89 protein-coding genes, 3 tRNA genes and 1 other RNA gene are annotated in these 89,636 nt (G+C 71.1%); 35 read left to right on the top strand and 58 right to left on the bottom strand.

Features of this window, described 5'->3' with window-relative positions; translation table 11 throughout:
* On the bottom strand, window positions 1–494 hold a 494-nt coding region (locus QM626_RS10760), incomplete at its 3' end, for a TetR/AcrR family transcriptional regulator (RefSeq protein ID WP_415076848.1).
* A 70-nt stretch (window positions 495–564) separates the two neighbouring features.
* On the opposite strand from QM626_RS10760, the gene lipB reads away from it, so the two are divergent.
* From lipB to QM626_RS10780, 4 genes are all read left to right on the top strand, one after another.
* Window positions 565–1,203, top strand: a complete 639-nt coding sequence (lipB, locus tag QM626_RS10765; protein WP_415076850.1) for a lipoyl(octanoyl) transferase LipB — start codon at window positions 565–567, stop codon at window positions 1,201–1,203.
* On the top strand, window positions 1,200–2,198 hold the full coding sequence (lipA, locus tag QM626_RS10770; RefSeq protein ID WP_415076852.1) for a lipoyl synthase: 999 nt from the start codon (window positions 1,200–1,202) through the stop codon (window positions 2,196–2,198). The genes lipB and lipA overlap by 4 nt, the downstream gene beginning before the upstream one ends.
* Window positions 2,199–2,271: 73 nt before the next feature.
* The gene (locus QM626_RS10775; protein ID WP_415076854.1) at window positions 2,272–3,441 is read left to right on the top strand and encodes an inorganic phosphate transporter; all 1,170 of its coding nucleotides are present in this window, start codon (window positions 2,272–2,274) and stop codon (window positions 3,439–3,441) included.
* On the top strand, window positions 3,438–3,758 hold the full coding sequence (locus tag QM626_RS10780) for a hypothetical protein (RefSeq protein WP_415076856.1): 321 nt from the start codon (window positions 3,438–3,440) through the stop codon (window positions 3,756–3,758). Before QM626_RS10775 ends, QM626_RS10780 begins: the two co-directional genes overlap by 4 nt.
* 14 nt (window positions 3,759–3,772) lie before the next feature.
* Here the strand turns inward: QM626_RS10780 and QM626_RS10785 are convergent, their stop codons facing one another.
* The 10 genes from QM626_RS10785 to QM626_RS10830 form a co-directional block, all read right to left on the bottom strand.
* On the bottom strand, window positions 3,773–4,276 hold the full coding sequence (locus QM626_RS10785; protein ID WP_415076858.1) for a DUF2004 domain-containing protein: 504 nt from the start codon (window positions 4,274–4,276) through the stop codon (window positions 3,773–3,775).
* Window positions 4,277–4,339: 63 nt separating this feature from the next.
* Window positions 4,340–5,212: a signal recognition particle-docking protein FtsY gene (ftsY, locus tag QM626_RS10790; RefSeq protein WP_415076860.1), complete on the bottom strand. Its 873-nt coding sequence runs from the start codon at window positions 5,210–5,212 to the stop codon at window positions 4,340–4,342.
* 20 nt (window positions 5,213–5,232) lie between these two features.
* Window positions 5,233–5,871 (bottom strand): hypothetical protein, encoded by a 639-nt coding sequence (locus tag QM626_RS10795; RefSeq protein WP_415076862.1) that lies wholly within the window; start codon window positions 5,869–5,871, stop codon window positions 5,233–5,235.
* 22 nt (window positions 5,872–5,893) lie between these two features.
* Entirely contained in the window at window positions 5,894–9,358 is a 3,465-nt protein-coding gene (gene smc / locus QM626_RS10800) for a chromosome segregation protein SMC (RefSeq protein ID WP_415076864.1), read from the bottom strand.
* A gap of 88 nt (window positions 9,359–9,446) precedes the next feature.
* Entirely contained in the window at window positions 9,447–10,337 is an 891-nt protein-coding gene (gene mutM, locus QM626_RS10805; protein WP_415076866.1) for a bifunctional DNA-formamidopyrimidine glycosylase/DNA-(apurinic or apyrimidinic site) lyase, read from the bottom strand.
* Window positions 10,330–11,025 (bottom strand): ribonuclease III, encoded by a 696-nt coding sequence (gene rnc / locus QM626_RS10810; protein WP_415076868.1) that lies wholly within the window; start codon window positions 11,023–11,025, stop codon window positions 10,330–10,332. The genes mutM and rnc overlap by 8 nt, the downstream gene beginning before the upstream one ends.
* Before the next feature lie 10 nt (window positions 11,026–11,035).
* Window positions 11,036–11,245, bottom strand: coding sequence for a 50S ribosomal protein L32 (gene rpmF / locus QM626_RS10815; RefSeq protein WP_415076870.1), 210 nt, complete (start codon window positions 11,243–11,245; stop codon window positions 11,036–11,038).
* Window positions 11,235–11,756, bottom strand: a complete 522-nt coding sequence (locus QM626_RS10820; RefSeq protein WP_415077023.1) for a YceD family protein — start codon at window positions 11,754–11,756, stop codon at window positions 11,235–11,237. The genes rpmF and QM626_RS10820 overlap by 11 nt, the downstream gene beginning before the upstream one ends.
* Window positions 11,757–11,842: 86 nt before the next feature.
* Complete coding sequence (gene coaD / locus QM626_RS10825; protein WP_415076872.1) at window positions 11,843–12,340, bottom strand: pantetheine-phosphate adenylyltransferase; 498 nt, start codon at window positions 12,338–12,340, stop codon at window positions 11,843–11,845.
* Window positions 12,341–12,356: 16 nt separating this feature from the next.
* Window positions 12,357–14,582, bottom strand: a complete 2,226-nt coding sequence (locus QM626_RS10830) for an ATP-dependent DNA helicase RecG (protein WP_415076874.1) — start codon at window positions 14,580–14,582, stop codon at window positions 12,357–12,359.
* Window positions 14,583–14,631: 49 nt separating this feature from the next.
* Here QM626_RS10830 and QM626_RS10835 point away from each other — a divergent pair, with 49 nt between their 5' ends.
* Window positions 14,632–15,207 (top strand): RsmD family RNA methyltransferase, encoded by a 576-nt coding sequence (locus QM626_RS10835; RefSeq protein ID WP_415076876.1) that lies wholly within the window; start codon window positions 14,632–14,634, stop codon window positions 15,205–15,207.
* Here the strand turns inward: QM626_RS10835 and thiL are convergent.
* Window positions 15,177–16,151, bottom strand: coding sequence for a thiamine-phosphate kinase (gene thiL, locus QM626_RS10840; protein ID WP_415076878.1), 975 nt, complete (start codon window positions 16,149–16,151; stop codon window positions 15,177–15,179). The genes QM626_RS10835 and thiL overlap by 31 nt on opposite strands.
* A 52-nt stretch (window positions 16,152–16,203) precedes the next feature.
* Here thiL and QM626_RS10845 point away from each other — a divergent pair, with 52 nt between their 5' ends.
* The gene (locus QM626_RS10845; RefSeq protein ID WP_415076880.1) at window positions 16,204–16,674 is read left to right on the top strand and encodes a DUF3515 family protein; all 471 of its coding nucleotides are present in this window, start codon (window positions 16,204–16,206) and stop codon (window positions 16,672–16,674) included.
* Here the strand turns inward: QM626_RS10845 and QM626_RS10850 are convergent.
* The 7 genes from QM626_RS10850 to QM626_RS10880 all read right to left on the bottom strand — a co-directional run bounded on the left by QM626_RS10850 (window position 16,671) and on the right by QM626_RS10880 (window position 24,681).
* Window positions 16,671–17,762 (bottom strand): D-alanine--D-alanine ligase family protein, encoded by a 1,092-nt coding sequence (locus QM626_RS10850; RefSeq protein ID WP_415076882.1) that lies wholly within the window; start codon window positions 17,760–17,762, stop codon window positions 16,671–16,673. The genes QM626_RS10845 and QM626_RS10850 overlap by 4 nt on opposite strands.
* On the bottom strand, window positions 17,662–18,798 hold the full coding sequence (locus QM626_RS10855) for an NAD(P)H-dependent glycerol-3-phosphate dehydrogenase (RefSeq protein WP_415076884.1): 1,137 nt from the start codon (window positions 18,796–18,798) through the stop codon (window positions 17,662–17,664). The genes QM626_RS10850 and QM626_RS10855 overlap by 101 nt, the downstream gene beginning before the upstream one ends.
* Window positions 18,782–19,558, bottom strand: a complete 777-nt coding sequence (locus QM626_RS10860) for a lysophospholipid acyltransferase family protein (protein WP_415076886.1) — start codon at window positions 19,556–19,558, stop codon at window positions 18,782–18,784. Before QM626_RS10860 ends, QM626_RS10855 begins: the two co-directional genes overlap by 17 nt.
* Window positions 19,558–20,922 carry a UDP-N-acetylglucosamine 1-carboxyvinyltransferase gene (murA, locus tag QM626_RS10865; RefSeq protein ID WP_415076888.1) on the bottom strand — a complete coding sequence of 455 codons (1,365 nt, stop codon included), beginning with the start codon at window positions 20,920–20,922 and terminating at the stop codon, window positions 19,558–19,560. Before murA ends, QM626_RS10860 begins: the two co-directional genes overlap by 1 nt.
* An 11-nt stretch (window positions 20,923–20,933) precedes the next feature.
* The gene (gene leuD, locus QM626_RS10870; protein WP_415076890.1) at window positions 20,934–21,545 is read right to left on the bottom strand and encodes a 3-isopropylmalate dehydratase small subunit; all 612 of its coding nucleotides are present in this window, start codon (window positions 21,543–21,545) and stop codon (window positions 20,934–20,936) included.
* Between the two features lies 1 nt (window position 21,546).
* On the bottom strand, window positions 21,547–23,028 hold the full coding sequence (gene leuC / locus QM626_RS10875) for a 3-isopropylmalate dehydratase large subunit (RefSeq protein WP_415076892.1): 1,482 nt from the start codon (window positions 23,026–23,028) through the stop codon (window positions 21,547–21,549).
* A 174-nt stretch (window positions 23,029–23,202) separates the two neighbouring features.
* Window positions 23,203–24,681, bottom strand: a complete 1,479-nt coding sequence (locus QM626_RS10880; protein WP_415076894.1) for a DUF222 domain-containing protein — start codon at window positions 24,679–24,681, stop codon at window positions 23,203–23,205.
* A 221-nt stretch (window positions 24,682–24,902) separates the two neighbouring features.
* Between QM626_RS10880 and QM626_RS10885 the strand changes: the two genes are divergently transcribed.
* The 5 genes from QM626_RS10885 to QM626_RS10905 all read left to right on the top strand — a co-directional run bounded on the left by QM626_RS10885 (window position 24,903) and on the right by QM626_RS10905 (window position 29,030).
* A complete protein-coding gene (locus QM626_RS10885; RefSeq protein ID WP_415076896.1) occupies window positions 24,903–25,109 on the top strand; it encodes an antitoxin MazE-like protein in 207 nt (68 codons plus the stop codon).
* Window positions 25,106–25,432: a type II toxin-antitoxin system PemK/MazF family toxin gene (locus QM626_RS10890; protein WP_415076898.1), complete on the top strand. Its 327-nt coding sequence runs from the start codon at window positions 25,106–25,108 to the stop codon at window positions 25,430–25,432. The genes QM626_RS10885 and QM626_RS10890 overlap by 4 nt, the downstream gene beginning before the upstream one ends.
* 157 nt (window positions 25,433–25,589) lie before the next feature.
* Entirely contained in the window at window positions 25,590–26,282 is a 693-nt protein-coding gene (locus tag QM626_RS10895; RefSeq protein WP_415076900.1) for a Type 1 glutamine amidotransferase-like domain-containing protein, read from the top strand.
* Between the two features lie 100 nt (window positions 26,283–26,382).
* Complete coding sequence (locus QM626_RS10900; RefSeq protein WP_415076902.1) at window positions 26,383–27,720, top strand: O-acetylhomoserine aminocarboxypropyltransferase/cysteine synthase family protein; 1,338 nt, start codon at window positions 26,383–26,385, stop codon at window positions 27,718–27,720.
* A complete protein-coding gene (locus tag QM626_RS10905; RefSeq protein WP_415076904.1) occupies window positions 27,717–29,030 on the top strand; it encodes an LLM class flavin-dependent oxidoreductase in 1,314 nt (437 codons plus the stop codon). Before QM626_RS10900 ends, QM626_RS10905 begins: the two co-directional genes overlap by 4 nt.
* Before the next feature lie 4 nt (window positions 29,031–29,034).
* Here the strand turns inward: QM626_RS10905 and QM626_RS10910 are convergent, their stop codons facing one another.
* Complete coding sequence (locus QM626_RS10910) at window positions 29,035–30,030, bottom strand: TerC/Alx family metal homeostasis membrane protein (RefSeq protein ID WP_415076906.1); 996 nt, start codon at window positions 30,028–30,030, stop codon at window positions 29,035–29,037.
* Between the two features lie 245 nt (window positions 30,031–30,275).
* Between QM626_RS10910 and sigK the strand changes: the two genes are divergently transcribed.
* The 4 genes from sigK to QM626_RS10930 all read left to right on the top strand — a co-directional run bounded on the left by sigK (window position 30,276) and on the right by QM626_RS10930 (window position 32,608).
* On the top strand, window positions 30,276–30,866 hold the full coding sequence (sigK, locus tag QM626_RS10915; protein ID WP_415076908.1) for an ECF RNA polymerase sigma factor SigK: 591 nt from the start codon (window positions 30,276–30,278) through the stop codon (window positions 30,864–30,866).
* Entirely contained in the window at window positions 30,863–31,558 is a 696-nt protein-coding gene (locus tag QM626_RS10920; RefSeq protein ID WP_415076910.1) for an anti-sigma factor domain-containing protein, read from the top strand. Before sigK ends, QM626_RS10920 begins: the two co-directional genes overlap by 4 nt.
* Window positions 31,559–31,655: 97 nt before the next feature.
* Window positions 31,656–32,066 (top strand): DUF4383 domain-containing protein, encoded by a 411-nt coding sequence (locus tag QM626_RS10925; RefSeq protein WP_415076912.1) that lies wholly within the window; start codon window positions 31,656–31,658, stop codon window positions 32,064–32,066.
* Window positions 32,063–32,608, top strand: coding sequence for a hypothetical protein (locus QM626_RS10930; protein ID WP_415076914.1), 546 nt, complete (start codon window positions 32,063–32,065; stop codon window positions 32,606–32,608). Before QM626_RS10925 ends, QM626_RS10930 begins: the two co-directional genes overlap by 4 nt.
* A 13-nt stretch (window positions 32,609–32,621) precedes the next feature.
* Here the strand turns inward: QM626_RS10930 and QM626_RS10935 are convergent, their stop codons facing one another.
* Window positions 32,622–33,563 carry a LysR family transcriptional regulator gene (locus QM626_RS10935; RefSeq protein ID WP_415076916.1) on the bottom strand — a complete coding sequence of 314 codons (942 nt, stop codon included), beginning with the start codon at window positions 33,561–33,563 and terminating at the stop codon, window positions 32,622–32,624.
* Between the two features lie 124 nt (window positions 33,564–33,687).
* Between QM626_RS10935 and QM626_RS10940 the strand changes: the two genes are divergently transcribed.
* Together QM626_RS10940 and QM626_RS10945 are read left to right on the top strand one after the other, a co-directional pair.
* Complete coding sequence (locus QM626_RS10940; RefSeq protein WP_415076918.1) at window positions 33,688–34,680, top strand: DUF1852 domain-containing protein; 993 nt, start codon at window positions 33,688–33,690, stop codon at window positions 34,678–34,680.
* Window positions 34,681–34,700: 20 nt separating this feature from the next.
* Entirely contained in the window at window positions 34,701–35,738 is a 1,038-nt protein-coding gene (locus QM626_RS10945) for a methionine synthase (protein ID WP_415076920.1), read from the top strand.
* Between the two features lie 59 nt (window positions 35,739–35,797).
* On the opposite strand, the gene QM626_RS10950 is transcribed toward QM626_RS10945, so the two are convergent.
* Window positions 35,798–35,873, bottom strand: a tRNA-Glu gene (locus tag QM626_RS10950).
* Between the two features lie 104 nt (window positions 35,874–35,977).
* Here QM626_RS10950 and QM626_RS10955 point away from each other — a divergent pair.
* Window positions 35,978–36,616, top strand: a complete 639-nt coding sequence (locus tag QM626_RS10955) for an MBL fold metallo-hydrolase (RefSeq protein ID WP_415076922.1) — start codon at window positions 35,978–35,980, stop codon at window positions 36,614–36,616.
* 8 nt (window positions 36,617–36,624) lie between these two features.
* On the opposite strand, the gene QM626_RS10960 is transcribed toward QM626_RS10955, so the two are convergent.
* The 5 genes from QM626_RS10960 to QM626_RS10980 form a co-directional block, all read right to left on the bottom strand.
* Window positions 36,625–36,894: an HPr family phosphocarrier protein gene (locus tag QM626_RS10960; RefSeq protein ID WP_415076924.1), complete on the bottom strand. Its 270-nt coding sequence runs from the start codon at window positions 36,892–36,894 to the stop codon at window positions 36,625–36,627.
* A gap of 27 nt (window positions 36,895–36,921) precedes the next feature.
* Window positions 36,922–38,955 carry a fructose-specific PTS transporter subunit EIIC gene (locus QM626_RS10965; protein WP_415076926.1) on the bottom strand — a complete coding sequence of 678 codons (2,034 nt, stop codon included), beginning with the start codon at window positions 38,953–38,955 and terminating at the stop codon, window positions 36,922–36,924.
* Window positions 38,956–38,999: 44 nt separating this feature from the next.
* A complete protein-coding gene (locus QM626_RS10970; RefSeq protein WP_415076928.1) occupies window positions 39,000–39,938 on the bottom strand; it encodes a 1-phosphofructokinase family hexose kinase in 939 nt (312 codons plus the stop codon).
* Window positions 39,935–40,723: a DeoR/GlpR family DNA-binding transcription regulator gene (locus tag QM626_RS10975; RefSeq protein WP_415076930.1), complete on the bottom strand. Its 789-nt coding sequence runs from the start codon at window positions 40,721–40,723 to the stop codon at window positions 39,935–39,937. Before QM626_RS10975 ends, QM626_RS10970 begins: the two co-directional genes overlap by 4 nt.
* A 129-nt stretch (window positions 40,724–40,852) precedes the next feature.
* Entirely contained in the window at window positions 40,853–41,626 is a 774-nt protein-coding gene (locus tag QM626_RS10980; RefSeq protein WP_415076932.1) for a hypothetical protein, read from the bottom strand.
* A 114-nt stretch (window positions 41,627–41,740) separates the two neighbouring features.
* On the opposite strand from QM626_RS10980, the gene QM626_RS10985 reads away from it, so the two are divergent.
* Window positions 41,741–43,741, top strand: coding sequence for a DUF262 domain-containing protein (locus tag QM626_RS10985; RefSeq protein ID WP_415076934.1), 2,001 nt, complete (start codon window positions 41,741–41,743; stop codon window positions 43,739–43,741).
* A gap of 6 nt (window positions 43,742–43,747) precedes the next feature.
* Here QM626_RS10985 and QM626_RS10990 read toward each other — a convergent pair whose 3' ends face one another.
* Complete coding sequence (locus tag QM626_RS10990) at window positions 43,748–45,220, bottom strand: malate:quinone oxidoreductase (protein WP_415076936.1); 1,473 nt, start codon at window positions 45,218–45,220, stop codon at window positions 43,748–43,750.
* A 92-nt stretch (window positions 45,221–45,312) separates the two neighbouring features.
* Here QM626_RS10990 and QM626_RS10995 point away from each other — a divergent pair, with 92 nt between their 5' ends.
* Window positions 45,313–46,203 carry a LysR family transcriptional regulator gene (locus QM626_RS10995; RefSeq protein ID WP_415076938.1) on the top strand — a complete coding sequence of 297 codons (891 nt, stop codon included), beginning with the start codon at window positions 45,313–45,315 and terminating at the stop codon, window positions 46,201–46,203.
* A 90-nt stretch (window positions 46,204–46,293) separates the two neighbouring features.
* Window positions 46,294–46,764, top strand: coding sequence for a hypothetical protein (locus QM626_RS11000; protein WP_415076940.1), 471 nt, complete (start codon window positions 46,294–46,296; stop codon window positions 46,762–46,764).
* Window positions 46,765–46,788: 24 nt separating this feature from the next.
* Here the strand turns inward: QM626_RS11000 and QM626_RS11005 are convergent, their stop codons facing one another.
* Complete coding sequence (locus QM626_RS11005; protein ID WP_415076942.1) at window positions 46,789–47,733, bottom strand: D-2-hydroxyacid dehydrogenase family protein; 945 nt, start codon at window positions 47,731–47,733, stop codon at window positions 46,789–46,791.
* Between the two features lie 83 nt (window positions 47,734–47,816).
* Here QM626_RS11005 and QM626_RS11010 point away from each other — a divergent pair, with 83 nt between their 5' ends.
* Window positions 47,817–48,326, top strand: a complete 510-nt coding sequence (locus QM626_RS11010; protein WP_415076944.1) for an O-acetyl-ADP-ribose deacetylase — start codon at window positions 47,817–47,819, stop codon at window positions 48,324–48,326.
* Window positions 48,327–48,333: 7 nt separating this feature from the next.
* Here QM626_RS11010 and QM626_RS11015 read toward each other — a convergent pair whose 3' ends face one another.
* Complete coding sequence (locus QM626_RS11015) at window positions 48,334–48,957, bottom strand: hypothetical protein (protein ID WP_415076946.1); 624 nt, start codon at window positions 48,955–48,957, stop codon at window positions 48,334–48,336.
* Window positions 48,958–49,166: 209 nt separating this feature from the next.
* Between QM626_RS11015 and QM626_RS11020 the strand changes: the two genes are divergently transcribed.
* The gene (locus QM626_RS11020) at window positions 49,167–49,352 is read left to right on the top strand and encodes a DUF1918 domain-containing protein (RefSeq protein ID WP_415076948.1); all 186 of its coding nucleotides are present in this window, start codon (window positions 49,167–49,169) and stop codon (window positions 49,350–49,352) included.
* Window positions 49,353–49,402: 50 nt separating this feature from the next.
* Here the strand turns inward: QM626_RS11020 and QM626_RS11025 are convergent, their stop codons facing one another.
* From QM626_RS11025 to QM626_RS11065, 9 genes are all read right to left on the bottom strand, one after another.
* Window positions 49,403–51,157, bottom strand: coding sequence for a DNA/RNA helicase domain-containing protein (locus QM626_RS11025; protein ID WP_415076950.1), 1,755 nt, complete (start codon window positions 51,155–51,157; stop codon window positions 49,403–49,405).
* Window positions 51,144–51,446: a nucleotide pyrophosphohydrolase gene (locus QM626_RS11030; RefSeq protein ID WP_415077026.1), complete on the bottom strand. Its 303-nt coding sequence runs from the start codon at window positions 51,444–51,446 to the stop codon at window positions 51,144–51,146. Before QM626_RS11030 ends, QM626_RS11025 begins: the two co-directional genes overlap by 14 nt.
* A 312-nt stretch (window positions 51,447–51,758) precedes the next feature.
* A tRNA-Gln gene (locus QM626_RS11035) sits at window positions 51,759–51,830 on the bottom strand.
* Window positions 51,831–51,907: 77 nt separating this feature from the next.
* Window positions 51,908–53,260: a threonine/serine exporter family protein gene (locus QM626_RS11040; protein WP_415076952.1), complete on the bottom strand. Its 1,353-nt coding sequence runs from the start codon at window positions 53,258–53,260 to the stop codon at window positions 51,908–51,910.
* A 33-nt stretch (window positions 53,261–53,293) separates the two neighbouring features.
* Window positions 53,294–54,805, bottom strand: a complete 1,512-nt coding sequence (gltX, locus tag QM626_RS11045) for a glutamate--tRNA ligase (RefSeq protein ID WP_415076954.1) — start codon at window positions 54,803–54,805, stop codon at window positions 53,294–53,296.
* A 134-nt stretch (window positions 54,806–54,939) separates the two neighbouring features.
* On the bottom strand, window positions 54,940–55,704 hold the full coding sequence (locus QM626_RS11050) for a fumarylacetoacetate hydrolase family protein (protein ID WP_415076956.1): 765 nt from the start codon (window positions 55,702–55,704) through the stop codon (window positions 54,940–54,942).
* A gap of 3 nt (window positions 55,705–55,707) precedes the next feature.
* Complete coding sequence (locus tag QM626_RS11055) at window positions 55,708–56,814, bottom strand: branched-chain amino acid aminotransferase (protein WP_415076958.1); 1,107 nt, start codon at window positions 56,812–56,814, stop codon at window positions 55,708–55,710.
* Window positions 56,815–56,871: 57 nt separating this feature from the next.
* Window positions 56,872–57,924, bottom strand: coding sequence for a 3-isopropylmalate dehydrogenase (locus tag QM626_RS11060; protein ID WP_415076960.1), 1,053 nt, complete (start codon window positions 57,922–57,924; stop codon window positions 56,872–56,874).
* A 44-nt stretch (window positions 57,925–57,968) separates the two neighbouring features.
* Complete coding sequence (locus QM626_RS11065; RefSeq protein WP_415076962.1) at window positions 57,969–59,507, bottom strand: MFS transporter; 1,539 nt, start codon at window positions 59,505–59,507, stop codon at window positions 57,969–57,971.
* Between the two features lie 66 nt (window positions 59,508–59,573).
* On the opposite strand from QM626_RS11065, the gene QM626_RS11070 reads away from it, so the two are divergent.
* Entirely contained in the window at window positions 59,574–60,125 is a 552-nt protein-coding gene (locus QM626_RS11070; protein ID WP_415076964.1) for a TetR/AcrR family transcriptional regulator, read from the top strand.
* 23 nt (window positions 60,126–60,148) lie between these two features.
* On the opposite strand, the gene serA is transcribed toward QM626_RS11070, so the two are convergent.
* The 9 genes from serA to QM626_RS11115 form a co-directional block, all read right to left on the bottom strand.
* Window positions 60,149–61,753 carry a phosphoglycerate dehydrogenase gene (serA, locus tag QM626_RS11075; protein WP_415076966.1) on the bottom strand — a complete coding sequence of 535 codons (1,605 nt, stop codon included), beginning with the start codon at window positions 61,751–61,753 and terminating at the stop codon, window positions 60,149–60,151.
* A gap of 135 nt (window positions 61,754–61,888) precedes the next feature.
* Window positions 61,889–62,230, bottom strand: a complete 342-nt coding sequence (locus QM626_RS11080; protein ID WP_415076968.1) for a bacitracin resistance protein — start codon at window positions 62,228–62,230, stop codon at window positions 61,889–61,891.
* A complete protein-coding gene (locus QM626_RS11085) occupies window positions 62,227–62,787 on the bottom strand; it encodes a DNA polymerase III subunit gamma/tau (RefSeq protein ID WP_415076970.1) in 561 nt (186 codons plus the stop codon). Before QM626_RS11085 ends, QM626_RS11080 begins: the two co-directional genes overlap by 4 nt.
* Before the next feature lie 111 nt (window positions 62,788–62,898).
* Window positions 62,899–63,924 carry a ketol-acid reductoisomerase gene (gene ilvC, locus QM626_RS11090; protein ID WP_415076972.1) on the bottom strand — a complete coding sequence of 342 codons (1,026 nt, stop codon included), beginning with the start codon at window positions 63,922–63,924 and terminating at the stop codon, window positions 62,899–62,901.
* A 40-nt stretch (window positions 63,925–63,964) separates the two neighbouring features.
* Window positions 63,965–64,474, bottom strand: coding sequence for an acetolactate synthase small subunit (gene ilvN / locus QM626_RS11095; protein WP_415076974.1), 510 nt, complete (start codon window positions 64,472–64,474; stop codon window positions 63,965–63,967).
* A gap of 1 nt (window position 64,475) precedes the next feature.
* Complete coding sequence (locus QM626_RS11100) at window positions 64,476–66,272, bottom strand: acetolactate synthase large subunit (RefSeq protein WP_415076976.1); 1,797 nt, start codon at window positions 66,270–66,272, stop codon at window positions 64,476–64,478.
* A gap of 49 nt (window positions 66,273–66,321) precedes the next feature.
* Window positions 66,322–68,028: a dihydroxy-acid dehydratase gene (ilvD, locus tag QM626_RS11105; RefSeq protein ID WP_415076978.1), complete on the bottom strand. Its 1,707-nt coding sequence runs from the start codon at window positions 68,026–68,028 to the stop codon at window positions 66,322–66,324.
* 9 nt (window positions 68,029–68,037) lie between these two features.
* Complete coding sequence (otsB, locus tag QM626_RS11110) at window positions 68,038–68,820, bottom strand: trehalose-phosphatase (protein WP_415076980.1); 783 nt, start codon at window positions 68,818–68,820, stop codon at window positions 68,038–68,040.
* Entirely contained in the window at window positions 68,817–70,223 is a 1,407-nt protein-coding gene (locus tag QM626_RS11115) for an alpha,alpha-trehalose-phosphate synthase (UDP-forming) (protein ID WP_415076982.1), read from the bottom strand. The genes otsB and QM626_RS11115 overlap by 4 nt, the downstream gene beginning before the upstream one ends.
* A gap of 114 nt (window positions 70,224–70,337) precedes the next feature.
* Here QM626_RS11115 and QM626_RS11120 point away from each other — a divergent pair, with 114 nt between their 5' ends.
* Window positions 70,338–70,595, top strand: a complete 258-nt coding sequence (locus QM626_RS11120; RefSeq protein ID WP_415076984.1) for a hypothetical protein — start codon at window positions 70,338–70,340, stop codon at window positions 70,593–70,595.
* A 23-nt stretch (window positions 70,596–70,618) separates the two neighbouring features.
* Here the strand turns inward: QM626_RS11120 and helR are convergent, their stop codons facing one another.
* Window positions 70,619–72,865 carry an RNA polymerase recycling motor ATPase HelR gene (gene helR / locus QM626_RS11125; RefSeq protein ID WP_415076986.1) on the bottom strand — a complete coding sequence of 749 codons (2,247 nt, stop codon included), beginning with the start codon at window positions 72,863–72,865 and terminating at the stop codon, window positions 70,619–70,621.
* 152 nt (window positions 72,866–73,017) lie between these two features.
* Between helR and QM626_RS11130 the strand changes: the two genes are divergently transcribed.
* Together QM626_RS11130 and QM626_RS11135 are read left to right on the top strand one after the other, a co-directional pair.
* On the top strand, window positions 73,018–73,452 hold the full coding sequence (locus tag QM626_RS11130; RefSeq protein WP_415076988.1) for a MarR family winged helix-turn-helix transcriptional regulator: 435 nt from the start codon (window positions 73,018–73,020) through the stop codon (window positions 73,450–73,452).
* A complete protein-coding gene (locus QM626_RS11135; protein ID WP_415076990.1) occupies window positions 73,449–74,672 on the top strand; it encodes an MFS transporter in 1,224 nt (407 codons plus the stop codon). The genes QM626_RS11130 and QM626_RS11135 overlap by 4 nt, the downstream gene beginning before the upstream one ends.
* Before the next feature lie 20 nt (window positions 74,673–74,692).
* On the opposite strand, the gene QM626_RS11140 is transcribed toward QM626_RS11135, so the two are convergent.
* Window positions 74,693–75,502, bottom strand: coding sequence for an inositol monophosphatase family protein (locus QM626_RS11140; RefSeq protein ID WP_415076992.1), 810 nt, complete (start codon window positions 75,500–75,502; stop codon window positions 74,693–74,695).
* A gap of 104 nt (window positions 75,503–75,606) precedes the next feature.
* On the opposite strand from QM626_RS11140, the gene QM626_RS11145 reads away from it, so the two are divergent.
* From QM626_RS11145 to QM626_RS11170, 6 genes are all read left to right on the top strand, one after another.
* Window positions 75,607–75,679: transfer RNA gene (locus tag QM626_RS11145), tRNA-Lys, on the top strand.
* 138 nt (window positions 75,680–75,817) lie between these two features.
* On the top strand, window positions 75,818–77,269 hold the full coding sequence (locus QM626_RS11150) for an ArnT family glycosyltransferase (RefSeq protein ID WP_415076995.1): 1,452 nt from the start codon (window positions 75,818–75,820) through the stop codon (window positions 77,267–77,269).
* 33 nt (window positions 77,270–77,302) lie between these two features.
* Complete coding sequence (locus QM626_RS11155; protein ID WP_415076997.1) at window positions 77,303–77,842, top strand: YaeQ family protein; 540 nt, start codon at window positions 77,303–77,305, stop codon at window positions 77,840–77,842.
* Window positions 77,843–77,917: 75 nt separating this feature from the next.
* Window positions 77,918–78,298 (top strand): GntR family transcriptional regulator, encoded by a 381-nt coding sequence (locus tag QM626_RS11160; protein ID WP_415076999.1) that lies wholly within the window; start codon window positions 77,918–77,920, stop codon window positions 78,296–78,298.
* The gene (locus QM626_RS11165; RefSeq protein WP_415077001.1) at window positions 78,295–79,206 is read left to right on the top strand and encodes an ABC transporter ATP-binding protein; all 912 of its coding nucleotides are present in this window, start codon (window positions 78,295–78,297) and stop codon (window positions 79,204–79,206) included. The genes QM626_RS11160 and QM626_RS11165 overlap by 4 nt, the downstream gene beginning before the upstream one ends.
* Window positions 79,203–79,964, top strand: a complete 762-nt coding sequence (locus QM626_RS11170; RefSeq protein WP_415077003.1) for a hypothetical protein — start codon at window positions 79,203–79,205, stop codon at window positions 79,962–79,964. Before QM626_RS11165 ends, QM626_RS11170 begins: the two co-directional genes overlap by 4 nt.
* Before the next feature lie 43 nt (window positions 79,965–80,007).
* Here the strand turns inward: QM626_RS11170 and QM626_RS11175 are convergent, their stop codons facing one another.
* From QM626_RS11175 to QM626_RS11185, 3 genes are all read right to left on the bottom strand, one after another.
* Window positions 80,008–81,654, bottom strand: a complete 1,647-nt coding sequence (locus QM626_RS11175) for an FAD-binding protein (RefSeq protein WP_415077005.1) — start codon at window positions 81,652–81,654, stop codon at window positions 80,008–80,010.
* A gap of 117 nt (window positions 81,655–81,771) precedes the next feature.
* Window positions 81,772–82,141, bottom strand: a transfer-messenger RNA (tmRNA) gene (gene ssrA / locus QM626_RS11180).
* Between the two features lie 117 nt (window positions 82,142–82,258).
* The gene (locus QM626_RS11185) at window positions 82,259–82,510 is read right to left on the bottom strand and encodes a tautomerase family protein (protein ID WP_415077007.1); all 252 of its coding nucleotides are present in this window, start codon (window positions 82,508–82,510) and stop codon (window positions 82,259–82,261) included.
* A gap of 136 nt (window positions 82,511–82,646) precedes the next feature.
* Here QM626_RS11185 and QM626_RS11190 point away from each other — a divergent pair, with 136 nt between their 5' ends.
* Window positions 82,647–84,002 (top strand): M20/M25/M40 family metallo-hydrolase, encoded by a 1,356-nt coding sequence (locus tag QM626_RS11190; protein ID WP_415077009.1) that lies wholly within the window; start codon window positions 82,647–82,649, stop codon window positions 84,000–84,002.
* Window positions 83,999–85,468 carry an MFS transporter gene (locus tag QM626_RS11195; protein WP_415077011.1) on the top strand — a complete coding sequence of 490 codons (1,470 nt, stop codon included), beginning with the start codon at window positions 83,999–84,001 and terminating at the stop codon, window positions 85,466–85,468. The genes QM626_RS11190 and QM626_RS11195 overlap by 4 nt, the downstream gene beginning before the upstream one ends.
* Before the next feature lie 3 nt (window positions 85,469–85,471).
* On the opposite strand, the gene smpB is transcribed toward QM626_RS11195, so the two are convergent.
* The 5 genes from smpB to QM626_RS11220 form a co-directional block, all read right to left on the bottom strand.
* Window positions 85,472–85,948, bottom strand: a complete 477-nt coding sequence (gene smpB / locus QM626_RS11200) for an SsrA-binding protein SmpB (RefSeq protein ID WP_415077013.1) — start codon at window positions 85,946–85,948, stop codon at window positions 85,472–85,474.
* 11 nt (window positions 85,949–85,959) lie between these two features.
* On the bottom strand, window positions 85,960–86,877 hold the full coding sequence (ftsX, locus tag QM626_RS11205) for a permease-like cell division protein FtsX (protein ID WP_415077015.1): 918 nt from the start codon (window positions 86,875–86,877) through the stop codon (window positions 85,960–85,962).
* A complete protein-coding gene (gene ftsE / locus QM626_RS11210; protein ID WP_415077017.1) occupies window positions 86,874–87,806 on the bottom strand; it encodes a cell division ATP-binding protein FtsE in 933 nt (310 codons plus the stop codon). Before ftsE ends, ftsX begins: the two co-directional genes overlap by 4 nt.
* Before the next feature lie 80 nt (window positions 87,807–87,886).
* Window positions 87,887–88,996 carry a peptide chain release factor 2 gene (prfB, locus tag QM626_RS11215; RefSeq protein WP_415077019.1) on the bottom strand — a complete coding sequence of 370 codons (1,110 nt, stop codon included), beginning with the start codon at window positions 88,994–88,996 and terminating at the stop codon, window positions 87,887–87,889.
* A 36-nt stretch (window positions 88,997–89,032) separates the two neighbouring features.
* The coding region (locus QM626_RS11220) for a response regulator transcription factor (RefSeq protein WP_415077021.1) at window positions 89,033–89,636 on the bottom strand (604 nt) is incomplete at its 5' end.

The following is an 89,636-nucleotide window of genomic DNA, read 5'->3' on the forward strand; positions in this document are numbered from 1 at the left end:
GGCCCCGACTCCGCCCACGCCCACACCGCTGCCAGCACCGCGGCGGCGTGGGCGCCCGCTCGCACCTCGGCCGCGAGCGGCGGCTCGCCCCCGCGGATCAGGCGCGTCGCGATCTCACGCTGCAGCCGTCGCTGCCGCAGCGCGCGATCGCGCTCGAGCTCCGGCATGAGGCCCATCGTCTCGGCGTTCGTGATGGCCAGCGCGAGGGCGTCCGGCTCGAAGCCGGCGCCGATCCCGACGAGCGCCGTCTCGACCGTCGCTCCCGACTCCAGCGCGGCAGCGGCGGCGTCCATGCGCCCGTCGAACCCGGCCCACAGCACGTCGCCCTTCGCGGCGAAGTAGTTGAAGAAGCTGGAGCGGGCGACCCCCGCCCGGCGGGTGATGTCCGAGATCGACGTGGCGTCGTATCCCTGCTCGAAGAACAGCTCGCACGCGGCCTCGGCGATCACCTCGCGCGACGAGGCGCGCGGGCGGCCGGGACGGGAGCTGGACACGCCACCCAGCGTAGGGGCGTCCGGGGCGTATTGTTGGACGCGATCCATGAAGACGTCGGAGAGGGATGCCGTGCTGGATACCGTGACCGTCGGGCTCGGCCCCGACTACGTGCCCTACCTCGACGGCTGGGACCTGCAGCGACGGGTGCACGCCGACGTGCTCGCCGGCGATCGGCCGGACACGCTGCTGCTGCTCGAGCACGAGCCGGTGTACACGGCGGGCAAGCGCACCGAGCCGCATGAGCGCCCGCAGGACGGCACCCCCGTCATCGACGTCGACCGGGGCGGGAAGATCACCTGGCACGGCCCGGGCCAGCTCGTCGGCTATCCGATCGTGCGGCTGCCCGAGCCGTTGGACGTCGTCGCCCACGTGCGCCGCATCGAGCGGCTCCTGATCGGCGTCCTCGCCGGTCACGGCGTCGACGGCTACCAGGTCGAGGGCCGCAGCGGCGTATGGGTGCGCCGGCCGCTGTCGGAGGACAAGGTCGCCGCGATCGGCGTGCGGGTCGAGAAGGGGGTCACGATGCACGGCTTCGCGATCAACTGCGACAACACGCTGGCCGGATTCCGCGGCATCATCCCGTGCGGGATCACGGACGCCGGGGTCACCACGGTCAGCGAGGTCGCGGGCCGCGATGTCTCCCCCCGCGACCTGGTGGCCGACGTGCAGCGTGCGTTCGAGCTCGATTACGCGGGAGCCCTCGCGTGAGCGCCGAGCCGGCCGGCCGCAAGCTGCTGCGCCTCGAGGTGCGCAACGCCGAGACGCCGATCGAGCGCAAGCCGGAGTGGATCAAGACGAAGGCCAAGCTCGGCCCGGAGTACCGCGAGCTGCATCAGCTCGTCAAGACCGAGGACCTGCACACGGTGTGCCAGGAGGCCGGCTGCCCGAACATCTTCGAGTGCTGGGAGGACCGCGAGGCGACGTTCCTCATCGGCGGCTCGCAGTGCACCCGCCGGTGCGACTTCTGCCAGATCGACACCGGCAAGCCCGCCGACTACGACACCGACGAGCCGCGCCGGGTCGCCGAGAGCGTGACCCGGATGCAGCTGCGCTACGCGACCGTGACGTGCGTCGCCCGTGACGACCTGCCCGACGGCGGCGCCTGGCTCAACGCCGAGACGGTGCGCCGCATCCATGCCGCCAACCCCGGCACCGGGGTGGAGCTGCTGGCGACGGACTTCAACGGCGAGCCCTCGCTGCTGAACGAGGTCTTCGACGCCCGGCCGGAGGTGTTCGCCCACAACGTGGAGACCGTGCCGCGGATCTTCAAGCGCATCCGGCCCGCGTTCCGCTACGACCGCTCGCTCGGCGTGCTCACGCAGGCGCGCGAGGCAGGCCTGATCACGAAGTCCAACCTCATCCTCGGCATGGGCGAGGAGCCGGAGGAGGTCGTGCAGGCGCTGCACGACCTGCACGACGCCGGGTGCGACATCATCACGATCACGCAGTACCTGCGCCCGTCGCCGCGGCATCTGCCGGTCGCCCGCTGGGTCAAGCCCGCCGAGTTCGTCGAGTTCAAGGAGGAGGCCGAGCGGATCGGCTTCCTCGGCGTGCTGGCGGGTCCCCTCGTGCGCTCGTCCTACCGCGCCGGCCGGCTCTGGGCGCAGTCCATGCTGGCGAAGGGCCGCGACATCCCGGAGAGCCTCGCGCACCTCGCGCGCGACATCGCCGCCGAGGGCAGCACGTTCGCCCAGGCCGTCTGAACCGGTCACCTGTCGTTCACCTCCGCGGCGTACCGTCGCGCCCGGCGCTGGCCCGGCTCGGAACGGAGACACGATGGACGTTCTCATCCCGGTGTTGCTCGTCGTCTGCCTGTCGATCTTCTTCGACTTCACGAACGGGTTCCACGACACCGCCAATGCGATGGCCACCTCGGTGGCGACCGGTGCGCTGCGACCGCGGACGGCCGTGCTCATCTCGGCTGCGCTGAACCTGGTCGGCGCCTTCCTGTCGACCGCGGTCGCCAAGACGGTGTCGGAGGGGATCCTGCAGCAGGACGATCGCGGTCTGCCGGACATCACGGTGCCGATGATCTTCGCGGGGCTCATGGCGGCGGTGCTGTGGAACCTGTGCACGTGGTGGCTCGGGCTCCCGTCCAGCTCGACCCACGCGCTGTTCGGCGGCCTGATCGGCGCCGCGATCATCGGCGCCGGGTTCGACGCCGTGAACTGGGGTGGCGTGGTCTCGAAGATCGTCCTGCCGGCGCTCCTGTCCCCCTTCATCGCGGGAACGATCGCGCTCGTGGCGACCTACCTCGCGTATCGGGTCACGAAGATGGCGACCGTCGCCGGGTCCTCGACCGCCTTCCGGCACGGGCAGACCGTGTCGGCCTCGCTCGTCTCGCTCGCGCACGGCACCAACGACGCGCAGAAGACGATGGGCGTGATCACCCTGACGCTCATCGTGGCGGGATATCAGGATGCCGGGACGGGTCCCCAGATCTGGGTGATCCTCGCGGCCGGCCTCGCGATCGCGCTGGGCACCTACCTCGGCGGCTGGCGGATCATGCGCACGGTGGGCAAGCGGATCACCGACGTGAGACCGCCGCAGGGCTTCGCCGCGGAGACGAGCTCGGCCGCGACCATCCTCGTCTCGTCGTCGCTCGGCTTCCCGCTCTCGACCACGCAGGTCACCTCCGGCGCGGTCGTGGGATCGGGTCTGGGCAAGCGCCTCGCCTCGGTGCGCTGGAACGTCGTCGCCCGCATCGCCTTCGCCTGGCTCATCACGCTGCCCGCGGCGGCGCTCCTGGGCGGCGCCGGCGCATGGCTCGCCGGTTCCAGCGTGATCGGCCTGACCGTCGTCGTCGTCGCAGGGCTGGCGCTGTGCGTCGGAATCTGGACGCTCGCGCGCAGACGTCCGGTGACCGCGGCGACCGTGAACGACGAGTCGCTCGACGCGGACGCCCTCGCCGGCCGCGACCGCAACCGTGAGGAGATCGGCGCATGAACGTCGTGAGGATGGACGGCTCAGGGCAGTGGCTCGGCGTCGACTGGGGGGCGATCGGACTGGTGTTCGTCGTCGGGCTGGTCGCCACGGTCGTGATCGTCGGCTGCTACGCCCTCGGCACGCGGCTGCTGGCGGTCGGGGCGCCGGACGTCGAGGTGCCCGACGGCGGAGACCCCGAGGGGCCCGCCGCGATCGTGAGACCGCGACGGCAGCCGCGGCCGGCCCTGGCCACCGTCGGCGCCGCGCTCTGCTATGCGGTCGGGATCGCGGCGACGCTCTACGGCATCTACCTCGTCATCCCGGCCTTCCACCGCTGAGCGGTGGAAGCGGCTCAGTCCGCGCTGGTGACCGACTGCACCGCGCCCTCGGAGTCGAGGTTCACCAGCAGCACGTCGTCGGCCTGATCCGCGTCCAGCGCGTACTCGAGCACGGCGAAGGGATCCGTGCCGCCGTGCTCGTCGGCGAGGATCGTCATGCTCATGAGCTGCAACGCCTTGATGATGTCGATCTGGACGTCGCCGGACTGATCGACCGGCAGCAGCTCGCTGATCTCCTCGCCGAAGGTCTCCTGCTGCTGCAGGATGTACTCGATCACCTCGCTGGTGCGGTCGTCCAGCTCGGCGACCATGGCGTTGCGGGCCATCAGATCGACGCTCTCCAGCGAGGAGATGAGCGCCGCGGCGACGTCGAGCGCGGCCGGCGACACGTCGTCCTGGTCCGGCGCGGTGAGGTCCACCGAGACGGACTGGTCGCCGAACTCGATCGTCTCCGACCAGAAGATCGACCCGTCGGGCCCGGACTCCAGCAGCCCGAAGAAGTCATGCTCGATCGCCATGCACCCATGAAACCAGGCGAAGGGGTCACCCCGATAGTCACCGCCGTGTCGCGGCGCGCCGCGTCAGCCGACGAGCGCCTCGACGAACACGTGAGGGGTGAACCCGGTGAGATCGGCGATCCCCTCCCCCTGTCCGAGGAGCTTGACCGGGATGCCGGTGCGCTCCTGCACGGCGAGCACGAAACCGCCCTTGGCCGAGCCGTCGAGCTTGGTGAGCACGAGACCGGTGACGCCGGCGTGCTCCAGGAACGCCTGCGCCTGCATCACGCCGTTCTGCCCTGTCGTGGCGTCCAGCACCAGCAGCACCTCGCTGATCGGCGCCTGCTTCTCGACGACCCGGCGGATCTTGCCGAGCTCGTCCATCAGGCCGCCCTTGGTGTGCAGACGCCCGGCGGTGTCGATGAGCACGATCTCGGTGCCGGTGGTCTGCGCGAACTCGACCGTCTGATAGGCCACGGATGCCGGATCCTGTCCTTCGTGCTGCGGCCGGACGATCGCGGCTCCGCCCCGCTCGGCCCAGGTCGCGAGCTGGTCGACGGCGGCGGCGCGGAAGGTGTCGGCGGCGCCGACCACGACCTGGCGCCCGTACCGGCGCAGGAAGTTCGCGAACTTGCCGATCGTGGTGGTCTTGCCCACCCCGTTCACCCCGACCACGAGGACGACCGCCGGGCGCTCGGTCAGCCGCAGCGTCGTGTCGAAGGCGGCGAAGTGCTCCTCCAACGTCTCCTTCAGCATCCGCTGCAGGTCCTTGGGGTCGGTGGTGCGGAACCGCTCCACCTTCTCGCGCAGCTCGTCGACGAGACGCTCGGTGATGTCGGGACCGAAGTCGGCGGTCAGCAGCGCCGACTCGAGGTCGTCCCAGGTCTCCTCGTCGATGACGGGCTTGACGAACATCCCGCGCAGGGCACGCCCCAGCGACCACGATCTCTCGGCCATGCCTCCAGCCTACGGGCCGGTCACGACCCGCCGAGGAAGTACGCGGCGAACGCGCCCTCGTTCTCGAGGTAGCTCTGCCACTGGTCGAGCACGTCGATCCCGGACGGGCACTCCAGCGACGCGATCAGCCCTTCACCCAGGACGGTGAACGCCCGCGCCGACACCACGTAGATGGTGCCGCGCTCGCTGTCGGCGCCCAGCAGCGAACGCGCCGAGATCAGCGAGCTGCCGGAGACGAAGTCGGCGACGTCCGACTCCACATAGTCCTCGATGTCGGCGACGGTCGTGCCCGTCTCGGCGGCGAGCAGCGCGTCGGAGGCGGCGCTGTCGCCGGACGCCGTGTCGACGCCGTCGAGGTCGCCCTGCCAGAACCCGAGCGTGCACGAGGTCGAGGAGTCCGTGTACCCCCACGACGAGCCGTCCTCGGAGGCGGCGACCGCGGTGAACGCGTCGTCGGAGGCGAACGGGTCCGACCACTGCACGATCGTGCCCGCGGTCAGCTCCGACCCGGCGTCGAACCCGAGGTCGGAGGCGAGCGGGGCGGCCGTGGGCAGGTCCGCGGTGGTGCCCGTGCTCGACGAGCCGCATCCGGTCAGCAGGAGCACGAGACCCGCCCCGACGCCGATGACCGCCAGGGACCGCCGCACAGCTCTCGTCACCGTCCCAGGCTAACCGGCGGGATCAGGACGCGGCGGCCTCACGGACGCGCTGGCCCACCACGGCGGAGACGCCGTCCTGTCGCATCGAGACCCCGTAGAGCGCGTCCGCGATCTCCATCGTGCGCTTCTGGTGCGTGATGACGATGAGCTGGCTGGCCTCGCGCAGCCGCTCGAACACGCTCAGCAGCCGCCCGAGGTTCGCGTCGTCGAGCGCGGCCTCGACCTCGTCGAGGATGTAGAAGGGGCTCGGGCGCGCGGTGAAGATCGACACCAGCAGGGCGACGGCGGCAAGGGACCGCTCGCCCCCCGAGAGCAGGGAGAGCCGTTCGACCTTCTTGCCCACGGGGCGCACCGAGACCTCGATGCCGGTCGTCAGCGGGCTGTCCGGGTCGGTGAGCGCGATCGACCCGGCGCCGCCGGGGAAGAGCATCGGGAAGATCTCCGTGAACGCCTGCCGGGTGTCCTCGAACGCGGCGACGAAGATCTCCTGCATCCGCTCGTCGAGCTCCGCGATGATCGTCATCAGATCGGCGCGGGTGCGTGTCAGGTCGGCCAGCTGCTCGGTCAGGAAGGCGTGGCGCTGCTCCAGGGCGGCGAACTCCTCCAGGGCGAGCGGGTTGACACGGCCGAGCTGGGCCAGCTTGCGCTCCGCGTCGGCCAGCAGACGGCGCTCGGCGGCGCGGTCGAACGGCGTCTCGGCGTCCGGGTCGGGCGCGTACTCGGCGACGAGCACGTCCTCATCGAGGGCCAGCTCGCTGGCGGCACGTTCGAGCAGGCTCGTCACGTGCAGCCGCTGCTCGTGGATGCGCAGCTCGAGGCCGTGCACGCTCTCCGTCAGCGCGGAGAGGCGCTCGCGCGCCGCGGCCTCGGTCCGGCGGTGCTCCGCGAGCTCCGTCGTCACCGCGATCCGTGCCGCCTCGGCGGCGGCGAGCTCGGCGCGCGCCTGGGTGACGGAGCGGTCGACGGACGTCAGCAGCGGCGGCAGGGACGCGACGACCGACGCTGCGACGGCGCGCTGCTCCCGCCGGATGACGGCGCGCCGGGCCGCCTCCTCCTCGGCCGCCCGCTCCCGCTGGCGCTGGCGCTCGAGCCCCGCGATGCGGGCCTCCGCCGCGCGGACGCGTTCCCGAGCGGTCTCGACGTCGAGACGGGCGCGCATCTCGGCCTCGCGCGCGGTGTCGAGCGCCTGCAGCATCCCCTCGCGCGCCGACGCGTCCAGGATGGGACGCGGTGCCTCGAGCGCGTGGGCGAGCCGCTCCTCGGCGACGCGCGCCGCGTCGCGTGCCGAGGCCGCGGCCGACTGCGCCTGCCCGAGCGTCTGGGTCAGACGCTCGCACTCGGCCACGGCGGCCTCGTGCCGCACGGTGGCCCGGTTGACCTGCTCGCTGTGCGCGGCGAGGGCGGCGTCGTGCGCGCGCAGTGCGTCCAAGGCGTGCCGGGTCGCTTGGCGGGATTCGTGCTGGGCGAGGGTGCGCTCGGCCAGGGCGTCCCGCAACGAGTCGGCGACGACGGTGATCTCCGCGAGGCGGTCGGCCGCGGCATCCCGTTCGGCCGCGAGCTCGAGACGCGACCTCGCCTGACCGGACCCGGCGCGCACGGTGTACCGCGTGACGATCTCGCCGCTGCGGGTGACGACGGTCAGCTCGCCGGCCGCCGCGGCCCGCTGTGCGGACTCCAGGTCGTCGGCGACGACGACGCGGGACAGGAGTCCCCGCACGCCCGTCGGCGCGGTGACCACCGACGCCGCGGCGACGGTGCCCGCCGGCGCGGCGATCGGCGGGGGCGCGGTGACGTCGGCGATCACGATGTCGATGACGCCGAGCTCTTCCGCGTACGCGCGGGATGCCACGCGCCGCGCCGCCGCGGCGCTGTCGACCAGCACCCCCTCGGCGATCGAGCCGAGCGCGGCCGCGATCGCCGGCTCGTACCCCGCCTCGACCTGCACCGCATCGCCGACGAGCCCGCGGATGCCGTCGCCGCCGGCGGCGATCAGCTCGCTGGCGCCGCCGCGCACGTCGAGCGCCCGCCCGAGCGTCGCGATCTGGGCCGTCAGCGCGTCCGCCTCGCGCTCGGCCGCGTGCAGGCGGTCACGGATGCCGGTGACCTCCGCCTCGACCTCGGTCGCGCGACGCTGGGCCTGTTCGTATGCGGCCGCGTGCTCCGCCGACGACTCCTCGGGCACGAGGTCGGGGTCGACGCCGGCGAGCTGCGCGGCCGCCTCGGCACGGCGGGCGACGGCGGCGTCGAGAACACGCTGCTGCCGGTCGACGGCCCCCTCGACCGCAGCGAGGGCGGACGCGGCGGCCTCCGCCGTGCCCCGCAGCGCCGTCAGGCGCATGTCATGCTCGGACACGAGCGCGCTCTGCGCGGCGATGTCCGCGTCCAGGGCATCGAGCTCGGCGCGGGCCCGGGCGACCTCACGGGCGGCGGCCGCCGCGGCATCCTGCCCGTCGCCGATGCCGCCGCTGATCTCCTCCAGCTCCGTGCGCGCCGCGTCGATGTCGGCCTGCGACACGGTGACGGAGGGCAGCAGCGCGCCCTCGTCAGCGCTCAGCAGCGCGAGACGCTGCTGAGCCAGCGACGACAGGCCGCGCAGCCGCTCCTGCACCTGTTCCAGGGCGAAGGTCACGCTGCGCGCCTCATCGACCGCCTCAGCGCGCTGATCGCCCTCGAGCCGGGCGATCTTCGCCTTCACCTGGTCGAGCTGGTCCTGCAGCACGAGGCGCTCGGCGTGCCGCTCCTGCTCGTTTCGGGCGTGGTCCGCGAGATCGCGTCGCAGGCCGACCAGCTCGTCGGCGTACAGGCGCGCCTTCGCATCGCGCACGTCGGCGGCGATCGTGGCCGCTTCGCGGGCGACCTCGGCCTGCCGGCCCAGCGGCTTGAGCTGTCGCCGGATCTCGCCGGCCAGGTCGCTCAGGCGGGTGAGGTTGGCCTCCATCGCCTCGAGCTTGCGGAGCGTCTTCTCCTTGCGCCGGCGGTGCTTCAGGATGCCGGCGGCCTCCTCGATGAAGCCGCGCCGGTCCTCCGGGCTCGCCTGCAGCACCGTGTCCAGGCGCCCCTGGCCGATGATGACGTGCATCTCGCGGCCGAGACCGGAGTCGCTCAGCAGCTCCTGCACGTCCAACAGGCGGCAGGACTCGCCGTTGATGGCGTACTCGCTCGCGCCGTTGCGGAAGAGGGTCCGGCTGATGGTCACCTCGGCGTACTCGATCGGCAGGGCGCCGTCGGCGTTGTCGATCGTGAGCTGCACCTCGGCGCGACCGAGCGGGCCGCGGGTCGAGGTGCCGGCGAAGATGACGTCCTCCATCTTGCCGCCGCGGAGGGTCTTCGCGCCCTGCTCCCCCATGACCCAGGCGAGCGCGTCGACGACGTTCGACTTGCCCGAGCCGTTCGGCCCGACGATCGCGGTGACACCGGGCTCGAGGGCGAACGTCGTGGGCTGCGCGAACGACTTGAACCCTTTGAGCGTGACGCTCTTCAGGTGCATGGAGATCCTCCGGGTCGGCCGTCCGCGCCTACGCTACCGGAGCGGCTGCCCACGGCCGGGAGCCCCGCCGACCCCGGCGCGGGCCGGCTCACCGCCGCCGCTGGCAGCGCGGGCAGAAGTGGCTCGATCGGTTCGTGAACGAGACGCGCACGAGCGGGGTGCCGCATCGCGGGCACGGCTGACCCGTGCGGCCGTAGGCCTGCAGCGACCGGGCGAAATACCCCGCCTGCCCGTTCACGTTGACGTACTGCGCGTCGAAGCTCGTGCCGCCTTCGGCCAGCGCCCGCTCGAGCACCGCGCGCACCTCGGCGAGCATCCGGTTCACGGCACGGGAAGGCAGCGCGTCGGCGAAGGTCTCCGGGTGGATGCGGGCCGCCCACAGCGCCTCGTCCGCGTAGATGTTGCCGATGCCGCTGATGACCGTCTGGTCCAGCAGCACCCGCTTGACCTGGACGTGCTTGCGGCCCAGGGCCGTCCGGAAGCGCGCCTCGTCGAACGCCGGGTCGACGGGGTCGCGCGCGATGTGGGCGACCTGGGTCGGCACGGACGCCGCACTGCTCCCTGCGCCGCCGGCCGCGCCGTCTCCGGTGGGCACGAGGACGTCGATCGCGAGCGAGCCGAAGGTGCGCTGGTCGGCGAAGACGACGGCGAGCTCGCCGTGCACGGGGTGGGCGAGCTCGATCCGGACGCGTTCGTGCCGTTCGCGCGGTGCGCCGGGCTCACGCAGCAGCAGCTGACCGCTCATTCCGAGGTGTCCGACGACCGCGTCGTCGTCGTCGAGCGGCAGCCACAGGAACTTGCCGCGGCGCACCGCCGCGATCAGCGTGCGCCCGGCGAGCCGGCGCTCGAAGTCCTCGCCGCCACCGCTGTGGCGGGTCAGGGCGCGCTCGTCGAGCACCTCCACGCCGAGGACGCGGGCGCCGGTGACGGCGGGTTCGAGGCCGGCACGGACGACCTCGACCTCCGGGAGCTCAGGCACGTCCGCTGAGCCGGTTCCAGGCGTCGAGCGCAGCGGCCATCTCGGCCTGCTTCTTGCTCGTGCCGGATCCTTCGCCGCGGTGCGGACCGACGCGCGCGACCGCGACGAACGTGCGGGCGTGGTCGGGCCCGTCCGCCTCGACCCCGTACGAGGGAGCGGGCAGGCCCATCGCGGCGGCGAGCTCCTGCAGGCTGGTCTTGGGGTCGATCGCCGCGCCGTATCGGTCGGGATCCGCCAGCAGCGGCTCGACCAGCCGCAGCACGAGCGCGGTGGCGGCGTCCTGACCCGCCGACAGATACGTGGCGCCGATCAGCGCCTCCATCGTGTCGGCCAGGATCGAGTCCTTGTCGGCGCCGCCCGTCAGCTGCTCGCCGCGACCGAGGCGCAGGAACGGTCCGAGCCCGACGGTGCGCGCCACCTCCGCGAGGGCGACCGTGGAGACGACACTCGCCCGGCGCTTGGCCAGCGATCCCTCGTCGAGGTCGGGATGCCGCGTGTACAGCCGCACGGTCACCGCCTGGCCGAGCACGGAGTCGCCGAGGAACTCGAGCCGCTCGTTGTGCGGGATCTGCCCGTGCTCGTACGCATACGAGCGATGCGTCAGCGCCAGCGAAAGAAGCTCGGGGTCGATGTCGACCCCGAGCTTCAGCGCGAGTGCGGCGGGATCCGCCGCCGCCACCTCCGTCACCGGACGCGGATCAGACGTCGGCGACCTTGCGGCCCTTGTACTCGAGGAACAGCTCGGTGCCCTGCGAGTCGGTGACGACCTTCGCCTGGTGGGGGCGGCTGTACACGGTCTTGCCGTTCTCGACGGTCTTCACCAGCGCGGGCGCGTCGGCCTTCCACTGCGAGCGGCGCGAACGGGTGTTGGAGCGCGAAACCTTGCGCTTCGGGGGGTTACCTGCCATGGTCTTCTCTTTCCTCGGAGTTCTGGGGGTTCGTCCCGGACGCGCCGGGATCCGCTGCCGGCTCGGCGAGCAGATCGGCCAGCGCCGCCCAGCGTGGATCGCGGGTCTGAACTGGCGTCTGCTTCGGGCTGTCGGCCAGACGTTCGCCCGTGACGGGGTCGAGCCCCGGGCAGTCAGGCCGGCACACCGGCTGGAACGGAAGCGAGAGGACGATCGCATCCCTGACCAGAGTTTCAAGATCCACGTGGTCGTCTTGAACCTCGAAGTCGTTCGCTTCCTCTCCAGGATACGCGAAAAGCTCCTGGAACTCGACTTCGACGGGCCCGTCGACCTCGATCAGGCACCGTCCGCACTCGCCGGTGTAGCGGGCCCGGACGTCGCCGGACGCGAGGATGCCCTCGTGCACCGACTCGAGACGCACGTCGACGCCGAGCGTCTCGCCGGCGTCGACGGCGACGAGTCCCTCCCCCCACTTCTCCGAGAGGGTGACCTCGAACGAGGTCTCGCGCATGTGGCCGGGGCGGTGCTCGATGTCGCGGACGTTGACGGCGAACGGGCCGGGCCTACGGGTTCTCACCACGGGAGTCTACCGATCGCTCAGCCGCGGTGGCCGGTGTCCAGGAAGCGCGCGACGACCGCGGGAACGTACGGCGACACGTCGCCGCCGAGCGCGGCCACCTGGCGCACGAGCGAGCTGGAGACCAGGGCGTGCGCCGGATCGGGCAGCAGGAACACGGTCTCGACGTTCGCGAGGTTCCGGTTCACGAGCGCCATGGGCGCCTCGTAGGTCACGTCGACCTGGGACCGGATGCCCTTGACCAGCACCCCCGCGTCGACGTCGGTCGCGTAGTCGACGAGCAGTCCCATGCTCCACGACGCGACGATCACGTGATCGGCCGCGATGCCGGCTTCGGCGACCGACTGCTCCAGCAGGGTGAGACGCTGCGCGATCGGCAGCATCGCCTCCTTGCCGGGGTTGTGGACGACGACGACGTGGACCTGGTCGTAGAGGTCCGCGGCGCGGCGGATGACGTCGAGGTGGCCGAGCGTCGGCGGGTCGAACGACCCCGGGACGACGGCGATCCGGTTGCTCACGGTCACAGCGTAACGGTCAGTTCTTCGCGAGCGCCGCGCGCTCGGTCACATCGAGCCGCCGCTCGATGGCCTGCGCCAGGCCGGGGTGGCTCGACAGCGTCGGGTCGGCCTCGAGGAGCTCCTCGGCGGCCTGGCGCGCCGCGCCGATGAGGTCGGCGTCGGTCACGACGCGCAGCAGGCGCAGGGACGAACGGACACCGGACTGCATCGCGCCGAGCACGTCCCCCTCGCCCCGCAGCTGGAGGTCGACCTCGGCGAGGGCGAACCCGTCGAGCGTCTCGGCCACCGCCTCCACGCGGGCCCGCGCCGGGCTGCGCAGGCCGGCGTCGGTGACGAGCAGGCACAGACCCGGCACCTCGCCGCGTCCCACCCGGCCACGCAGCTGGTGCAGCTGCGAGACGCCGAAGCGGTCGGCATCCATCACGATCATCGTCGACGCGTTCGGCACGTCGACGCCGACCTCGATCACGGTGGTCGCCACCAGCACGTCGATCTCGCCGGCGGCGAAGGCGCGCATGACACGGTCCTTCTCCTCCGCCGGCATCCGCCCGTGCAGCGTCTCGACACGCGCGGAGGCCAGCCGGTAGTGCGTGGCCAGCAGCGCCGCGACCTGCACCACGCCCCATCGGGCCACCGACGGGGGGCCGACCTCGTCGGGCCGCACCAGGTCGGTGTCGGGCTCCTCCTCGGGCTCGGGCTGATCCGTGTCGATCGCGGAGCACACCACGAACGCCTGGCGGCCCTGCGCGATCTCGTCGGCCGCCCGGTCGAAGACGCGCGCGAACAGCTCCGGCCGCTCGGCCAGCGGCGCCACGAAGGTCTCGATGCCGGCGCGGCCGGCGGGCATGGTGCGGATGACGGACACGTCGAGGTCGCCGAACACGGTCATCGCGACGGTGCGCGGAATCGGGGTCGCCGTCATGACCAGCGCGTGCGGGCTCGTGCCCTTCGCACGCAGGGCCTCGCGCTGCTCGACCCCGAACCGGTGCTGCTCGTCGACGACCACGAGGGCGAGGTCGGCGAAAGTGGTCTTCTCCCCCAGCAGCGCGTGCGTGCCCACCACGATCAGCGCCTGACCGGATGCGACGCGCAAGGACGCCTTGCGGCGCTCGGCGGTCGTCAGCTGCCCGGTGAGCAGGGTCGGCATCAGCAGCGGCGCGAGCTCGGGGCCGAGCATCCGGCTGATCGAGCGGAGGTGCTGCGCGGCGAGCACCTCGGTCGGGGCGATGAGCGCGCTCTGGCCTCCGCTCTGCGCGACCTGCAGCATGGCGCGCAGGGCCACGAGGGTCTTGCCGGAGCCGACCTCGCCCTGCACCAGCCGGTTCATGGGCCACGGGCCGACGAGGTCGGCGGCGATGCGGTCGCCGACCGTCGCCTGGTCGGCGGTCAGCGCGAAGGGAAGCGCGGCGTCGAAGCGGGCGAGCAGGTCGCCGGCCGGACGCGGCGTCGCCACCAGTGCGCGGACGGCCTGCCGCTCCTGCAGCAGCGCCGTCTGCAGCACGAGGGCCTCGTGCCAGCGCAGCGTGAACTGCGCCTCGGCGACGTCGGCCTCGGTGTCGGGGTGATGGATGCGCTCGAGCGCGCTGCGGAAGGGCAGCAGCGCCTGGCGCTCCCGGACCTCGCGCGGCAACGGGTCCGGCGGATCGTCGATCACGGTCAGCAGATGGTCGATCACGCGCGCGATCGTCCACGTCGGCAACGCGGCGGTGGCCGGATAGATCGGGATCGGCCGGTCGGCGAACTCTCGGGCGGTGACCTCCGACAGCCCGATCCGAAGCGGTGCGGAGGCCGGCTCGACTCCCAGCGCCGGCAGCTCGGCCGGATCGGCGCCGCCGTCGAACAGCTGGTAGTCCGGGTGCGCGAACTGGACGCCGCCCCGGTACGCGCCGACCTTGCCGGAGAAGATGCCCCGTCGGCCCGGGGTGAGCTCTTTGGCCCGCCAGCTCTGGTTGAAGAACGTGAGCTGGACCTCGCCGTCGCCGTCGGTGATCGTGACCTCGAGGATGCTGCCGGGACGGCTCTGCATCCGTCGTTCGCGCACCTGCCTGACCTGCGCGACGATCGTGACCTGCTCGCCGACGACGAGCGAGGCGATCGGCGTCAGCTCGCCACGGCGCGCGTAACGCCGGGGATAGTGCGCCAGCGCGTCGCCGACCGTGCGCATGCCGAAGGCCCGCGCCAGCACGGACGCGGTCTTGCCGCCCACGACGGCGTCGAGCCGGCTGTCGAGGGTCACGGTCACGGCTGAAGTCTAGGACGGGGCGCCGACACGCCCTGACTAGGGTGGGACGGTGACCCGGATCATCGCGGGGATCGCGGGCGGGACCAGACTCGACGTCCCCGCGCGCGGCACCCGTCCCACCAGCGAGCGCGTGCGCGAGTCGATGTTCGGCGCGCTCGAGACCGCGGACGCCCTGCGCGGCGCCCGCGTGCTCGATCTGTACGCCGGCTCGGGCGCGCTCGGGCTGGAGGCGCTCAGCCGCGGGGCGGCGGGTGTCGACCTGGTCGAGAAGGCGGGCCCGGCGGCGACGGTCGCCGCGCGGAACGCGGAGCGGGTTTCCCGAGTCGTCGGCGCGCCGGCACGCGTCCACCGCACCGAGGTCCGCGCGTTCCTGCGGGCGGCGACGGGGCCGTTCGACCTCGTCTTCTCGGATCCGCCGTACGATCTCGCGGACGCCCCGCTGGGCACCGACCTGCGGGCCCTGACGGGGCTGCTCGCCGGGGACGCGCTGGTCGTGGTCGAGCGCGCCCGCCGCTCCGCGGAGCCGGAGTGGGCGGACGCCGGGCTCGAGCCGGTGCGCGACCGCGTCTACGGCGACACGGTCGTGTGGTGGGCTCAGCCGCGCGCCTGGTCCCAGTCGGAGTAGGGGTCCCAGCCGCCCCGGCAGGTGGGCGCCTCGCCGTCGACGAGCACCGGATGCGCGCCGTGCGGCGTGACCCGTCCGATGGCACGGAACCCGGCCGGCACGGCGTCGCGGGGGAACGTCGCGAGCAGGGCGTGGTCCTCGCCGCCGATCAGGGCGAGCGGGTCGCCGCCGAGCGCCGCGGTGGCCAGCTCCAGGCAGACCCGGGAAGCGATCGCCAAGCGGGTCGCGTCGAGCACCAGGCCGTCCGACACGTCCATCATGGCCGTGGCGCCCTGGTGCGCGGCGGCGTGGCCGAGCGCGATCGGCGGCTCCGGACGCACCTGCGCCGCGACCGCGCGGCGCTCGGCCGGCGTCAGGACGGCGGGGTCGACGGGGACGGCGTGGCCGTCGACGTCCCGGAACCGCTCGAACAGGATCTGCAGGCCGTGCGCGGCGAGCCCGGCGTGGCCGGCGAGGGCGACGATGTCGCCGGGGCGGGCGCCGGAGCGCCGCACCGCGGGTCCGTCGAGGGTCCCGAGGGCCGTCACCGCGATCGTGAGCGTGTCGGATGCGGCGAGGTCGCCGCCTTCGACGGCGCAGCCGGGCGCGAGGGACAGGCAGGCCTGCCGGAGCCCGTCCGCGAGGTCCTCGACGAAGGCGACCGGGGTGTCGTCCGGCATCGTGAGCGCGACGAGCAGCGCGATCGGCCGGGCTCCCATCGCCGCGATGTCGGCGAGGTTGACGGCCGCGGCCTTCCAGCCGAGGTCGTGGCCGCTCGACCACGCGAGCCGGAAGTCGGGGCCGTGCACGAGGGTGTCGGTGCTGGCGACGACACGCCCGCCCGCCACGCGCAGCACGGCGGCGTCGTCACCCGGGCCCACCTCCGCGGTGCTCGGGGCGAGGCGCGCGAGGATGCGGCGCAGCACCTCGGTCTCCCCGGCCTGTCCGACCGTGCGTGCGTGCATGCCTCCACGGTATCGGGCGGGCGTCGTCGCGGCGTCGGGTTAGCCTTGACGGGTGACCCGACGCCGCCGCCTCGCCGTGCTCGTGGCGACCGGATCCGTCGCCGTCGGCACGCTCGCCGGGTGCGCGAGCACCGTGTCCCTTCAGGCCGCTCCGGACGCGAACGATCCGCTGTGCGCGCAGATCACGGCCTACCTGCCGTCGACGCTCGACGGACAGGCGCGCCGGTGGACCGACGCGCAGGCGACCGGCGCGTGGGGGGATCCGGCGAGCATCATCGTGTCGTGCGGGGTCACGCCGCCCGGCGCGTCGACGCTGCCGTGCCAGACCGTCGACGGGGTCGACTGGCTCATCGATGACAGCGAGGCGCCGTACTACCGGTTCACCACGTTCGGCCGCACGCCCGCGGTGGAGGTGTACCTGGACTACGACGTCGTCTCCAGCTTCGACACCCTCGACGCCCTCGCGCCGCTCGTGGGCAAGCTGCCGGTCGATGCCGCGTGCACCGACCGCCCCGACTCCTAGCGGGCGCCGCGCTCGAGCGCGGTGTCGATGAGCTCCGAGATCAGCTCCGGGTAGGTCATGCCGGACGCGATCCAGCACTTCGGGAACATCGAGATGGGCGTGAACCCGGGCATCGTGTTGATCTCGTTGACATAGAAGTCGGTGCCGGTGAAGAAGAAGTCGACGCGTGCCAACCCCTCGCCGCCGAGCGCCTCGAAGGCCCTGGCCGCGATGCGCTGCATCTCCGCCGTCTCCCCCTCGCGCAGGTCGGCGGGGCAGACCAGGTCGACGCCGGGGGCGTTCAGATACTTCGCCTCGAAGTCGTAGAAGTCGCGTCCGGTGATCACGATCTCCCCCGGCACGCTCACTCGCGTGTCGCCGCCATCCCGGCCGGGAAGCACGCCGCACTCCAGCTCACGGCCGACGATGGCCTGTTCGACAAGAACGGTGTCGTCCTCGGCGAAGGCGACCTCCCACGCCGCGTCGAGGCCGCCCTCGTCTTCCACCTTCGACACCCCGACGCTGGATCCCGCTCGCGCGGGCTTCACGAACACCGGCCACCCGAGGCCGCGGATACGGCGAAGCCACAGGTCACGGTCACGATCCACGTCACGACGGGTCACGGACACAGAGGGCACGACGGGCACGCCGGCCGCTCGCAGGACGCTCTTGGTCGCGTTCTTGTCCATGCCCAGCGCCGATGCGAGCACGCCGCAGCCCGCGTAGGGCAGGCCGAGCAGCTCCAGCAGGCCCTGGATCGTGCCGTCTTCGCCGAAGCGGCCGTGCAGGATCGGCAAGACGACGTCGACGACGCCCAGCGAACGCACGCCCTGAGAATCCGACACCCGGAGCTCACGCGTCGCCGCCGAGTCCGGCCACAGGATCCGGGTGCCGTTGTCGACGACCTCCGGCAGGTGCACGGGATCCAGCGCGAACCGGTCGGGGTCGTCGGCCTCCAGCACGAACGCGCCCTGACGGGTGATCCCGACCGGGATCACCCGGTAGCGGTCACGGTCGATCGCCCGCAGCACCCCGCCCGCCGTGGCGGAACTGATCGAGTGCTCGCTCGAGCGCCCGCCGAAGAGCACCACCACTGCCGGCTTGTCCATGCTGCGTCCTCTCCCCCTGCGGGGTGTCGTCGTCCGTGGTCAGGTGCGGCGCGATCTCCCGCGGGTCCATGGTGCCGTCGAGCACGCGCTTGACCTGCTCGACGATCGGCATCTCCACCCCGATGCCCTTCGCCAGCTGCAGGATCGGGGCGACCGAGCCGAGCCCCTCCGCGGTCTGCTGCATGTTGTCCACGACGTCCTGGAAGCTGTATCCCTGGCCGAGCAGGCGCCCGGCGGTGTTGTTGCGACTGAGCGGCGACTGGCAGGTCGCGATCAGGTCGCCCAGTCCCGCCAGGCCCTGCAGGGTCTCGGGCTGCGCACCGTGCGCGACCGCGAAGTCGGTCATCTCGACGAGCCCGCGCGTGATGATCGACGCCTTCGTGTTCTCGCCGTAGCCGACGCCGTCCACGATGCCGATCGCCACGGCGATGAGGTTCTTGAGCACGCCGCCGAACTCGGTGCCGATGACGTCGGTGTTCACGAAGGTGCGGAAGTAGCCGTTGCGCGCGCGGCGTGCGACCGCCTCGGCGGTGGCGAGGCTCGTGGAGGCGATGACGGCCGCGGTGGGCTGCTCCTGCGCGATCTCCAGCGCCAGGTTCGGGCCGCTGGCCACCGCGATGCGGTCGGGATCGCAGGCGAGCTCCTGCTCGATGACCTCGCTCATGCGCAGGCCGGTGCGCTTCTCGACGCCCTTCATGAGCGAGACGATCGGCGCCTCGGTGCCCACGACCAGCGGGCGAAGGACCGTGAGGTTCTCGCGCAGCGCCTGGCTCGGCACGGAGAGGTAGATCTGCTCGGCGCCGTCGACCGCGACGGCCAGGTCGGCGGTGGCGGTCATGCCCTTCGGCAGGTTGATGCCCGGCAGGTAGGCGCTGTTGCGCCGTGCGGTGCGGATCTCCGCCGCGAGCTCCGGGCGGCGGGCCCACATCATGACGGACGCGCCGCCGTCGGCGAGGATCTTGCCGAACGTCGTCCCCCAGCTGCCGGCGCCGAGCACCGCGACCCGGGGGCGGGCGGGGTCAGCTCTCCGGCTCAAGGCGCCCCGTCTCCTTCTGGCCGTGGTCGTGCGGGTTCCAGCGCACGGCCGGAGCGGGGATGCCGCGCAGCTGCGCGAGCAGCTCGGCGATGCGGTCCATCAGACGGGCCGTGACCCGTGTCTGCACCCAGGCGAGGTTCGCCTGCGCCCGCTCCTCGGAGATGTCGAGCGGTGCGCCGACGAGGAACCGGATCGGCTTGCGCAGCGGCCAGAACCGCATCCTGCCGTAGCGCGGGAACACCTCCTGCGCGCCCCACTGCGCGACCGGGATCAGCGGGATGTCGCCGACCAGGGCCAGGCGCGCCGCGCCGGTCTTGCCGCGCATCGGCCACAGATCGGGGTCGCGGGTCAGGGTGCCCTCCGGATACACGATCACGCCGGCGCCGTGCTCGGCCAGGTGCGTGGCGGTGTCGAGGGTCTGCTTTGCCGCGACCGACGAGCTCGCCCGCGCCACCGGGACCATGCCGGTGCCGCGCATCGCGGGTCCGAGCACGGGGACCCGGAACAGGCTCTCCTTCGCCATGAAACGGGGCGCACGTCCCAGCCGCCACACCGCGACCGCGACGATCAGCGGATCGATCTCGCTGTAGTGGTTGGGGGCGAGGACGAACGGGCCCTCCTCGGGGAGGTTCTCCTCGCCGAGGATCTCGATCTTCACGAAGATGCCGAGCACCGGCACGATGATGCCGCCGAGCAGCCAGAACAGGCTCGGCCGCGACTTCTCGCGATCGACGAGTCGCTTGCGCAGGCGCTGGCCCATCAGCCGATCACGTCGAAGTCGGCGCCGAGCCCGGAGAGCTTGTCGAGGAAGTCGGCGTAGCCGCGGCGGATGATGCCGATGTTGCGCACCGTCGACACCCCGGACGCCGTGAGCGCCGCGATGACGTGGCTGTACCCGCCGCGCAGGTCGGGCACGGTGATGTCCGCGGCCGTCAGCGGCGTGGGGCCTTCGATGACCGCGGCCTGCTCGAGCGAACGTCGCGGCACCCGGCGCGGGCCCTCCTGCAGCCCGTTCGGGTAGACCTGGATCCTCGCGCCCATCTTCACGAGCGCGTCGGTGAAGCCGAAGCGGTTCTCGTACACCGTCTCGTGCACGATCGAGCGGCCGTGGGCCTGGGTGAGCGCGACGATCAGCGGCTGCTGCCAGTCGGTCATGAACCCCGGGTGCACGTCGGTCTCGACGGTCACGCCGCGCAGCCGGCCGCCGCGACCGAACAGGATGCCGTCCTCGCGCACGTCGAAGTCGCCGCCGACCTTGCGCACCACGTTCAGGAACGTGAGCATCTCCTGCTGCCGCGCGCCGCCGACGAAGATCTCGCCGTCGGTGGCCAGCGCGGCGCACGCCCAGCTGGCGGCCTCGTTGCGGTCGAAGATGGCGCGGTGGTCGTAGCCGCGCAGCCCCGCGACGCCCTCGATGACGATCACGCGGTTCGGCTCGTAGGAGATGATGGCGCCCATCTTCTGCAGCACCGCGATCAGGTCCATGATCTCGGGTTCGATGGCCGCGTTGCGCAGCTCGGTGGTGCCGGTCGCGCGTACCGCCGTCAGCAGCACCTGCTCGGTCGCGCCCACGCTGGGGTACGGCAGATGGATGTTCGCACCGCGCAGGCCGTTCGGCGCCGACAGTCGGATGCCGCTGGGCTGCTTCTCCACGACCGCGCCGAACTTGCGGAGCGCATCGAGGTGGAAGTCGATCGGACGGTCGCCGATGCGGCATCCGCCGAGGTCGGGGATGAACGCCTGGCCCAGCCGGTGCAGCAGCGGGCCGCAGAACAGGATCGGGATGCGGGAGGCACCCGCATGCGCGTCGATCTCCTCGAAGTGCGCCGACTCGACCTCGCTCGGATCCAATCGCAGCGAGCCGGGCTCGGGCCCTTCCTCGACGCGCACGCCGTGCACCTCCAGGAGCGAACGCACCACCGCGACGTCGCTGATGTCGGGCACGTCGCGCAGCACGCTGGGCTCCTCGCCGAGCAGAGCGGCCACCATCGCCTTGGTGACGAGGTTCTTGGCGCCCTTGACCTCGACGGTGCCGGACAGCGCCCGGCCTCCCCGGATCGCCAGGACCTCCCCCTCGGAACCCTTCTTGCCTGCTGCGGTGTCGGTTTCGCCGAGGAGTGTCATAGGGGCTTGCCTCACTGTGCGGGGAGCGGGGGGACGGGTAGCGTCCGCGGCTTCCAGGATTCGCGTCGCGCCTCGTAGGCGGCGATCTTGTCTTCGTTCCGGAGTGTCAGCCCGATGTCGTCGAGCCCCTCCAGAAGCCGCCACCTAGTGTAATCGTCGATCTCGAAACCGACCCGGAGCTCGCCCAGCCGCGCTTCGCGCACCTCGAGGTCGACCGTGATCTCGACGCCCGGCTGCGCCTCGATCGCCGCCCACAGCGCCTCCAGGTCGGACTCGCCGATGACACCGGCCAGCAGGCCCTGCTTGCCCGCGTTCCCGCGGAAGATGTCGGCGAACCGCGGGCTGAGCACGGCCGCGAAACCGTAGTCGCGCAGCGCCCAGACGGCGTGCTCACGGCTGGACCCGGTGCCGAAGTCGGGACCGGCGACCAGCACCGAGCCCGCGCGGTAGGCGGGCTGGTTCAGCACGAAGCCAGGGTCCTGCCGCCAGCTGGCGAACAGTGCGTCGTCGAAGCCGGTCTTGGTGACGCGCTTGAGGTACACGGCGGGGATGATCTGGTCCGTGTCGACGGCGGAGCGGCGCAAGGGCACGGCGACGCCGGTGTGGGTGGTGAACTTCTCCATGTCAGGCCTCGACCTTCTCGCCCGCCGAGCTGATGATGTGCGGATCCGCCGGCTCCAGATCGCTCGGGCTCGACAGCGTGCCGCGCACCGCGGTCGCCGCCGCGACGAGCGGCGAGACCAGGTGGGTGCGGCCGCCCTTGCCCTGACGGCCTTCGAAGTTGCGGTTGCTCGTCGAGGCGCAGCGCTCGCCCGGAGCGAGCTGATCGGGGTTCATGCCCAGACACATCGAGCAGCCGGCGAAGCGCCATTCCGCGCCGAAGTCGATGAAGACCTTGTCCAGGCCCTCGGCCTCGGCCTCCAGACGCACCCGCGCCGAGCCCGGGACGACCATCACCCGGACGTTCTCGGCCTTCGTACGGCCCTTCACGACGGAGGCGAACGCGCGCAGGTCCTCGATGCGGCTGTTCGTGCAGGAGCCCATGAACACGGCGTCCACCGGCACGTCCTTCAGCGGTGTGCCGGGCACCAGGTCCATGTACTCCAGCGCACGCTGCGCCGCGACCTTGTCGTTCGCGTCGGAGAAGTCGTCCGGCGAGGGCACGACGTCGCTCAGCGACACGCCCTGGCCGGGGTTGGTGCCCCAGGTGACGAACGGCTCCAGCTCGTTCGCGTCCAGGAACACCTCGGCGTCGTAGACGGCGCCCTCGTCGCTGGGCAGCGTGCGCCAGTAGGCGACCGCATCCTCCCAGTCCTGCCCCTGCGGCGCGTGCGGCTTGTCCTTCACGTAGGCGAACGTCGTCTCGTCGGGCGCGACCATGCCGGCTCGGGCCCCGGCCTCGATCGACATGTTGCAGATCGTCATGCGCCCCTCCATCGACAGCGCACGGATGGCGCTGCCGCGGAACTCGAGCACGTAGCCCTGACCGCCGTTGGTGCCGATCTTGGCGATGACGGCCAGGACGATGTCCTTGGCGGTGACGCCGGGCCGCAGCGTCCCCTCGACGGTGATGGCCATGGTCTTGAACGGCTTCAGCGGCAGCGTCTGCGTCGCCAGCACGTGCTCGACCTCGCTCGTGCCGATGCCGAAGGCCATGGCGCCGAACGCGCCGTGGGTCGAGGTGTGGCTGTCGCCGCACACCACCGTGATGCCCGGCATCGTCAGGCCCAGCTGCGGGCCGACGACGTGGACGATGCCCTGCTCCCGGTCGCCCAGCGAATGGATGCGCACGCCGAACTCGGCGGCGTTGCGGCGCAGCGTCTCGATCTGGGTCCGGCTCGTCAGGTCGGCGATCGGCTTGTCGATGTCGAGCGTCGGGGTGTTGTGGTCCTCGGTGGCGATCGTCAGGTCGAGCCGGCGGACCGGCCGGTCCTCGGCGCGCAGCCCGTCGAACGCCTGCGGACTGGTGACCTCGTGCACGAGGTGCAGGTCGATGTAGATGAGGTCGGGCTCGCCGTTCTCGCCCTTGACGACGAGGTGGTCGTCCCAGACCTTCTCGGCCAGGGTGCGCGGACGCTCGGGGATGTCGGATGCAGCGATGCTCATGTCTGTGGGTCTCCGTGAGAGGGGGGTTCAAGCCCGCGACGAACTCCGCGACGAGTCAGGCTTGGAATCAGCACCCGTCGCGGCCGCTAAGGAGAAGACGAGCGATCCGCACCCGCCCAGACTACCACCGCGCTTCCGCTACGGCCGCGAGGGCCGGCCGACGGCCCGGGAGCGTCAGAAGGGGAACGGCGGCGAGAATGGCGGTGGCTCCGGATCGGGCTTCGGCGCGGCGTCCGGGTCGGGGACGAAACGCACGGTCGCGGGCGGGCGGTCGACATAGCGACGGCCGACGGGCGAGGTCCACTCGATGACGCCGCCGCGGCGCTGACGGACACGCCAGGGCGTCGCGTGCTTCAGGCTGTGGTGCCGTCGGCAGAGGTGGCAGAGGTTGTGGTCGCACGTGGCGCCGCCGAGAGCAGCGTCTTCGTTGTGATCCACGTCGCAGCCGCGTGCCGGGCGCACGCAGCCCGGGAACCGACAGCGCTCGTCGCGGGCGCGGAGGAATCGCCCCAGGTCGGCGTTCGGCCGGTAGCGGTCGACGGCCAGCACCGCCCCGGTATAGGGGTCGGTCAGCACGCGATCCCATCCGGGAGCGCCGTGCGCCAGGCGGCGTGCCGTCTCCAGATCCATCGGTCCGCTCCCGGCGAGCAGCGCCGGCGTCGAGCCGACACCGGCCAGGGACAGCGCGGGAACGGTGACCTGCACGTGGCCGGTGATCGCGTCGATCCCGTCGCCGTGCGCGACCGGGGCGCCGGCGAGCAGCAGGTCGGCGAGCAGATCGGCGCGCACCTGGCCGATGCGACGCGTGTCGGCGTCCCCGTCGACGCACGCGCCGCCGTCGGGCTCGAAACCGCGAGGCGTCGTGGTGAGCGTGGGGGTGGCCGGGTACTCGGCTTCCGCGCCGCTGCCGGACCTGCCGTCCGCGGCGGCGGCGCCGTCGCCCGGGTCCGCTGCGCCGGCACGATCGCCGTCCTCGTCCGTCCCCTGCACGCGATGCGCCATCTCCGTGAGACGGTCGACGATGGCGTGCGCGAGCGTGGCCGGCAGGTCGGCGGTCAGGCGTGCCATGTCGTCGCCCAGGTTTCGCACCCAGACGTCGCGGTCGGCGCGGCGTTCGGCGATGCGTTCGGCGGCGCCGACGGGGTCGATCCTCGCGGCGATCGCCGGGGCGATGGAGCGGAGCCGGTTCGCGCTCTCGAACCGGGCGACCTCGAGAATCCGGTCTTCGTAACCTGCACGGAGCGATGCGGGCAGGTCTCTGCCGGCGGCGAGGACGGCGGCAGCGTGGCCGGCGTCGATCTCGCCCCGTTCCCAGGCCGCGAGAGTCGACGGGAACTTCTCCGCCATCGACCACGCGTCGCCCATCCGGCGCTGCACCGCGCGGTCGCAGAGCCGGAGCGCGGCCGACAGCTCGGCGCTCATCTCACGCAGCGGCATGTCCGCATCCGGCACGTGCCGATCGCCGCGGCGCAACGCCTCCTCGGCCCGGGCATGCGCCCGCTCGGTGCGCGCGACCACCACCTCGGCGGCCCGGGCGAGGACCTTCGACTCCCAGGCCTGTGCCGCCGCGATCGCGCGGTGCGCCGCCTCCAGCTCGCACACCAGCGCATCGACCTCGGCGGTGTCGGCGCCGGCCGTTCGGACGCTGCCCATCTTCGACTCCAGAGTGCTGCCGCGCGAACGCGGAACCCGGGTCGCACCGAGGGGCACCGTGCGACTTTCTGACATCCCTCACGCTACCCCGGGGTTCCGACATCGATCTGCACGTGGGACCAGGTTCCAAGATGTCGGATTCCAGAGCGAGGTGTCGGCGATGTGCCGGACCTGGGTCGGGCGGTATTGCGGCGCCCTCTGTTACATGTAACAATATCGGCATGGCCGTGCGTGAGCGGGTGAGCGAGTATCGGCGCCGGATGCGGGAGCGAGGGTTCCGCCCGGTGCAGATCTGGGTGCCCGACGTGCGGACCCCGGCGTTCGCGACGGAGGCGCGTCGTCAGGCGGCGCTCGTGGCTGCCGCCGACCGGCACAGCGATGAGCAGGCATTCGTCGAAGCGATCTCCGTGCCTTGGGACGAGGAGTGATCCGAGGCGAACTGTGGACCGTCACGGGCGGTGTCTACGCCTCGAAGCCACGCCCGGCATTGATCTTCCAGGATGATGCCTTCGAAGGCACGCACTCCGTGACGGTGTTGCCGTTGACGAGCATCCTCGTCGACGCTCCACTCCTGCGGGTGCGGGTCGTCGGCGGCGATCTTTCCGGCCTCGAACGAGATAGCGACATCATGATCGACAAGCTGACGACCGTCCGGCGGGCCAACGTCAACACTCGTGTCGGCCGGCTGTCGGCCGAACAGTTGGCCGAGGTCGAGCGCGCCGTCATGGCGTTCCTCGGTCTCGCGCGGTGACGTCTCTCTCGGAATCCGCCACCTCCCGCGGGGATCCTGCGCCCGAGACCGAGCTCAGCCCCGCAGGAAGCGGACGGCCCGCGACCGCGCGTGGGCCCGCCCGCGCCGGTGCTGATCGGGCTTCCGTGCCTATCTGCTCTAGTCTTGGTCGGTGCGGATGCTCCTCACATCCAACGGGGTCGGGAACCCACTCATCCGGGACGCGCTCGTCGATCTCCTCGGCAAGCCGATCGCGGACTCCCGTGTCGTCGTCGTGATCGACGCGATCCTCGGGCTCCCCGGTGACAGCTCGACGCTCGTCGAGCACCTCGAGGGGCTGTGCGCGCTCGGTTGGGCGGAGTTGGACGTGGTGTCGCTCTTCGCCGGACCGCGGGCGCTTGTCAAGTCGCGGCTGAGATCGGCAGACGTGATTCTCGGCTACGGCGGCAGCAACCTGTGGCTGGCGCACGCCTGGACGGCGACCGACCTCGCACCCGTCCTCGCGGAACTGCTCGAAGAGAAGGTGTACGTCGGATGGAGCGCGGGGTCGATGATCTTCCCGCGTCTGCTGGGTCGCTGGCCGGAGGCCTTCGACGATCAGGACGAGCTCGACCTGTTCGGACTCGATGCTGCCGCGCCCGCCGTGCCGCTCTTCGACTGGTTCTTCATGGGACACCTCGGAGCCGATTGGATGCCGGCGGACGCCGAGGTCCGGGCCGCGCGCGGCGCCGCCCGGACGCGCCAGCCCGTCTGGTTCCTCGACGACGACTCCGCGCTCCTCGTGCGCGATCCCACGGCCGACCCGGTCGTCATCTCCGCGAGCCACTGGCGCCGTTTCGGCACCGACGGCACGCTGATCGAGTCGCGCTGACACACGACGCGTTCCGCCGGGTGTCGCACTGTTTCGACCGATTCCGGCTCGCCGCCCGGCGCATGCGACGCTGAACGGACGCGTTCTCGAAAGGTCCCCCATGTCCGCATCCCCGTCCGCCGCATCCGCCGAGCCAGGTTTCACGACCCGCCAGGTGCATGCCGGCGCCGACTGGGCTGCCGCATCGCCGCGCGCCGTGCCGCTGTTCCTCACCGCCGGCTTCACGTTCGACGACTTCGACGGCGCCGCCGGCCACTTCCAGGAGGGCACCGGATTCGGGTACACCCGGACCGGCAATCCGACGATCGACGCGCTCGAGCGCAAGCTCGCCGCCCTGGAGGGCGGAACGGATGCGGTCTTCGTCGCGAGCGGGCAGGCCGCCGTCGCCGTCGCGCTGCTCGGCCTCCTGGGCGCCGGCGATCACGTCGTCGCGTCCACCCACATCTACGAGGGCAGCCGCGGACTGCTGCTGGACAACCTGTCGCGTCTGGGCATCACGGTCAGCTTCGTCGAGGACATCGAGGACCCGGACGCCTGGCGTGCGGCGTCCCACACCGGCACCCGCGCGTTCTTCGCCGAGTCGATCGCGAACGCCCGAAACGACGTGCTCGACATCGCCGCGATCGCCGCGGTGGCGCAGGAGCGCGGCATCCCGCTGGTGATCGACAACACGTTCGCGACGCCGTACCTGCTGCGCCCGATCGAGCACGGCGCGAACGTGGTCGTGCATTCGGCGAGCAAGTTCCTGGCGGGCCACGGCGCGGCGCTGGGGGGCGTGATCGTGGACGACGGGCGGTTCGACGCGGCCCGCTCCGGCCCCCTGTTCCCCCACCTGGTCGCGGCCACCCGCGCCGGCGGCCCGAGCCCGGCGGAGCGCCACGGCGGCCGCGCACGCATCGCCTACGTCCGGGAGACGGTCGCGCCCCGGTTCGGTCCCTCGCCGTCGCCGTTCAACGCGTTCCTGGTCGCCCAGGGCATCGAGACGCTGAGCCTGCGGGTGCGCGAGCAGTCCCGCAACGCGCTGGCCGTCGCGCGGTGGCTCGAGGGCCGCCCGGAGGTCGAGTCGGTGGACTACGCCGGGCTCGACTCCCATCCGCATCACCGCATCGCGGAGCGGTACCTGACCCGCGGCTACGGCGCCGTCTTCCAGTTCACGCTGCACGGCGGCGAGGCGGCCGCGCGAGGATTCGTGCAGGCCGTCGAGGTGTTCACCCATATGACGCACCTCGGCGACGTCCGCTCCCTCGTGCTGCACCCTGGCTCCACCAGCCACTCGCAGCACACCGAGGACGCCCGCCGCGCGCTGGGCGTGCACCCCGGCACGCTGCGGCTGTCGGTCGGCATCGAGGACATCGACGACCTGCTGGCAGACCTCGACCACGCCCTCCGCGTCAGCGCGCACGCGCTGGCCGAGAGCACGGTCGAGGTGCTGGGATGACGCGGCCGCAGCACTTCGGCTGGTTCCTCGCGCGCGGCTTCGGACCGCACGGCTGGGGTCACGACTACCTCGACTGGGGCTACGACTGGACGAGGCCGGACCTGTACCAGCAGTCGGCCCGCACGCTCGAGCAGGCGGGCTTCGACCTGCTCGTCATCGAGGACGCGCCCTCGCTCGGCTCCGCCGAGACCATCGACCTGCGCGTGCGGCATGCGTTCGGCGGCCCGAAGCACGACCCGCTGCTGCTCGCACCGTACCTGTTCGCCGCCACCGCGCACCTGGGCGTCGTGCCGACCGTGAACCCGGCCGCCTCCCTCCCGTACACGGCCGCGCGGCAGTTCGCGACGCTGCAGCACCTCAGCGCCGGCCGCTTCGGGCTGAACGTCGTGACCGACACCGGCAGCGCCCGGCACTTCGGCACCGCCGAACCGCTCGGCCACGACGCGGCCTACGACCGCGCCGAGGAATGGCTCGGCGCCGTGCGGTCGCTGTGGCGCAGCTGGGACGACGGGGCGCTGATCGCCGATCCGGTCTCGGGACGGTACGCGGACGGGACGCGGATGCAGCCGGTCTCTCACCGCGGCGAGTACTACGCCTTCGACGGCCCGCTCAACGCGATCCCGTTCCCCGCGGGCGAGCCTGTCATCGTCTCCCCCGGCGGTTCGGGCCGCGGCCTCGGCTTCGCGGGCGCGAACTCCGACGTCCAGCTCGCGATCTCCCCGCTCGACGAGGCCAGCATCCGCTCGTACCGTGCCCGCATCCACGACGCCGCCGTCGCCCGTGGTCGCCGCCCGTCGGACGTCACCATCCTCTTCGCGCTGCAGCCCGTGCTGGTCGACTCCCCCGAGGAGGCGGATCGGATCGTCGCCGCCTCCCGGACACCGGACGACGCCGCGCTGCGGCGGATCGCCCAGCGCCAGTCGAGCGATCTGGAGACCGATCTCACCGCGCTCGATCTGGACGCGCCACTCGACGTGTCCGTCTTCGCGGACCACGTCTCGCACGGCAGCATCCGGCGCCTGATCGGCGACCACGACGAGACCGCATCGCTGCGCACGATCCTCGCGGCGCACGCACGCGCCGGGCGGCTGCGCGACGGCTCCGGCATGGTCGGCACCGCGGACGAGTTCGCGGACCTGATCGAGGAGCTCGCCTCCTGGGGCAACGACGGCGTGCTGCTGTGGGGCGACCTGCACCCGGTGACGGTGCACCGCACGCTCGACCGGCTGGTGCCGATCCTGCGCCGCCGCGGGCTGCTGCGCGACGGCTACGTCGACGGCGGCCTGCGGGCGAACCTCGCCGCGTTCTGAGGGGCTACGCCTCGGGCCGCGTCCGCTCGCGCCGGCCGGCGATGAGGCTGGCCCCGGTCGCGACGAGCATGGCGACGACGATGACCGCGAGCGACAGCCAGGTCGAGATCTCCGGCGCCCATTCGACGCCGTGACCGCCGCCTATGAACGGCAACTCGTTGGCGTGCAGCGCGTGCAGGAACAGCTTCACGCCGATGAAGGCGAGGATGAAGGCGATCCCGAAGTGCAGGTAGCGCAGGCGGTCGAGGAGACCGCCCAGCAGGAAGTACAGCTGCCGCAGGCCCATCAGGGCGAACAGGTTGGTGGCGAAGACGATGAACGCGTTCTGGGTGATGCCGAAGATCGCCGGGATGGAGTCGATGGCGAAGATGAGGTCGGTGAACCCGATGGCCATGAACACCAGCAGCATCGGGGTGAACATGCGCCGCCCTGCCACGGTGGTGCGCAGTCTCGCGCCGTCGTAATGGTCCGCGATGTCGATGAAGCGCCGGAGGAACCGGACGATCCAGGTCTCGGTCTGGGCGTCGTCCTTCTCCTTGCCGGGGAACGCCTGACGCCAGGCCGTGTAGACGAGGAACGCGCCGAACACGTAGAAGATCCAGCTCAAGTTCTCGATGAGCGCGGCGCCGATGAGGATGAAGATCCCCCGCAGCACGAGCGCGATGATGATGCCGACCATCAGCACCTCCTGCTGATACCGGCGCGGCACGGCGAACTGCGCCATCAACAGCACGAACACGAAGAGGTTGTCGATCGACAGGCTGTACTCGGTGAGCCACCCCGCGACGAACTGCCCGGCCGCGTCGGGGCTCCCCGTCACCCACAGCAGCACGAGCGCGAACACGAGTGCCAGGGCGACGTAGAACGCGATCCACAGGCTCGACTCGCGCACGGACGGGATGTGCGGCCGACGCAGGATCAGCAGCAGATCGGCCAGCAGGATGACGGCGAGCACCGCCAGCGCGCCGATCGCGAACCAGAGCGGGATCTCGAAGCCCATACGAGGCCTTTCGGGTAGGGAGGTACCTCGAGCGTCTCTCCCCGCGGTCGCCCGCGGCACGGACCCGGAGCCGCATCGATGCGGCTCGTGATGACGGGCTCGTGCTGGTGGGATACTCCCCCTCGCGGGCATCAGTGTACCGGCGCGCGGGCGCGCGAGGGATGCCGGGGCACGGACGACGCGGGCATGCCAGGCTGTCGTCCGGCGCGTCCTCGCGATGGCCGCCTCGAGGAGGACGCACAGGCATGGTGATCGACGGATTCGAGGTGCCCGAGGACGGCGCCGGTTCCGTCGACCCCATCGGCGAGCTGCTCCAGGCCGTCGCCGGCGGCGACCGAGCCGCCTTCGGCCGCATCTACGACGCCCTCGCGCCTCGCGTGTTCGGCCTCATCCTCCGCGTGCTCGTCGATCGCGCGCAGAGCGAGGAGGTGCTGCAGGAGGTCTTCCTCGAGGTCTGGCAATCCGCGGCGCGGTTCACTCCGAACAGAGGTCGAGGACGCTCCTGGATCCTGACCATCGCGCACCGCCGTGCGGTCGACCGTGTCCGCTCGGCGCAGGCGAGCGCCGCGCGGGACGCACGCGTCGGGCTCCGGGACGTGGCGGCGATGCGCGACGACGTCGCCGAGGATGCAGAGTTGAGAATAGAGGGACGGCGCGTGGCGGCCGCGCTCGCGGGACTGCCCGACGCGCAGCGTGAGGCGATCACGCTCGCGTACTACGGCGGCTACAGCCAGAGCGAGATCGCCGCGCTGGTGCAGGCGCCGCTGGGAACGGTGAAGACGAGGATGCGGGACGGCCTCGCCCGGCTGAGGCGCGCGATGGGAGGCGAGAGGTGACCGAGTCCGAGTTCGCCGTGCTCGCCGCGGGTCGGGCGCTCCATGCGCTCTCGCCCGAGGACGACCGCGCGCTGGCGGCCGCGCTGGCGAGTCACCCGGAATGGGAGCGCCATCTCCGCGACGCGGCGGACGCCGCCGCGCTCCTGGCGGACCGGGTCCCCGAGGTGACACCGCCCACGCCCCTGCGTGACGCCGTCCTGGCGCGCATCGCACAGACCCCGCCGCGACCCAGCCACGTGGCACGGCGACGCTGGCTCGCCCTCGCCGCATCGGTCGGCCTCATCGTCGTCCTGGCCCTCAGCGCGACCGTCGCGGGCATCCTCGCCGTCCGTCCCGAGAACCAGGCCGCATGGGAGCGGATCCAGCGCGCGCCGGACGCGCGCACGGCCACGGTCGTCCTGGCGGACGGCGGGACCGCCACCGCCTCCTGGTCGGCGTCGCTCGGCGAGGCCGCGCTGGAGACCGAGGGCCTGCCGGCGCTCGCCTCGGACCAGACGTTCGAGATGTGGCTCGTCCGCGACGGCGAGGCCATCCCCGCCGGCACCTTCCTGACGGATGCCGCCGGCGTGGCCGAGACGCAGTTCCAGGCGGTCTTCCAGCAGGGCGACGTGATGGCGGTGACGGTGGAGCCGGCGGGCGGCTCCCCCACGGGTGCGCCGACGAGCGCGCCGTTCATATCGATACCGAGCTGAGCGGGTCGAGCCCGACGGACCGCAATCCGATCCGGGTGCCGTCTCGAACACCAGTCAGACGCGGCGCCCGCCGCGCCCTGACACAACGGAGGTCCTCATGAGCTCTTCACCCAATCGCCTGATCGCCGTCATCTTCGGCGCCGTGTACCTCGTCGTCGGGCTGCTCGGCTTCGCCGTCACCGGCGGGGTCGCCGTCGTCGCCACGGATGGCGGGCTGCTGCTCGGGCTGTTCGAGGTCAACCCGCTGCACAACATCGCCCACCTGCTGATCGGGGCGGCGCTGCTCGCGGCGGGCATCGTCGGCGTCCGCTCGGCCAAGGCCACCAACGTCACCGTCGGTGCCGTCTACCTGCTGCTCGGCATCGTCGGCTTCTTCCTCGTGGGCACCGCTGCCAACATCCTCGCGCTGAACATGGCCGATCACTTCCTGCACCTCGCCAGCGCGGTGCTGCTGCTGGCCGTCGGGCTGGCCGCCGACCGCGACGACCGGGTCGTGGCCGCGGCGTGAGCGTGGTGAGCACGGCGCGCACGACGGGGATCCGCACGTCGGTGTCCCTGTCGTGCGCGTCGCCGGCGGCGTGGGCGGCGGGCCTGGTCGCGACGGCGATGGGCGCGGGCGCCGTCGTGTCGGCGACGAGCTCGATCGGCGCACGGTCGATGGGCGTCGGACTGGTGATGCTCGGGCTCGGAGCACTCGTATGGGGCGCCGGCGCGCTGCGAGCGGGACGCCCGGTGACGCCGCGTACGGCGGTCGCCGGCGGGATCTGCATCATCGTCCTGGCCGCGGGGATGCTGCTCGTCGCTCCGACGCACACGAGCGTCTTCGCCGTGGCGACCGTGGTCGCGGTCGTGGTCCCGGTCGCGCTCGTGACCGCCGGGGCGGCTCGGCGCGGCATCCCGGCGCCGGCCGCGCCGTCGGTCCGGGTGCTCGTGGTCGCGGCGCTGATCCTCGGCGTGGTGGTGACCCCGATCCTGGCATCCGTGCAGAACGCCGTGATCATCGACGACCTCGGGAACCTGCCCGTCATCCCGGGCCACACGGGGCACTGACGAAGCGGCGCGGCTAGCCGAGCAGCGCCACGCCGAAGCCTGCGACGACGGCCCGCAGTTCGTCGAGGTAGCGCTGCGCCTGCTCGGTGAGCGGGATCGCGGAATGGCCGATCCAGCCGATCTCGATGCGTTCGTCCACGTCCAGCGGGATGGCGACGATCTCCGGGTCGAGGTCGTCGCTGATGATGCCCGTCGAGATCGTGTAGCCGTCGAGCCCGATCATGAGGTTGAAGATGGTCGCGCGGTCGGAGACCCGGATCTCCTGCTTGCTCGACAAGGTGGAGAGGATCTCCTCGGCGAAGTAGAACGAGTTGTTCGCCCCCTGGTCGAAGGTGAGCCGCGGCAGGTCGGCGAGATCGGCGAGGGTGACGCGTTCTCGAGAGGCGAGCGGGTTCTTCCGGGAGATGAAGATGTGCGGGGCGGCGACGAAGAGCGGGCGGAACGCGAGCCCGGAGTCCCGGAGCAGTTTGTCGATGACGTTCCGGTTGAAGTCGTTCCGGTAGAGGATGCCCAGCTCGCTGCGGAGCGTCCGGACGTCCTCGATGATGTCCCAGGTGCGGGTCTCGCGCAACGAGAACTCGTACTCGGCCGCCCGGGTGCCCTTCACCATCCGGACCAGCGCGTCGACGGCGAAGGAGTAGTGCTGCGTCGACACTCCCAGCAGGCGTCTCGAGGGCGGCCGGCCGAGGTAGCGCTGCTCGAGGAGCGCCACCTGCTCGACGACCTGCCTGGCATACCCGAGGAACTCCGCGCCGTCGGCGGTGAGCGTCACCCCGCGGGCGGAGCGGAGAAGGAGGGCGCGGCCCACACGGCTCTCGAGGTCCTTCATCGCCGCGGACATGGTCGGCTGGGCGACATAGAGCAGGTCGGCCGCGGCGCTGATCGACCCCTCCGCGGCGACCTCGATGAAGTAGTGGAGCTGCTGCAGCGTGATGCCGCTGGATCCGCGAGGCATAGCTACAGCCTATAGATAGACATAGCCGCGTCAAGTTTCTCGATGGCTGCGATGGGCCGCGACGATGGATGCACCGACTTCCACACGGCCGAGCCCGGCCGATCAGCCACCGGATTGGCCGCTCATGGCGAACGAGTTCACGTTCAGCATCACCACGACCCGCTTCGACGAGGACTACTCGCCGTCGGAGAGCTCCCGGATCACCACGAACTTCGCCAACCTGGCCCGGGGCGAGCACCGCCGGCAGAACCTCCGCAACGCCTTGACGATGATCGACCACCGATTCAACGACCTCGCGCACTGGGACAATCCGAACCGGGACCGCTACACCGTCGAGCTCGAGATCGTCTCCGTCGAGCTGCGGTTCACCGCGGAGGGCGAGGATCGGGAGTTCCCGCTGCTCGAGATCCTGGACATCCACATCCTCGACCGGCGGACCGGCGAACGCCGCCGCGGGATCGTGGGGAACAACTTCTCGTCCTACGTCCGCGATTTCGACTTCAGCGTGCTGCTGCCGGCGGTCAACGAGACCGCGACCGAGTTCACCGTGCCCGACGACTTCGGCGATCTGCACGGCAAGCTGTTCCAGCACTTCCTCGACTCCGCCGTGTACCGGGAACGCTTCCCCCTGCCGCCCGTGATCTGCATCAGCGTCTCGACCAGCAAGACGTATCGTCGGACCGAGAACCACCACCCCGTCCTCGGCGTCGAGTATCGGCAGGACGAGTTCTCGCTGACCGACGTGTACTTCGGAAAGATGGGACTGCAGGTCCGGTACTTCATGCCACCCGGCAGCGTGGCGCCGCTCGCGTTCTATTTCCGCGGCGATCTGCTCAGCGACTATTCCGATCTGCAGCTCGTCGGCACCGTCAGCACGATGGAGACGTTCCAGAAGATCTATCGCCCGGAGATCTACAACGCGAACTCGGCCGCCGCGGTCGTCTATCGGCCGAGCCTGGAGCAGCAGGACTACTCGCGGACGCAGATCGCCTACGACCGCGTCGAGCGCAGTCAGCTCGCGATCACGCAGGGGAGGTACACGGAGGAGCACTTCGTGAAGCCGCACATGGACGTCCTCGAGCAGTGGGCCGCCAACTACCCCACATCAGTCGGATGACCAGCGGAGGATCATCGATCATGCGCACGCTATTGCCCACCTCGATCGTCGGCAGCCTGCCCAAGCCGTCGTGGCTCGCGCAGCCGGAGACCCTCTGGTCTCCCTGGCGGCTGCAGGGCGACGCGCTGATCGAGGGCAAGCAGGATGCGCTGCGCATCGCGGTCCAGGAACAGCACCACGGCCGCATCGACATCGTCAGCGACGGCGAGCAGACCCGGCAGCACTTCGTCACGACGTTCATCGAGCATCTCAGCGGCGTCGACTTCGAGCGCCGTGAGACCGTGCGCATCCGTGATCGCTACGACGCGAGCGTGCCGACCGTGGTCGGGGCGGTCCGCCGCGAGCGTTCCGTGTTCGTCGATGACGCGAAGTTCCTCCGCGAGCAGACCGATCAGCCGATCAAGTGGGCGCTCCCCGGCCCGATGACGATGGTCGACACGCTCTACGACGACCACTACCGGAGCCGCGAGAGGCTGGCGTGGGAGTTCGCGACGATCCTCAATCAGGAGGCGAAAGAGCTCGAAGCGGCCGGGGTCGACATCATCCAGTTCGACGAGCCCGCATTCAACGTCTTCTTCGACGAGGTGCGGGACTGGGGGGTCGCGGCGCTGGAGAGGGCGGCGGAGGGGCTCCGCGCGGAGACCGCCGTGCACATCTGCTACGGCTACGGGATCGCGGCGAACACCGACTGGAAGGCGACGCTCGGGTCGCAGTGGCGGCAGTACGAGGAATCGTTCCCGCTCCTGCAGCGGTCCGCCATCGACATCGTCTCGCTGGAGTGCCACCGCTCGCATGTCCCCATGGAGCTCATCGAGCTCATCCGTGGCAAGAAGGTCATGCTCGGGGCCATCGACGTGGCGAGCGAGACGGTCGAGACCCCGGAGGAGGTCGCCGCCACCCTCCGGAACGCGCTCGAGTTCGTCGATGCGGACAAGCTCCTCCCGAGCACGAACTGCGGCATGGCGCCCTTGTCCCGGGAGGTCGCGCTCCGGAAGCTGAGCGCGCTGAGCGCGGGCGCGGACATCATCCGCGAGGAGCTCGCCGCCACGAGGACCTGACCCCGACACCCGTCGGCAGGAACGCGAAAGCCCCCGGGAGGACCGGGGGCTTTCGGTGTTGGTGACCCCAGCGGGATTCGAACCCGCGTTACCGCCGTGAGAGGGCGGCGTACTAGGCCGCTATACGATGGGGCCGTCAGGCAACCGTTCGATTATGCCATGCCGCTGTCGGCCGGACAAATCGGGACGCGATCGGCGGGCGGGTTGCCCCGGCATCCCGCAGCGGGTTGACTCGGTGCATGCGAGTCACCAAGCACGAACACGCGGCGCTGACCCTGGAGAAGAACGGCCGCAAGCTGATCGTCGATCCGGGCAACTACACGAACCCGCTTCCGGACGTCGCCGACGTCGCCGCCGTCGTCATCACGCACGAGCACGCCGACCACTGGACACCGGACCAGCTCGACCGCATCCTCCGGCTCAACGCGGAGGTCCCGATCTACGGTCCGGAGGGCGTCGCCCGGGCCGCGGCGGGGTACCGGATCACCGTCGTGAGCCCCGGCGACACCCTCGACGTCGACCCGTTCCATCTCGAGTTCTTCGGCGGACACCATGCGGTCATCCACGAGTCGATCCCTGTCATCGAGAACGTCGGCGTGCTCGTGGACGACGCGTTCTACTATCCCGGCGACTCCTATGCGGTCCCCAAAGGGGCGAAGGTCGAGCTGCTGGCGGCGCCTGTCGGCGCGCCGTGGCTCAAGATCGGCGACGCCATGGACTTCGTGCTCGCGGTGGCGCCTCGCCGCGCCTTCGGCACGCACGACATGACGATCTCGCAGATCGGGCGGGGCATCGGACGCGCCCGCCTGCAGTGGGCCACCGAGCAGCACGGCGGCGAGTTCCTCGAGCTCGACCCGGGCGACAGCGTCGATCTCTGACGAGAGGCCTACTCGGCGTCGAGGTCGGTCTCCAGCAGCGCGACGAGCTTGTCGAGCGCAGCATCCGCGCCGTCGCCGTCGGCCTTGAGCGTGACGACCGTGCCCTGGGACGCGCCGAGCCCGATGAGCGAGAGGATGCTGCCGGCGTTGAGGTCCGGGCCGCCCGCGGCGGCGATCGTCACGGGGATCTTCGTCTCCTGCACCGCCTGCACGAACAGCTTCGCGGGGCGGGCGTGCAGCCCGGAGGCGCTGGCGATGGTTGCCTGGCGTTCTGCCATGGTGTCTCTCCTTGTGTCGATCCGAGGTCAGGCTGTGACGGCGACGGGGGCCGCCTGCTCCGCGTCGGCGTGCTCACGGCGCCGCACGAACTTCTTCAGGGCGACGGCGATGAGCGCCGTCACGACCGTACCGGCTGCCAGCGCCAGCAGGAAACCCCAGATCGGGTCGATCGCGAAGAACACGAAGATGCCGCCGTGGGGCGCCAGCGAGGAGACGCCCAGCGCCATGCTGAGCCCGCCGGTGATCGCCCCGCCCACGAGGTTCGCCGGGATGACGCGCAGCGGGTCGGCGGCGGCGAACGGGATCGCTCCCTCGCTGATGAAGGCCGCGCCCAGCAGCCAGGCGGCCTTGCCGTTCTCCCGCTCCACCGGCGGGAACAGGTTGCGCGCGAGCACGGTCGAGGCGAGCGCCATCGCCAGCGGCGGCACCATGCCTGCGGCCATGACCGCCGCCATGATCAGGAACGGCACGGCATGGATGTCGCCGGTCGAGGCGCTGGCCAGGCCCGCGGTCGCGAAGGCGTACGCGACCTTGTTGACCGGGCCGCCCAGGTCGAAGCACATCATGAGGCCGAGGATCACGCCGACGATGACGATCGCGCCCGTGCCGGCGAGCTCGGTGAGCCCGTCGTTCATGACGTCCATGAGCGCGGCGATCGGGCGGCCGAGGAACAGGATCATGAGCCCCGACGCCACGACGGATCCCAGCAACGGGATGATGACGACCGGCATGAGCCCGCGCAGCCAGCGCGGCGGGTCGAGCCGCGCGAGCCACCAGGCCACGAGGCCGGCGAGCAGACCCCCGATGATGCCGCCGATGAAGCCGGCGTTCATCAGCACGGCGACCGCGCCTGCGACGAAGCCGGGGGCGATGCCGGGGCGGTCGGCGATCGCGAAGGCGATGTAGCCGGCGAGGGCGGAGACGAGGAAGCCCATCGAGGTGGAGCCGATCATGAAGGCGACCGAGCCGAGGTACTGGCCCAGGCCACCGGCGGGCAGCTCCCACAGCGAGTTCTGGGTGATGACGGTCGCCGCGTTCTCGGTGACGTCGTAGCCGCCCAGGAGGAAGCCGAGCGCGATCAGCAGGCCGCCGCCGGCGACGAACGGGATCATGTAGCTGACGCCGGTCAGCAGCACCCGCTGGATCTTCGCGCCGAACGACTCCGCCTTCGCGGGCTGGGCCGCGGCGGCCGTCTGGGTGCCGCCCACGCGTGACGCGTTCGGGTCCTTCGCCGCCGCGACCGCCTCGGCGATCATCTGCGTCGGCTCCTCGATGCCGCGCTTGACGCCCGCGCGGACGACCGGCTTGCCGGCGAACCGCTGCGGATCGCGCACGTCGACGTCCACCGCGAAGATCACGGCGTCCGCGTTCGAGATGACCTCCGGCGGGAGGGCCTTGTAGCCGCTGGAGCCCTGGGGCTCGACGACGAGGTCGATGCCGGCCTCCGTGCCGGCGGCGGTGAGCGCGTCGGCCGCCATGAACGTGTGGGCGATGCCGGTGGCGCACGCGGTGACCGCGACGATGCGTGCCGGGTGGCCGTCGACCGTGAGGCCGTCGGCCACCGCCGCCGCCGGCGTGGCGGAGGGCGCGGCCGCGGGCGCGGCGCTCTCCTCGCCGATCGCCTGCCGGACGATGTGCACGACGTCCTCGTTCGTGCTCGCCTGGCGCAGCGCCGTGGTGAAGTCGGCCTGCATCAGGCTGCGGGCCAGCTTGGAGAGCACCGCCAGATGCTCCTCCGCGGCGTTCTCGGGCGCGGCGATGAGGAAGACCAGATCGGCGGGACCGTCGGGCGCGCCGAACGCGACGGCGGGCTTCAGACGCGCGAACGCGAGTGAGGCCGCGGTGACGGCCGCGCTCTTGGCATGCGGGATGGCGATGCCGCCCGGCAGCCCCGTCTCGTCCTTCTGCTCGCGCGCCCACGCGTCGGCGGCCAGCGCCTCGGGGTCGGTCGCGCGTCCCTCCGCGGCGACGCGGGCGGCGAGGGCGCGGATGACGGCGGCTTTGTCGTCTCCGAGGTGCACGTCGAGGCAGACGAGCCCCGGGGTGATGGTGTCGGACATGGCGGGTGACCTCCTGTGGTCGGTGTCGTGCGAAGGGAAAGGGGTCAGAGCGGGCGGATCGGGACGTCGCCGTCCGGGAGATCCGCATGGGTCGGGGCCTGGGTGCCGGGCAGGGATGCCGCCGCGGCGCCGTAACGGATCGAGTTGCGCAGCCGAGCGTCGGGCGCGGCGCCGTCGAGATCGGCGAGGAGGTATCCGGCCAGCGAGCTGTCGCCGGCGCCGACGGTGCTCACGAGCCGGATCGCGGGGGGGCGGCCCGCCCATGCGCCGTCGCTCGTGACCAGCACCGCGCCGTCGCCGCCGAGCGTGACCAGCGCCGCACCGGCACGCGACGGGACGAGCTCGCGGGCCAGCGGCAGCACGGCGGCGACCAGGTCCGCGTCGGCAGGGATCGTCGTGCCCGCGAGCTCGGCGAGCTCGTCCTCGTTCGGCTTGATGAGGTCGGGCGCGCCGTCCGCGACCGCGGCCGCGAGCGGAGCGCCGGAGGTGTCGACCGCGATGAGGGGGGCGCCCGCCTCCGCACGCACGGCCCGGATGACGTCGACGTAGAAGCCGTCGCCGGCGCCGGGCGGGAGCGAGCCGGCGAGGACGAGCCAGCGCGCGCCGGCCGAGGCCGCCACGACCTCGGCGATGAGCGCGCGGCGCTCCGGAGCGGTGAGCTCCGCGCCGAGCAGGTTCAGCTTCGTCGTCTCCCCCGTCGGGTCGACGATCGTCACGTTCGAGCGCGCGTGGCCGCGCACGGGCACCGGACGCAGCGGGACGCCGGCGCCCGTCAGCACGGCGGCGTACGGGTCGTCCTCCGCGAGCGGCAGCACCGCGACGGCCGGCGCACCGGCGCGCGCGACCACGCGGGCGACGTTGATGCCCTTCCCGCCGGCGTCCTCCCGTGACGAGACGGCGGTCTGCACCTCGCCCGGCCGTAACGGCGCCGCGAGCGTGACGGCGCGGTCCAGCGAGGGGTTGGCGGTGAGCGTCACGATCATGCGAGCCAGACCTCCGTGTCGGCGTCGTCGAGGGCGGATGCGAGAGAGGAACCGGGGTCCGCGTCGGTCACGAGCACGTCGATGTCGGACAGCGTGGCGAACCCGACGAGCAGCTCGCGCTCGAACTTGCTGGCATCGGCGACGGCGATCACGCGCTGGGCCCCGTGGACGATGGCCTCCTTGACCGCGGCCTCCTCGGGGTCCGGGGTGCTCAGCCCGAAGCCGGCGGAGACGCCGTTGGTGCCGACGAACGCGATGTCCGGTCGGAGAGCCCGTACCGCGGCGACGGTGCGGGCGCCGACCGCCGCGGCCGTCACGCTCCGCACCCGTCCGCCGATGACGGTCAACGCGATCCGGTCGGCGTCGGCGAGGGCCGCCGCGAAGCTCAGCGCGTGAGTGACGACCTCCGCCTGCCCGTCGACCTCCGCCAGCCGCGCCGGAAGCTGCTCCGCGATGGCGGCGGCGGTGGACCCCGCGTCGAGGAAGATCGAGCCCCGGAATCCGCTCCCGATCGCCGTCAACGCGCGAGCCGCGATGGCCCGCTTCTGCGTGCCGTGCTGCTGCGCGCGTTCCCGCACGGTCGGCTCGAGCGTGCTGGAACGCTCGGTGTGGGCGACGGCGCCCCCGTGCACGCGGCGCAGCGCACCGCTCTGCTCGAGAGCGTCGAGATCACGCCGGATCGTCTCGGTGGTGACGTCGAAACGCTGCGCCAGATCGGCGACGGCGACGCGCCCCTCGGTGTTCAGGAACCGTTCGATCTGTTCCTGGCGCTCCATCGCGTACACGGGATCCTCCTTCGGATACCCACACGGTACAACACATTCCCATGCAACACAACAGACATCCACATCGAAGCGAAAAGAGGGTGCCCCGGTCCGGACGACCGGGGCACCCTCTTTCTGCGACGTCGAGGGTCAGGCCTCGCTCATGGCCTGCACCTCGACCTTGCCCTTGGCCGCGTAGTACGCCGCTCGCGCCGCATCCTTCCGAGCCTGCTCGGCCTGGCCGGCGTCCTGCTCCTCCTGCGACAGCGGCACGCTCTCGACGTGGTTCACGCCGTGGTGCTTCTCGATGTACGCGTCGAGCTCGGGGCCGGACTCCCACGACGTGATGAGGCAATAGCGCGGCTCGTCGCCGAGGTGGGTGGCCGCGTGCCACAGGCGCTGCGTGTCGATGATGAGCTGCGCGCCGGCCGGCAACGCGATGCGCACCTCGCCCTCCGGGTCCGTGCGGTTGTCACGCAGCACGAAGAAGCTGTCCTTGTCGTCGGTCAGGTTGAAGAACCCGCGCACGACCCAGCCGGTGCCGTCGGGGTTCAGCCGGTTGTTGTCGTCCTGGTGGAGGTTGTAGAGGCAGTCGCCGTACGGCGTGGGCTGCAGCTCGATCACGCGGCAGCGGCCGACGTTCGCGCCGGGCTCCTGGGCCCGGCGCGTGAGGTTCGGCGCCTTCTCGATCTGGGACGGGATCCAGACGCCGTCCTTGTCGGTGCGCGGCGGCTTGTGGTTCCAGAAGCCGTTGCACTCGATCTCGCCGAACGCGCTCGCCAGCGGCGCGAACCGCGTGTCGCCCGACGACTTCCAGTCGTTGTACTCGAGATCCAGCCATTCCTTCGGATCGAGCGCCTGGTTGTAGCGGTCGAGGACGACGTAGCCGGTCTCCTCGAGAGCCTTGGACGTGATGTAACCCATGATGTGACTCATGCCTTCCGGTGGGGGCCAGCGAAGTTTTAACAGGCCCGGGTGAGGTCAGCCTACCCGGGGCGTTTCGACGGGCACTGGGAGGCCGGCCGGTAAAATCGCGGGGTGGATGCTGCGAGCGTGAACGTCGATGCGACCGCTGTCGGCACCGTCTCCTGGCTCGCGGACGAGGTCGGCAGCATCGTCGTTCCCGTCTATCAGCGGCAGTACCGGTGGGACATCGGCGGCTGCGAGCAGCTGCTCGCGGATGTGCGCTCGGTCGCCGATGCGGACGACGGCGAGCGTCACTTCCTCGCTTCGATCCTGTCGGCGCAGGGGGCCGGCGACGAGCTCGTCCTCATCGACGGGCAGCAGCGCATCACGACCCTCATGCTGCTGATCGCCGCGCTCCAGCACACGGTGCGCCGGAGCGATCCGGTCCTGGCGGCGGAGCTGGCGCGCGTCCTGGTGCAGCCCGGCGACCCGACGCGCACCAAGCTCCGTCCGCATCTGGCATGGGCGAGCGTCTTCGAGAGCGTCGTGCTCGATCGTCGCAGCCCGCACGGCGCACGGGCCTCGCGCTTCGACGACAACTACGCGTTCTTCCGCAGCCAGATCCGTGCCGACGAGGCCGCCCGCATCTGGCGGGGCCTCCAGCGGCTCGAGCACGTCGCGATCACTCTCGGCGCACGCGCGAACGCGCAGCAGATCTTCGAGAGCCTGAACTCCACCGGTGCGCCGCTGCGCGACCACGAGCTCATCCACAACTACGTGCTGATGGGCCTCTCGCACGCCGAGCAGCTCGACATCGAGGCCTCGTTCTGGGTGCCGATCGAGGAGAACACGGGCGAGTCCATCGGCGACTTCTGGCGCCACTACCTCGTCATGCGCACCGGTCGCGAGGTCGCCGTCTCCGGCGGCCGCGGCGTGTACGACGCCTTCCGGCACGAGTTCCCGCGTCTGGACGTGGCCACGCTGCGCACCCGCGCCGCGGAGTGGAAGGAGTGCTCGGAGATCTACCGGGTGCTGCGCGAGCCGGCGCACGCGCCCAGTCGCGCGCTGGGCCGGCGGCTCGAGGCGCTCAACGTGTTCGGTCGCACGATGTATCCGCTGCTCCTGCGCATGTGCCGGCGGATGCTGCAGGGCGAGCTCACCGAGCAGACCGTCGGCCAGGAGCTCGACTACCTGCAGGCGCTGCTGCTGCGGCGGACCGTCGTCGGCGTCCCCGTCGACCGGCTGGTCGCGCGGCTCTGCCGTGCGCTGGCCGAGGGGCTGCCCGCGCTCGAGCACGCCATCGCCCGGATCTCCCCTTCGGACGAGCGGGTCCGTGTCGCCGTCAAGTACGGCGAGCTGCCGCATCCCGGCTACGTCCTCGGCCGCCTCGCCGGGCTCGACAGCCTCGCCGACCTGGACGTGGAGCACATCGTCCCGCTCGCCCCGTCGGACGAGTGGAGCGGGGACGGGGTGCGACGCTGGGCCGACTACGGCGAGGACGAGCGCAACAGCCACCGCGCCCTCGCCGTCACGCTCGGCAATCTCGCCCTGCTGGAGGAGGGCCTCGCCGAGCGCGCTCTGGACCGCCCGTTCCCCGACAAGCGGACGCTGTACCGGGCGAGCGCGATCCCGGACACCGCCGAGCTCGCCGCCCTCGAACGCTGGGACACCGCGGCGATCGCGGCTCGCACCGAGGAGCTGACGGCGCGGCTCGTCGGGCTGTGGCGGCGTCCCCAGGTCACCGCGATCGACGACGACGGGCTCACCCCGATCCTGGATGCCGTGCGCCGCCGCGGCTGGCCCGCCGGGTGGGACAGGGAGTACGCCTACGTCGAGTATCGCGGCGAGCACTGGGAGGTGCATGACGTCGCGCACCTGTTCCAGCGCGTGTTCGCGCGCCTGTGGGCCGACTCCCGCGCCGCCGTGCTCGTCTACAGCGACCGTCGCGGCGGCCCGGTGTACGACGGGCAGTCGTGGAACGGTCAGTGGGAGCTGCTCGACGAGCGCCACTCGCTGTATCTGGGGTGGGACTCCAGCTACATGCTCGCGGCCGTTCAGGGTGTGCTCGACGAAGCCGGCCTCGCATCCGAGGTCTTCCTCAAATACTCCTACATCGGCGAGGCGATGCGCTGAGCGCGGCTACTTCCGCAGCTTGAGCGCCTCGGCCGTGCGGGCGAAGCTCGCCTGCACCTCGTCGGCGTTCCACGCCGTGTTGCCGAGCTCGGGGAACGCCTCGTGCAGCATCGCCGACCACGCTCCCGACCACTGGGCGGGGAAGCATCTGGGCAGCAGGTCGAGCATGATCGCGACCGCCGTCGAAGCGCCCGGCGAGGCCCCGAGCAGCGCCGACATCGAGCCGTCGGCGCTCGTGACGAGCTCGGTGCCGAGCTTCAGCATCCCGACCTTCCCCGTGACCGGCACGACCAGCTGGGCGCGCTGGCCGGCGAAGGTCAGCTCCCAGTCCTCGAGCCTCGCGGTCGGGAAGTAATCGGTCACCTGCCGGAACTTCTTCTTCGGACTCGCGGTGAGCTGACCGACCAGGTAGCGGATCAGGCCGAGGTTCTGCAGCAGCGCCGCAGCCATGACGTGCAGGTTGTGCCAGCGCAGGGTCGTGAAGAAGTCCGTCAGCTTGCCGCGCGTGAGCAGCTTGGTGCTGAAGGTCGCGTACGGGCCGAAGATGAGATAGTCGCTGCCGTCGACCGGGCGGCGATCGAGGTGCGGGATCGACATCGGCGGCGCCCCGTCGGCGGACTGACCGTAGACCTTCACCTCGTGGCGCTTCACGATGTCGGCCTTCTCGGTGCGGAAGAACGCGGCGCCCACCGGCAGGACGCCGTAGCCCTTGACCTCGGGCAGGTGCGCGCGCTGCAGCAGGCGGAGGGCGAAGCCTCCGGCGCCGACGAACACATGCTTCGCCTTGATGCTGAAGCGCCCCCCGTTCGCACGCCCTGCGACGACCCAGCCACCGTCGGGCTGTTTGGTCAGGGTGCGCACGTCGTGCTCGAGACGGATGTCGCCGCCACGGCTGCGGATGAGCTCGACGAGCGCGCGCGACAGCGTGCCGTAGTCGACGTCGGTGCCGCCGACGTGCCGTGAGGCGGCGATCGGCCCGTCGACCGTGCGGCCCGCCATCGTCAACGGCGCCCACTCGGCGATGACCGCGGGGTCCTCGGAGTACTCCAGGTCCGCGAACTGCGGCTGCGTCTGCAGCTGCGCCGAGCGTGCCCGCAGGTACTCGACGTCGCGAGCGCCGAACACCATCGCCAGGTGCGGGGTCGTGCGCACGAAGCTCTGCGGGTCGATGAGGCCCTTCTCGGCGAGGAAGGCCCACCACTGCCGGCTGAGCTGGAACTGCCGTGCGATGTCCTCCGCCTTGCGGCCGTCCGTCACGTCCGGCATGTAGTTGAGCTCGCAGAAGCCGGCGTGTCCGGTGCCCGCGTTGTTCCAGGTGTCGCTCGACTCGACGCCGATCGCGTCCGCCTTCTCGACGAGGATGACGCGCCAGTCGGGCTGGAGCACCGCCAGCATCGAGCCGAGCGTGGCGGACATGATGCCGCCGCCGATCAGGACGACGTCCGCGTCGTCGGTGGACAGCGTGCCGGTCGTGGCCATGGCGATGACTCCTCACGAGATGGTGTGTGGACTCAGCATCCCGCAGCCGGACCGATCCACATAATGAATAACTCGATCTGTAAGATCCGGATATGGATGAATGGATGCCGCAGCTCGCGCCGCAGCTGCGTGCCCTGGTGGAGCTGGCCAGGCAGGACGGCCACATGACGGATGCCGCGGCGGCGCTCGGCATCCCGCAGTCGTCGATGAGCCGCCGCGTCCACGCCCTCGAGGAGCGGCTCGGGGTACCGCTCGTTATCCGCGACGGCCGTCAGGTGCGTCTCTCCCCCGCCGCCGTCGACCTGGCGGAGCGCGCCCGCGGCCCGCTGCGCGAGCTGGAGTCGACCCTCGCGCACGTGACCGACGCCGCCCATCCCGACCGCGGCACGGTGCGACTGGGCTTTCCGCTGACGATGGGCGCGGGAACCGTGCCGGACCTGCTCGCGGACTTCAACCGGCGGTACCCCGGGATCCGGCTGATCCTCAAGCAGGCGCACGGCGCGGCCCTGTTCGACGACCTCCGCGAGGGCACGCTCGATCTGGCGATCACGATCCCGGCGCCCGACGACCTCCCGCACACCGTGATCGCGGCGCAGGAGATCCGCGCGATCATCGCCGCCGACCATCCGCTCGCCGCCCGCACGAGTATCCCGCTCGCAGCCCTGCGCGACGAGACGTTCATCGCGAATCCGCCGACGTACAACCTGCGACACCTGACCGAGGGCTGGTGCCGCCAGGCCGGGTTCGAGGCCGACATCCGCATCGAGATCACGGAGTCGGGCACGATCCGCGAGCTCATCAGGCGCAGCCTCGGCGTCGCCCTGCTGCCCCCGGCGGAGCGCCCGATCGAGGGCGTGGCGGAGGTGTCGCTGACCGGGCCGGGCTACAGCAGGCAGATCGCGCTGGCCGCCGCGACCACGGCGCACACGCGCGTGACGGCGCGCCTGCACGAGTTCATCCTGACGCGCGGGCTCGCGGGGTGAGCACGGATCACGCTCAGCACCGGTGGCGTTCAGCGCGTACATCGTCCGCGGTCGGCGCGCGGCATACTGAGGTCGAGGGGGCTTTCCGCCATGGGATATTTCGTTCTCGTGATCGCGCAGACGATCGTGCTGCCGATCGTGTCAGGAGTCGTCGAGCTCGCCGTCGTCGGAGGAGACCCGGTGCTCGTCTTCGGACGATGGTGGGTGTTCTGGGGTGTCGGCACGCGTCTGCTGGTCGCCGGTCTCGTCCAGGTCTCGGGCGGCGGACCGACGGCCGAGATCCTCGGCTCGAGCACGGTCGGCGTCGCGGAGAAGCAGCTGACCCGGGAACTGGGAACCGCGAACATCGGCATGGGCGCGGCCGGCCTGCTCGCCCTCGTGCCGGGCTGGTCGCTGCCGGCGGGGCTCGCCGGTGGCGTGTTCCTGCTGGTCGCGGGTCTCATGCATCTGCCGAAGAAGGGCAAGAACCGCCAGGAGGTGCTCGCCACCTGGACGGACCTCGTCGTGGGCGTGGCGGTCGTCGTGCTCGCGGTCGACGTCCTCGTCGCGGCGCTGGCGTGAGGAGGCTCCGAGGCCTCCCGGGCGTCAGAGCAGTCGCAGGTCTTCGCCGTCGTCCCAGGCGATGATGTCGGCCACCGCGTCGGCGTAGAAGCGCGCGTACTGGTCCGTCGTCACGTAGCCGATGTGCGGCAGCAGCAGCGTGCGCGGCGCACGGCGCAGCGGGTGGTCGGAGGGCAGCGGCTCGATGCCGTAGACGTCGAGGGCGGCGCCCGCGAGCCGCCCCTCGGCGAGGGCGACGAGCAACGCGTCCTCGTCGACGATCGGACCCCGCGAGGTGTTGAGGAGGTAGGCGGTCGGCGCCATCAGCGCCAGCTCACGTGCCCCGATGAGCCCTCTGCTGCTGCCGGTGAGCGGCAGATGGATCGTGAGGATCTCCGATCGGCGGAACAGCTCGTCCCGTTCCACGATGCGGGCCCGATGGGCGGCGGCGCGTTCCGGCGTGATCGAGCGATCCCAGGCGATGACGTGCATCCCGAACGCGTTCGCGAGGTCGGCGACCGGTCCGCCCAGCCGTCCCAGGCCCAGGATGCCGAGGGTCCGTCCCGCCAGCCCCGGACCGATGGTGTGCTGCCACCTGCCCGCCCGGATCGCGGCGTCCTCTTCGACGAAGTGCCGGGTCAGCGCGATCATCATGCCGATCGTGAGCTCCGGGACGGAGTTGCCCGCGCCGCCGGTGCCCGTCACGCGCACGCCGTGCTCGGCGGCGGCCGCCAGGTCGATCGAGGCGTTCTTCATGCCCGTGGTCACCAGGAGCCGCAGCACGGGGAGCTCCGCGAACAGCGACGCCGGGAACGGCGTCCGTTCGCGCATCGCGACGACGACCTCGGTCCGCCGCAGCCGCGCCGCCAAACGCTCCGTGTCGATATGCTCGGTCACGACGTCGATCTCGAACCTCTCGGCCACCGGCGACCAGTCCGCGCTCGTGCGCGCGACGCCCTGATAGTCGTCGAGAATCGTCACGCGCCGCACGGCCGCTCCCTCCGGGTCGCCCTCATGCCACGATACGCACGATGCGGCTGGTCCGTCGCGGGTCGAGCGCGCAGACTGGGTCGATGGTCACCCTCGACGCCGTTCTCGGCGACATCACCCGGCAGGACGTCGACGCGATCGTGAACGCGGCCAACACGCGCATGCGCGGAGGCGGGGGCGTCGACGGTGCGATCCATCGTGCCGGCGGCCCGGATGTTCTCCGCGACTGCGTCGCCCGCTTCCCGGACGGACTGGCCGTGGGAGACGCCGGCTGGACCACGGCGGGGCGGCTCTCGGCGCGGTGGGTCATCCACACCGTCGGGCCCAATCATGCGGCGGGGCAGCGCGATCGCTCGCTGCTCGTGTCCTGCTATCGCCGGACGCTCGAGGTCGCCGACGAGCTCGCGGCGCGCACCATCGCGTTCCCGCTCATCAGCGCCGGGATCTACGGGTGGCCGCGACGCGATGCCATCGCCGCCGCCGTCGACACGATCCTCGCCGCGCCGACGCGGGTCGGCGAGGCGAGGATCGTCGCCTTCGGTCCTGACGCGTACGACGAGGTGCGCGAACGGCTGTCGGCGGCCGGCGTGTGAGGCGGTCTCAGGCCTCCCGGAGGGAGGGACGCAGGTAGCTGGCACCGATGGCGGCCTGGATGACGCAGGAGATCGACAGCAGCACGGTGACGACGGTCGCGTCGGTGCTCGCGTTCGCGATCGTGCCGCAGATGCCGGCGAGCACCAGGCCGACCAGCAGCGCCCATCGGGCGATGCCCGTGACGACCCGGCCGATCGCGATCACGATCCCCGCGATGATCGCCCCGAGGTAGGTGAGGACGACGAAGAAGAGGGACAGCACGTCCAACGTCGCGGGGTACTGGTCGAAGAAGTAGCTCGTCCAGTACAGGAGCTGCTGCCCTGCCCATCCGATCGCGAACGCCACGAGGGCCACCTTCCCGATGACCGAGGAGCCGACGATCCCGCCGCCGGCGAAGGCGAGGGCGAGCATGGCGACGACGTAGAGCACGATGCTGACGAGGAAGAGCGCGGAGAAGACGACGAAGACCCCGGTGCCGAGGGTCGTGGTCTGCCAGACGAAGTACTCGGTGATGGTCGCTGCCAGCAGCACGAGCGCCCCCGCCAGCAGGGCTCCCCCGCCCCAGGGGCTCCAGGCTGGACGGGAGCCGACGCGGACGGGCGTGTAGGCGAGAGATGTCGTGCTGCTCATGTGCGGATCCATTCGATGCGGAGTGCGACGGAGGGCTTCAGCTCCGCGTCACGGCATCCTCACCGCCGCCCCCGGACGCTGTCCCCATTTGATTACAGTCTGACTGTAGTGAAATGAGCCGTCGCAGGCAAGGACGATCCCCTTGCCGTGTCCGCAAGACAGCGGCAGCCTGGAACATATCTGTTCACCGCGACGCGGAGGTGAGGAAGATGCGCGCGAAGATCGGCGACCGCCTGATCGTGGAGGGACGCACGGACACGGAGCATCGCCACGAGGCGGAGGTCCTGGAGGTGCGAGGGGAGGACGGCGAGCCGCCGTATCTCGTCCGGTGGCAGGACGGCCACGAGGGCCTCGTCTTCCCCGGGCCCGACGCGCACGTGCGCGCCGCCGGGTAACGAGTTGCGGTTCCGTCAGCCGGCCAGGGCAGTCGTGTGCCCCAGCATCCCTACGACGCGTCGGGGATGAACGCGCGAAGGTGATCGCGCAGCGCGGCATCGCAGACGTACACGTAGGTGCCCCGGATGCCTCGGGTGAGGAGCACGGCGTAGATGTTCTTGACATACCGTTCGATGTCGGCGTCGGCGTGGATGATGCCACGTCTGCGGTTGTTCTCGAGCCCCTTCCTGTCTCGATAGCGGGTTCGGTCGAATCGGATCTCCTGGCTTGCCGCATCGAGGCGCAGATCGCGCCCGATGATCACGCCGGCGTAGTTGAGGTCGTATCCCTGGACGGTGTGGATCGAGCCGACCTCTTCGAGGGCGTCCGGAGAGTTGATCCAGTCCTTCTCGGCGGAGTTCCAGCGCCAACGGTGCCCGTCGATCTCGATGTCGTAAGGACGCTCCGCGAGCGGGATGCGTCTCATGCCCTTCTTCTTCGGATCCGACTCCCATGCCCACGCGTATCCGGCGGCGAGGCGCGAGAGGCCGTGCTCGCGGTCGCGTTTGCGGATCAGCTTCTCCATCGCACCGATGTCATCGAACAGCACGAACTCGTAATCGCCGAGATCTGGTCGTTCCGGTCTCCGTCCGGCCAGCATCTCCCTCACGAATCGGATGTAGTCGGCCCCGGCCTTGACGCGCATCTGGGTCTTCAACGGGAAGAAGTGATGGCTGGCTTTCGCTTCGCCGACGACCTCACCGATCACTTCGGGAGGAAGGTCCGCAGGACGTACGCTCTGTTCCGGATCCATCAGCAGGATGCTGTGTCGGCTCTGCACGCGAATCCAGTCGAGCTGCGTGAACTCGTCGGAGTCTTCGCCGAAGAGTCGTTCGTTGATCTGCCTGAACGCCTTGTTGAGCGAGCCTGACGACTGGTTCGCTCGCTGATTCAGCCGGTGCGCCTCATCGACGACGAGGACGTCGTACGGTTCCGTCGCCGTTCCGACGTCGTAGGCGGTGAGGACCATCGATCGGTCGAGACCCGGAGCACGATCGAAGATCTTGACGATGGTGGTACGGAGCGATTGTTGTGGCACCACGAGGCCCAGCCTCAGTCCCTGGAGCACCTCGGGATAGCCCTGCGCGAAGAAGTCGGAGATCGAGCTTCCTTGTTCGGCGTCGTCCACGCCACGGGAGGTCTCGATGTCTCGCAGCGTCTTCATGAGTGAGATGCCGACGACTGTTTTTCCCGTGCCCGGATTCCCGGCGACGACCATCGTCGTGCGCCGCTCCGCTTCGATGTCCTCGAACAGCGCCTTGAGGATCTCAAGGATCGCCCGCTCTTGATCGGGCACGAGGGACTTGAAGGGAGACAGCTTGAAGAAGTCGCTGTTCTCGATCTCACGCAGCGAGTGCCTGAAGAGTCCCCGCTTGCGCAGATCCTCGAAGATCTCCCGAAAGCGCGGCTGGAAGGAGGCCCGGCCGGCGTACTCCTCATTGCGGTGTCCGTCGTTTGCATTGATGACGGTGTACGCGCCGTCCGAGTAGAACCACTGGATCAGGAGCGATTCCAGGTCGTAGCAGGCCGAGCGGTGGAACGTGTCGTCGAGCAGGATCCGTGCGACCTCGAGATGCTGCTTCTTCGGATCGCGCCGGTGCTGCGTCATGCGGAGCAGCGCGTTTCCGGTTTCACCGACGTAGATGTCGCGTCGATTGTTGATGGCGTAGACCGCGGGCCAGTTGCTCAGCTTTCCGGTGGGATCCGGATAGTCCCTGATGCTCGCGGCCTCGAAGGGGATCTCCTCGATCTCAAAGCCGGTCATACTTGGTGCTTCTGCCACGCGACGTCCCAGCGGGGTATTTGGCTCGCGTGATCTCGAGCTTTTCGAGGATGATCGCCTCGGGATCGACCCCCAGCCGGTCCGCGAGCTCGTAGCAGTAGGTCAACACATCCGCGAGTTCCAGGCGGACGCGATCGGCGTCGAACTCGGGCGACCATTGGAACTCTTCGAGAAGCTCGCCCGCTTCTATGACGATCGACTTCGCGAGGTTCTCCGGCGAATGGAACTGCGCCCAGTCGCGCTCCGCGATGAAGGTGCGCAATGCGCTCATCGCAGTCTCGTCGGTCACGTCTTCCAGACTAGACGGCGCCCTCAGCGGTCGACGCGGAAGATCTCGCCGCGCTCTGGCGGTCGGAGGGAGGTCAGCATGTGCAGGAGATCGTCGGGTTCCGCCGTCGAACACCTCCGAGGAGGCTCTCGAGACAGGTCGGGACTTTCCTCGTCGGATGGACGCGTGGGGGGCACCGCACACGTGCGGGAATCGCGCTGTCGAGCTCCCCCGGCCAGAACGGGGTGAAGAGACCTGTTCCTGGAGAAACATGAAAGCCTCTGTCTTCGCCAGAAGACAGAGGCTTTGTCAGCGCTGGGGTACCTGGACTCGAACCAAGAACAACTGAACCAGAATCAGCCGTGTTGCCAATTACACCATACCCCACCGGTCCCGGCCGAAGCCGTGCCGAAGAGCAAGCCTAGTCGACCGCGACAGGGCGAGCAAACCGGGGGTCCGCCGGATCAGCTCCTCCGCACGGCTCGAGGGCCGACGCCCTGTCGAGGCCGGGGCTGGCGCCGGAGGCGCAACGGGCGCCCCCAACCCGCGAGATACGTCCCGCCGGCGACACCCGCTCCGACGCCGAGCACGATACCGGCCGCGGCTCCGAGATGCTCCAGCCCCGATTCGCCGCCCATCAGCTGCAGGATTCCGAAGAAGACCGTCAGCCCGGGTAGAAGCGCGCCCGTGACTCCCATGAGGGCGAGGACCTGCTGCGGATAGCCGATGCGGGCCGCCATCACGACCGTGATGGCACCGAGGACCACGGCGCTCAGCGCGCTGGACCACACGAGCGGCAGCCCTACCAGCTGCAGCGCGAGATTGGTCAGGCTCGTGATCACCCCCAGCGCGACGGCCGGGACGATGAGCGAGCGCCGCCCGCCGTTGGCGAACGCGTTCGCCAGCGCTCCCAGGCCGGAGAAGGTCACCGTGAGGTACCACGGCAGACTGGGCAGCTCCTCCAGACCGGGATGCTGCATGCCCAGCACCTCGCCGAGCGAGAAGGTGAGCGCGCCGCCGACGACGATCCCGGCCGCGACGACCACGACGCTGGAAGCCCGGCTGAGCGCCGAAAGGTAGTCGCCTTCGATCGCGTCGCCGACGCCGCTGATGATCTGCGGCAGCGGCAGCAGGAGCAACCAGGTCACGGCGATCGCGACGGCCGCTCCCACCGGGCTGACGAAGCCCAGCAGCACGAGCGCGGTCGCGAACGTCCCGCCCGCCGTGCTCTGCAGGATCGCGGCGAACAGCTTCGGCATCCGCAGTCGGACCACGCCGATTCCCACCAGACAGGTGATCAGCTCCACTGCGGCCGCCGACACCCAGGCCTGCCAGGTGACACCGACCTGCATGCTGATGAAGAACGCCAGCAGCGTCATGCCGCCGACCACGATCCATTGGCTGGTCGATCGTCCGCGGATACGGGTGACCGCTGCGCTCAGCTCAGCGAGACGCTTCTGCTGATCTTTCCCGTGCTCCGCCAGCTCCCCCGCCATGAGCTCGTCGGCGATGCGGTCGAGACTGCGCAGCCGGGAGCAGTCGATCGTGTCCAGCCCGTGCGCAGCGCCGGAGAGGGTCGCCGTCCCGCCGTCGGGCAGTGTCGCCTCCAGCAGCAGTATCCGGCCGATCGCGGTGAATGAGGCGCCCCGCAGACCCACCCCGGCCGCGCACGGGTCGAGCACGCGCTCCGTCTGCGCGCCGGTCTGACCGGACTCGAGGAAGCCGTGGCCGAGATCCGCCAGCAACTCGAGCCGGACACGCACGTCGACAGGATCGAGTCCCCCCGACTCACGGTCGGCGGCCCCCGGCGAACTCATGGCTCAGATCCTACGATCGCCCCGCCACCGCCCTCAGACCCGCTGCACGAGCGCGCCGAGGCGGCGCACCGACTCGGCCTTGCCCAGCAGCTCCAGCGACTCGAACAGTGGCGGCGACACCCGGCGACCGCTCACGGCCACCCGCAGCGGGCCGTACGCGACCCGCGGCTTCAGACCGAGGCCGTCGATGAGCGCGACCTGCAGCGCGTCCTGGATCGACGCGGCGGCGAACTCCGACTCCGGCACCAGCTCCAGCGCGTTCACCGAGGCCACGAGCACCTCCCCCGCGTTCGCCGGGAGCGAGGCGAGCGCGTCGTCCTCGTACGAGACGTCATCCGTGAACAGGAAGCCGAGCAGACCCGGGACCTGCCCCAGCAGCTGCACGCGCTCCTGCACGAGCGGGGCGGACGCCGCGACCAGCGCCGACTGCGCGTCGGTGGGCGGATCCGACACCACCCCGGCCTCGACGAGGTACGGGACGATCCGCGCGGCGAAGTCGTCGGCGTCCAGCATCCGGATGTGGTCGCCGTTGATCGACTCGGCCTTCTTCTGGTCGAACCGCGCCGGGTTCGGGTTGACGTCCACGATGTCGAACGCCGCCGTGAGCTCCTCGAGCGAGAACACGTCACGATCGGGCGCCAGCGACCACCCGAGCAACGCCAGGTAGTTCAGCAGGCCCTCGTGGATGAACCCCTTCTCGCGCTGCAGGAACAGGTCCGCCTTCGGGTCGCGCTTGGAGAGCTTCTTGGTGCCCTCCTCCCCCAGCACGAGCGGCATGTGCCCGAACCGCGGCACGAAATCGGCGACCCCCGCGTCGTTGAGCGCGCCGTACAGCGCGAGCTGACGAGCAGTGGACGGCATGAGGTCCTCGCCGCGGATGACGTGCGTGATGCCCATGAGCGCGTCGTCGACCGGGTTCGTGAACGTGTACAGCGGCTGGCCGCCGGCGCGCACGACGACGAAGTCGGGGAACGACCCGGCCGGGAAGGTCACCTCGCCGCGGATCAGGTCGACATAGGTCACGTCGTGGTCGGGCACGCGCAGCCGCCACGCCGGCTCGCGCCCCTCGGCACGGAACGCGGCTCTCTGCTCGTCGCTCAGATCGCGGTCGTGGTTGTCGTAGCCGAGCTGCCTGGCGCGACCGTTGGCCTCGTTGCGGGCGTCGATCTCCTCGGCGGTGGAGTACGACTCGTACACGGCGCCGGCGTCGATCAGCTGGCGCAGCACGCGGGCGTAGATCTCACCGCGCTGCGACTGCCGGTACGGGGCGTGCGGGCCGCCCTTCTCTACGCCCTCGTCCCAGTCGATCTCGAGCCAGGTCAGCGCGTCCACGAGCTGGCGGTAGCTCTCCTCGCTGTCGCGGGCGGCATCCGTGTCCTCCACCCGGAAGATCAGCTTGCCGCCGGTGTGCCGCGCGTACGCCCAGTTGTACAGGGCGGTGCGCACCATGCCGACGTGCGGCAGGCCGGTCGGCGAGGGACAGAAGCGGACGCGGACGTCGGCTCCGGACGCGGTCGTGGTGCGGGGATCGGGTGTGCCGGCCATAGGGCTCCAGCCTAGCCGCGCAGGCGCTCGCGCCTCCTCCTGCCGCGAGACCACATCGCCACGCCGAGACCGGGGGAAGACACCACGGTCTCGGCGTGGCGATGCGGTCTCGCGGTGGGGAGCGTCGAGCCGGCTCAGGCGTCGCGGACGCCGACCCGCAGCGTCCCGATCCCGGAGACCTCGACCTCGAGCGCGTCGCCGGCGACGAACGGCCCGACCCCGGCGGGCGTGCCGGTGAGGATCACGTCGCCGGGCAGCAGCGTGAACGCCGACGAGGCGTAGGCGACGATGTCCGGCACGGAGTGGATCATCTCGGTGAGCGGCGCGTCCTGTCTCACCTCGCCGTTCAGGCGCGTCGTCAGCCGGCCCGCGGCGACGTCGAACTCGGTCTCGATGACCGGGCCCAGCGGGCAGAACGTGTCGAAGCCCTTCCCCCGCGTCCATTGGCCGTCGGCGTACTGGATGTCGCGCGCGGTCGCGTCGATCGCGACGGTGTAGCCGAACACGTACTCGGACGCCTGCTCGGCGGCGACGTTCTTGGCGATGCGTCCGATCACGACGGCCAGCTCGCCCTCGTACTCGGTGCGCTCCGACTGCGGCGGCCGCACGATCGCGTCGCCCGGTCCGATGACCGAGGTGTTGGGCTTGAGGAACAGCAGCGGCGCCTCCGGCGCCTCGCCGCCCATCTCCTCGGCGTGCGCCCGGTAGTTCTTGCCGACGCAGACCACCTTCGACCGCGGGATCACGGGGGCCAGCAGCGCCACGTCGGCGAGCGGGATGCGCTGCCCCGTCGTCTCCAGGCCGGCGAAGATCGGGTCGCCGCTCAGCTCCACGAGCTCGTCGTCGTCCACGATGCCGTAGCGGATGGCGTCGCGGTGGCTGAACCGGGCGATCTTCACGGCTCAGCCGTCCAGGCGCACGAGCCAGCCGTGCGTGTCCTCGCGGCGTCCGTACTGGATGTCGGTGAGCTCCTCGCGCAGCGACAGCGCCAGCGAGCCGGCCGGCTGCGCGTCGAAGAAGCTCTTGCCGCGCACCTCCCCGATCGGCGTGACCACGGCGGCCGTGCCGCACGCGAACACCTCGACGATGTCGCCGGATGCCACGCCCTCACGCCACTCGGCGAGCGAGATGGCGCGCCCTTCGACCCGGTGGCCGCGGTCGAGGGCGAGCTGCAGGATCGACTCGCGGGTGATGCCCTCCAGGATCGAGTCGGACTGCGGGGTCACCAGCGTGCCGTCCTTGTAGACGAACACGATGTTCATGCCGCCGAGCTCCTCGACGTTGCCGTCCTGGTCGAGGAACACGACCTGGTCGCACTCGTTCTCGTACGCCTCCGACTGCGGCAGCAGGCTCGCGGCGTAGTTGCCGCCGGTCTTGGCTGCGCCGGTGCCGCCCTTGCCGGCCCGCGCGAAGTCCTCGCTCAGCCAGATCGAGACCGGCGTCACGCCGCCCTTGAAGTAGGCGCCCGCAGGGCTCGCGATCAGATAGTAGGCGACCTTGTGCGCGGGGCGCACGCCGAGGAACGCCTCCTTGGCGAACATGAACGGCCGCAGATAGAGGCTCTGGTCGTCCCCGCCGGGCACCCATGCCGCGTCGAGCGCGACGAGCTCCCGGATCGACTGCAGGAAGTAGGCCACCGGCAGCTCCGGCAGCGCCAGCCGCCGCGCCGAGCGCTGCAGCCGGCGGCCGTTCTGGTCGGGACGAAAGGTGTGGATGGAGCCGTCGGCGTGACGGTATGCCTTGATGCCCTCGAAGACCTCCTGCCCGTAGTGCAGCACGGCAGCCGCCGGATCGAGCGTGATCGGCCCATAGGGCTGCACCCGCGGACGATGCCAGCCGCCGCCGACCGACCAGCAGATGTCGACCATGTGGTCGGTGAAGTGCTGTCCGAATCCAGGGTTGCGCAGGATCTCCTCCCGCGCGGCCGGGGAGGCGGCGGCGAGGTTGCGGGTGACGCTGAATTCCAGCGGCGCGAGGCCGGCGTCGGGGTCGGTGTCGAGGAGGGTCATGGTGATCTCGCTTAGCGCGTGAGCGCGGTCGTGGGCGGTGGCTGCGGCGGATCCAGGTTACGCCTGGAGCCTCGCCGCGATCGCGTCGCCGATCTGGGAGGTCGTGCGGGCCGCGTCCGGCCGGCCGGCGATGTCCTCTTCGACCGCGTGGGTGACGCGGTCGGCCTCGTCGCGCAGCCCGAGGTGATCGAGCAGGAGCGCGACGGAGAGGATCGCAGCCGTGGGATCGGCCTTCTGCTGGCCCGCGATGTCCGGAGCCGATCCGTGCACCGGCTCGAACATCGACGGGAAGGCGCCGTCCGGGTTGATGTTGCCGGAAGCGGCGAGGCCGATGCCACCGGTGACGGCGCCGGCCAGGTCCGTGAGGATGTCGCCGAAGAGGTTGTCGGTGACGATCACGTCGAAACGACCGGGGTGTGTGACCAGGAAGATCGTGGCCGCGTCGACGTGGAGATAGTCTACGGCGACATCGGGGTGCTCGGCGGCCACGGCGTCCACGATGCGCTTCCAGAGCGAGCCCGCGTTGACCAGCACGTTGGTCTTGTGCACGAGCGTCAGCCTCTTGCGCCGGCGCTCGGCCAGGTTGAAGGCGTAGCGGACCACCCGCTCGACGCCGTAGGCGGTGTTCACGCTCGTCTCGTTCGCGACCTCGTGCGGCGTGCCGCGCCGGATCGCGCCGCCGTTGCCGACGTAGGGGCCCTCGGTCCCCTCGCGCACCACCACGAAGTCGACCTCGCCGGGCGCGGCGAGCGGTCCCGGGGCGCCCGGATACAGTTTCGAGGGGCGCAGGTTGACGTAATGGTCCAGCTCGAAGCGGAGCTTCAGCAGCAGACCGCGCTCGATGTTCGCGTTCGTCAGCCGCGGGTCGCCGGGCACGCCGCCCACGGCGCCGAGCAGGATCGCGTCGTGCGCCTTGATCGCGTCGAGGTCTGCGTCGGTGAGCGTGTCGCCGGTCTCCAGGTAGCGGCCCGCGCCGAGCGAGAACCGCGTCTTCTCGAAGGTGACCTCGGATGCCGCGGTGGCGGCGTCCAGCACCTTCTCCGCCTCCGCGACGACCTCCGGACCGATGCCGTCACCACCGATGACGGCCAGCTTCACGACGCGCGACATTGCTCTCCTCGCTCGGGGAATCCGCGACTGCGCCGGAAAGGGCGTCAGGACGCGGTTCGGGACCTTCCCAGCGTAGTCGCCGCGATCACCGCGGCCAGCACGACCAGGCCCGCACCGATGAGGGAGGTCACCGCCACCCCGGAGTCGAACGCGGCGCCGGCCGCGTCGCGCACCACCGCGGCGGCGGTCTCCGGCAGCGACTCGGCGACCGCGTACGCGCCGCCCAACGTCTCGCGGGCGGCCGCCGCAGATGCGTCGCCGAGGCCCGCCGGGAGCACGAGCTGCGCCCGGTAGATCGCCGTGAGGATGCCGCCGAGCACGGCGGTGCCGAGCACGGACCCGATCTCGTACGCGGTCTCCGACACGGCACTGGCGGCGCCTGCCTTGGCCGGCGGCGCACTGGCGAGCACGAGCTCGTTGGAGACGGTCTCGGCGGCCCCGATGCCCAGCCCGAGGCTGACGAACGCCAGGACGAGGCCGCCGGCGTCCGCGCGTCCCGCCCATGCCGCGACCATCACATAGCCGGCCGCCGAGAAGACGAGCGCGACCGGGATCACGACGCGCGGACTGACCCGCGACGCGATCGGGACGACGACCAGGCCGGAGACGACCATCGCCGCCAGACCCGGCACGAGCGCGAGCCCCGCCTCCAGCGGGCCCATGCCGAGGATGAGCTGCAGATGCTGCGCGACGAAGTACAGGAAGCCGACCAGGGCCATGAGGCTCAGCAGGTTGACGAGGATCGCGCCGCTGAACGCTCCGCGGCGGAACAGCGCCATGTCGAGCATCGGGACCTCGGCGGCCAGCTGCCGCCGCACGAACAGCACCGCCGAGACGAGACCCACCGCGACCAGCAGGCCAATCGTGCCGCTCAGGCCGTTCACGGCCGCCTCCTTGATCGCATAGACGATCGGGACCAGCGCGAGCATCGAGAGCAGGATGCCGACCGGGTCGATCCGCCCCGGGTGCGGGTCCTTGCTCTCGGGCACCAGGACCGGCGCGAGCACGAGCAGCGGGATCAGCACCGGCACCGGCATAAGGAACACCGAGCCCCACGCGAAGTGCTCCAGCAGGATGCCGCCGACGATCGGCCCCAGCGCGGCGCCGGCCGAGAACATCGACGCCCAGACCGCGATCGCGAGGCGCCGCTGGTCGCGGTCGGTGAAGATGCTGCGCAGCAGCGACAGCGTCGCGGGCATGATCATGGCGCCGAACACGGCCATGCCGGCACGGCCGGCGATCAGCAGCGCGGCGTTCGGGGCGAAGGCCGCGAGCACCGAGATCACCGCGAACCCGCTGGCGCCGACCAGCAGCATCCGGCGTCGGCCGAAGCGGTCGCCGAGCGCCCCCATCGTGACGAGCAGGCCGGCCAGCACGAGCGGGTACGCGTCGATGATCCACAGCTGCTGCGTGCCCGAGGGTGCGAGCGCGAGCGTGATCTCGGGCAGCACGAAGCTCAGCACCGTGTTGTCGACCGAGACGAGCAGCACGGGCAGCATCAGCACGACGAGAGCGGCCCAGCCGCGGATGCCAACGCGACGCGCCTGCGCGTCCGCCAGCCGAAGGTCTTCTGTCAGTGTCATAGTTACTATACCGTCCAGTTGGTATAGTATCACGCAGACGGAGATGTCATCGATACGATCGAGCCCATGAGCCGGCCCCCGCACGCCCGCGAGAAGGTGCTCGACGCGTTCGAGCGGCTGCTGATCGACGAGGGCGCGCGCGCGGCGACGATCGACGCCACCGCGCGTGCTGCCGGCGTCTCGAAAGGCGGCCTGCTGTACCACTTCGGCTCGCGCGAGGCGCTGGAGGCGGGCGTCGTGGCGCGGCTGAACGATCTCGTGACGGCGGACGTGGCCGCCATGAGCGCCGCCCCGGAGGGTCCGGTCGCCTACTTCCTGCGCACCTCGGCGATGGACGGCGACCCGCTGGACCGCGCCATCATCGCCGTCTCGCAGATCGCCCAGGGCGGCAACGCGCTCGCCCTCGACGCGCTGCACACGATGCGGGAGCAGTGGGCGGAGCTGCTGGAGCCCCACACGGCGGATGCCACGGCGCTCGCGCTCGTGCTGCTCGTGAGCGACGGGCTCTACTTCAACAACGCGATCCGCGAGGGCGGCATCGCCGGGCCGGTCCCCCGCGGCGAGGCGATGAGCGCGTTGATCGCGCTCGTGGAGACGGCGACGCGCCCCGCACGCTGACCGAGCGGGGCGCGCCCGCCGTCTCAGGCCTCGACGATCTCGATCTGCCGGAACAGGTCGGCGCCGACGGCGTCGCGGGTCTCGGCGAGCAGCGCGTCGGGCACCGGCGAGTCGACGGTGAGCACCGAGAGGGCGCGGCCGGAGGCGTCCGGGCGGGCGACCTGCAGGCCCGCGATGTTGATGTTCGCGGCGCCCAGCTTCTGCCCGTAGATCGCGACGATGCCGGGACGGTCGGCGTAGCTCATGACGATGTGGTGCTGCTCGATCGGCACCTCGATCTCGTAGCCGTTGATGCTCACGATCTTCGGCACCATGCGCGTTCCGGCCAGGGTGCCGGCGACGGTGAGCACCGAGCCGTCGGCGAGCGTGCCCCGCAGGATCGTGATGTTGCGGTACAGCGGGCTCTCCGGCTCGACGATGAGACGCACCTCGACGCCGCGCTGCTCCGCGAACAGCGGCGCGTTCACATACGACACGGTCTCGCTGACGATCGGCGTGAAGATGCCCTTGAGCGCGGCCAGGCGGTAGACGCTGACGTCGTAGGCGGCGAGCTCCCCGCGCACCTCGATGTCGAGGCTGGTCAGCGCGCTGTGCGCCAGCCCGCTGAAGAACTGGCCGAGCATCTCCACCAGCGCGATGCCGGGGCGCACGAACGGGTCGATCACGCCGCCGGCGACGTTCACGGCATCCGGCACCAGGTCGCCCTCCAGCGCGAGCTTGACGGACTTCGCGACCGAGACGCCGGCCTTCTCCTGCGCCTCGTCGGTCGAGGCGCCCAGGTGCGGGGTGACGACGACGTTCGGCAGGTCGAGCAGCCGGAAGGCGGGACCGTCCTGCGTCGGCGGCTCGCTGGTGAACACGTCGAGGCCGGCGCCCGCGATCTCATGGGTCGTCAGCGCCTTGTACAGCGCGTCCTCGTCGATGAGACCGCCACGTGCGACGTTGATGACGTACGCGGTGCGCTTCATGCGCCGCAGCTGGTCGATGCCGATCATCCCGGTCGTCTCGGCGGTCTTCGGCATGTGGATCGTGACGAAGTCGCTCTGCTCGAGCAGCTCGTCCAGGCTCAGCAGCTCGACGCCCAGCTGCTGGGCGCGCGCGCTCGTGATGTAGGGGTCGTAGGCGACGACGCGGACGCCGAACGCCTGCACCCGCGCAGCGATGAGCGCGCCGATGCGGCCCAGCCCGATGATGCCGACGGTCTTCTCGAACAGCTCGGTGCCGGTGAACGAGCTGCGCTTCCACGCGCCGCCGGACAGCGAGGCGTGCGCGGCCGGGATGTGACGGGCCAGGCTCAGGATGTGCCCGACGGTCAGCTCGGCCGCCGAGATGATGTTCGAGGTCGGCGCGTTGACCACCATCACGCCGGCGGCGGTGGCCGTCTTGATGTCGACGTTGTCCAGGCCCACCCCGGCCCGCGCGATGACCTTCAGGACGGGCGCGGCGGCGATCGCCTCGGCGTCCATCTTCGTGGCCGAACGGATCAGCACGGCGTTGGCCTCCGCCAGCGCCGGCAGCAGCGCGGCGCGATCGGCGCCGTCGACCTTCCGGATCTCGAAGCCCTCTCCGAGGGCGTCGATCGTGGCGGGAGAGAGTTCTTCGGCGATGAGGACGACGGGCTTGGTCACGGACGGGTCCTTCGGGGCGACGCGAGGCATCCGCGCGCACGGATGCGGGATTGTAAGACGGCCCCGATCGCGACCTGCGGCGAGACCGTCGTCCAGCCTATCGCGTGCGGCGTCCACCGCCTGACCCGGGCGGGTTCACGACTGCATGAAGATCGAGGCTGGCGCTCCCGCCACCATCCCCACGACGTTCAGCCAGAACACCGCGACCAGGGCGAGGCCCGCCAGGAGCAGGAACGCGAAGACGAGGAGTCCGCGCCGCCGGCCTGCGGCGAAGGCCCCGCCGAACACGACGATCGGGAACGCGATCGGCAGCAGGAGCACGAACCAGCCGTAGCCGGTGATGCTCTGCGCCGCGCACTGGATGAGGAACGCGACCGCGCTCCACACCGCGTACGCGTAGAACAGTCCGAACCCGCCCGCGGTCGCGGTCACCGCCCAGACCGGCCGGTGCGCGGGCGCCGCGGCCTGGTCGGTCATGACGTGGCTCCGATGGTGAGGAAGGGCCAGGGGACGAGCACGAGCACGCCCAGCACGAGCAGCAGGATACGCAGCCACACCGGCCGGCGACGGCCGAAGAACAGCACCGCGGCGAACCAGACCGCGGGCGCCAGCGTCGCCAGCACCCACGCGACGACATATCCGATCGGCTCGATCGCGTAGAGGATGGCGTACGCCTGCAGCCGCGATCCGGAGATGAACCAGCCGACCGCGAAGAGCAGGTAGATGCCGCCGAGCAGGCCCAGGCTCACCAGGGCCACGTTGCCGAGCGGTGCCGGCTTCGCCGGGGCGTCGCGCTTCGCGCGCGGCTTCCTCCGGTCGTCGGTGTGCGGATGCACGACCTCGCGTGTGGTCACCGTGCCGTCGGCCGCGGTGACGGTGGCGGTCACGGTGCTGCCGGGCCGGGCCGGGGGCAGCTCCGTGGGCGCGACGGACGCATCCGCGCCCTCGTCCTCGTCGTCCGCGCGGTCGATCCCGTCATCGAGCGTCGGGTCGTCGTCGCCCCACGAGAAGGCGTCGTCGTCGCGTCGTGCCATGGGCTCCAGCCTAACGGGCGCGTTACGGAGGAGATCCGGGATCCTGAGGACGCTCCGGCGGCGTCGATCCTCAGAATCCCCGATCTCCTCAGAATGACCGAGCGGCGGCGGTCAGCGCGCGGCCGAGCCCTCCGTGTAGTCCTTGTCCTGCTGCTTCCACGCGAACAGGCCCCGCAGCTCGCGCCCGACCTGCTCGATCGGGTGCTGGGCGGCCTTCTCGCGCAGCTCGAGGAACTCGACGGCGCCATTGTCCTGGTCGGCGATGAAACGTGTGGCGAACGCGCCCGACTGGATGTCCGCGAGCACGCCCTGCATGTTCTCCTTCACGTGCGGGTCGATGACGCGCGGCCCGGAGACGTAGTCGCCGTACTCGGCCGTGTCGGAGACCGACCAGCGCTGCTTGGCGATGCCGCCCTCCCACATCAGGTCGACGATGAGCTTGAGCTCGTGCAGCACCTCGAAGTACGCGATCTGCGGCTGGTAGCCCGCCTCGGTGAGGGTCTCGAAGCCGTACTCGACCAGCTGCGAGACGCCGCCGCACAGCACGGCCTGCTCGCCGAACAGGTCCGTCTCGGTCTCCTCGGTGAAGGTCGTCTTGATGACGCCGGCGCGCGTGCCGCCGATCGCCTTCGCATAGGCGAGGGCCGTCTCCCAGGCGTGGCCGGAGGCGTCGCGCTCGACCGCGATGATGTCCGGGATGCCACGTCCGGCGACGAACTCGCGACGCACCGTGTGGCCCGGGGCCTTCGGCGCGATGAGGATCACGTCGACGCCCTCGGGTGCCTCGATGTACCCGAAGCGGATGTTGAAGCCGTGCGCGAATGCGAGGGTCTTGCCCGCAGCCAGGTGCGGCTTGATCTCGTCGTTGTAGATCCCCCGCTGGTGCTGGTCGGGGGCGAGGATCATGATCAGGTCGGCCCACTCGGCGGCGTCCGCGACCGACTTGACCTCGAAGCCGTCCTCCTGCGCCTTCGTGATCGAGCGCGAGCCGTCCTTGAGGGCGATGACGACCTCGACGCCCGAGTCGCGCAGGTTCTGCGCGTGGGCGTGGCCCTGCGAGCCGTAGCCGACGATCGCGACCTTCTTGCTCTGGATGACCGACAGGTCGGCGTCGTTGTCGTAGAAGATCTCAGCCATATTCGTTGTTCTCCTTGATTGTGGTTCGAGATGGTGACGGTCAGCCGCGCAGGACGCGCTCGGTGATGGACTTGCCGCCGCGGCCGATGGCGAGCAGGCCCGACTGGGCGAGCTCCTTGATGCCGAACGGCTCGAGGGCGCGCAGGAAGGCGTCCACCTTGCCCTTGTCTCCGGTGACCTCGATCACGAGCGCCTCGGGGGCGTAGTCGACGATCTGCGCGCGGAACAGGTTCACGACCTCGAGGACGTTGGCCCGGGTCTGGTTGTCGGCACGGACCTTCACGAGCATGTGCTCGCGCTGCACCGAGGCGACGGGATCGAGCTCCACGATCTTGATGACGTTGATGAGCTTGTTCAGCTGCTTGGTCACCTGCTCCAGCGGGAGCTCGTCGACGTCCACCACGACCGTGATGCGCGACAGGCCGGGCACCTCGGTGACGCCCACCGCGAGCGACTCGATGTTGAAGCCGCGGCGGGCGAACAGCCCCGCCACGCGGGTCAGCAGACCCGGCTTGTCCTCGACGAGGAGGCTCAGCACATGACTGGTCATCTCACGCCTCCTCTTCGAACGCCGGCGAGTGGTCGCGCGCGTATTGCACGTAGCTGTTGCTCACGCCCTGCGGCACCATCGGCCACACCATGGCGTCGGCGGAGACGACGAAGTCGATGACGACGGGACGGTCGTTCGTGGCCAGGGCCAGCTCGATCGCGGCGTCGATCTCCTCCTCCTTCTCGACCCGGATCGCCAGGCAGCCGTAGGCCTCCGCGAGCTTGATGAAGTCCGGGATGCGGGCGGTGCCGTGTCCCGTGTTCAGGTCGGTGTTCGAGTGCCGGCCGTCGAAGAACAGGGTCTGCCACTGACGCACCATGCCCAGCGAGGAGTTGTTGATGATGGCGACCTTGATCGGGATGTCGTTGATGACGCAGGTCGCGAGCTCCTGGTTGGTCATCTGGAAGCAGCCGTCGCCGTCGATCGCCCACACGACGCGGTCGGGCTGGGCCACCTTGGCGCCCATGGCCGCCGGCACGGAGTAGCCCATGGTGCCCGCTCCCCCCGAGTTCAGCCACGCGTTGGGACGCTCGTACTGGATGAACTGCGCCGCCCACATCTGATGCTGGCCGACGCCCGCGACATAGACGCCTTCGGGGCCGGTCAGCTCGCCGATGCGCTGTATCACGTGCTGCGGCGCGAGCAGCCCGTCGCTGGTGGGCGTGTAGCCGAGCGGGAACTCCTCCCGCAGGCCGTCGAGGTAGGCCCACCACTCGGTCAGGTCGGCCGTGTCGCCGGCGGCGGCGTACGCGGCGTCCAGATCGACGAGCACCTCGCGCAGGTCGCCCACGATGGGCACGTCGGCCGTGCGGATCTTCGAGATCTCCGCGGGGTCGATGTCCACGTGCACGACCTGCGCGTGCGGGGCGAACAGCGACGCCTTGCCCGTGACGCGGTCGTCGAACCGGGCGCCCAGCGCCACGACGAGGTCGGCCTCCTGCAGCGCCAGCACGGCGGGCACGGTGCCGTGCATGCCCGGCATGCCGAGGTGCTGCCGGTGCGAGTCGGGGAAGGCGCCGCGGGCCATGAGCGTCGTGACGACGGGGGCACCGGTGCGCTCGGCGAGGGCGCGCAGCTCCTCGGCGGCGCGCGAGCGGATCACGCCGCCGCCCACGTAGAGCACGGGCTTCGACGCGCCCGCCAGGAGCGCGGCCGCGGCCTGGATCTGCTTGCCGTGCGCCTTGGTCACCGGCCGGTAGCCGGGCAGGTCGATCTTGGGCGGCCAGATGAACGGCGCGGTGTTCTGCTGCGCGTCCTTGGTGATGTCCACCAGCACCGGGCCGGGCCGGCCGGTGCTCGCGATCTCGAACGCGGCCGCGATGGCGGCGGGGATGTCCTCGGCCCGCTTGACCAGGAAAGAGTGCTTCGTGATCGGCATCGTGATGCCGACGATGTCGGCCTCCTGGAACGCGTCGGTGCCCATGAGCGTGGAGAAGACCTGGCCGGTGATGCACACGATCGGCACCGAGTCCATGTACGCGTCGGCGATGGCGGTGACGAGGTTGGTCGCGCCGGGGCCGGAGGTCGCGATCGCCACGCCGACCCGGCCGGACGCGGCGGCGTAGCCCTCGGCGGCGTGGCCGGCGCCCTGCTCGTGGCGGACGAGGATGTGGCGGACGGCCTTGTCGTCCATGAGCGGGTCGTAGACGGGCATGATCGCACCGCCGGGCAGGCCGAACACGTCCGTGACCCCGAGCAGGTCGAGCGAGCGGACGACGGCCTCGGCGCCGGTGATCTGCGGAGCGGAGGAAGTGCGGGCAGGCGGCCGTGGCACGGCCGACGCGGCAGCGTCTGACATGACGGAAGAACCTCGAGACGAGTCGATGGATGAGAGGAAGAGCCGGCCGCTATCCCGTGACCGCGCCTTCGGATGCCGAACGCACGAGCTGGGAGTACTTGGCCAGGACGCCACGGGTATAGCGCGGGGGAAGCGGCTCCCAGCCCTCACGGCGGGAGCTCAGCTCGGTCTCATCGACGAGTAGGTCGAGAGAGCGAGCCGCGATATCGACCCGTATCAGATCACCATCGCGCACGAAGGCGATGGGACCGGCGTCCACCGCTTCGGGTGCTATGTGGCCGATACACAGGCCGGTTGTGCCGCCCGAGAATCGTCCGTCTGTCAAGAGTAGTACATCTTTCCCGAGCCCCGCGCCCTTGATGGCCGCGGTGATGGCGAGCATCTCGCGCATCCCGGGGCCGCCCTTCGGGCCCTCGTAGCGGATGACCACGACGCTGCCGGCCTCGATCGTGCCCGCGGCGAGGGCGTCGAGCGCGCCTCGCTCGCGTTCGAACACCCGCGCCGGGCCCTCGAACACGTCCGCGTCGAACCCGGCCGACTTCACGACGGCGCCGTCGGGCGCCATCGAGCCGTGCAGGATGGTGAGGCCGCCGGTCGCGTGGATCGGGTCGTCGAAGCGGTGGATGACCTCGCCGTCCACCGGGTCCGGGTCGAGCTCGCGCAGGTTCTCGGCGAGGGTCTTGCCGGTCACCGTCAGCGCGTCGCCGTGCAGCAGCCCCTCGTCGAGCATGGCCTTCATGATCACCGGGATGCCGCCGTGCTTGTCGACGTCGTACATGACGTATTTGCCGAACGGCTTCATGTCGGCCACATGGGGCACCTTGTCGCCGATGCGGTTGAAGTCGTGCAGGCTCAGCTCGACGCCGGCCTCGCGGGCGATCGCCAGCAGATGCAGGACGACGTTCGTGGAGCCGCCGAGCGCCATGGCGAGGGCGATCGCGTTCTCGAACGCCTCGGGCGTCAGGATGTCGCGGGTGGTGATCCCGAGCCTCAGCAGGTTCACGACCGCCTCGCCGGAGCGGTGCGCGAAGTAGTCGCGGCGGCGGTCGGCCGACGGCGGCGCCGCGGAGCCCGGCAGGCTCAGGCCCAGCGCCTCGGCGACGGAGGCCATGGTGTTGGCGGTGTACATGCCGCCGCAGGCTCCCTCACCGGGCGCGAAGGCGCATTCGATGCGCTTGAGCTCGGCCTCGCTGATCCGGCCCGCCAGGCACGCGCCGACGCCTTCGAAGGAGTCGACGATCGTGATCTCCTTCAGCGTGCCGTCGGACTGCTTCACCCAGCCGGGGGCGATGGAGCCGGCGTACAGGAACACGCTGGACAGGTCGAGCCGGGCGCTGGCCATCAGCATCCCCGGGATCGACTTGTCGCAGCCGGCCAGCAGGACCGTGCCGTCGAGGCGCTCGGCCATCACGACCGTCTCGACCGAGTCGGCGATGACCTCGCGCGACACCAGCGAGAAGTGCATCCCCTCGTGGCCCATCGAGATGCCGTCGGAGACGGAGATGGTGCCAAACTGCAGCGGGTATCCCCCGCCCATGTGCACGCCTTCCTTGGCGCCCTGGGCGAGCCGGTCCAGGCTCAGGTTGCACGGCGTGATCTCGTTCCAGCTCGACGCGATGCCGATCTGGGGTTTGTCCCAGTCCTCGTCGCCCATGCCGACGCCGCGGAGCATGCCTCGCGACGTGGTGGCTTCGATGCCGTGCGTGACGGTGCGGCTGCGGGGCTTGATGTCGATCGGTTCGTCCGGGTGGATCACGGTTGCATCCTATTCCCGGGCAGCCCGCGCGCGACGGTCGGCGAGGTCCGTCAACAACGATGCGAGCGCGGCGATGTCGGGCACGCACAATGTCGCGGCGGTCTCGCCCGCTCCGACACGGACGCCGAGGTCGTCCGGGCCGAGGCTGCGCAGCGCGTCCTCGTCGGTGACGTCGTCGCCGGCGAACAGCACCGCGGTCGCGTCGACGAGCGAGCGCAGCGCGGCGACCGCGGTGTCCTTGCCCTCGTGCCGGGAGGCGAACTCGAGGATGTCCCGCCCCGTGCGCGTGCGCCAGTCGGGCGCCTCGGCCGTCATGAGCGCACCGATCGCCTCGTGGGCGGCGACCGTGTCGGCGTCCGAGGCCAGACGCGTGTGCAGCGCGAACCCGACCGCCTTCGGCTCGATCCAGACGCCCTCCAGGTCCGCGACGACCTGCTCGGCCCGGGCCCGCAGCTCGTCGCGCAGCCGCAGCGCGGCGGGATCGGCCGCCGGCGCCGGCTCCGCCGGGTCTCCGGGGTGCCAGTACTCGGCGCCGTGGGACGCCGCCAGATGCAGTCGGGAGTCGAGCCGGTGCTCGGCGATCTCCCGCAGGTCGTGCAGGCTGCGACCGGAGACGAGGGCCACCGCCGTGTCGGGCGTCGCGACCAGCGCCGTCACGGCGTCCTTCGCGGCGGGCGTCATCCGCGCCGTCATCGGACGATCCGCCAGCGGGGCGAGCGTGCCGTCGAAGTCGAGCGCGACGAGCAGCCGCGGTGTCCGGGCGAGCCGTTCGACGCATGCATCGGCGCTCATGCGCCGGGCGCGGTCCGGACCGCCGCGAGGGCCGCGAGGAACTCGCGCGACCAGGCCTCGACGTCGTGCTCCCGCACCCGGCGGCGCATGGCGCGCATGCGGCGTCCCTGTTCCGCGGCGGGCATCCCGATCGCACGCACGATGGCGTCCTTCAGGCCGCCGATGTCGTGCGGGTTGATCAGCAGCGCGCTGCCGAGCTCGTCGGAGGCCCCGGCGAACTCGCTGAGCACCAGCACGCCGCGGTTGTCGATCCGGCTGGCGACGTACTCCTTCGCCACCAGGTTCATCCCGTCGCGCAGCGCCGTGACGAGCATGACGTCGGCCGCGAGGTAGAGGGCGATCATCTCCTCGCGGGGGTAGGCCTGGTGCAGATAGCGGATCGCGGTGTGGCCCATGGTGTCGTAGTCGCCGTTGATCCTGCCCACCGTGAGCTCGATCTCGTCGCGCAGGTGGATATACGAGTCCACGCGTTCGCGGCTGGGGCTCGCGACCTGCACGAGCGTCACGTCGTCGACGCTGACGCGACCGTCCTCCAGCAGCTCGCCGAACGCCTTCAGCCGGTGCCGGATCCCCTTCGTGTAGTCCAGCCGATCGACTCCCAGGAGGACGCGCTTCGGGTTGCCGAGCTCCTCACGGATCTGACGCGCGCGCGCCTGGATGTCGGGACGACGGGCGAGGTCGACGTAGACCGCCGCATCGATCGAGATCGGGAACGCCTTGGCCCGCGCGATCCGGGCGGATCCGTCGGGCTGCGGCACCCGGATGCCGGAGGCCTTCGTCTCGAGGTGCAGCTGACGCCGCACCGCCCGGGCGAAGTTGCTCGCGTCCGCCACGCGTTGGAACCCGATCACATCGGCGCCGAGCAGTCCCTCGAGCACCTGGCGCCGCCACGGCAGCTGCGAGTAGAGGCCGTATGCCGGGAACGGAATGTGGTGGAAGTACCCGATCGTGACATCGGGCCGCAGATCGCGCAGCAGCTGGGGCACCAGCTGGAGCTGGTAGTCCTGGACCCATACCGTGGCGCCGCGGCCCGCCGCGTCGGCCGCCGCCCGGGCGAAGCGGGTGTTGACGTCGACGTACGCCTCCCACCACGCGCGGCGGTAGCGCGGCGCCGCGATGACGTCGTGATACAGCGGCCAGATCGTGTCGTTCGCGAAGCCCTCGTAGTACAGCTCGACGTCCGACTCGCTCAGCGCGATCGGCACCAGGCGCATCCCCTCGAAGTCGAACGGCTCCAGCTCGAGGTCGGCCTTGCCGGGCCAGCCGACCCATGCGCCCTCCGTCTTGCGCATCACGGGCTCGAGGGCGGCGACCAGTCCGCCGGGCGAGCTCCGCCAGCCGCCGTCCTCGTCGCGGTCCACGGGCAGACGGTTGGCGACGACGACGAACTCGGCTTCGGACACGCGTTTCTCCTCCAGGTACCGGCGGTGTCCTCAGGCTACCCGTCGGTCCGGGCACGAATCGGTCGCTTGCGCAATGCCGCACGACGCGCAATGCTCGCGCGCTAGCGTGGGTGCATGCGCAGATACCTGTTCGGCACCGGGCTGCTGAGTGCACTCCTGAGCGGCGTCTCCCTCCTGCGCGGGCTGCGCAAGTCCGACGAGCCCGCGACGTGGCGCACGGCGCTCGCGTGGCTCAGCTGGGGCATCACGCTGTCCCTGGCGGTGGGCGCGGTCGTCGACACCTATCGCGCCTCGCGCGGGCACCTGGTCGCGAGCGACTCCCCCGTCGCCGGCCGGGAGCAGAAGCTGCTGCGCCGCCGCCTGGACCGCTGATCGCACCCGGGCGGTGACCGGCGTCACGCCGACTTGCCCGACCGCAGCACGACGAGCCGCTGCGTCGCCCGCGTCATCGCGACGTAGGTGTCCACCGCTCCGGTCACGCCCGCGCCGAACCGTTCCGGGTCGACGAGCACGACGAGGTCGAACTCCAGGCCCGTGACGAGCTCGGGAGACGATGAGCGCACCCGGTCGCGCCCGGGGAAGCCGGCGTCACCGATCACGACGGCGACGCCCTCGGGATGCGTGCGCTCCCACTCGTCCAGGATGCCGTCGAGATCCGACCGGGCACCGTATCCGACCGGCACGCCGGCGCGCCGGATGGAGACCGGCACGTTGGCGTCGGGCACCGCCGCACGGATGACGGGTCCCGCGACCGCCATCACCTCCTCCGGGGTGCGATAGTTCACGACGAGCGTCGAGAGGACGGCGTGCTCGACTCCCACCCGAGCGAGCCGCTCACGCCACCCCTCCGGAAAGCCGTGGCGCGCCTGCGCCCGGTCCCCGACGATCGTCAGAGCTCGCGAGGGGCAGCGCCGCAGCAGCATCCGCCACTGCGCGTCGGTGAGCTCCTGCGCCTCGTCGACCACGAGGTGCGCGAACGGCCCGACGAGCGGATCGGCATCCCGCGTCGCGGGCGCCTCGAGAGTGTGACGCAGGTCCTGTCCGCGCAGCATCGACATGATGCGCAGGTCGCCGTCGTCGGCCGCGATGAGATCGCTCACCACGTCCGACATCACCCGTCGCGCCGCGGCGGCGTCCCGCCGCCCGCGTGCGGCCCGTGCCTCGGCCCGTGGATCCCCGACGGCCAGGCGCGCCGCGTCGAGCAGCGGCAGGTCCGCATCCGTCCACGGGCCGGACGGCGCCGCGGCGAGCCTGCGCACGTCCTCGTCGGCGAGCCCGGGCGCGCACCGGCGCAGCATGGCGGCGGAGGCCAGCAGCCCGCGCAGCAGCGCCTCCGGGTCGAGCGCCGGCCACGCGCCGTCGAACACCGCCCGCAGCTCCTCATCGTTCTCCAGGGCCTCACGCGTCGAACCGTCGGCATCCCACCCGCCGCCGTACGCGTCGAAGTCGTCGCGTGGACGCGACGCCTCTCCCCATCCCTCCGCCCACGGGTCGTCCTCCGCCGTGCCGTCCGGATCTCGCAGCTCGTCGTCGATGCGCTCGACCAGCAGGTCCAGCAGACGATCCCACGCCAGCGTCCGCGAGGCGTTGTGGGACACCCCGTCGTCGCCGGCGAAGATCTCCGCCCACTCCGCCGCCGTCACCCGGATGCTCCCCCACGCCGTGTCGAGCACGACGGCCCGCCCCGGCGGACGCTGCCACAGGCGCACGGCTGCCTCGACCGCATCCACCATCGCCCCCGTGCTCTTGATCCGCCGGATCGCGGCGTCGGGCTCGGGCACGGCGTCCGAGGCGCCCGGGACGAGATCGCTCACCGCGCACACCCGGACACCGTCCTCGCCGAGGCTCGGGAGCACGTCGTCGACATAGTCGACGTAGGGGCGGTGCGGGCCGACGAACAACAGGCCTCCGTTGCCGGCCAGCCGCGGATCGGCGGAGAGCAGATAGGCGGCGCGGTGGAGAGCGACGACCGTCTTGCCCGTCCCGGGACCCCCGTCGACGACGAGCGGGAGACGTGCGTCCGCTCGGATGACGGCGTCCTGATCGGCCTGGATCGTCGCCAGCACGTCGCGCATCTTCGGCGACCGGCTCGCCGCGAGGCTCGCGATAAACGCGGACTGGTCGTCCAGGGCTGCCGTATGGTCCACGCCGTCGGGCGCGAACACCTCGTCCCAGTAGTCGACGATCCGCCCCTCGACCCAGCGGTAGCGGCGCCGCAGGGCGAGGCCCATCGGCTGCGCCCCGCTCGCGGCGAAGAACGGCGCGGCGGCCGGGGCGCGCCAGTCCACGATCAGCTGCTGCTCGTCGGATCCGGACACCCCGAAGCGGCCCACGTAGATCGCACGGCCCTCGAGGTCGACCGTCTTGCCGATGCAGACCTCGAGTCCGAAGCGGCCGAGCAGGCGCGACCGACCGCTCAGCCGTTGCACCTCGAGATCCCGCTCGAGCGCCTGCTGGCCAGAGCCCGCCGGCTCACGGCGCACCCGCGCGAGTCGGGTCTCGACGTCGAGGCGCACCCCGGCCAGCGCGGACGCCACCTGGGCGAACCGTCGCCGGTCATCGCCGATCAGGTCGGGGACGCCTTTCGCGTGCAGCCGCGGCGGCAGGTCGAACACATCAGAGGCATCGTCTGACAACGGCATCCTGCTCCTCTCGGCACGCCGCGGATCCGGCGCGCGACCTGCGATTCTGCCCCACCCCCGGGGTCTTGCGGCAAGCCCCCTCCGTCGCGGGATAATGGAAATGCGGAAGGACGTCGCCGACCACTTGCATACTCTTGGTATATACTCTGGGTATGACAAGAGGCGAAGACATCGAGCGGCTCGTCATCGCCGCACACGCCCTCACCCGCGTCGCGGCCCTCCGCACGCAGAACGAGGCGCCCGCCGCCCAGTGGCGCGCACTGACCGTGCTGCGGAACGAGGGAGCGGTGCGCGTGGGAGACCTCGCCCGCGCCAGCCGCACCACTCAGCCGGGCATGACCCGGCTGGTGGGCCAGCTGGTCGAGCAGGGCCTGGTCGAGCGCGGCAACGACCCGGAGGACTCCCGCGCCACGATCGTCACGATCACCGACGCCGGCGCGGGCGCGCTGGACGCCTGGCGGGAGGAGCTGCGCCGAGCGCTCGAGCCCATGTTCGAGGGGCTCAGCGACGAGGAATGGTCGGCGCTCGAGCACGCTTCCCGCATCCTCACCGCCCGCGCGAGCGAGCCGGCAGGAGCAGCACGATGAGCGCCGCCAAGACGTCGGTCTGGCGCCAGCCCGCCCAGGTGTGGGCCGTCGCGTTCGCCAGCGTCGTGGCGTTCATGGGCATCGGCCTGGTCGACCCGATCCTTCCCGCGATCTCCGAGTCGCTGGACGCCTCGCCGGTGCAGACCGAGCTGCTGTTCACGAGCTACCTGTTCGTCACCGGGCTCGCGATGCTCGTCACGAGCTGGGTGTCCAGCCGCATCGGCGCGAAGGCGACGCTCATGGTCGGTCTCGGCCTCATCGTCGTCTTCGCGCTGCTGTGCGCGCTGTCCGGCGACGTCGACGCGATCATCGGGTTCCGTGCGGGCTGGGGGCTCGGCAACGCGCTGTTCATCTCCACGGCGCTGGCCACGATCGTCGGGTCCGCGGCCGGCGGCAGCGGTGCGGCCATCGTGCTCTACGAGGCCGCGCTGGGCCTCGGCATCGCGATCGGGCCGCTGCTGGGCGGCCTGCTGGGCGAGGTGAGCTGGCGCGGGCCGTTCTTCGGCGTCGTGGCGCTCATGTCGATCGCCTTCGTCGCCGTCGCGGTCCTGCTGCGGGGCCCGAGCGAGAAGCGCACGCCGATGCCGCTGTCGGCCCCGTTCCGGGCGCTCGGCCGGCCCGCCCTGGCCGTGCTCGCGGTCGCAGCGCTCTTCTACAACATCGGCTTCTTCGTGCTGCTGGCCTTCTCCCCGTATCCGCTCGGGTTCGGCGCGATCGGCATCGGCCTCACCTTCTTCGGATGGGGCGTCGCCCTGGCCGTCACCAGCGTCTGGGTGGCCCCGTGGCTCCTGCGCCGCTGGACGCGCACGTCCGTCATGCTGTGGACCCTGCCGCTGCTCGCGCTGGACCTCATCGCCGCGGGCGTCGTGGTCGCGAACGTGATCGGGCTCGTCGTCTGCATCATCGTGGGCGGCCTGCTGCTGGGCGTGATGAACACCGTGCTCACCGAGTCGGTCATGGAGTCCACGGATCTCCCCCGCTCCGTCGCGTCGTCGGCCTATTCGGCGGTCCGCTTCCTCGGCGGCGCCGCCGCTCCCCCGATCGCCGCCGCCCTGTGGAACGCGTTCGGCGCCGACGTGCCGTACTTCTTCGCCGCGGCCTCCGTGTTGGTGGCGACCGCCGTGATCGCGGTGTTCCACCGGGCCCTCGCCCACATCGACGCGCACGAGGCGGACGCCGCGGAGGAGGGCGCCGCCGTCCTCATCGGCGACGCCGCCTGACCACTCCGCGGCGCCGGGACTCAGCCGATCGTCCCGCGGAAGAAGCCGAGGAACGCGTCGTGAAGGACGCCGTTGGTGGCCAGCACGGAGCGACCCGACAGCGTCGCCGTGCCGTCGAAGGCGCTCACCGCTCCCCCGGCCTCCGTGATGATCGGCCAGTGCGAGGCGACGTCGTACTCCTTGACGTCGAACTCCGCGACCATCTCGAGCCGTCCCTCGGCCAGCAGCATGTAGGGCCACGCGTCGCCGTAGCCGCGGTCGCGCCAGACGGCGCGGCTCAGCCGCACGAGGTCGTCGGCTCGGCCGACCTCGTCCCACTGCCGGATGCTCTGGAAGCTCACGCTCGCCCGCTCCAGCGCGTCGACGTCGGAGACGTGGATGCGGCGCGGCGCCGCGGCATCCCCCGTCCATGCTCCGAGTCCCGTCGCCGCCCACCAGCGCCGCCCGATCGCCGGCTGGCTGACGACACCGACAGCGGGCATGCCGTCGGCCGCGAGGGCGATCAGCGTCGCCCACATCGGGATGCCGCGCAGATAGTTGTGCGTGCCGTCGATCGGGTCGATGATCCACTGCCGGGCACCGGAGCCGGCTCGACCGAGCTCCTCGCCGAGCACGCCGTCGGCCGGCCGCTCGACGGTGAGGATGTCGCGGATCGCCCGCTCGGTCGCCAGGTCCGCGTCCGTGACGAAGCTCGCGTCGGGCTTGGCCTGCACCTCGAGATCGGCGGCGTCGAAGCGCGCCATCGCGACGGCGTCCGCGGCGTCCGCGAGTCGCAGTGCGAGCGCGAGATCGTCGGCGAGCGTGGGAGCTGACGTGGGCGCGGAGGTCATGCCCCCAGGCTATCCGTCACGCGCCGCGCCGACCGCGGCCCGATTCGCGGCGTCGGGCCGGTCGATGCTAGTGTGTCTCTTCGGTTCGCGTCACCGCGCACCATGCGCCTCTAGCTCAATCGGCAGAGCAACTGACTCTTAATCAGTGGGTTCTGGGTTCGAGTCCCAGGGGGCGCACCCCGCGCACGAGGCTCGAACCTTGGCCCGAAGAATCACGGGCCGGGGTTCGGGTCTTCTGCCCGTGCGGTGCTCCGCTCCGTCCCAGAGGTCCGCGCCCGCCCTGGCGTCGCATGCTCGCCGCCCATAGGATCAAGCGTGGCGATCGAACGATCGCGATTCGCGGTCCTGCCGGTGCTCACTGCGTGCCTGACGCTCGCGGTGCTGCTGGCGATCGTCTCACCGTTGTACGGGTACCACCGGGACGAGCTCTACTTCCGGATGCTGCCCCTCGAATGGGGCTACGTCGACCAGCCACCGCTCATGCCGCTGCTCACGCAGGGCGCGATCGCCGCCTTCGGCGACTCGGTCGTCGCGTTGCGGATCGTCAGCCTCGTCATCGCCGTCGGATCGCTCCCGCTCCTTGCGCTCGTCGCACGGGAGGCCGGCGGGTCGAGGCTCGCGCAGGGCTTCGCCGCCTGGGGCCTCGCGGGAGCGACGGCCACCCTGACCTTCGGTCACATCCTCATCACCGCGAGCCTCGATCTCGTCGTGTGGCCGGCAGCACTGCTGTTCGCCATGCGGGCGGTGCTACGCGCGGACGGACGCTGGTGGCTCGCGGCCGGCGCCGTCGTCGGGGCGAGCGCGCAGAACAAGCTGCTCGGCGCGGTTCTGCTCGTCGGCGTCGTGGCCGGGCTCGGGGCCTTCGGCCCCTGGCGCTGGCTCCGCTCCGGCTGGCTGTGGGCCGGGGCCGGGGCCGCGGCGCTGCTCGCCGTCCCGGCGATCGTCTACCAGGCGACGAACGGCGTCCCGCAGCTCGCGATGGGCGCGGCGCTGAACGCGCACAACGCCGGCGAGGTACGTGTGCTCATGTGGCCGTTCCTCGCGCTGCTCGTCGGGCCGGTGCTCGCCGTGTTCTGGGTGATCGCGGTGGTCGAGCTCTTCCGGCGGCCGACGTGGCGGCCGATCCGGCTCCTCGCCGGCGTGCTCGTCGTGACCGTCGGCTTCGTCTTCGCCGCCGGCTCGCAGTTCTACTACACGGCCGGCATCCTCGCCGTGCTCGCCGCTCTCGGCGCGGTGCCGGTCGCCGACTGGTGCCGGACGCGCCCGCGGCGGATCTGGATCCCCGTGCTGCTCGCCCTCAACGCGCTCGGCTGCGCGATCTGCTCGCTGCCGGTTCTGCCGGTGACGCTCTTCGGCTCGGTCGGGCTCGCCGCCGTCAACACCGCCACGGCCGACCAGGTCGGCTGGGAGACCTACGTCGCGCAGATCACGGACGCCGCCGAGAGCTCCGGCGCCGAGGCGATCATCGCGAGCAACTACGGCGAGGCCGGCGCCGTCGACCGCTTCGGCAGCGACCTGCCGCCGGTCGTCAGCGGGCACAATGCGCTCTGGGACCTCGGCGGACCGCCCACGGAGGCGACGACGGTCCTCGTCGTCGGCGGCCAGGCGACACGGGTCGGGGACCTGTTCGCGTCGTGCGACACGATCGCCGAGCTCGACGACGGCGTCGGCGTCGACAACGAGGAGCAGGGCGAGCCGATCGCGGTGTGCCGCGGGCCGGTCGAGCCCTGGTCCGATCTGTGGGTTCGGTTCCGTCACCTCGACTGATGCGGCCGATCCGGCCGCGTAGGCTCGCATCCTGTGGCAGCGGGCGCGACGATCTACACGTTCACCGGTCAGCTCGCGGACGTCGATCGCGGCGTGTACGAGGACCTCGATCTGCGGGTCGCGCGGCACCCCTCCGAGACGGACGCGTTCATGCTCACCCGCGTGCTCGCCTACCTGCTCGAGCTCGAGGAGGGCATCGCCTTCGGCGGCGGGATCGCGGTGACCGACGAGCCGGCCGTCCTGGCGCGCGATCTCACCGGCGCGCTCACGGCCTGGATCGAGGTGGGAGCGCCGGACGCCGCCCGTCTCCACTCCGGCAGCATGCGGGCGGGGCGGGTCGTCGTGTACACGCACCGGGACCCCGCCAAGCTCGTCGCGGCGTGGACCGGCAAGCGCCTCCATCGCGCCGACGAGATCCGCGTGGTGAGCTTCGATCCCGGGTTCCTGGATGCCGCGACGGCCTCGATCCGGCGACGCAACGCCATCACCGCGTCGGTCACCGAGCGACGGCTCTACCTGGAGTTGAACGGTGCCGTCCACGAGTCCGAGCTGCATGAGCGAACCGTCGGATGACGGCACGGGGTTGACAATCCCCGGTCGTGATGGTTGGTTAGCTACTCAAGTAACTAACCAACCATCCGGCGGACCATGGACGACACGCGACCGATCTTCGTGCAGATCGCCGAGCAGATCGAGAACGAGATCCTCGAGGGCATCCTCGCCGAGGACGCGCAGATCCCGTCGACGAACGACCTCGCGGCCTTCCATCGCATCAATCCCGCCACCGCCCTGAAAGGCGTGAGCATGCTGGTCGACGACGGGATCGTGGAGAAGCGTCGCGGCATCGGCATGTTCGTCGCCGTGGGGGCGCGCGAGCGCCTCATCGGTCGGCGGCGCACATCGTTCGTCGACGTCTACCTCGCCCCGTTGATCGCCGAGGCGGCCAAGCTCGGCATCGACGCCGACGAGCTCGCCCGGATGCTGCGGGAGCAGAGCGACGGCCGGACCAGCGAAAGGACATCCTCATGACCGCCACGATCGTCCACGTCGACGGACTCGTGAAGCGCTACGGCTCGCTCACCGCGATCGACGCGGTGAGCCTGAGCCTCGGTGAGAACCGCATCTACGGGCTCCTCGGCCGCAACGGGGCGGGAAAGACGACCCTCATGCAGCTGCTGACCGGGCAGCTCTTCCCCGACGGGGGCGCGATCGAGGTGTTCGGCCGCGCCCCGGCTGAGCACGCGGACGTGCTCGGCCGGTTGTGCTTCATCGCCGAGTCCCAGCGCTACCCCGACACCTTCACGGCAGCGCACGTCCTCGCCGCCGCACCGTGGTACTTCCAGAACTGGGACGCCGACTTCGCGGCGCACCTCGTCGCCGACTTCCGGCTGCCGCTCAAACGCCGCATCAAGAAGCTGTCGCGCGGGCAGCTGTCCGCGATGGGCGTCATCGTCGGGCTCGCCTCCCGCGCCGAGCTCACCTTCTTCGACGAGCCCTATCTGGGGCTGGACGCGGTGGCCCGCCAGATCTTCTACGACCGGCTGCTCGAGGACTACGCCGAGCACCCGCGGACCGTCGTCCTCTCCACGCACCTCATCGACGAGGTCGCCAACCTGCTGGAGCACATCGTCCTCATCGATCAGGGACGCATCCTCCTCGATCGGGACGCGGACGAGGTGCGGGGATCGGCGACGACGATCGCCGGCGCGGCATCCGTCGTCGACGCGTTCGTCGGCGACCGCACCGTGATCGGGCGGGAGCGTCTCGGCGGGCTCGCGTCGGTGACGATCGACGGGCGGCTCGACCAGCGCGAACGGGTGCGCGCTGCCGAGCTCGGTCTCGAGCTCGCGCCGGTGTCGCTGCAGCAGCTGATCATCCACCTCACCGGCACCGCGCTCACCGACCATGCCGGCACCGAGAGAAGGGACGCCGCATGAGCGCCACCGCAGCCCCGGCTCGGACGGCCGTGACCCGCTCGCTCCGGCACGATCCGCTGTGGCGGACGGTACGCCTGCATGCGATCAGCCCGTCCGTGTTCTTCGGGGTGCCGTGGATCATCCTGGGAGGGGCGCTCGCCGTCACCCTGGTCATCGGCGGCATCGGCCGCGGCGCGGGCGCACCCGCTGACATCGACGGCATGCGCTACAGCTGGGCCGTGCTGTCGCCGCAGTGGTATCTGATCGTCGTCGGCGTGCAAGCGGTCGGCCTGACCTTCCCGCTGGCGCTGGGCTTCGGGTCGACGCGTCGCGACTTCTGGCTCGGCACCGCGCTCATGTTCCTGCTCGTCTCGGCGGAGATGGCCGTCGCGATCGCGACTCTCGTGCAGATCGAGAAGGCGACCGGCGGGTGGTGGCTCGGCGTCCACATGTTCGACGCCCTCTGGTACGGGCAGAACGGATGGCTCGTCGACTTCTACACGACCTTCGCGCTCCAGCTGCTCGTCCTGTTCCTCGGCGCCGCGGCGACCACCGTGTACATGCGGTGGCGGATCCGCGGGATGGTCGTCCTCGCGTTCGCAACGGTCGCGCTCGTGCTCGCCGTGATCGCCGCGATCACCTTCACGCGGTCATGGCCCGGCGTCTTCGCATGGTTCGCCGGCATCGGCGTCGTGGGCGCGTTCACGCTGGTCCTCGGCCTCGCGGCCCTGTGCGCGGTCGGGGGCTACCTCGTGATCCGCCGGGCCACGACCCGCTGACCGGCGGGACCGCGAACGGGACGCCGGCGCAGCGGCAGGACGGTCAGCGGCCGCGGGCCATGTGGCGCGCGGCGATGAGACCGAACACGCTCGCCGGCCCGATCGTCGAACCCGGGCCGGGATAGGTGTGCCCCATGACCGCCGCCGAGTTGTTGCCCGCCGAGTACAGGCCGTCGATCACGCTCCCGTCGGCGCGCAGGGCGCGCGCATGCTCGTCGGTGACGACGCCGCCCTTGGTCCCCAGGTCGCCGATCACCACCTCGTACGCCGTGAACGGGCCCCGCTCGATCGGCGCCAGGTTGTTGTTCGGATGGATCGTCGGATCGCCGTAGTAGCGGTCGTACGCCGAGTCGCCGCGATGGAAGTCCTGGTCGCGTCCCGTCACCGCGAACCCGTTGAACCTCGCGATCTCGGCGGCGAAGACCGCACGGTCCACGCCGATCTTCGCGGCGAGCTCGTCGAGCGTCGGCGCGGTGACCTTGATGCCCTGCGCCGCCATCGCCCGGTTCGCCTTCGGGTCCACCGCGAACGTCAGGAAGTACCGCTTCGTGTACCGCCGGTCCAGGATCAGCCAGTAGGGTCCTGCCGCGCCGTCGTGCGCCAGCATGTGGTGGCCGAGGTCGACATAGGACTCGGACTCGTTCGCGAACCGGCGTCCGTCCTTGTCGACGATCAGCGAGTACGGCATGGAGCGTTCGCCCACGATGAACGAGCTGAGGCCGCCCTCGACCGGACGCACGGTCGCTCCCCACCACGCGTCCTCCATGTACTCGAGGTCGGCGCCGACCTCGACGGCCATGTCGATGCCGGCGCCGAGCGCGCCCGGGGAGCCCGCGGGGTTGCCCTCGACGCCCTGCAGCTCCTTGCGCCGGGCGCGGTCGCGATCGAAGCCCCCGGCGGCGAGCATCACGCCGTTGCGGGCACGCACCGTGACCAGACGCCCCTCGTGCTCCACCTCGACGCCGACGACGCGATCGCCCTCGACCACGAGCCGTCTCGCCGGGGAGTCCAGCCACAGCGGCACCCCGCCGTCGACCACCACGGCCTTCGCGAGCGCGGCGGCCAGCGCCGCGCCCATCCCCACCAGGATGCGGCCTCGCACGAGACCTCGGAGGGTGCGCACGACCAGCCGCACCCCGCGCCAGAAGCCCGACCACGTCGACCAGGCACGCCCCAGCAGGTACATGTCGGCGTTCATCATCGGGAACGGCAGCAACGCCCGCGACCTCTTCCGCCACTCGCCGATCGTCTTGCTGTCGACGGGGGCGAGCTCGATCGACCGGCCGATCTTGCCGCCCGACAGCTCCGGGTAGTAGTCGGGGTACTGCGCCGCCCGCACCCAGCGGAACCCGTACCGCTCGGTGGTCAGGACGTAGTCGGCGACACCGTCGACGAACGCCTCTTTGCGCGCCCGGTTCGACGCGCGACCGGGCTCCCCCACCGTCTCCTCCAGATAGGTCAGCGCCTCCTCACGCGAGTCGCGCGCGCCCGCCCGCTGCATCAGCGGGTTGTTCGGCAGCCACAGGCCGCCGCCGGACATCGCCGTGTTGCCGCCGAACCTGTCGGTGCTCTCCACGAGCAGGGCCGACATGCCCTCGTCGATCGCGCCGAGCGCGGTGGCGAAGGCCGCCGCGCCCGACCCGACGATCACGACGTCGTACTCGAGCGCGGATGCCGCGGGGTCGGTCATGAATCCTCCTCGATCGATGACGCCCTCATCCTACGGAGCATCCGTCCCGGCGCGCCGGACACGACGAAGCCCCGCACCCCGTTTTGCGGGGGCGGGGCTTCGAGCGGCGACAGTGGCTCGTGGAGCTGGGGGGAATCGAACCCCCGTCCAACGCTGGGATACCGCGTCTTCTCCGGGCGCAGTCTGTGAAGACGTTCTGCTCGGCTCCGACCTTTGTCACAGACACCTAAGTCGACGAGCCCAGCCTGGGAGAAGTCCCACGCGGCGTCCAGGCGCCACCGCGCAGCAAGATCCCTAGATGACGCCAGGATCCGTGGCGGGATCACCCACGGTCTGACGGACTATCGGGCTCGCTCAGGCGGCGAGGGCGAAGTCAGTGCGCTTTGCGTTGGCACTTATTGGTTCGCAGGGAGCGTTCACGAGATAACCCTGCATCCTCGGCCCGCTTCTCGCGGATTCGCAGGCGCTGTCGAAACCGATCAGCCCCGTAATCCTTCTCGCGAAGGGACCACTGTCGCACTGTGGAGTTGCCAGACCGGATGCCGTGGACATCCGAGCCACCCAGCCTACAACGCCGAGCGTCGCATCGCGATTCCCCGCTCCGTCAGGCGTCGTCGGACTCGCCCTCCCGGTCCGCGGCGGCCGCGGCCGCCGCGGCTTCACGCGCGACCTTCTTGTCGGCGAGCGTCGTGCCGCCGTTGGCCCAGTGGGTGGCCTCGACCTGCGTGACGACGACGGTCACCGCCTCGCGGCGCGCGCCGATGGCGCGAACGGTCGCGTCGGTCAGCTCCGTGACGAGGGTGCGGAGCTGGTCCTCGTCGCGACCGGTGCCGATGGAGACCTGGATGAGCGGCATGACGAACTCCCTGGGGTCGGTGCGTGGGCGCGGCGATCGCGCGCCGATCCAGGCTATGGGACGGGAGGCGGACGCCGGACGCCGCGTCGTGCACGCAAAGCATCCCCGACGCGCATCGGCGATCTAGGCTCGGGCCATGAGCCTCCAGGACGACGCGCGCCCGGCGACACCGGCTCGACCCGGCATCGCCGAACGCCTCAGCCGCATGATCCGCCTCCCGACCGTCTCCGCCGAGCTCGAACAGCGCGGCATGGGCCCGTTCGATGATTTCGTCGCCCTGCTGGCCGAGCTGTACCCGCTCACGCACGCGAGCCTGGAGCTCGAGCGGCACGGCGAGCTGGGCCTGCTGTACCGGTGGCGGGGACACGACGACGCCGATCCGGTCGTGCTCATGGCGCACTTCGACGTCGTCCCCGTGGACGAGAGCGATCCATGGACGTACCCGCCGTTCGACGGCGTCATCGCCGACGATCGCGTGCACGGTCGCGGCACGCTCGACGACAAGGGTCCGCTGATCGTCGTGATCGAGGCCGTCGAGAACCTGCTCGCCACCGGATTCACACCGGCCTGCGACGTGTACCTGTCGTTCGGCGGCAACGAGGAGACGTTCGGGGATGCCGCCGCCCAGACCGCGCGCGCCCTCCACGAACGCGGAGTCGTCCCCTGGCTGGTGATCGATGAGGGCGGCGCCGTCGTCGAGGCGCCGTTGCCGTTCACGCGTGGCCAGGCCGCCATGGTCGGGGTGGGCGAGAAGGGCATCATGACGTTGCGGCTGGAGGCGCGGGGCGCGGGCGGCCATGCGTCCGCGCCGCCGGCCACGACCGCCGTGCGACGTGTCGCACGCGCCGTCGACCGACTCGGGCCGCGTACGTTCCGCCCGCATACCCCGCACGCCGTCAGCCGGATGCTGTCCGCGCTCGCGGCGCGCGCGAGCGGGCCACGGCGGACGCTCTATCGTGCGCTCGCCGCCCTCCCGCCGGTCAGCGCACGCGTCTTCGCGGCCATGGGCGGCGAACCTGCGGCTCTGGTCCGTACGACCGTCGCTGCGACCATGCAGTCCGGCGGGACGGCCACGAACGTGCTGCCCTCGCAGGCCTCGGCGATCGTCAACATCCGCATCGCCCTCGGCGAGACGATCGCCGGCACCCTCGCGCGGGTGCGGCGCCGCATCCGTGACCCGCTCGTGATCGTCACGGTCCTCTCGGGCGACGATCCCTCGCCGGAGTCCGCCGTCGACAACGCGCAGTTCGCCCATATCGGCCGCGCCGTCGCCGCGTCGTACCCGGAGGCGGCGACCGTCCCGTACGTCATGATGCAGGCCAGCGACGCCCGGCACTACCACCGGTTCTCGCCCGCGGTCTACCGCTTCGCGCCGCTGACCATGGACGCCGCGCAGCGCGCCTCGATCCACGGCGTCGACGAGTCGGTCACCGTCGAGTCCCTCGAACGCGGTGAGCGGTTCCATCGCGCCCTGATCGAAGGACTGGCATGAGCGCCGCGGCCACCACCCCCGGACCCCACCACGCCCAGAAGGTCACACTCGGCACGCTGGCCGGGGTCGTCGGCTTCCTCGCGTTCGTGGAGTTCACCAGCGGCGTGCTGCAGGGCTACTACACGCCCATGCTGACAGACATCGCCCGCGCCCTCGGCATCCCCGACGCCGACGTGAACTGGCTGGAGGGCACGCAGCTCATGCTCTCCGCGCTCGTGGTCCCGGCGATGGCCAAGCTCGGCGACATGGTCGGCCACAAGCGGATGCTGCTGGTCTCGACCGCCGTGACCGCGGCCGCCTCCCTGGTGCTGCCGTTCACGACCGCGTTCGGGCTGTTCCTCGCCGCCTGGGCGCTGCAGGGCTTCTACGTCGTGTGGCTTCCGCTGGAGGTCGCGCTGATCTGGTCGCGCTCGCAGCGCTCCGGGGGCCGCGCGCTCGTGACGGCACGCGCCGCCGGCATCCTCGTCGCCGCGCTCGAGACCGGCGCGATCGTCGGCGCGCTCACCGGCGGCGCCCTCGTCGATCTGCTGCCGTTGACAGTCGTCCTGCTCGTTCCCGCGCTGCTGGTGGTCGTCTGCTTCGTCGTCGTGCTGTGGGGCGTGCGCGAGTCGCCCGATCCGACCGGCGGGCGCCTGGACACCGTCGGCCTGACCCTGGTCAGCCTCGCCCTGCTCGCCTTCACGGGCGGTCTCAGCCTGCTGCGGTTGAACGGCCCCGGCGACGTCGTCGCCTGGTCGGTGACCGCACTCGGCATCCTGCTCATGGTGCCGTTCGTGCTCTGGGAGCTGCGGCAGGCCGACCCGCTCGTCGACGTGCGCATGTTCCGCTCCCCCGCGCTGGGTCCGGTCTTCGTCACCGCGGGCCTGTTCGGCGTGAGCGTGCTGGGCGCGCAGGCGCCGCTGTCGACCTTCGCCCGCACCGACCCGGAGGTCTACGGGTACGGACTGGGCACGAGCGGGTTCCAGACGTCATTGATCATCGGCGTCTATCTCATCGCGATGATCGCGGGCGCGCTGACGTATCCCGTCGTGGCCCGGAGGCTGACGCCTCGCCTCACCCTGCTCGTGGCGGCCGTGCTGGTCGGCGCCGGCTTCCTGCTCTTCCTGCCGTTCCACACCGCCTACGGCCAGGTGGTCACGAACATGGTGGTCGTGGGGATCGGCTCCGGCGCGCTCGTGGGCGCGCTGCCCGCGGCCGCCGCATCCGCCGCCCCGCCCACGCAGACCGGCGTCGCGACGGGCCTGACCAACTCGGTCAAGACCGTGGGCGGCGCGATCGCCTCGTGCGTCTTCGGGATCGCGCTGTTCCGGGGGACGACGGGAACGGGCGTCGCCGCGGACGGCACCGCCGGTGCGTTCTCCGGCTACGTCACGGTATGGGTCGTGTGCGGGGTGACCGCTCTGGTGGCGGCCCTGCTGCTGCTGTTCGTCCCCCGGCAGGCGTTCACCGACCGCGCGGCGGCCTGAACGTCACTCGCCGAGCCGGTTGCGGCTGCGCATGGCGCGCTCGGCCTCGCGGGTGTCCTGGCGCTCGCGGAGGGTCTGACGCTTGTCGTATTCGCGCTTGCCCTTCGCGACCGCGATCTCGACCTTGGCGCGGCCGTCGGAGAAGTAGAGCTTCAACGGTACGAGCGTGTAGCCCCCCGCGGAGATCGCGTGCGAGAGCTTCACGATCTCGTCCTTGTGGAGCAGGAGCTTGCGGGTGCGCTTGGCCGCGTGGTTCGTCCAGTGGCCCTGCGAGTACTCGGGGATGTGCACCGCGTCCAGGAACGCCTGCCCGCCGTCGATGTAGGCGTAGCCGTCGGTCAGATTCGCCCGGCCCTGCCGCAGCGACTTCACCTCGGTGCCGGTGAGGACGAGCCCGGCCTCGTAGGTCTTCTCGATCGTGTACTCGTGGCGGGCGCGCCGATTGGTCGCGACGACCTTCTCTCCGCGTTCCCTGGGCATAGCGCCCCAGTCTACGCGCGCAGCCAGCGGCGGATCGCGAAGCCCGCCGACAGCGCCGCCAGCACGACGCCGATCACGATGATCACCGGGATGACCACGGCCAGATCCGCCGCGCCGACCCAGGTGGTGACGAACGTGATCCGGCCGCTCAGATAGCTGCCGACGCCGAACTGCACGATCGCCCACACCGCGACGCTCGCGAGGATCGATCCGATCAGCGCCGCGAACACGCCCTCCAGGATGAACGGCGTCTGGATGAACCGGTTGGAGGCGCCGACCAGTCGCATGATGCCGATCTCGCGTCGCCTGGCGAACGCCGACAGCCGGATGGTGGTCGCGATCAGCAGCACGGCGGCGATGAGCATGAGCGCGGCGATGCCCACCGCGATGTACGTGGCGATCGTGAGCGCCGAGAACAGCGGCTCGAGGTACTGCATCTGGTCGGCGACCTCTTCGACCCCGTCCATGCCGCTGAACGCCTCGGCGATCACGTCCGACTGCGACTGATCCACGAGGTTGATCGAGAAGGTCGCGTTGATCTGGTCGGGGGTGATGATGCTGGCGTACTCGTCGCCGAGCTGTGCGATGGCGTCCTGATAGGCCTCGTCGCTCGTCTCGAAGGTGTAGTCGCGGATCAGCGGCGACAGCGCCGGGCCGTCCAGCTCGGCCTCGACGGCGTCGATCTGGTCCTGGGTCGCCTCCTGTCCGTCGGTGCACGTGGGGGCCGTCGACACGCTCGTGCACATGTACACCGCGACCTGGGCGCGATCGACCCAGAAGTCCTTCATCTTCCCGATCTGCAGCTGCATCAACCCGGCGGCGCCGACGAAGGTCAACGACACGAAGGTCACCAGCACGACCGAGATGACCATCGAGGCGTTGCGGCGCAGCCCGCCCAGCGCCTCGCCGAGGATCAGTCCGCCCCTCATCGCGTCGGCCCCACTTCGTCGTCGCCATGGTCGAGCCCGAGACGGTCCGCCAGGCCCAGCTCCTCGACCGGGACCACCGGGATGGCGCCGGTCGGCGTCGGAGGCGGCGCGCTCTGGTCGTCGAGCGTGAGCGGCTCGATCTGTCCGGTCTCGGCGATCTCCCGCTGCAGCTCCTGCACCGCGGTCAGCGCCGCGGTCGCCTCGGCGCCCCGCTCGGTCTGCGGCGCCAGCTTGGGGATCGACGACGTGTCGCCGTACCCGCCGTGGCTCTCGTCGCGCACCATCTCCCCGAACCGCAGCTCGATGACGCGGCGACGCATCTGATCGACGAAGGCGGCCTCGTGGGTGGCGGTGATGACGGTCGTGCCGGCGGCGTTGATGCGGGCGAGCAGCTGCATGATGCCCACGGAGGTCGCCGGGTCGAGGTTCCCGGTCGGCTCGTCGGCCAGGAGCACCTGCGGCCGGTTGACGATCGCGCGGGCGATCGCGACCCGCTGCTGCTCGCCGCCGGACAGCTCGTGCGGCAGTCGCTTCTCCTTGCCGTCCAGGCCCACCAGCGCGAGCGCCTCCGGGACGGCCTGCTGGATGAAGCCCTTCGAGGAGCCGATCACCTGCAGGGTGAACGCGACGTTCTGGAACACGTTCTTGGTCGGCAGCAGTCGGAAGTCCTGGAACACCGCGCCGACGTTGCGGCGGAAGAACGGCACCTTGCGGCTGGGCAGGGCGCGCAGGTCGCGACCGAGCACGACGACCCGGCCCTCGCTGGGCACGTCCTCGCGCAGGATGAGGCGGAGGCAGGACGACTTGCCCGACCCCGACGCCCCGACGAGGAAGACGAACTCTCCGCGCTCCACCTCGAAGTCCACCTGATGCAGGGCGGGTTTGGAGGTGCCGCGATACCGTTTGGTGACGTTCTCGAACCGGATCATGGCTCGGTCAGCCTAAGCGCGGTGCCCGCGAATACGCGCAGCCACACCGGCGCGCCGCGTCCCTATGAGCGCAGGCCGGCTCAGTCGTCGTCCTTGCGCTTGCGCCAGCGGATGCCGGCCGCGATCAGGCCGTCGAGGTCGCCGTCGAAGACGGATGCCGGGTTGCCGACCTCGTAGCCGGTGCGCAGGTCCTTCACCAGCTGCTGGCCGTAGAGGAAGTACGAGCGCATCTGGTCGCCCCAGCTCGCCGTGATGACCCCGGCGAGCTCCTTCTTCTTCGCGGCCTCCTCCTCCTTCTGCAGCAGCATCAGGCGGGTCTGCAGCACGCGCATGGCCGCAGCACGGTTCTGGATCTGGCTCTTCTCGTTCTGCATCGAGACGACGATCCCGGTCGGGATGTGGGTGATGCGCACCGCGGAGTCGGTCGTGTTGACCGACTGGCCACCGGGACCGGACGAACGGAACACGTCGACGCGGATGTCGCCCTCAGGCACCTCGACCTCCTGCGCCTCCTCCATCACCGGGATCACCTCTACGGCCGCGAAGCTCGTCTGCCGCTTGTCCGCCGAGCCGAACGGGCTGATACGCGCCAGGCGGTGCGTGCCCGCCTCGACCGACAGCGTGCCGTAGGCGTACGGGGCGTCGACCTCGAAGGTCGCCGACTTGATGCCGGCGCCCTCGGCGTAGGACGTGTCCATGACCTTCACCGGGTACTTGTGCCGTTCCGCCCAGCGCAGGTACATGCGCATGAGCATCTCCGCGAAGTCGGTGGCGTCGTCGCCGCCGGCGCCGGAGCGGATCGTGACGACGGCGGAGCGGTCGTCGTACTCGCCGTCCAGCAGCGTCTGCACCTCGAGGTCGCCGACGACCTTCTCGAGGTCGGCGAGCTCGGTGCGCGCCTCGGCGGCCGACTCCTCGTCGTCGAGCTCGTTCGCGAGCTGCACCAGCACCTCGAGGTCGTCGAGGCGCTGCCCCACGTCGGTGACGCGCTTGAGCGCCGCCTGCCGGTGGCTGAGCGCGCTGGTGACCTTCTGCGCCTTCTCGACGTCGTCCCAGAGGTCCGGCGCGCCGGCCTCCTCGCTCAGCCGGGCGATCTCGGCGCGCAGCGCGTCGACGTCCACCACCGCCTCGATGTCGGAGAACGTGGAGCGCAGGGCCTGGATGTCGGCGGAGAGATCGAGTTCAAGCATGGCGGTCCAGACTATCGCGGATGCGGGCGGCCGCACTCAGCTCGCCCCCTCCTCCCGCTCGCGGTGGGTCTGGTGCGGCGGGGACGAGAGCCCGAGCGCGACGGCCCGGGCGATCGCCTGCGTGCGGCTGGTCACGCCCAGTTTGCGGTACAGCGAACGCAGCTGGGTCTTCACCGTGTTGACGGACACGAACAGCCGCGCGGCGAGCTGGGCAGTGCTCGTCGTCTCCGCGAGCAGCCCGAGCACCGCCCGCTCGCGCTCGGTCAGTCGGGGCAGCTCGACGCGCACGGCCGGCGCATCCGGCCGCCCGGCCTGCACCTGCGTCGCGAGCTCCGACTCCCCGACGCGCTCTGCGCTCGCGACGAGCCGTGCACGGGCGTCGTCGGTCAGCAGCGCGAAGGGCAGCCGCATCCCGGTCGCGCGCACCTGCTCGGCGATGCGGACGGCGACGGCGTCGGCCGGTTCCTCCTCGTCCGCGGACAGTGCGATCGCCGCCCTCAGCACGTCCGCCCCCAGGGCGTCGCGGGGCGACGGTCGCGCGCGATCGAGGCCGGCGAGCGTCGCAGCCGCCTCGCCGGTGCGACCGAGCCGGGCCTGCGCCCAGGCGAGCTGCAGCGCCGCGGCACCGCCATGCTTCGCC

Source organism: Microbacterium sp. (genome assembly GCF_047606385.1).
GTDB lineage: Bacteria > Actinomycetota > Actinomycetes > Actinomycetales > Microbacteriaceae > Microbacterium.

Bases quoted from the DNA above. Each gene is read 5' to 3' on its own strand.
- leuD (WP_415076890.1), bottom strand. From the start codon at position 21,545: ATGGAGAAGTTCACCACCCACACCGGCGTCGCCGTGCCCTTGCGCCGC.
- QM626_RS10995 (WP_415076938.1), top strand. From the start codon at position 45,313: ATGGATGAATGGATGCCGCAGCTCGCGCCGCAGCTGCGTGCCCTGGTG.
- QM626_RS11130 (WP_415076988.1), top strand. From the start codon at position 73,018: ATGACAAGAGGCGAAGACATCGAGCGGCTCGTCATCGCCGCACACGCC.
- QM626_RS10905 (WP_415076904.1), top strand. From the start codon at position 27,717: ATGACGCGGCCGCAGCACTTCGGCTGGTTCCTCGCGCGCGGCTTCGGA.
- QM626_RS10960 (WP_415076924.1), bottom strand. From the start codon at position 36,894: ATGGCAGAACGCCAGGCAACCATCGCCAGCGCCTCCGGGCTGCACGCC.
- murA (WP_415076888.1), bottom strand. From the start codon at position 20,922: ATGACACTCCTCGGCGAAACCGACACCGCAGCAGGCAAGAAGGGTTCC.
- QM626_RS10910 (WP_415076906.1), bottom strand. From the start codon at position 30,030: ATGGGCTTCGAGATCCCGCTCTGGTTCGCGATCGGCGCGCTGGCGGTG.
- QM626_RS11065 (WP_415076962.1), bottom strand. From the start codon at position 59,507: ATGACACTGACAGAAGACCTTCGGCTGGCGGACGCGCAGGCGCGTCGC.
- QM626_RS11040 (WP_415076952.1), bottom strand. From the start codon at position 53,260: ATGAGTTCGCCGGGGGCCGCCGACCGTGAGTCGGGGGGACTCGATCCT.
- QM626_RS10935 (WP_415076916.1), bottom strand. From the start codon at position 33,563: ATGCCTCGCGGATCCAGCGGCATCACGCTGCAGCAGCTCCACTACTTC.
- smpB (WP_415077013.1), bottom strand. From the start codon at position 85,948: ATGCCCAGGGAACGCGGAGAGAAGGTCGTCGCGACCAATCGGCGCGCC.
- QM626_RS11140 (WP_415076992.1), bottom strand. From the start codon at position 75,502: ATGACCTCCGCGCCCACGTCAGCTCCCACGCTCGCCGACGATCTCGCG.
- QM626_RS10775 (WP_415076854.1), top strand. From the start codon at position 2,272: ATGGACGTTCTCATCCCGGTGTTGCTCGTCGTCTGCCTGTCGATCTTC.
- QM626_RS11025 (WP_415076950.1), bottom strand. From the start codon at position 51,157: ATGACCGGCTTTGAGATCGAGGAGATCCCCTTCGAGGCCGCGAGCATC.
- ftsE (WP_415077017.1), bottom strand. From the start codon at position 87,806: ATGATCCGGTTCGAGAACGTCACCAAACGGTATCGCGGCACCTCCAAA.
- ftsX (WP_415077015.1), bottom strand. From the start codon at position 86,877: ATGAGGGGCGGACTGATCCTCGGCGAGGCGCTGGGCGGGCTGCGCCGC.
- QM626_RS10980 (WP_415076932.1), bottom strand. From the start codon at position 41,626: ATGGGTTACATCACGTCCAAGGCTCTCGAGGAGACCGGCTACGTCGTC.
- leuC (WP_415076892.1), bottom strand. From the start codon at position 23,028: ATGAGCATCGCTGCATCCGACATCCCCGAGCGTCCGCGCACCCTGGCC.
- QM626_RS11175 (WP_415077005.1), bottom strand. From the start codon at position 81,654: ATGACCGACCCCGCGGCATCCGCGCTCGAGTACGACGTCGTGATCGTC.
- QM626_RS10880 (WP_415076894.1), bottom strand. From the start codon at position 24,681: ATGGGCAGCGTCCGAACGGCCGGCGCCGACACCGCCGAGGTCGATGCG.
- QM626_RS10970 (WP_415076928.1), bottom strand. From the start codon at position 39,938: ATGATCGTGACGCTCACCGCCAACCCCTCGCTGGACCGCGCCGTCACG.
- QM626_RS10945 (WP_415076920.1), top strand. From the start codon at position 34,701: ATGCGCACGCTATTGCCCACCTCGATCGTCGGCAGCCTGCCCAAGCCG.
- QM626_RS10990 (WP_415076936.1), bottom strand. From the start codon at position 45,220: ATGGCCACGACCGGCACGCTGTCCACCGACGACGCGGACGTCGTCCTG.
- QM626_RS10860 (WP_415076886.1), bottom strand. From the start codon at position 19,558: ATGGGCCAGCGCCTGCGCAAGCGACTCGTCGATCGCGAGAAGTCGCGG.
- QM626_RS10785 (WP_415076858.1), bottom strand. From the start codon at position 4,276: ATGGCGATCGAGCATGACTTCTTCGGGCTGCTGGAGTCCGGGCCCGAC.
- QM626_RS11070 (WP_415076964.1), top strand. From the start codon at position 59,574: ATGAGCCGGCCCCCGCACGCCCGCGAGAAGGTGCTCGACGCGTTCGAG.
- prfB (WP_415077019.1), bottom strand. From the start codon at position 88,996: ATGCTTGAACTCGATCTCTCCGCCGACATCCAGGCCCTGCGCTCCACG.
- ilvC (WP_415076972.1), bottom strand. From the start codon at position 63,924: ATGGCTGAGATCTTCTACGACAACGACGCCGACCTGTCGGTCATCCAG.
- rpmF (WP_415076870.1), bottom strand. From the start codon at position 11,245: ATGGCAGGTAACCCCCCGAAGCGCAAGGTTTCGCGCTCCAACACCCGT.
- QM626_RS10965 (WP_415076926.1), bottom strand. From the start codon at position 38,955: ATGTCCGACACCATCACCCCGGGGCTCGTCTGCCTCGACGTGCACCTC.
- QM626_RS10955 (WP_415076922.1), top strand. From the start codon at position 35,978: ATGCGAGTCACCAAGCACGAACACGCGGCGCTGACCCTGGAGAAGAAC.
- QM626_RS11195 (WP_415077011.1), top strand. From the start codon at position 83,999: ATGAGCGCCGCGGCCACCACCCCCGGACCCCACCACGCCCAGAAGGTC.
- QM626_RS11080 (WP_415076968.1), bottom strand. From the start codon at position 62,230: ATGACCGACCAGGCCGCGGCGCCCGCGCACCGGCCGGTCTGGGCGGTG.
- sigK (WP_415076908.1), top strand. From the start codon at position 30,276: ATGGTGATCGACGGATTCGAGGTGCCCGAGGACGGCGCCGGTTCCGTC.
- QM626_RS11190 (WP_415077009.1), top strand. From the start codon at position 82,647: ATGAGCCTCCAGGACGACGCGCGCCCGGCGACACCGGCTCGACCCGGC.
- QM626_RS11120 (WP_415076984.1), top strand. From the start codon at position 70,338: ATGCGCAGATACCTGTTCGGCACCGGGCTGCTGAGTGCACTCCTGAGC.
- QM626_RS10885 (WP_415076896.1), top strand. From the start codon at position 24,903: ATGGCCGTGCGTGAGCGGGTGAGCGAGTATCGGCGCCGGATGCGGGAG.
- QM626_RS11055 (WP_415076958.1), bottom strand. From the start codon at position 56,814: ATGACCCTCCTCGACACCGACCCCGACGCCGGCCTCGCGCCGCTGGAA.
- gltX (WP_415076954.1), bottom strand. From the start codon at position 54,805: ATGGCCGGCACACCCGATCCCCGCACCACGACCGCGTCCGGAGCCGAC.
- ilvN (WP_415076974.1), bottom strand. From the start codon at position 64,474: ATGACCAGTCATGTGCTGAGCCTCCTCGTCGAGGACAAGCCGGGTCTG.
- QM626_RS11165 (WP_415077001.1), top strand. From the start codon at position 78,295: ATGACCGCCACGATCGTCCACGTCGACGGACTCGTGAAGCGCTACGGC.
- QM626_RS11160 (WP_415076999.1), top strand. From the start codon at position 77,918: ATGGACGACACGCGACCGATCTTCGTGCAGATCGCCGAGCAGATCGAG.
- QM626_RS11135 (WP_415076990.1), top strand. From the start codon at position 73,449: ATGAGCGCCGCCAAGACGTCGGTCTGGCGCCAGCCCGCCCAGGTGTGG.
- QM626_RS11030 (WP_415077026.1), bottom strand. From the start codon at position 51,446: ATGAGCGCATTGCGCACCTTCATCGCGGAGCGCGACTGGGCGCAGTTC.
- thiL (WP_415076878.1), bottom strand. From the start codon at position 16,151: ATGCACGCACGCACGGTCGGACAGGCCGGGGAGACCGAGGTGCTGCGC.
- QM626_RS10850 (WP_415076882.1), bottom strand. From the start codon at position 17,762: ATGGACAAGCCGGCAGTGGTGGTGCTCTTCGGCGGGCGCTCGAGCGAG.
- QM626_RS11015 (WP_415076946.1), bottom strand. From the start codon at position 48,957: ATGAGCAGCACGACATCTCTCGCCTACACGCCCGTCCGCGTCGGCTCC.
- QM626_RS11060 (WP_415076960.1), bottom strand. From the start codon at position 57,924: ATGTCGCGCGTCGTGAAGCTGGCCGTCATCGGTGGTGACGGCATCGGT.
- QM626_RS10820 (WP_415077023.1), bottom strand. From the start codon at position 11,756: ATGCGCGAGACCTCGTTCGAGGTCACCCTCTCGGAGAAGTGGGGGGAG.
- QM626_RS10780 (WP_415076856.1), top strand. From the start codon at position 3,438: ATGAACGTCGTGAGGATGGACGGCTCAGGGCAGTGGCTCGGCGTCGAC.
- QM626_RS10940 (WP_415076918.1), top strand. From the start codon at position 33,688: ATGGCGAACGAGTTCACGTTCAGCATCACCACGACCCGCTTCGACGAG.
- QM626_RS11010 (WP_415076944.1), top strand. From the start codon at position 47,817: ATGGTCACCCTCGACGCCGTTCTCGGCGACATCACCCGGCAGGACGTC.
- ftsY (WP_415076860.1), bottom strand. From the start codon at position 5,212: ATGGCCGAGAGATCGTGGTCGCTGGGGCGTGCCCTGCGCGGGATGTTC.
- smc (WP_415076864.1), bottom strand. From the start codon at position 9,358: ATGCACCTGAAGAGCGTCACGCTCAAAGGGTTCAAGTCGTTCGCGCAG.
- otsB (WP_415076980.1), bottom strand. From the start codon at position 68,820: ATGAGCGCCGATGCATGCGTCGAACGGCTCGCCCGGACACCGCGGCTG.
- QM626_RS11100 (WP_415076976.1), bottom strand. From the start codon at position 66,272: ATGTCAGACGCTGCCGCGTCGGCCGTGCCACGGCCGCCTGCCCGCACT.
- QM626_RS11085 (WP_415076970.1), bottom strand. From the start codon at position 62,787: ATGGCACGACGCGACGACGACGCCTTCTCGTGGGGCGACGACGACCCG.
- QM626_RS10925 (WP_415076912.1), top strand. From the start codon at position 31,656: ATGAGCTCTTCACCCAATCGCCTGATCGCCGTCATCTTCGGCGCCGTG.
- QM626_RS11185 (WP_415077007.1), bottom strand. From the start codon at position 82,510: ATGCCGCTCATCCAGGTCTCCATCGGCACCGGTCGCGACGAGGACCAG.
- helR (WP_415076986.1), bottom strand. From the start codon at position 72,865: ATGCCGTTGTCAGACGATGCCTCTGATGTGTTCGACCTGCCGCCGCGG.
- QM626_RS10900 (WP_415076902.1), top strand. From the start codon at position 26,383: ATGTCCGCATCCCCGTCCGCCGCATCCGCCGAGCCAGGTTTCACGACC.
- QM626_RS11170 (WP_415077003.1), top strand. From the start codon at position 79,203: ATGAGCGCCACCGCAGCCCCGGCTCGGACGGCCGTGACCCGCTCGCTC.
- QM626_RS11020 (WP_415076948.1), top strand. From the start codon at position 49,167: ATGCGCGCGAAGATCGGCGACCGCCTGATCGTGGAGGGACGCACGGAC.
- QM626_RS10895 (WP_415076900.1), top strand. From the start codon at position 25,590: ATGCTCCTCACATCCAACGGGGTCGGGAACCCACTCATCCGGGACGCG.
- QM626_RS11000 (WP_415076940.1), top strand. From the start codon at position 46,294: ATGGGATATTTCGTTCTCGTGATCGCGCAGACGATCGTGCTGCCGATC.